Genomic DNA, 115,343 nt, shown 5'->3' with positions numbered 1-115,343 from the left:
CCTTCCTCGCCGATGCGCTGGCCGGTGCCGATGTCGTCGGCATTGATGCCCAGCACTTCCCGGGTGACCGGATCGACGTAGGTGCGGCCCTGGCGATAGATGCCGTACACCGGCTCGCCATTGGGGAAGCGTCCGCGGGCGTAGACGCGATCGTCCTTGCCACTGATCACGCGTTCGGCGTTGCCGGCGACGATGTAGGGTGCGCGCTCGAAATCCTCCGCGCTGTCGACGATGCGGTTGGCCAGCAGGAAGCTGTTGATCGCTTCCAGCGGAATCGGCGCGATCGCCTCGATCAACGGGGTACTGCGCACCTGCGGGGACAGCTTGACCGTACCGCGCGAGGTGCCGCGCTCCAGGGTCAGGCGCGGCTGACCATCCACATACACCAGGCTGAGCACATCGCCCGGATAGATGAGGTGGGGGTTCTCCACCTGCGGATTCACGTGCCAGATCTGCGGCCATTTCCAGGGTCGGTCGAGAAACCGCGCGGAGATATCCCACAGGGTATCGCCCTTGACGACCGTGTAGCGCTCCGGATGTCCGTCGCGCAGCTCAACCTGGGCCTGGGCCAGGCCGCCACCGGCCAGCAGCAGCAGGGCGAGTAGTGTTTTCCTCATGGGCTGAATCCCTTTATGATGTGGCTCCGCGCAAAACTGCCCGACCTCGCTTCAAACCCTTGAAAACCTTGGTTTGCAGGCACTTTTGCACCGCTGCCGGATCTTAGCAGTGGGCCTTTTTCCAATTGCATACCTGTTTCACAAACGCTTATGGCCATTCTCAACATCCTCGAATTCCCCGATCCGCGGCTGCGCACCCTCGCCAAGCCGGTGGAGGTGGTCGATGACAGCATTCGTCAGCTGGTCGACGACATGTTCGAGACCATGTATGCCGCTCCCGGCATCGGCCTGGCGGCAACCCAGGTGAACGTACACAAGCGCGTGGTGGTCATGGATTTGTCCGAGGACAAGTCCGAGCCCCGGGTCTTCATCAACCCGGAGTTCGAGCCGCTGACTGACGAGATGGACCAGTACCAGGAAGGCTGTCTGTCGGTGCCCGGCTTCTATGAGAACGTCGATCGCCCGCAGAAGGTGAAGATCAAGGCGCTGGACCGCGACGGCCAGCCCTACGAGCTGATCGCCGAAGGCCTCCTGGCGGTGTGCATCCAGCACGAGTGCGACCACCTCAACGGCAAGCTCTTCGTCGATTACCTGTCGCAGCTCAAGCGCGACCGCATCAAGAAGAAGCTGGAAAAACAACACCGCCAGCAGGCGTGATCCGAACCCAAAGGCTTGCTTCGGCAAGCCTTTTTCGTCAGTGAGCTCCCATGCGTATCGTCTTCGCCGGCACCCCCGAATTCGCCGCCCAGCACCTGCGGGCCCTGCTTGAGGCAGGCCGCCAGGTGGTGGCCGTCTACACCCAGCCCGATCGCCCGGCCGGCCGCGGCCAGAAGCTGATGCCCAGCCCGGTCAAGCAACTGGCGATGACCCACAACATCCAGGTTTATCAGCCGCAGACGCTGCGTGATCCGGCCGCCCAGGCGGAACTGGCCGCCCTGCAACCCGACCTGATGGTGGTGGTCGCCTATGGGCTGATCCTGCCGCAGGCCGTGCTGGATACTCCGCGCCTGGGCTGCATCAACAGCCACGCTTCGCTGCTGCCGCGCTGGCGTGGTGCGGCGCCGATCCAGCGCGCGGTGGAAGCCGGTGATGCCGAATCGGGCGTGACGGTGATGCAGATGGAAGCCGGCCTGGATACCGGGCCGATGCTGCTCAAGGTGACCACGCCGATCAGCGCAGAGGATACCGGCGGCACGCTGCATGACCGCCTGGCCGAACTGGGCGCGCGCGCCATCGTCGAGGCCGTCGACGGCCTGGAGGCCGGTACGCTCAAGGGACAAGCACAGGACGATGCGCTGGCCTGCTATGCCCACAAGCTCAGCAAGGACGAGGCGCGTCTGGACTGGAGCCGTCCGGCCGTCGACCTGGAGCGGCAGATCCGCGCGCTGCATCCGTGGCCGATCTGCCACAGCGGCCTGTCCGGCGAAGCGGTGAAGGTGCATGCGGCACAGCTCGCTGACGGCAGCGGCGCGCCGGGCACGATTCTCGACGCCGGCAAGGACGGCCTGCGCGTGGCCTGCGGCCAGGGTGCGCTGCTGCTCACCCGCCTGCAGTTGCCGGGCGGCAAGCCGCTGGCTTTCAGCGACCTGTACAACAGCCGCCGCGAGCAGTTCGCCGCCGGCCTGGTGTTCGGCGCATGAACCCGCGCCTGGCGGCCGCCCAGGCCCTGGCGGCCGTCCTGCAGGGCCGCGCCTCGCTGGGCAGCAGCCTGCCGCCGCTGCTCGAGCGCGTCGAAGCCCGCGACCGCGGACTGGTGCAGGAACTGGCCTTCGGCACCGCCCGCTGGCAACCGCGCCTGGCGCTGTTGGCCGAGAAGCTGCTGCAGAAGCCGTTCAAGGCCGCCGATCGCGATGTCGAGGCCCTGCTGCTGGTCGGCCTCTACCAACTCTTCCACACCCGCGTCCCGGCGCATGCCGCCATCGGCGAAACGGTTGGCTGCACGGACAAGCTGAAGAAGCCCTGGGCCAAGGGCCTGCTGAATGCCGTGCTGCGCCGCGCGCAGCGCGAAGGCGAGGTGCTGTTCACCGAACTGGAGCGCGATCCGGTCAGCCGCACCGCTCATCCGCGCTGGTTGCAGAAGCGCCTGAAGGCCGACTGGCCTGAGCACTGGGAAGCCATCTGCGCGGCCAACAACCTGCACCCGCCGCTGATCCTGCGCGTCAATCGGCGCCACGGCAGCCGCGACGCCTATCTGGACGAATTGCGCGCCGCCGGCCTTTCAGCCGAACCCTGCGCGTTCAGCGCCGACGGCATCCGCCTGCTGCAGCCCTGCGACGTCACCGGCCTGCCGGGCTTCGCCGAGGGGCGGGTCAGCGTGCAGGACGAGGCCGCGCAGCTGGCCGCCGGCCTGCTGGAACTGGCGCTCGGCCAGCGCGTGCTGGACGCCTGCGCCGCACCGGGCGGCAAGACCTGCCACCTGCTGGAGCGCGAGCCGGGCCTGGGCGAGGTGATCGCGCTGGATGCCGAGCCGCTGCGCCTGACCCGAGTGCGTGAAAACCTGGATCGCCTGCGCCTGCAGGCCACGCTGGTCGCCGCCGATGGCCGCGACACCGCCGCCTGGTGGGACGGCACGCCGTTCCAGCGCATCCTGCTGGATGCCCCCTGTTCGGCCACCGGGGTGATCCGCCGCCATCCGGACATCAAGCTCACCCGCCAGCCCGAGGACATCAGTGCCCTGGCCACTTTGCAGAGCGAACTGCTGGATGCCCTGTGGCCGACCCTCGAGGTCGGCGGCATTCTGCTCTACGCCACCTGCTCGGTGCTGCCCGAGGAAAACAGCGCTAACATCGACGCCTTCCTGGCGCGCACGCCGGGCGCGCGCGAACTGGATATTCCGGGCAACTTCGGCATCAAACCGGCCCACGGACGCCAGCTGCTGCCGCAGCCGGACGGCCACGATGGTTTCTACTACGCCAAGCTGATGAAGATTGCCGCCGGCCCGCGCGGCTAGTGGCTGAGCTCTCAGTGGCCTGCTAACGGAGCTAACAGGTGAAGATCATCATTCTCGGCGCCGGCCAGGTGGGTGGCACCCTGGCCGAGCACCTGGCCAGCGAGGCCAACGACATCACCGTGGTCGACACCGACGGCGACCGCCTGCGCGAGCTGGGTGATCGCCTGGACATCCGCACCATCCAGGGCCGCGGCTCGTTTCCCACCGTGCTGCGCCAAGCCGGCGCCGACGATGCCGACATGCTGGTGGCGGTGACCAACAGCGACGAAACCAACATGGTCGCCTGCCAGGTGGCCTACACCCTGTTCCACACGCCGACCAAGATTGCCCGCGTGCGCGAACCCGCCTACCTGACCCGCGCCGGGCTGTTCGACAACGAGGCCATCCCGGTCGACGTGCTGATCAGTCCCGAGCAGGTAGTGACCAACTACATCAAGCGCCTGATCGAATACCCCGGCGCCCTGCAGGTGATCGACTTTGCCGATGGCAAGGCCCAGCTGGTGGCCAGCAAGGCCTACTACGGCGGGCCGCTGGTCGGCCAGCAGCTCAAGGAACTGCGCGCCCACATGCCCGGCGTGGACACTCGGGTGGCGGCCATCTACCGGCGCAACCGGGCCATCGTGCCGCGCGGCGACACGGTGATCGAGGCCGACGACGAGGTGTTCTTCATCGCCGCGCGCGGCAACATCCGCGCGGTGATGAGCGAGCTTCGCCGCCTGGAAGACAGCTACCGGCGCGTGGTGATCGCCGGCGGCGGCAACATCGGCGAGCGCCTGGCCGAGGCCATCGAAAGCCGCTACCAGGTGAAGATCATCGAGAAGAGCCCGGCGCGCTGCCGGCATCTCTCGGAAGTGCTGGACAGCACCATCGTGCTGCAGGGCAGCGCCTCGGACCGCGACCTGCTGCTGGAAGAGAACATCAACGACGCGGACATGTTCCTGGCGCTGACCAACGACGACGAGGCCAACATCATGTCCTCGCTGCTGGCCAAGCGCCTGGGCGCGCGCAAGGTGATCACCCTGATCAACAACACCGCCTACGTGGACCTGGTGCAGGGCGGCGAGATCGACATCGCCATCAGCCCGCAGCTGGCCACCATCGGCACGCTGTTGACCCACGTGCGCCGTGGCGATGTGGTCAGCGTGCACTCGCTGCGCCGGGGCGCCGCCGAGGCCATCGAGGCCATCGCCCATGGCGACGCCAAGTCCAGCAAGGTAGTGGGGCGGCGCATCCGCGATATCGCCCTGCCGCCGGACACCACCATCGGCGCGGTGATCCGCGACGAGGAAGTACTGATCGCCCACGACGACACCCTGATCGAGTCCGGCGACCACGTGATCCTGTTCCTGATGGACAAACGCCATATCCGCGATGTGGAACGGCTCTTCCAAGTGGGGTTGGCATTCTTTTAAGGTGAGCGGGTCCGCACGGAGACCGCCGTCATGCTCGCATCGCTGGAAAACATGCTCGCCAAGGGAATCGACAACCCGCTGCTGCGCTTCGGGCTCGGCAAGGGCTATCTGGATGCCGGCGATCCGGCCAGGGCCGCCGAGCATCTGCGCCGCTGCGTGGCGCAGGACCCCAAGTATTCCGCCGCCTGGAAGCTGCTGGGCAAGGCGCTGCAGGCCAGCGGCGACCTCGACGGCGCGCGCCAGGCCTGGCAACAGGGCCTGCAGGCGGCGCAGGGTCACGGCGACAAGCAGGCCGAGAAGGAGATGACGGTGTTCCTGAAGAAGCTGGACAAGCCGGCGCGCTCGTAAACAGCGCCGACCGCCCTACACGGAGACGCACCGTAGGGTGGGCAACGCACAGCGTTGGCCACCACCAGCGATTACACCGTGGCCGGGCGCCCCGGCAGCAGTCGCATCAGCGCGTTGAGCAGCATGCCGTAGAGCGGCACGAACAGCGCCAGGCTGATGGCCAGCTTGATCACATAGTCCACTGCGGCGATCTCCACCCAGTTGGCCGCCATGAATGCATTGCTGCTGTTCCAGAAGGCCACCGAAAAGAACACGAAGGTGTCCACCAGCGTGCCCAGCGTGGTCGAGGCGGCGGGCGCCACCCACCACTGGCGCAGACGACGCAGGCGGTCGAACACCTGGATGTCCAGCCACTGGCCGACCACATAGGCGGCGAAGCTGGCCAACGAGATGCGCAGCACGAAGTCGTTGAACTCCAGCAAGGCCGCGACGCCGCGGTAGGTGCCTTCCTGGAACAGCACCGAGACCCCATAGGAGACCAGCAGCGCCGGCAGCATGACCCGGGCAATCACCCGCCGCGCAACCTGCTTGCCGAGCAGACGCACGGTGAGGTCGGTGGCCAGGAAGATGAACGGGAAACTGAAGGCGCCCCAGGTGGTGTGCCAGCCGAACAGGCTGACCGGGATCTGCACCAGGTAGTTGCTGGCGATGATGATGAGGATGTGAAACGCGATAAGCACGGCCAGCGCACGCTGGACCGCCAGGGTAGGCAACGGCATCGGATGATCCTTTTTTTGACCTGGGGTGAGGGAACCCATGAAGCCCGCTTGGGGCGGGCGGCATTCTAGCGGCTTTCAGCCGCGCGCGTCATCGAGGATGAACAGCAGACCGGCGCCGCGCTCGTCGGTACGCTGAATCTCCATCTCCAGCACCGGAGCGGGGGATGGCAGTCCCTGGATCTGCGCCTTCAGGCGCGTACCCACCGGCAGCCTGACCAGCTCGTGCAGCTCCACATAGACACCCACGGCGGACACGTCACGGGTATGGGCGTCCTTTTCACCGAAGCTCTCGTGCCAGACGCGGATATGCCAGTAGAGCGGCGTACGCGAATGGCGACGGCGGTCGCCGCTGACAGCAGTCAATACCACTTCGCCTCACCCTCGGGGCGTTGCTTGAAGCGCTTCATGGTCCACATGTACTGGTCCGGGTAGGCGCGCACATAACGTGCGATGACCTCGCTCTGCGCCGCCACGGCGGTTTGTGCATCTTCGCTGTACATGGCCTCCGGAGCGGCTTCCATGATCACCTTGAAACCGGAGCCGTCGGGCATACGCACCGCATGCAGGAACAGCGCCTCCGCCTTGTGGCCGCTGATCATGCCGTGCACGAACTTGCTGGTCAGCGCCTGGGTGCCCAGGAAGGGCACGAACAGACCGCTGCTGCGGCTCGGCTCCGGATCGGCCGGAATGCCGGCCTGCCCGCCACTGCGCACTTCCTTGATCACGCTGAGGATGCCTTCCTTGGTGGAAGGTGCCACGCGGTTGCCCATCTGGGTGCGCTGCGCGGCCAGCAGGTCATCGAGCGCCTGGATCTTCGGCGGACGGTAGAAAATGATCGGCTTGCAGTGCGAGCAGTAGAAGTGGTTGAGCACTTCCCAGTTGCCCAGGTGGCTGGTGATGCCGACCACGCCCTTGCCCGAGGCCAGGGCCCGCTCGAGGACGTCGAGACCCTCCACTTCACGCACCTTCTGCAGCGTGCGCTGCGGATGCCAGATCCAGGCGCAGGCGCTTTCGGTGAAGGTCTTGCCAATGGCTTTCAGCGTGTCGCGCAGCAGGGCTTCCCGGGCGGCCGGGTCAAGCTCCGGGAAACAGCGTTCAAGGTTGATGCGCGCCACCTCGCGGGAGCGGTTCGGCAGGCGATACATGAGTACGCCCACGGCGGAGCCCAGCGCCTGCACGGCGCGCCAGGGCAACAGGGCCAGCAGCTTCAGGAAACCGACTGCCAGGGCTCCCTTGATTCTTTCCACACGCGTTTCCTCTCTACAGGAATGGCATTTCGTCATCACGAAACGTTCATTGCAAAAAAATGGCCAGCCGCTATCAGGCCGGGGCGGCAAGGATCATTCACAGGGGCATCCCGCGCAAGCGCAATCCGGGTCGGGAAGGCTCGCCGACTAGCGCGGCGGCTGGCTGAGCTCGGCGTGACGCGGGCAATCCACGACATGGTCCATCACCATGCCGGCCGACTGCATCAGCGCATAGCAGATGGTCGGCCCGACGAAGCTGAAGCCGGCCTTCTTCAAGGCCTTGCTCATCGCCTCGGCCTCGGGGGTGTGTACCGGCACCTCGCCGATATGCGCAGGGCGGTTGATTATCGGCGTGCCGCCGACGAACGACCACAGCCAGTCGGCGGGTGCGTCGATGCGCAGCCAGGCGCGGGCGTTGCCACGCACCGCCTCCAGCTTGCGGCGATTGCGGATCAGGCCAGGATCCTGCAGCAGACGCAGGATGTCCTCGTCACTGAAATTGGCCAGACGCTGCGGGTCAAAACCGTGCAGTACCTGACGAAAATAGTCACGCCGGCGCAGCACGGTCAGCCACGACAGTCCCGCCTGGAAACCTTCCAGGATCAGCAATTCGAACAGCACCGCCGGATCGCGCTGGGGGACGCCCCATTCGCGGTCGTGGTAGGCGATGTAGATCGGATCGTCAGTGCACCAGGCGCAGCGTGGCATCGGTGTTTCCTAGCATCGAGGGCCGGTCATTCGGATATACTTTGCGGCTTTGAACGTCGTCAAAGCGCCTGTCGGATCCACCAGGCTTCATCCGGCCGGGACGCTTCTCCCCGCATCAGCACAGGTGAAATTCCGTGAGCCAGACTACGCCCGCCGTGCGCACCTTCCAAGACCTGATCCTGGCCCTGCAGCAATTCTGGGCCGAACAGGGCTGCGTGATCCTGCAGCCCTACGACATGGAAATGGGCGCCGGCACCTTCCACACCGCCACCTTCCTGCGCGCCATCGGTCCGGAAACCTGGAACGCCGCCTACGTGCAGCCGTCCCGCCGGCCGACCGACGGTCGCTACGGCGAGAACCCCAACCGCCTGCAGCACTACTACCAGTTCCAGGTGGTGCTCAAGCCCAACCCGGCCAACATCCAGGAGCTGTACCTGGAATCGCTGCGCCGCATCGGCGTGGACACCTCGGTGCATGACATCCGCTTCGTCGAGGACAACTGGGAATCGCCGACCCTGGGCGCCTGGGGCCTGGGCTGGGAAGTCTGGCTCAACGGCATGGAGGTGACCCAGTTCACCTACTTCCAGCAGGTGGGTGGGGTGGAGTGCTACCCGGTGACCGGCGAGATCACCTACGGCCTGGAACGCCTGGCCATGTACCTGCAAGGCGTGGATTCGGTGTACGACCTGGTCTACTCCGACGGCCCGTTCGGCAAGGTCACCTATGGCGACGTGTTCCACCAGAACGAGGTGGAACAGTCCACCTACAACTTCGAACACGCCAACGTCGACAAGCTGTTCGAGCTGTTCGACCACTACGAGTCCGAGGCCAACCGGCTGATGGAGCAGCAGCTGCCGCTGCCCGCCTACGAAATGGTCATCAAGGCCTCGCACAGCTTCAACCTGCTGGACGCGCGCCGCGCCATCTCGGTGACTGCCCGCCAGCAGTACATCCTGCGTGTGCGCACCCTGGCGCGGAACATCGCCCAGAGCTACCTGCTGGCCCGCGCCCGCCTCGGCTTCCCGATGGCCACCCCCGCACTGCGTGACGAAGTCCTGGCCAAGCTGAAGGAGGCCGAATAATGAGCGCACAAGATTTTCTGGTCGAACTGGGCACCGAAGAGCTGCCACCCAAGGCGCTCAAGAGCCTGGCCGAAGCCTTCCTGGCCGGCATCGAGAAGGGCCTGAAGGACGCCGGCCTGGCCTATGCCACTGCCTGCTACTACGCCGCGCCGCGCCGGCTGGCCGTGCAGGTCAGCCAACTGGCCGTGCAGCAACCCGACCGTGAAGTGAACCTCGATGGCCCGCCGGTGCAGGCCGCCTTCGACAAGGACGGCAACCCGACCCAGGCCGCCCTGGGCTTTGCCCGCAAATGTGGCGTGGACCTCGCGGAGATCGACCGCAGCGGCGCCAAGCTGCGCTTCTCCCAGCGCATCGCCGGCCAGCCCGCCGTGGCCCTGCTGCCGGACATCGTCGAAGCGTCGCTCAATGCCCTGCCGATCCCCAAGCGCATGCGCTGGGCCGATCGCAAGGAAGAATTCGTGCGTCCGACCCGCTGGCTGGTGATGCTGCTCGGCGACAGCGTGGTCGAGTGCGAGATCCTTGCCCAGAAGGCCGGCCGCACCTCGCGCGGGCATCGCTTCCATGCCAACCACGACGTGCGCATCAGCCGTCCGGACAGCTACGTGGAAGATCTGCGCAGCGCCTACGTGCTGGCTGATTTCGCCGAGCGCCGCGCGCAGATCGAATCCCGCGTCGCCGAACTGGCCAAGGCCGAGAACGGCACCGCCATCGTGCCGCCGGCACTGCTGGATGAGGTGACCGCGCTGGTCGAGTGGCCGGTGCCGCTGGTCTGTTCCTTCGAAGAACGTTTCCTGGCCGTGCCGCAGGAAGCGCTGATCTCCACCATGCAGGACAACCAGAAGTACTTCTGCCTGCTGGATACCCACGGCAAGCTGCTGCCGCGCTTCATCACCGTGGCCAACATCGAATCGAAGGACCCGGCGCAGATCGTTTCCGGCAACGAGAAGGTGGTGCGTCCGCGCCTCACCGACGCCGAGTTCTTCTTCAAGCAGGACAAGAAGCAGAAGCTGGAAAGCTTCAACCAGCGCCTGGCCAACGTGGTGTTCCAGGCGCAGCTGGGCACCGTGCTGGACAAGGCCGAACGCGTCTCGGCGCTGGCCGGTTTCGTCGCCGAACGCATCGGTGGCAATGCGGACAACGCCCGCCGCGCCGGCATCCTCTCCAAGTGCGACCTGGCCACCGAGATGGTCGGCGAGTTTCCGGAAATGCAGGGCATCGCCGGCTACTACTACGCCAAGCATGACGGCGAAGCCGACGACGTCGCCCTGGCGCTCAACGAGCAGTACATGCCGCGCGGCGCCGGCGCCGAGCTGCCGCAGACCCTGACCGGCGCTGCCGTGGCGGTGGCCGACAAGCTGGATACCCTGGTCGGCATCTTCGGTATCGGCATGCTGCCCACCGGCTCCAAGGACCCCTACGCCCTGCGCCGCGCCGCCCTCGGCGTGCTGCGTATTCTCATCGAGAAGCAACTGGACCTGGACCTGGTCGAAGCCGTCGAGTTTGCCGTCGCCCAGTACGCCGACAAGGTCAAGGCCGCCGGCCTGGCCGAACAGGTACTGGAGTTCGTCTTCGACCGTCTGCGCGCTCGCTACGAGGACGAAGGCATCGACGTCTCCACCTACCTGTCGGTGCGCGCCGTGCAGCCGCGTTCCGCGCTGGACTTCGACCAGCGCGTGCAGGCCGTGCAGGCGTTCCGTGCGCTGCCGGAAGCCGGCTCGCTGGCCGCGGCCAACAAGCGCGTGTCCAACCTGCTGAGCAAGCAGGAAGGCCAGCTTCCAGCCGCTGTCGAGGCCCGCTATTTCGACCACTCCAGCGAGTTCTCGCTGAATGCTGCCATCCAGCATGCCCTGCAGGACGTACAGCCGCTGGCGGCCGCGCGCTGCTACCGCGAGGCGCTGGAGCGTCTGGCCAAGCTGCGCGAGCCGGTGGACGCGTTCTTCGATCAGGTGCTGGTCAATGCCGAGGACGCCAGCGTGCGCGCCAACCGCTATGCCCTGCTGGCGCAGCTGCGCGGCCTGTTCCTGGGCGTGGCGGACATCTCGCTGCTCGGCTAGGTGACGATCGGGCTTCAGGCACCCCCTGAAGCCCCTCTTCGAGGCTGCTGTATGAAGCTGATCATTCTTGACCGCGACGGCGTCATCAACCAGGACTCCGACGACTACGTGAAGAGTCTGGAAGAGTGGGTTCCGATTCCCGGCTCGATCGAGGCCATCGCCCGACTCAGCCGAGCCGGCTGGACGGTGGCGGTAGCCACCAACCAATCCGGGCTGTCCCGCGGCTATTTCAGCGCGCAGACCCTGGACGCGATGCACCAGCGCCTGCGGCGGCTGGTGGAAGAGCAGGGCGGCGCGATCGCCCTGATCGAACACTGTCCTCACGGTCCGGACGACGCCTGCGATTGCCGCAAGCCGCTGCCCGGCCTGTTCCGGCGCATCGCCACGCATTTCCGCCTGAGCGACCTGCGCGGCGTCCCCGCGGTGGGCGACAGCCGCCGCGATCTGGAAGCCGGCCTGGCCCTCGGTGCCGATCCGTTCCTGGTGCGCACCGGCAAAGGCCAGCGCACGCTGGAGAAGCCGCTTCCATCCGGCACACAAGTCTTTGATGACCTGGCCGCCGTGGCCGACCATTTGCTGGAAACCCGTCCATGAGCGCAACGCAACGCCTGAGAACCGTGGTGTTCTATCTGCTGCTGTCGGCCAGCGCCTTTGTGTGGGGCACCGCCAGCCTGGTCATCGCGCCGCTGCTGCCGTTTCGCCAGCGCTACCGGATCATCGTGCAGAGCTGGTGCCGGCTGGCGATCTGGCTGGCCCGCTCCCTGGTGGGTATCCGCTATGAGGTGCATGGGCTGGAGAACATTCCCGAGCGCCCCTGCGTGATCCTTGCCAAACACCAGAGCACCTGGGAAACCTTCTTCCTGTCCGGGCTGTTCAGTCCGCTGAGCCAGGTGCTCAAGCGCGAACTGTTGCTGGTGCCGTTCTTCGGCTGGGCCCTGGCGCTGATGCGCCCCATCGCCATCGACCGCGACAATCCCAAGCTGGCCCTCAAGCAGCTGGCCAAGCAGGGACATGAGCACCTGATGCGCGGCAACTGGGTGTTGGTATTCCCGGAAGGCACCCGCGTGCCGGTAGGGGAAACCGGCAAGTTCTCCCGCGGCGGTTCGGCGCTGGCCGTCAACGCCGGTCTGCCGGTGCTGCCCATCGCCCACAATGCCGGCCACTGCTGGCCCAAGCAGGGCTGGGCCAAACACCCCGGTACCATCCAGGTGTTCATCGGCCCGCCCATGTACGCCGAAGGCGAAGGCCCGCGCGCGATCAGCGAGCTGAATCAGCGTGCCGAACGCTGGATCGGTGAGCGCATGGCCGAGATCGATCCCCCTCGTGCTGTCAGCAGCGCCTCGCTGGCCAACTGACGGTCTACCCCGTATTCCGGGCCGGCGTTGCCGGCCCCGCCTTGATCCGTGCTCCCATGAATGAAGAACTTCTCGCGCAAGAATGGCAGGCACTGATCCGCCAATACGCCGATGCCCTGCCGATTCTCCAGTCTCTGGCCGAGACGCACCGCGTCGCGCTGGCCCGCGAATTCTACGAACAGATGCTGGAAAACCCCGGCTCCTCTCCCTACCTCAGTCATGAGCAGGTACGTACCCAGCTGAGCAGTTCGCTGCAGCGCTGGATCATCAACGTGTTTGCCGCCCAGCAGACGGAACAGGTGATCGAGTGCATTCGCCTGCAGCAGCACGTCGGCAAGGTGCACGCACGCATCGAGGTGCCGGTGTCCCTGGTGCTGCGCGGCGCCCGCCAGCTGAAGACCCACCTTTCCCGGCTGCTCATGGACAGCGGCCTGGACGATCACGCCCAGCACGCCGCCACGCGCCTGGCCTGCCAGTTGATCGATCTGACCATGGAGATCATGAGCCAGGCCTATTCGCTGTCCCACGACCGCAACTCGCGTGCCGAAGAGGCCTACCGACTGTTCTCGGTGTCGCAGAACCTGGGCACGGAGAAGGAGCGGCAACGCGGCGCACTGCTGGACTGGGAGAACCAACTGATGTTTGCCCTGGCCACCGGCCAGCAGGCCAGCTATCTGCCGAAGCTCAGCGATTCGGAGTTCGGCCTGTGGTTTCGCCACAAGGCCTCGCACGCCTTCCAGGGTTCGCCGGAGAGCACGTCCATCCTCACCTACATCCGTGCCATCGATGCCCAGCTGGAGGATTTGCGCAGCCAGGAACACGGCGGGCGCAGCGATCTGCCCATCGATCTGCTGCGCCAGATCCGCGAGCAGACCAAGTCGATCCGATTCCTGCTCGACAGCCTGTTCGAGCAGGCCAACGACCTGGAGGCCGGCCGTGATGCACTCACCCACCTGCTCAACCGCAAGTTCCTGCCGGTGGTGATGAGCAAGGAGGTGCTCTACAGCCGACAGAGTGGCCATAGCTTCGCGGTGCTGCTGATCGACGTGGACCACTTCAAGCAGATCAACGACACCTACGGACACGAGGCCGGGGACCAGGCGCTGCAGCAGATTGCCGGCCTGCTGACCAGCAACACGCGCGGCGGCGACTATGCCTTCCGCCATGGGGGCGAGGAGTTCCTGCTGGTCCTGGTGGACATCGAGCCGACACGCGCCTTGCAGGTGGCCGAGAGCCTGCGGCAGCGCATTGCCTCCGAATCGTTCCGCATCGGCGGCCAAGTACTTCAGCTCAGCGTCAGCATCGGTGTGGCGGTACACGACGGCCATCCGGACTACCAGCGCCTGCTGCGCCGTGCCGATCAGGCGCTGTACCAGGCCAAGCGCGACGGTCGCAATCGCAGCGTTCTACTGGCAAGCTGAACGGTGCCCTGCCCGGGTGTGGAACCAGGGCAGGGCTGCGACGCCATTTCCAACCTGCATAGGATTCCATCATGAAGCTCTACTACGCCCCGGGCGCCTGCTCGCTTTCTCCGCACATCGTGCTGTGCGAGCTGGGTCTCGATCACCAGCTGGAAAGGGTCGACCTGCGTACCCAACCGCACCGCACCGCCTCCGGTGAGGACTTCAGCCAGATCAACGCCAAGGGTTACGTGCCCGCGCTGCGCCTGGACGATGGTGAACTGCTGACCGAAGGCCCGGCGATTGTCCAGTACCTGGCTGACCAGAAGCCCGACGCCGGCCTGCTGGCTCCGGCGGGCAGCCTGGCCCGGGCGCGTGCTCAGGAGTGGCTGAACTACATCGCCACCGAACTGCACAAGAACTTCGGCGCGCTGTTCCGTCCAGGCACTGCGGAGGAGGTCAAGGAGGCCGCTCGCGCCACGATCGCCCAGCGCCTGACCTATACCGCCGATGCCCTGCAGGGACGTGATTATCTGGTGGGTGACCGCTTCGGTGTCGCCGATGCCTACCTGTTCGTGGTGCTGGGCTGGTGCCAGTTCCTGGCCGTCGATCTCGCGCCCTATCCGGCGCTGCAGGCATTCCAGCAGCGCATCGCCGCACGCCCGGCGGTACAGGCTGCACTCGAGGCCGAAGGGCTGCTCAAGTAACCCCCACCGGAGGATTTTGCGCGCGCAGCAAAAAGGGGAGCCTGAGGCTCCCCTTGAACATTCAACTGCGTATCTTTGCCTGCCCCCGGCCTTGTTGTTGTTATGGCCGTTGGTGTCTGTTGCTGACGGCTCCCACATGGAGCCAAGAGCGAACGTATTTTTTTGACTGCGGGTGTCGGCTACTTCAACCGGTACCGGGCTGCTGCCTGAAGCGACAGTCCGTTCTTTCCCGGGCACCTACAGCCACGTCAAAAGAATCTGTTTGCTACGTCCCTGCCGTCTTGTCGTTGTTATGTCAGAGGCGTTGACTGTTGTTGTTATTGAGTTCGGGTTTGTCATTGTTGTTGTGAGTGTCATTAGGCCTGTTAACCACCTCAGTCGGCTATAAGACCTAAGTCCATGATTTTCCGTGGGTTGCCGGCGACGCTTCGGTTACCCTGCCGTGCCTTTTCCCAGAGACATGTTTCTCATGCGCCGTTTTCCCCGCTACGCAGTGCCCACACGATGATCGAAGCCGGCGCCTACAGCGGGTTATTTCTTGCGGCCCTCGGAGCGGCAACCCTGCTGCCCCTGCAATCCGAAGCCCTGCTGGTGGCACTGCTGCTGAGCGGGCAGTATTCAATCGTCGCCTTGCTGGGGATCGCAACCGCCGGCAACGTGCTGGGCTCCTGCCTGAATGCGCTGCTGGGTCGTTCTCTGCAACACTGGCAGCACAAACGCTGGTTCCCTGTCAGCCCCCAGCAGTTGGAACAGGCCCGCCAGCGCTATCAACGCTACGGCCGCTGGAGCCTGCTGCTGAGCTGGCTCCCAATCATCGGCGATCCGCTGACGGTCATTGCCGGCGTGATGCGTGAGCCTTGGTGGAGCTTCCTGTTACTGGTCCTGGTCGCCAAGGGTGCGCGCTACCTGATGCTCACCGGCCTCACCCTTGGCTGGATGGGCTAGGGCTCTTTCGCGGCAAAAAAAAACCCGGCGCAGGCCGGGTTTTTTTCATCGTCTGCAGGTGTTAGACGTCCAGATTCGACACCGCCAGGGCATTGGCCTCGATGAAGTCGCGGCGCGGCTCCACGGCGTCGCCCATCAGGGTATTGAAGATCTGGTCGGCGGCAATGGCGTCCTCGATGGTCACCTTGAGCATGCGCCGGGCGGCCGGGTCCATGGTGGTTTCCCACAGCTGATCCGGGTTCATTTCGCCCAGGCCCTTGTAGCGCTGCACGCTGTAGCGCTTGCTGGTTTCCGCCATCAGCCAGTCCATGCCTTCCTTGAAGGTGCTAACCGCCTTGCGCCGCTCGCCACGCTTCACATACGCGCCTTCCTCGAGCAGGTTGCCCAGCTTCTCGCCCAATGCCACGACGCTCTTGTAGTCGTTGCTGGCAAAGAAGTCGCGGTTGAAGGTGATGTAGTGCGACAGGCCGTGGGACTTGATCTCCACCTCCGGCAGCCAGAAACCGCGCTCGCGGTCCTCGCGCAGCTGCAGCTGGTAGGTGGCCTGGCCCGAGCGTTCCTCGGCCTTCAGGCGCTCACGCAGCCCATCCAACCAGCCCTGCATGGCGCTTTCGCTGGCGAACTGCTCCAGGCCGATGGCCGGCAGGTACATGAAGTGTTCAGTGAGCTCCTGCGGATACAGGCGCGACAGGCGCTTGAGGGTCTTCATCACCGCGCGGTAATCGTTGACCAAGGCTTCGAGGGCCAGGCCGGAAATGCCCGGCGCGTTCTCGTTGACGTGCAGGCTGGCATCCTCAAGGGCGGTCTGGGTCATGTACTCCTCCATGGCCTCGTCGTCCTTGATGTACTGCTCCTGCTTGCCCTTCTTGACCTTGTACAGCGGCGGCTGGGCGATGTAGACGTAACCACGCTCGATCAGCTCCGGCAGCTGCCGGAAGAAGAAGGTCAGCAGCAGGGTACGGATGTGGGCGCCGTCGACGTCGGCGTCGGTCATGATGATGATGTTGTGGTAACGCAGCTTGTCGATGTTGTACTCGTCGCGGCCGATGCCGCAGCCCAACGCGGTGATCAGGGTGCCCACTTCCTGGGAGGAAAGCATCTTGTCGAAGCGCGCCTTCTCCACATTGAGGATCTTGCCCTTGAGCGGCAGGATCGCCTGGGTGCGCCGGTTGCGGCCCTGCTTGGCGGAACCGCCGGCGGAGTCACCCTCCACCAGGTAGAGCTCGGACAGCGCGGGGTCCTTTTCCTGGCAGTCAGCCAGCTTGCCCGGCAGGCCGGCGATGTCCAGGGCGCCCTTGCGACGGGTCATTTCCCGGGCCTTGCGCGCGGCCTCGCGAGCCCGTGCGGCATCGATCATCTTGCCGACCACCGCCTTGGCGTCGTTGGGGTTCTCCAGCAGGAAGTCAGCGAAGAACTTGCCCATTTCCTGTTCCACCGCAGTCTTCACTTCCGAGGACACCAACTTGTCCTTGGTCTGCGAGCTGAACTTGGGATCCGGCACCTTCACCGAGATGATCGCGGTCAGGCCTTCACGGGCATCGTCGCCAGTGGTGGAAATCTTGAACTTCTTGGCCAGGCCCTCGGCCTCGATGTAGTTGTTCAGATTGCGTGTCAGCGCCGAGCGGAAGCCCGCCAGGTGGGTGCCGCCATCACGCTGCGGAATGTTGTTGGTGAAGCACAGGATGTTTTCATTGAAGCCGTCGTTCCACTGCAGGGCCACTTCTACGCCCACACCGTCCTCTTCGCGCTGCACGGTGAAGTGGAACACGCTGTTGACTGCGGTCTTGTTGGTGTTCAGGTATTCGACGAAGGCCTTCAAGCCGCCTTCGTATTTGAAGAGTTCTTCCTTGCCGCTGCGTTCGTCGCGCAGCACGATGCCGACGCCGGAGTTGAGGAACGACAGCTCGCGCAGGCGTTTGGCCAGGATGTCCCAACTGAAATGGATATTGCGGAAGGTCTGCGCGGACGGCTTGAAGTGGATCTGCGTGCCAGTGCCCTCGGTTTCGCCCACTGCGGCCAGAGGCGCCTGCGGCACGCCATGCACGTAGGTCTGCTCCCACACTTTTCCGGCACGCCGAATGGTCATCACCAGCTCTTCGGAGAGCGCATTGACCACCGAGACGCCCACGCCATGGAGACCGCCCGAGACCTTGTAGCTGTTGTCATCAAACTTACCGCCAGCATGCAGCACGGTCATGATGACCTCGGCAGCCGAAACGCCTTCTTCCTTGTGGATATCCACAGGAATGCCCCGCCCGTTGTCGCGGACGGTGATCGATTCGTCGGTATGAATGGTAATGGTGATTTCGGAGCAGTAGCCGGCCAGGGCTTCATCGATGGAGTTGTCCACCACCTCGAACACCATATGGTGCAGACCGGTGCCATCGTCGGTATCGCCGATGTACATACCGGGGCGTTTGCGCACTGCATCCAATCCCTTCAGCACCTTGATACTGGAGGAGTCGTAGGTGTTTTGTTCGCTCATGCTTCACTCCGATAGTCTTGGGTGATTCGACCATGTTCCACGTGGAACATGGCAACCGGCGTATCCGTGCGCCAGCCATCCTTCAATACGTGGGGTTCGACGCAGGTGATGAATACCTGGCACTGCAACTCTTCAAGGAGGCGACACAACGCCATCCGGTGACGCTCGTCCAGCTCCGAGGGCAGGTCGTCTACCAGATAGAGGCAACGACCCTGTTTGGCCTGATTGAGCAGATGCCCCTGGGCTATGCGCAAGGCGCACACCACCAGCTTCTGCTGACCGCGGGATAGAATGTCTGCCGCATTGTGGCCCTCCAGGCGCAAACGCAGATCGGCGCGCTGAGGACCTGCCTGGGTGTGGCCGAGCGACATGTCTCGCTGCAGGCTGCTCTCCAGCACTTCCTCCAGCTCGCGATCCTTGTCCCACCCTCGGTAGTAGCTGAGGGACAGCCCGGGAAGGTCCAGCAGCTGGGCCAGCGTGTTCTCGAAAACCGGTTTCAGGGAGTGGAGATAAGCGCGTCGATAGGTGTCGATTTCTCGGCTTGCCAGGCACAGCTCCCGGTCCCAGGCAGCCTGCGCAACGGCGTCCAGTCTACCATGCCGAAGCCACGAATTCCGCTGCCTGAGGGCCTTTTGCAGGCGTTGCCAGCTGCCTAGGAAGCGAGGTTCCACGTGGAACACTCCCCAATCCAGGAACTGGCGGCGTACCTTGGGCGCGCCCTCAAGCAGCCGGAAACTGTCCGGATTGATCAGCTGCAACGGCAGCGCTTCGGCCAACTGCGCGGCACTGCGTGCATTCTGTCCGTCGATACGGATCTGCAGCTCGCCGTTTCGTTCACGGCCGAGGCCCAAGCTGCTGCAGCCACCCTCGGCAAGCTGGATCTCACCAAAAACAGTCAGGGCGCTATGCTCGGCCTGAATGACGGGCTGCAGGCGCGGACTACGAAAGGACCGCGCCATGCCCAGCAGATGGATAGCCTCGAGCACGCTGGTCTTACCGCTGCCGTTGGCACCGTGGAGGATGTTGATACGGGGGGAAGGCTGCAGGGTCACCGGCTGCAGATTGCGCACGCCGGTGACCATCAGACGAAGCAGGGACACTTCGAAAAGGCAGGTGCGCGTATTACAGGCGCATCGGCATGACGACGTAGGAAGAGTCGTCGTTGTCGGCTTCCTGCACCAGCGCACTGCTGTTGGCATCGGAGAGCACCAGGCGCACCTGCTCCGCACTCATCACACCGAGCACATCCAGCAGGTAGCTGACGTTGAAGCCGATCTCCAGAGGCGAGCCCTGGTATTCCACTACCACTTCTTCCTCGGCCTCTTCCTGCTCCGGGTTGTTGGCCTGCAGCTTTAGCAGGCCATTCTCCAGCTGCAGCCGGATGCCACGGTACTTTTCGTTAGAGAGGATGGCAGTGCGACTGAACGCTTCGCGAAGCTGCTGGCGGTCGCCGATCGCCACCTTGTCGCCGCCACGGGGCAGCACGCGCTCATAGTCGGGGAACTTGCCGTCGACCAGCTTGGACGTAAAGGTGAATTCACCGGTGGTGGCGCGGATATGGTGCTGGCCCAGGGTGATAGCCACTTCGCCGTCCTGATCGGTGAGCAGGCGGGCCAGCTCGAGAATCCCCTTGCGTGGCACGATGACCTGATGGCGGTCGCCATGAGGAATACCGGCATTCAGGGCACACATGGCCAGACGATGCCCATCGGTGGCCACGGCGCGCAGCACACCGGCATTGACCTCCAGCAACATGCCGTTGAGGTAATAGCGCACGTCCTGCTGGGCCATGGCAAAGCCGGTCCGCTCGATCAGCCGACGCAGCTTGCTTTGTGCAACGCTGAAACCCAGCGAACCGGGACCTTCCTCGACGCTGGGAAAATCGTTGGCGGGGAGGGTAGAGAGCGTGAAGCGGCTGCGGCCGGATTTGATCAGCAACTTCTGATCATCGACGCGCATGTCGATCAGCGCATCGCTGGACAGGCTCTTGCAGATATCCATCAGCTTGCGCGCCGGCACGGTGATCTCCCCCGGCTCGGCTGGCTCCTCCAGGCTGACGCGGCCAACCAGCTCCACTTCCAGGTCGGTACCGCTCAGAGACAGCTGCTGGCCCTGAACCACCAGCAGAACGTTGGAAAGCACGGGCAGCGTCTGACGGCGCTCAACGACGCCGGCCACCAGTTGCAGGGGTTTCAACAGGGCTTCGCGTTGAATGGTGAAATGCATGGTGGGTTCCTTGCGAACAGGTGGAATCAGGTGGTCAGCGTGCGCAGCAGGTTCTTGTAATCCTCACGGATGTCCGCGTCGGATTCCTTGAGCTCGGCAATCTTACGGCAGGCGTGCAGGACCGTGGTGTGGTCTCGCCCACCGAACGCATTACCAATCTCCGGCAGGCTGTGATTGGTCAGCTCCTTGGACAGCGCCATGGCCACCTGTCGTGGCCGGGCGATGGAACGCGAGCGTCGCTTGGAGAGGAGCTCGGTCAGCTTGATCTTGTAGTACTCGGCCACGATGCGCTGGATGTTGTCGATGCTGACCAGCTTGTCCTGCAGGGCGAGCAGGTCCTTCAGCGACTCGCGAATGAGCTCGATGCTGATCGGGCTGTTGGTGAAATGCGAGTGAGCAATCACGCGCTTGAGTGCCCCTTCCAGCTCACGGACGTTGGAGCGGATGCGCTGCGCGATGAAGAACGCGGCGTCATGGGGCAGCTCGATACGCGTCTGCTCGGCCTTCTTCATCAGGATCGCCACGCGAGTTTCCAGCTCGGGCGGCTCGACCGCCACCGTGAGGCCCCAGCCGAAGCGCGATTTCAGCCGCTCCTCCAAACCCTCGATTTCCTTGGGGTAGCGATCGCTGGTCAGGATGACCTGCTGACCACCTTCCAGCAGCGCGTTGAAGGTGTGGAAGAACTCCTCCTGGGAGCGCTCCTTCTTGGCAAAAAACTGGATATCGTCGATCAGCAGCGCATCCACCGAACGGTAGAAACGCTTGAACTCGTTGATGGCATTGAGCTGCAGCGCCTTGACCATGTCGGCCACGAAACGCTCGGAATGCAGGTAGACCACCTTGGCATTGGGATTCTTCTTCAGGAGGTGGTTACCCACCGCGTGCATCAGGTGCGTCTTGCCCAGGCCGACCCCGCCGTACAGAAACAGCGGGTTGTAGCCGTGCTTGGGATTGTCGGCCACCTGCCAGGCGGCCGCCCTCGCGAGCTGGTTGGACTTGCCCTCGACGAAGTTCTCGAAGGTGAAGGTGCGATTAAGGTAGCTGGTGTGCTTGAGCGCACCTTCCACCTGGACGTTGCGCTCGACCACCCGGCTGGGCGCCGGCGGCGGAGCAACCATTGGGGCCTCGACTGCAGGCGCCGGCATCGCATCGATGGCCGGCGCAGGAGCCGCAGCAGCCACCGGCCGCGGCGCAGTGGCAGCTGGGCGAGCACTGCGGCGAGCACCGATCAGCAACGACACGGCGGGCGACAGGCCATTCCCACGCTCACCGAGCAGCTCGATCAGACGACCCAGGTACTTTTCATTGACCCAGTCGAGCACGAAGCGATTGGGCGCATACACGCGCAGCTCATCGGCATCCCCTTCGACCTGCAGCGGGCGAATCCAGGTGTTGAATTGCTGGGCCGGCAGCTCATCGCGAAGCAGTTCCACACACTGCTGCCATAGTTCCACAGACACGGATACCCCCAAGCCTCGAAGGCGTAAAACATGGTCGCCAAACAAGCGGGCATTGTAGCGAGCAGGGGGGATGTTATCCACAACAAACAGGGCGATCGCCGCGCCGGCGAGCCGATGGGTCAGGCGCAACGCAGCTGTGCGCCAATCTGTTGATAAACCAAGGGATACTTCTGTGGGCAAGCCACCGGATAACGATCGGGAAAAATCGGGTGTGGGTAAGCTGCCATTCCATCCACCGCTTATCCGCAACCCGTGCACCGGAACGCCAACGCTTATCCGCTGACCTATACAGCGCCGCAAGCCCTAGAACAGACGGCTTAGGCAAGGTTATCCACAACAGTCTCGGCGACCAATACATAACGACATAAACAATCTTTTCCTCAAAAGTACCTATTCCTTTTCTTCAGACGAGCCGGGGCTGGCTGGAAATTGACCTGCCCCCTCGCTTTCTCTAGAATTGCCGGTCTCTTAAAACGGGGGCCACTCCCGGCCCGTAGTGACCACCAGGTAATCCATCATGAAACGCACTTTCCAACCCAGCACCCTGAAGCGCGCTCGCGTCCACGGTTTCCGCGCCCGCATGGCCACCAAGAACGGCCGTGCTGTCCTGTCGCGTCGTCGCGCCAAGGGCCGCAAGCGTCTGACCGTCTGACCACAGCAGCACTCGTGGTGAGCCGAAGTTTCGGTCGGGAAAAGCGCCTGCTCAAACCCCGACAGTTCAAAGCAGTCTTCGACTCACCCAGCGGTAAGGTCGCGGGCAGGAACGTTCTGCTCCTCGCCCGCGCAAACGGTCTGGATCACCCCCGCCTCGGGCTGGTGATCGGCAAGAAGAGCGTCAGGCTCTCGGTCGAGCGCAACCGTCTGAAGCGCCAGATCCGCGAAACATTCCGCCAGCAGCAGTGCGATCTGGCTGGCTGGGATGTCGTGGTCGTGGCCCGCAAGGGCCTCGGCGACCTGGACAATCCGGAGCTTGCCGGCCAGTTCATCAAGCTCTGGAAGCGTCTTGCCCGGCTGCCACGCCCCCAGGACGGTTCCCATGCCCCACAGCTCGCGGATGCGTAAACTGGTCGTCGCACCGATCCGGTTCTATCGCTACGCCATCAGTCCCATGATGGCCAGCCACTGTCGTTTCTATCCGTCCTGTTCCTGCTACGCGCTGGAAGCCATCGAGCAGCATGGCGTTCTGCGCGGCGGCTGGCTGAGCCTGCGCCGACTTTCCCGCTGTCACCCGTGGAACCCGGGCGGTTACGACCCGGTTCCACCCGCTTCCTCTCCCCGACCCCCTTCGATGGCCGAGTAACCATGGATATCAAACGTTCGATATTGCTCGTCGCCCTGGCAGTCGTCTCCTATCTGCTGGTTCTGCAGTGGAATGAGGACTACGGCCAGGCGGCACAGCCGCCGGCACACAGCTCCATTGCCGCCAACCCCGCCAGCGATCTGCCGGATACCACGCAGAGCAACACGGCGCACGACGATGTGCCCGTGGCGGAGCAGGCGCAGCCGCAACCCAGCCAGGTGGCCGATGCCGCCGGTGCCGACCAGCTGATCCGTGTCAGCACCGACGTGCTGGAACTGGCCATCAGCCCGGTCGGTGGCGATATCGTCCAGTTGAGCCTGCCGAAGTACCCGCGCCATCAGAAGAACCCCGATGTACCGTTCCAGCTGTTCGACAATCGCAACGGCAGCACCTATCTGGCCCAGAGCGGTCTGCTCGGCAACAACGCGCCGGATAGCAGCAGCGGCCGGGCGCGCTGGAGCGCGGAATCGCGCCAGTACCAGCTGGCCGAAGGTCAGGACCGTCTGGTGGTCGACCTGACCTACGCCGACCAGGGCATCAGCTACACCAAGCGCTTCACCTTTACCCGCGGCAGCTATGACCTGAAAGTCGAGTACCTGGTCGACAACCAGAGCGGCCAGGCCTGGCGCGGCACCCCGTACGCGCAGCTCAAACGCGACGGCAGCGCCGATCCGTCTTCGACCACCGCCACGTCGGCCACCTACCTCGGCGCGGCGATCTGGACCCCCGAGGAGAACTACAAGAAGGTCTCCATGGGCGACCTGGACGACAAGCCGCTACGCACTACCGTGCAAGGTGGCTGGGTCGCCTGGCTGCAGCATTACTTCGTCACCGCCTGGATTCCGCCGGCCGACAGCAGCAACGGCGTTTACGGCCGCAAGGACAGCCAGGGCAACTACATCGTCGGCTTCACCGGCCAGGCACTCGACGTCCCCGCCGGCAGCCAGGGCGCAACCGGCATGACTCTCTACGCCGGTCCGAAGATCCAGGAAGACCTCAAGGCCCTGGCCCCTGACCTGGACCTGACCGTCGACTACGGCATCCTCTGGTTCCTCGCCCAGCCGATCTTCTGGCTGCTGGAGCTGATCCACGACGTGCTGGGCAACTGGGGCTGGTCGATCGTGGTGCTGACCCTGATCATCAAGCTGATCTTCTTCCCGCTCTCGGCGGCCAGCTACAAGTCCATGGCCCGCATGCGCGCCGTGTCGCCCAAGCTGCAGGCGCTCAAGGAGCAGTACGGTGACGATCGCCAGAAGATGTCCCAGGCGATGATGGAGCTGTACAAGAAGGAGAAGATCAACCCGCTGGGCGGCTGCCTGCCGATCCTCGTGCAGATGCCGGTGTTCCTGGCCCTGTACTGGGTGCTGCTGGAAAGCGTGGAGATGCGCCAGGCGCCGTGGATCCTGTGGATCACCGACCTGTCGATCACCGACCCGTACTTCATCCTGCCGATCATCATGGGCGTGACCATGTTCATCCAGCAGCAACTCAACCCGACGCCGCCGGACCCCATGCAGGCGCGCGTGATGAAACTGCTGCCGATCATCTTCACGTTCTTCTTCCTGTGGTTCCCGGCTGGTCTGGTGCTGTACTGGGTGGTCAACAACGTCCTGTCCATCGCCCAGCAGTGGTACATTACCCGGCAGATCGAGGCCGCGGCCAAGTAAGCCGGCGCCATTCGCCAAACCCTGCAAACGCCCCGTTCTCGGGGCGTTTTGCATTGTGGAGAAACGTTCCATGCACAGCCGTGACACCATTGCCGCCGTCGCCACCGCCCAGGGTCGTGGAGGGGTCGGCATCGTGCGGGTTTCCGGGCCGCTGGCCCTGTCGATCGCCGAGGCGCTCAGCGGCCGCACGCCGCGCCCGCGGCACGCCCACTACGGGCCCTGGCGCGACGCCGAGGGCCAGGTGCTGGACGAGGGCATCCTGCTGTTCTTCCCCGGCCCGCATTCGTTCACCGGCGAAAACGTGCTGGAGTTGCAGGGGCATGGCGGGCCGGTGGTGCTCGATCTGCTGCTGGATCGCTGCCTGGCACTCGGCGCGCGGCAGGCGCGTCCGGGCGAGTTCAGCGAGCGCGCCTTCCTCAACGACAAGCTCGACCTGGCCCAGGCCGAGGCCATTGCCGACCTGATCGAGGCCAGCTCGGCCCAGGCGGCGCGCAACGCCCTGCGCTCGCTGCAGGGTGAGTTCTCGCGGCGCGTGCACGAGCTGAGCGAACAACTGATCCAGCTGCGCATCTATGTGGAAGCGGCCATCGACTTCCCCGAGGAGGAAATCGACTTCCTCGCGGATGGCCACGTGCTGCGCCAGCTGGAAGCCATCCGCGCCTACCTGGCCGAGGTACAGCGCACGGCCGGGCAGGGCGCGTTGCTGCGCGACGGCATGACGGTGGTGATCGCCGGCCGCCCCAATGCCGGCAAGTCCAGCCTGCTCAATGCCCTGGCCGGCCGCGAGGCGGCGATCGTTACCGACATCGCCGGCACCACCCGCGACCTGCTGCGCGAACATATCCACATCGATGGCATGCCGCTGCACGTGGTGGATACCGCCGGGCTGCGCGACACCGAGGATCAGGTGGAGCGTATCGGTGTGGAACGCGCGCTCAAGGCTATCGAGGAGGCCGACCGCATTCTGCTTCTGGTCGACTCCAGCGCTGCGGAGGCCGACGATCCCTTTGCGCTGTGGCCGGAATTCCTGGACAAGCGCCCGGCACCCGAGCGGGTCACCCTGATTCGCAACAAGATCGACCTGAGCGGCGAGCCGGCCGGCCTCCAGCAGGGCGCCGATGGCCATGTCACCCTGAGCCTGTCGGCACGCAGTGGCGCCGGTCTGGACCTGCTGCGCGAGCATCTGAAGACCTGCATGGGTTATCAGCAGACCGCCGAAAGTGGCTTCAGCGCACGCCGCCGGCACCTGGAAGCCTTGCATCAGGCAGCCGCCCACCTGGATCACGGGCATGCCCAGCTGACCCTGGCCGGCGCCGGCGAGCTGCTTGCCGAGGATCTGCGTCAGGCGCAGCAGGCACTGGGCGAGATCACCGGTGCGTTCAGTTCCGACGATCTGCTGGGACGCATCTTTTCCAGTTTCTGCATCGGCAAGTGACCCGCAAACCCTGTGCACAACTGCCTGTGAACCCGGTCGATAAGCCTGGGGATTGGCCACTGGAAAACGCGCTTGTGGATAGATAGGCCACTTCTCCCCAGCTTGCCGACCGCTTATGCCAAGCTTGCACCCGGGTTCGGCACAGGGTTGTCATTGTCTGAAAGCCCTTTGCCAGAGGGCTTACAGGCCGTTATCCACAGAACGGAACGTTGCTAAACATAGCTTTAAGAGAAAGCTCTTTAAGAAATTCATATCTCTCTATCTATAAAAGACCTGGCGTACCGAGTGGCGGGCAAGCGACGGCCATGACTTCTTTCAGGCACTCTCTACGCCTATACTTGCCGGCTTCCCCGAATTCACAGTTCATAACCGCGAGGTGCGTGGTGGACTTCCCTTCCCGTTTCGACGTCATCGTGATCGGCGGTGGCCATGCCGGTACCGAGGCGGCCCTGGCCGCTGCGCGCATGGGCGTGAAGACCCTGCTGCTCAGCCACAACGTGGAAACCCTCGGCCACATGAGCTGCAACCCGGCGATCGGCGGCATCGGCAAGAGCCACCTGGTCAAGGAGATCGATGCGCTGGGCGGTGTCATGGCGCAAGCCACCGACCTGGCCGGCATCCAGTTCCGTGTGCTCAATGCGCGCAAAGGGCCCGCCGTACGCGCCACCCGCGCCCAGGCGGATCGCGCGTTGTACAAGGCCGCCATCCGCAGCCTGCTGGAAAACCAGCCCAACCTGTGGATATTCCAGCAATCCGCCGATGACCTGATCGTCGAACAGGATCAGGTCAAGGGTGTCGTCACTCAGATGGGCCTGCGTTTCCTGGCCGATAACGTGGTGTTGACCACCGGAACCTTCCTCGGCGGACTTATCCACATCGGGTTGCAGAACTACTCTGGCGGTCGCGCTGGCGACCCGCCCTCGATCGCCCTGGCCCGTCGCCTGCGCGAGCTGCCGCTGCGCATCGGCCGCCTGAAGACCGGCACGCCCCCGCGCCTGGATGGCCGCACCATCGATTTCTCGGTGATGACCGAGCAGCCGGGCGACACGCCGACGCCGGTGATGTCCTACCTGGGCAAGGTGGAGCAGCACCCGCGCCAGGTCAGCTGCTGGATTACCCATACCAACGCGCGTACTCACCAGATCATCGCCGGCAACCTGGATCGCTCGCCCATGTATTCGGGGATCATCGAGGGCATCGGCCCGCGCTACTGTCCGTCGATCGAGGACAAGATCCACCGCTTCGCCGACAAGGACAGCCACCAGGTGTTTCTGGAGCCGGAAGGGTTATCCACAAACGAGTATTACCCGAACGGGATATCCACCTCGCTGCCCTTCGATGTCCAGCTGGAGATCGTGCGTTCCATCCGCGGCCTGGAGAACACCCACATCGTGCGCCCGGGTTATGCGATCGAGTACGACTACCTGGATCCCCGCGACCTGAAGTCCTCGCTGGAAACCAAAGTGATCGGCGGGCTGTTCTTTGCCGGTCAGATCAACGGCACCACCGGCTACGAAGAGGCCGGCGCACAGGGCCTGCTGGCCGGCGCCAATGCCGCGCTGCGTGCGCAGGGCCGCGAGGCTTGGAGTCCGCGCCGTGACGAGGCCTATCTGGGTGTGCTGGTCGACGACCTGATCACCCTGGGCACCCAGGAGCCGTATCGCATGTTCACCTCGCGCGCCGAGTACCGGCTGATCCTGCGCGAGGACAACGCGGACCTGCGCCTGACCGAGAAGGGCCGCGAACTGGGCCTGATCGACGACGCACGCTGGGCAGCCTTCGAAGCCAAGCGCGAGGGCATCGCCCGCGAGGAACAGCGCCTGAAGAGCACCTGGGTCCGTCCAGGCACGCCGGAGGGTGAGGCGATTGTGCAGCGCTTCGGCACTCCGCTGACCCACGAATACAACCTGCTCAACCTGCTGGCCCGTCCGGAGGTGGACTACGCCGGCCTGCTGGCTGTCAGCGGCGACACGGAAGTGGACCCGCAGGTTGCCGAACAGGTGGAGATCCGTACCAAGTACGCCGGTTATATCGAGCGTCAGCAGGACGAGATTGCTCGCCTGCGGGCCAGCGAGGACGTCCGCCTGCCGGAGGATATCGACTACACGGCGATTTCCGGCCTGTCGCGGGAGATCCAGCAGAAGCTCGGCCAGGCCCGCCCGGAAACCCTGGGGCAGGCCGGACGCATCCCCGGCGTCACTCCGGCGGCGATTTCCCTGCTGCTCATCCACCTGAAGAAACGCGGCGCTGCCCGCGGCCTGGAGCAAAGCGCCTGATGAGCCTGGTGACCGAACGGCATGCCGAAGAATTGCGCCAGGGCGCGCGTCAGCTTGGCGTGAGCCTGCAGGCCCGCCAGGAAGAACAGCTGCTTGCCTACCTGGCCCTGCTGATCAAGTGGAACAAGGCCTACAACCTCACGGCGGTGCGCGACCCCGACGAGATGGTGTCCCGTCATCTGCTCGACAGCCTGAGCATCGTGCCCAGTGTGGCGCCGCTGGGCGAGCGCTGGCTGGATGTGGGCTCCGGCGGCGGCATGCCCGGTGTGCCGCTGGCCATCCTGTTCCCGGAGCGGAAGTTCACCCTGCTGGATTCCAACGGCAAGAAGACCCGCTTCCTGACCCAGGTGAAGCTGGAGTTGCAACTGTCGAACCTGGATGTTGTCCACAGTCGCGTCGAGGCCTACACCCCGGCGCAGTCCTTTGCTGGCATCTGCTCGCGCGCGTTCAGTTCGCTGCAGGACTTCGCCGACTGGACCCGCCATCTGGGCGATGGCGAAACCCGCTGGCTGGCCATGAAGGGCGTGCAGCCGGATGACGAGCTGCAGGCCCTGCCGGAAGACTTCCGCCTGGAAAGTTGCCAGGTGCTGAAGGTCCCTGGTTGCCAAGGCCAACGGCATCTGCTGATACTGCGCCGCACGGTCTAGACAGGGGAATGTGACAGCCATGGGCAAGGTATTTGCCATCGCCAACCAGAAGGGTGGGGTCGCCAAGACCACCACCTGCATCAACCTGGCAGCTTCGCTGGTGGCCACCAAGCGCAAGGTGCTGCTCATCGACCTTGATCCACAGGGCAACGCCACCAGTGGCAGCGGTGTGGACAAGTCCGCCGTCGAGCTGACCATCTACGATGTGCTGCTGGGCAACTGCAGCGTCGACGAGGCGCTGCAGCACTGCGAACACGGCGGCTATCCACTGCTGCCGGCCAACCGTGACCTCACCGCCGCCGAGGTGGAGCTGCTCAAGGTGCCGAACCGCGAGTTGCGCCTGCGCGAGGCCCTGGCGCCGGTGCGCGACCGTTTCGACTACATCCTGATCGATTGCCCGCCGACCCTGTCCATGCTGACCGTCAACGCCCTGGCCGCGGCGGACGGGGTGATCATTCCCATGCAGTGCGAGTACTACGCCCTGGAAGGTCTGACCGATCTGGTCAACTCCATCCAGCGCATCGCCCAGGCGCTCAATCCCGGGCTGAAGATCGAAGGCCTGCTGCGCACCATGTACGACCCGCGCATCAGCCTGGCCAACGAAGTGTCCGAGCAGCTCAAGGCGCATTTCGGCGACCGTCTCTACGACACCATCATTCCGCGCAACGTGCGGCTGGCCGAAGCGCCCAGCTACGGCATGCCCGCGTTGGCCTACGACAAGCAATCCCGCGGGGCGCTGGCCTATCTGGCGCTGGCCGGCGAACTGGCGCGCCGCCAGGCCGCAGTCCCCGCCTGACTCAAGGAACCCGCATGGCGATCAAGAAAAAAGGTCTCGGACGTGGACTCGATGCCCTGCTCGGCGGAGCCAGCGTGACCGCCATGCAGGAAGAGGCCGCTACGGCCGACCAGCGCGAGCTGCAACACCTGCCGCTCGACCTGATCCAGCGCGGCAAGTACCAGCCGCGTCGCGACATGGACCCCGAGGCCCTGGAGGAGCTGGCCCATTCGATCCAGGCCCAGGGCGTCATGCAGCCGATCGTGGTGCGCCCGATCGGCGACAACCGCTACGAGATCATCGCCGGCGAGCGCCGCTGGCGGGCCAGCCAACAGGCCGGACTGGAAAAGATCCCGGCCATGGTGCGTGAAGTGCCCGACGAGGCCGCCATCGCCATGGCGCTGATCGAGAATATCCAGCGCGAGGACCTCAACCCCATCGAGGAAGCGGTGGCCTTGCAGCGGCTGCAGCAGGAATTTCAGCTGACCCAGCAACAGGTGGCCGATGCGGTCGGCAAGTCGCGGGTGACCATCAGCAACCTGCTGCGCCTGATCGCCCTGCCTGAGGAAATCAAGACCTTGCTGGCTCATGGCGACCTGGAGATGGGGCATGCGCGCGCCTTGCTGGGCCTGCCGGCGGAACGCCAGGTGGAAGGTGCGCGGCATGTTGTCGCACGCGGGCTGACCGTGCGGCAGACCGAAGCCCTGGTGCGTCAGTGGCTTAACGAGAAGGAGCGTCCGGCGCGCGAGGAGCGCGCGGACCCCGATATCGAGCGACTGGAGCAGCGGCTGGCGGAGCGCCTGGGCTCACCCGTGCAGATCCGTCATGGACAGAAAGGCAAGGGCCAACTGATCATCCGCTACAGTTCTCTGGACGAGTTGCAGGGCGTCCTGGCGCATATCCGCTGAAACACTTCACATTCGGCGATAGTCGGAAATCCACCATAAGGCGGTTGAGTGCCAGAGGGGACCACCCTATACTCGCCCCGCATTTTTCGGCGGCGGGTCCGCCGAGCCAATGGGACGATCGGTGAACTACCGCAACAAGACACCGCTGTATCGCCTGCCGGTTTTCCGGGTGTTGCGGGCGCAGAGCCTGGTGATGCTGGTCGCAGCCCTGTGTGGCACGGTCCTGTTCGGCCGGCTCACGGGGTACTCCATGCTTCTGGGCGGACTGATTGCCCTGTTGGCCAATGTGTATTTCGCGTTCAAGGCCTTTCGTTATTTTGGCGCGCGATCGGCCCGGGCCATCGTCCAGTCCTTCTGGGCGGGCGAAATGGGCAAGCTGATTCTGACAGCAGCGCTGTTCGCGCTGGTGTTCGTGGCGGTAAAGCCCTTGCAGCCGCTCGCTCTGTTCACCGGCTACCTGCTGGTGCTGGGCACGGGGGCAAGCGCATTGCTGCTGCTGAAAAACAATCCGAAGCATTGAGCATTTTGAGGCGACTATGGCAAGCACCCCGGCTGAGTATATCCAGCACCACCTGCAGAACCTGACCTATGGCAAGTTGCCGGAAGGCTATGTTCGCGCAGATGGCAGCGTCCTCGATCAGGCCACCTGGACCGTCGCCCAGACCGGCGCCGAAGCCCAGGCCATGGGCTTCATGGCCGTCCACCTGGATACCCTGGGCTGGTCGCTGCTGATGGGCTTCATCTTCATCTTCCTGTTCCGCATGGTTGCCAAGAGCGCCACCGAAGGCGTGCCTGGCAAGCTGCAGAACCTGGTGGAAATCAGCGTCGAGTTCATCGAAGGCATCGTCAAGGACACCTTCCATGGTCGCAATCCCGTCATCGCGCCGCTGGCCCTGACCATCTTCGTCTGGGTGCTGCTGATGAACAGCCTGAAGTGGATCCCGGTCGACTACATCCCGGGCATCGCCACCCTGCTGGGCCTGCCGGCCTTCAAGATCGTGCCGACCGCCGACCCGAACGGCACCTTCGGCCTGTCGCTGGGCGTGTTCATCCTGATCCTGTTCTACAGCGTCAAGGTCAAGGGCGTCGGCGGCTTCGCCAAGGAACTGGGCTTCACCCCGTTCAAGCACTGGTCGCTGATCCCCTTCAACCTGTTCCTCGAAATCCTCGGTCTGCTGACCAAGCCGCTGAGTCTGGCTCTGCGTTTGTTCGGCAACATGTATGCCGGTGAGGTGGTGTTCATCCTCATCGCACTGCTGCCGTTCTACGTGCAGTGGGCACTGAACGTGCCGTGGGCGATCTTCCATATTCTGGTGATCCCGCTGCAGGCGTTCATCTTCATGGTGCTGACCGTGGTGTACCTCAGCGCTGCCCATGAAGAACACCACTGAGCAACGCTCGATCCTTTGCAAACCCTAACCCCTTAGCTTCAGGAGCTTTACATGGAACTCGTCATCATCGCCGCCTCTATCATGATCGGTCTGGGTGCTCTGGGCACCGGCATCGGCTTCTCCATCCTGGGTGGCAAGCTGCTGGAATCCACCGCTCGTCAACCCGAGCTGGCTCCCCAGCTGCAAACCAAGACCTTCCTGATGGCCGGTCTGCTCGACGCCGTTCCGATGATCGGTGTTGGTATCGCCATGTACCTCATCTTCGTTGTTGCTCCCAGCGTCGCTGGCTAATCAATGATTACTTCCGGGCGGCGGCGCCTGAGGCCCGCCACCCGGCTGCAATCACTGTGAAACAACGAAATAGCATGAGGTAGATCAGTGAACATTAATCTGACGCTGCTCGGTCAAACGCTCGCCTTCGCTATTTTCGTCTGGTTCTGCATGAAGTTCGTCTGGCCGCCGGTAACGGCCGCCATGAGTGCCCGCCAGAAGAAAATCGCCGAAGGTCTGGATGCCGCCGGCCGTGCGCAGCAAGACCTGAAACTGGCTCAGGAGAAGGTGTCCAACACCCTCCGCGAGACCAAGGAACAGGCTGCCCAGATCCTCGAGCAGGCGAACAAGCACGCCAACTCGATCATCGAGGAAGCCAAAGAACAGGCTCGCGCCGAAGGCGAACGCCTGATCGCCGGTGCCCGCGCCGAAATCGAACAGGAAGTGAACCGCGCCAAGGATCAACTGCGCAACCAGGTGGCGGCTCTGGCCGTGGCCGGTGCGGAGAAGATTCTGGAGTCCCAGGTGGACGCCAAGGTACACAACGATCTGGTCGAAAAACTGGCCTCCCAACTCTAAGCGAGGCGAGCGATGATCAATACCCAGACGCTTGCTCGGCCTTACGCCAAAGCCGCTTTCGAGGTCGCCAGCGCGGCCGGTCGTGCGGATGCCTGGTCGGCCATGCTGAACCTGGCAGCCGTCGCCGTCGAAGTTCCCGAAGTCGCCGCGTTGCTGAACGACCCGCGCCTGACCCGCGAAAGCAAGGTCGAGGCTCTGGTTCGTCTGTTCGGTAGCGATATCGACGAAGCGTTCCGCAATTTCGTGCTGACCCTGGGCGAGAACGATCGCCTGGCGGTGCTGCCGACCGTGCGCGAGCTGTTCGAGGAGCTCAAGGCCGAGTCCGAAAAAACGCTCGATGCGCAGGTGGAAACCGCGTACGAGCTTAGCAACGAGCAACTCCAATCCTTGGCTGCCGCCCTGTCCAAGCGACTAGATCGCACCGTCAACCTCCAGCAGGCGGTGAATCCTGCGCTGATCGGCGGCGTCGTGATTCGCGCCGGCGACGTGGTTGTCGACGGTTCGGTCCGCGGCAAACTGAGCCAGTTGGCCGAATCGTTGAAATCCTGATTTGAGGGTCATGGCATGCAGCAACTGAATCCTTCCGAGATTAGTGAAATCATCAAGCAGCGCATCGAGAAAACCGATGTCGCCGCTCAAGCCCGCAACGAGGGCACCGTCGTCAGCGTTTCCGACGGTATCGTGCGCATCTTCGGTCTCGCCGACGTCATGTACGGCGAAATGATCGAATTCCCCGGTGGTGTCTACGGCATGGCGTTGAACCTGGAGCAGGACTCCGTGGGCGCCGTGGTGTTGGGCAGCTACCTGAGCCTGAAGGAAGGCATGAGCGCCAAGTGCACCGGCCGCATCCTGGAAGTCCCGGTCGGTCCGGAACTGCTGGGTCGCGTGGTCGATGCCCTGGGCAACCCGATCGATGGCAAGGGCCCGATCAACGCCAAGCTGACCGACGCAGTCGAGAAGGTCGCTCCGGGCGTGATCTGGCGTAAGTCCGTGGACCAGCCGGTGCAGACCGGTTACAAGTCCGTTGACGCCATGATCCCGGTCGGCCGTGGCCAGCGCGAGCTGATCATCGGTGACCGTCAGATCGGCAAGACCGCCATGGCGATCGACGCGATCATCAACCAGCGCAACAGCGGCATCAAGTGCGTCTACGTGGCCATCGGCCAGAAGCAGTCCACTATCGCCAACGTGGTTCGCAAGCTGGAAGAGCACGGCGCCCTGGCCAACACCATCATCGTTGCCGCTTCCGCCTCCGAGTCCGCCGCCCTGCAATACCTGGCGCCGTACTCCGGTTGCACCATGGGCGAATACTTCCGCGACCGCGGTGAAGACGCCCTGATCGTGTACGACGACCTGTCCAAGCAGGCCGTTGCCTACCGCCAGATTTCCCTGCTGCTGCGTCGTCCGCCGGGACGTGAAGCCTACCCGGGCGACGTGTTCTATCTCCACAGCCGCCTGCTGGAGCGCGCTTCCCGCGTGTCCGAAGAGTACGTGGAGCAGTTCACCAAGGGCGAAGTGAAGGGCAAGACCGGCTCGCTGACCGCACTGCCGATCATCGAAACCCAGGCTGGCGACGTTTCCGCGTTCGTTCCGACCAACGTGATTTCCATCACCGACGGTCAGATCTTCCTGGAATCGGCCATGTTCAACGCAGGCATCCGTCCGGCCGTCAACGCCGGTATCTCGGTATCCCGCGTGGGTGGCGCCGCTCAGACCAAGATCATCAAGAAGCTGTCCGGTGGTATCCGTACCGCGCTGGCCCAGTACCGTGAACTGGCTGCGTTCGCGCAGTTCGCTTCCGACCTGGACGAAGCGACCCGCAAGCAGCTGGAGCATGGTCAGCGTGTCACCGAGCTGATGAAGCAGAAGCAGTACGCGCCGATGTCCATCGCCGAGATGGCCGTTTCGCTGTACGCCGCCGAGCGTGGCTACCTGGTCGACGTTGAAGTGTCCAAAGTGGGCGCCTTCGAGCAGGCCCTGATCGCGTACTTCCAGCGCGAGAAGGCCGACCTGCTGGCGAAGATCAACGAGAAGGGCGACTTTAACGACGACATCGATGCCGGCATCAAGGCGGGTATCGAAGCGTTCAAAGCCACCCAGTCCTGGTAAGCCGCAGCGGGAGCCGCAAGGCTCCCGCCTGCTAACCCGAAAGGTGTGAAATGGCAGGCGCAAAAGAGATTCGCAGCAAGATTGCGAGCATCAAAAGCACGCAGAAGATCACCAGCGCCATGGAAAAGGTGGCGGTCAGCAAGATGCGCAAGGCACAAATGCGCATGGCTGCCAGCCGCCCCTATGCGGAGCGGATCCGTGAAGTGATCGGTCACCTGGCCGACGCCAATCCGGAATACCGTCATCCGTTCATGGTGGAGCGCCCGGTCAAGCGAGTCGGCTACATCGTCGTCTCCACCGACCGTGGTCTGTGCGGCGGCCTGAACATCAACCTGTTCAAGGCCCTGATCAAACACATGAAGGAATGGCACGACCAGAAGGTCGAGGCCGACCTGTGCGTGATCGGCAACAAGGGCGCAAGCTTCTTCCGCAGCTTCGGCGGCAACGTGGTCGCGGCGATCGGCAACCTGGGCGAAGCCCCGTCGATCAATGACCTGATCGGCAACGTCAAGGTCATGCTGGACGCCTTCCACGCCGGCCGTATCGACCGTCTGTACCTGGTGTCGAACAAGTTCATCAACACCATGACCCAGAAGCCGAACATCGACCAGCTGCTGCCCCTGGCATCGCTGGACGCCGGCGAGACCCCGCGCAAGGGTCTGTGGGACTACCTCTACGAGCCGGATGCCCAGCAGTTGCTGGATGCCCTGCTGGTTCGTTTCATCGAGTCCCAGGTCTATCAGGGTGTGGTCGAGAACGGTGCTGCCGAGCAGGCTGCGCGGATGATCGCCATGAAGAGCGCCACCGACAACGCCGGTGAGCTCATCAGCGAACTGCAACTGGTCTACAACAAGGCCCGTCAGGCTGCGATCACTCAAGAGATTTCGGAAATCGTCGGCGGCGCTGCCGCGGTTTAAGAACGGTTCAAATATTCAGAGGAACCAAACATGAGTAGTGGACGTATCGTTCAAATCATCGGCGCCGTCATCGACGTGGAATTTCCGCGCGATCAGGTGCCGAACGTCTATGACGCGCTGAAAGTTCAAGGCGCGGCAACCACCCTGGAAGTCCAGCAGCAGCTGGGCGACGGCATCGTCCGTTCCATCGCCATGGGTTCCACCGAAGGCCTCAAGCGTGGCCTGGACGTGACCAACACCGGCGCCGCCATCGCCGTTCCGGTCGGCGCAGGTACCCTGGGCCGTATCATGAACGTGCTGGGCGAGCCGATCGACGAAGCCGGTCCGATCGCCACCGACGAGCATTGGGGCATCCACCGCGCCGCGCCGAGCTACGCCGATCAGGCGGGCGGCAACGAGCTGCTGGAAACCGGCATCAAGGTTATCGACCTGGTCTGCCCGTTCGCCAAGGGCGGTAAGGTCGGTCTGTTCGGTGGCGCCGGCGTCGGCAAGACCGTGAACATGATGGAACTGATCAACAACATCGCCAAGGCGCACAGCGGTCTGTCCGTGTTCGCCGGCGTGGGCGAGCGTACCCGTGAAGGGAACGACTTCTACCACGAAATGAAGGACTCCAACGTCCTCGACAAGGTGGCGATGGTGTACGGCCAGATGAACGAGCCGCCGGGAAACCGTCTGCGCGTCGCCCTGACCGGCCTGACCATGGCCGAGAAGTTCCGTGACGAAGGCCGTGACGTTCTGCTGTTCGTCGACAACATCTACCGTTACACCCTGGCCGGTACCGAAGTGTCCGCGCTGCTGGGTCGTATGCCGTCCGCAGTGGGTTACCAGCCGACCCTGGCCGAGGAAATGGGCGTTCTGCAAGAGCGCATCACCTCCACCAAGATCGGTTCGATCACCTCCGTGCAGGCCGTTTACGTTCCCGCGGACGACCTGACCGACCCGAGCCCGGCGACCACCTTCGCCCACCTCGACGCCACCGTCGTACTGTCCCGTGACATCGCCTCCCTGGGTATCTACCCGGCCGTGGACCCGCTGGACTCCACCAGCCGTTCGCTGGACCCGCTGGTGGTTGGCCAGGAGCACTACGAGACCGCGCGTGGCGTGCAGTACGTGCTGCAGCGCTACAAGGAACTGAAGGACATCATCGCCATCCTGGGTATGGACGAACTGTCCGAGACCGACAAGCAGCTGGTGGCCCGCGCTCGTAAGATCCAGCGCTTCCTGTCCCAGCCGTTCCACGTGGCCGAAGTGTTCACCGGTGCCCCCGGCAAGTACGTTCCGCTGAAGGAAACCATCCGTGGTTTCGCTGGCATCCTGGCTGGTGACTACGATCACCTGCCGGAGCAGGCGTTCTACATGGTTGGCACCATCGACGAAGCCATCGAGAAAGCCAAGAAACTGTAATGGGTCGCGCCCGGCAACGGGCGCCGTACCAGGGCGGGGGCAACCCCGCCTGACCTGACTACCGAGGCATTTGTATGGCTATGACAGTCCATTGCGACATCGTCAGTGCAGAAGAGCAGCTGTTCTCCGGGCTGGTGGAAATGGTCGTTGCCCATGGTCACCTCGGCGACCTGGGTATCCTGCCCAACCACGCGCCCCTGCTCAGCGACCTCAAGCCCGGCCCGGTGCGCGTGATCAAGCAGGGCGGTGAGGAAGAAATCTTCTACATCTCCGGCGGCTTCATCGAAGTGCAGCCGAACATGGTGAAGGTGCTTGCCGATACCGCCACTCGCGCCAAGGACCTCGACGAGGCTGCCGCCCAGGAGGCCATCAAGGCCGCCGAGAAGGCCCTCAACGAGAAGGGCGCCGAGTTCGATTACGGTTCGGCCGCCGCTCGCCTGGCCGAGGCCGCTGCCCAGCTGCGGACCATCGAGGCGATGCGCAAGAAGTACGGCCGCGGCTGATCGCCACGCCGTATTTTCCGCAAGACGAGAAAGGGTAGCTTCGGCTACCCTTTTTTCATTTTGGAAGGGCCGTACGGCCCTGCATGAAGCCCAGCGCGCACGGCGTTCGCCGGCGCCCCGTTCAGGATCTTTCCATGTCGCTCGATATCGTCATTCTCGCTGCCGGCCAGGGTACCCGCATGCGTTCGGCCCTGCCCAAGGTCCTCCATCCGGTCGCCGGCAAGCCCATGCTCGGCCACGTCATCGACACCGCCCGCCAACTTGCGCCGCAAAGCATCCAGGTGGTGATCGGCCATGGTGCCGAGAAGGTGCGCGAGCGCCTGGCGGCCGATGACCTGTCCTTCGTGGTGCAGGAGCAGCAACTGGGCACCGGCCACGCTGTGGCCCAGGCGCAGCCGCATCTGAGCGCCGAGCGTGTGCTGATCCTCTACGGCGATGTGCCGCTGATCGAACCCGCTACGCTGCAGCGCCTGCTGGAGCAGGTGAACGCGCGTCAGCTCGGCCTGCTTACCGTCGAACTGGCCGATCCCACCGGCTATGGTCGCATCCTGCGTGACGGGCACGGCGAAGTGCAGGCGATCGTCGAACACAAGGATGCCAGCGAGGCGCAGCGCGCCATCCGCGAAGGCAACACCGGCATCCTCGCCGTACCTGGCCACTGCCTGGGCGACTGGCTGGGGCGGCTGTCCAACAGCAACGCCCAGGGCGAGTACTACCTGACCGACGTGATTGCCATGGCCGTGGCCGACGGCCTGCGCATCGCCACCGTACAAGCCGCCGACGAGATGGAAGTACTGGGCGCCAACGACCGCATCCAGCTCGCCCAGCTGGAGCGCCACTACCAGGGCCGTGCCGCGCGCCGGCTGATGGCCCAGGGCGTGACGCTGATCGATCCGGCGCGTTTCGACCTGCGCGGCGAGGCCAGTGTGGGTCGCGACGTGCTGATCGACGTCAACGTGATCCTCGAAGGCAAGGTCATCATCGAGGACAACGTGCAGATCGGCCCGAACTGCGTGATCAAGGATTCCGTGCTGCGCGCCGGCGCCATCATCAAGGCCAATTCGCACCTGGAAGGCGCGCAAGTCGGCGAGGGCGCCGACTGTGGTCCGTTCGCCCGCCTGCGCCCGGGCGCCGTGCTGGGCAAGAAGGCCCACGTCGGCAACTTCGTCGAGCTGAAGAACGCGGTGCTCGGCGAGGGCGCCAAGGCCGGTCACCTGAGCTACCTGGGCGATGCCGAGATCGGTGCGCGCACCAACATCGGCGCGGGCACCATCACCTGCAACTACGACGGCGCCAACAAGCACCGCACGGTGATGGGCGAGGACGTGTTCATCGGCTCCAACAGCTCGCTGGTGGCGCCGCTCAACCTGGGCGCCGGCTCGACCACCGGTGCCGGTTCGACCATCACCCAGGACGTGCCGGCCGACAGCCTGGCGGTCGGGCGCGGCAAGCAGCGCAACATCGAAGGCTGGAAGCGTCCGGTGAAGAACAAGCCCTGAGGCCAGTCCGCTCCCACGGAAAGCGCGCTAGCGATCAGCTTTCGCTTGCCGCTGCGCCCGCTGCTATGTTTTGATTCGCGCCCTGAAAGTTTCGGATCGAAACATGTCGCTTCCCAAACGCAACACCTTGCAGCGTCGCCACGCCATTCTCAGCCTGCTCGCCGAGCAGGGTGAGGTGGGTGTCGACGCCTTGGCCAAGCGTTTTTCCACCTCCGAAGTCACCATCCGCAAGGACCTGGCGGCGCTGGAAAAGAACGGGCTGCTGCTGCGTCGCTATGGCGGCGCCGTGCCGATGCCCCAGGAACTGATTGCCGAGGAGCAGGCACAGACCGCTTCCCCCTGGAAGCAGGCCATCGCCCGCGCTGCGGTGGGGCTGATTCGCGAGCATGCGCGGGTGATCATCGACAGCGGCAGCACCACCGCCGCGATGATTCCGCAGCTGGGCCGCAAGCCCGGTCTGGTGGTGATGACCAACTCGTTGAACGTGGCCAACGCGCTGCGCGAGCTGGAGCATGAGCCGGCGCTGCTGATGACCGGCGGCACCTGGGACCCGAACTCGGAATCCTTCCAGGGTCAGGTGGCCGAGCAAGTGCTGCGTTCCTACGATTTCGACCAGCTGTTCATCGGTGCCGACGGCATCGACCTGGAGCGTGGCACCACCACCTTCAACGAACTGCTCGGCCTGTCGCGGGTGATGGCCGAGGTGGCCCGTGAAGTCATCGTGCTGGTGGAGAGCGACAAGATCGGCCGGCGCATTCCCAACCTGGAGCTGCCCTGGGCGCAGATCCATACCCTGATCACCGATACGCGCCTCGAAGACGACGCGCGCAGACGCATCGAGGCCCATGGCGTGAGGCTCATCTGTACCGCCATGGCCGAGCACCCCTAAGGAGAAACAACCATGTGTGGCATCGTAGGCGCCGTCGCCGAACGCAACATCACGCCGATCCTGCTCGAAGGCCTCAAGCGCCTGGAATACCGCGGCTATGACAGCGCCGGCATCGCCGTCATCGACAGCGATGGCCAGCTGATGCGCCTGCGCCGCTCCGGCAAGGTCGCCGAGCTGGAACAGGCCCAGCAGCAGGAGCCCCTGGCCGGGCGCATCGGTATCGCCCACACCCGCTGGGCCACCCATGGCGCACCCTGCGAGCGCAACGCCCACCCGCACTTCTCCAGCAACGAGATTGCCGTGGTGCACAACGGCATCATCGAGAACCACCAGGCGCTGCGCGAGCAGCTGAAAGGCCTGGGCTACCTGTTCACCTCGGACACCGACACAGAGGTCATCGTCCACCTGCTGCACTACAAGCTGCACGAGATGGGCGACCTGGCCGCGGCCCTCAAGGCCGCCGTGCAGGAACTGCATGGCGCCTATGGCCTGGCGGTGGTCGCCGCCAGCCAGCCGGACCGTCTCCTCGCCGCACGCAGCGGCAGCCCGCTGGTGGTGGGCCTGGGCCTGGGCGAGAACTTCCTGGCCTCCGACCAGTTGGCCCTGCGCCAGGTGACCGACCGCTTCCTCTACCTGGAAGAGGGCGACATCGCCGAGATCCGCCGCGACAGCGTGCGCATCTGGGACATCGAAGGCCGCGAGGTACAGCGCGAAACCCTGCAACTGCAGGAAGGTGCCGAGGCCGCGGACAAGGGCGAATACCGCCACTTCATGCTCAAGGAGATCCACGAGCAGCCCAAGGTGGTGCAGCGCACCCTGGAAGGCCGTCTGGCCGACGATCAGGTGCTGGTGCAGGCCTTCGGCCCGCAGGCCGCCGAGCTGTTCGCCAAGGTGCGCAACGTGCAGATCATCGCCTGCGGCACCAGCTTCCACGCCGGCATGGTGGCGCGCTACTGGCTGGAAGGCCTGACCGGCATTCCCTGCCAGGTGGAAGTGGCCAGCGAGTTCCGCTACCGCAAGGTCGCGGTGCAGCCCGACACGCTGTTCGTGACCATCTCCCAGTCCGGCGAAACCGCCGACACCCTGGCCGCCCTGCGCAATGCCAAGGGCGCCGGCTACCTGGCCAGCCTGACCATCTGCAACGTGGCCACCAGCTCGCTGGTCCGCGAATCCGACCTGTGCCTGCTGACCAACGCCGGCCCGGAAATCGGCGTGGCGTCCACCAAGGCCTTCACCACCCAGCTGGTCGGCCTGCTGCTGCTCACCCTGGCCCTGGGCCGCAGCCAGCAGCGCCTGGCTGCAGGCCTGGAGGCCGAGCTGGTCGGCGAGCTGCGTCGCCTGCCCAGCCGCCTCGGCGAAGTGCTGGGCATGGAAAAGGCTGTGGAAAAGGTCGCGGAACTTTTTGCAGAGAAGCACCACACCCTGTTCCTCGGCCGTGGCGTCCAGTATCCGGTGGCCATGGAAGGGGCGCTCAAGCTCAAGGAAATCTCCTACATCCACGCCGAAGCCTACCCGGCCGGCGAGCTCAAGCACGGCCCGCTGGCCCTGGTGGACAGCGACATGCCGGTGGTCACCGTGGCGCCCAACGACGAACTGCTGGAAAAGCTCAAGTCCAACCTGCAGGAAGTGCGCGCCCGTGGCGGCCAACTGATCGTCTTCGCCGACGAACAGGCCGGCATGGACAAGGAAGATGGCGTGCAGGTCATTCCCATGTCGCATGTGCACGAGGTGTTGGCGCCGATCTACTACACCCTGCCGCTGCAGTTGCTGTCCTACTACGTTGCCGTGCTGCGCGGCACCGACGTCGACCAGCCGCGCAACCTGGCCAAGTCGGTGACCGTGGAGTAATTCGTACCTGTCCGACCACTTGGTCTGGTCGGTCTGTTATTGCTGCACTGCTTAAAAAAGAAGCCGCATCTGCGGCTTCTTTTTTTCGTATCGGCCGCCTCGCCAGCTCGCCTCGTCACCCCGGCATATGCCTGAACTAATTCGCGCATCGTCCGCTCTACAGCTGAGCCTGCTTCGCTAATCCGGTCAGGACTGGAAGCGAGCGACCCGCAGAGGCGCGGCTGCCCGTCCATGGCTTTGACGGTGGTCGCATTGGGTGGATGAGCTTGGCCAGGTTGCATGCGCCATGACGAAAACCAGCGAGCTGATCGTTTGCGAGTACTGCGATGCGGTCTATCGCAAGACGTCTCTGGCGCGCCACCAGCGCTCGGTCTGCGTGCGTTGCGGGGGCGTTCTGCAGCGGCATGTCGGCCTTACCGTACAGCAGCGCCTGGCCCTGAGCGTGACGGCCGCGATCCTGATGGTCTACGCCCACTTCTATCCCGTGATGAGCATCAGGCTGCAGGGCGTGAGCAACTCCGCGACGCTGTGGGACTCGGTACAGATCCTCAGTCAGGGCTCCATCACCTTCATCGCGCTGGTAGCCGCACTGACCATCATCATCGCGCCCGTCCTGCAGGTGCTGTTGCTGATCTGGGTGTTGGCGTTCGCCATGCTTCGGCGGCGCTCGCCGGCGTTCGCGCTGTGCATGCGCGGGCTGGAGAGCCTGCGGCCGTGGAACATGCTCGAAGTGTGCCTGCTCGGCGCGCTGGTGGCGGTGATCAAGCTGGCCGGCATGCTTGATGTGATACCCGGCGCGGGGCTGATCGCGCTGGCCGCCCTGAGCGTGGTGCTGATCTACATCGCCGGGCGCGATGTGCGCGACCTCTGGGACCGGTTATGAACGAGCCACCGCTGGCCATCACCCTGAACCTGTGCCTGTGTCACGGCTGCGGCCTGGCCTGCGACATGCAGGGGAATCCGCAGCGCTGCGTCCGCTGTGGCGCACCGCTGCACTGGCGCAAGAGCGATGCGATTGCCCGCAGCTGGGCCTACCTGCTCGCGGCGCTGGTGCTCTACATACCCGCCAATGTGGTGCCGGTCATGCACACCAGCATGTTTGGCAGCAGTGGCGGCAGCACCATCATTGGCGGCGTCGTGGAGTTCTGGAAGGGCGGTGCCTGGGATATCGCACTGATCATCTTCATCGCCAGCGTCGGCGTCCCCTGCATCAAGTTCCTGGGCCTGTCCCTGCTGCTGATCACCACGCAGCGACACAGCGACTGGGCACTGCGCCAGCGCGCGCAGCTCTATCGCTTCATTGAAGTGATCGGCTACTGGTCGATGCTGGATGTGCTGGTCGTGGCGCTGGTCGCCGCGCTGGTGCAGATGCAGGAGCTGGGCACCATCGAACCCCGCCCGGGCATCCTGTTCTTCGGCCTGGTGGTGGTGTTCACCATGCTCTCGGCCATGAGTTTCGATCCCCGTCTGATCTGGGACGGCGCGACACCCCGGAGGGACGGCTGATGCAGCAGACGCCGCCGCAACCGGCTCCCATCAAGACCCGGCGCTGGAACGTGTCGCTGGTGTGGATCGTGCCGATCGTGGCCCTGCTGGTGGGCGCCTCGCTGGTGGTGCGCAACTGGATGCAGGAAGGTCCGACGCTCACGATCACCTTCAGGACCGGGGAAGGCCTGGTGGCCAACAAGACGGAGGTCAGGTACCGCAACCTGGTCATCGGCCAGGTGACCTCGATCAAGCTGGCCGAGGACAAGAAAAGCGTGAAGGCCACGGTGCGCCTGTCCAAGGAAGCGGAGTCCTTCGCCAGCGAGGATTCCCAGTTCTGGGTGGTGCGTCCGCGCATCGGAGCCGGCGGCGTCACCGGGCTGGATACGCTGTTATCGGGCAGCTTCATCGGCGCCGACGCCGGCCAGTCCGCGCGGCGCGCCGAACATTTCACCGGGCTGGAATCCCCGCCGCCCATCACCTACGGCGAGGAGGGCAAGCGCTTCCTCCTCTCGGCGCCGGACCTTGGTTCGCTGGACATTGGCTCCCCTATTTACTATCGCCGGATCCCGGTGGGCCAGGTGATTTCCTATGCCCTGGACGCCGATGGCGGAAGCGTCACCATCGAGATCTTCATTCGCGCCCCCCACGACGCGTATGTCACGCAAAACTCCCGTTTCTGGAATGCCAGCGGCATCGATGTGACCCTGGACGCCAAGGGCATCCGGGTCGATACCGCGTCGCTGGCCGCGATGCTGGCCGGCGGATTGGCCTTCCGTTCCCCGGAGTACGCCGCCGACGGGCCGCCCGCTGCCCAGGGGCAACGTTTCGAGCTGTTTGCCGATGAGCAGAGCGCACTGGCACCGCCCACTGGCCAGGCGAAATTCATTCGCTTGCGGTTCGATCAAGCGTTGCGCGGGCTGGCGGTCGACGCGCCGGTCGAGTTCATGGGCGTCGAGTTCGGCAAGGTCGTGGCGGTGAAGCTGGACTTCGATGAGCAGAAGCAGTCGTTCCCGGTCATGGTCGACGCGGTGGTCTATCCGGATCGCCTCGGGCCGGCCCATGCCAAGATGCTCAAGGCGCTCAAGCACTCCCCCGACGACGAGATGGCCACGGCGCGGCTCATCGGCAATTTCGTGGAGCATGGCCTGCGCGCACAGGCCCGCAGCGGCAACCTGCTGACCGGCCAGCTGTACATCTCCCTGGACTTCTATCCGGACGAGCCCGCGGTTGCCGTTGATCTGTCGGAACGGCCGATTCGCATTCCCACGGTGCCAGGTGATCTGGAGCGTGTTCAGGAGCGCTTCCAGCGCCTGGTCGACAAGCTGAGCCAGCTCCCGCTCGAAAGCATCGTCACCAATCTGGATGGGAACCTGAACGAGCTGCGGCAAGGGCTGCGCTTCTTCAATCGGCAGACCCTGCCGGGCCTGCAGACCACCCTGGAAGAGCTGCAACAAACCCTGGAGTCGGCCAATCGTACGCTGGCCGATGACTCCCCGCAGCGCCAGCAACTCAACCAGGCCATCACCGAGCTGCGGCGCATGTCACGCTCCCTGCGCGAGTTGACCGACTACCTGGGCCGGCATCCCGAATCGCTGATCCGGGGCCGCCCGAAATCCTCGGAACCCTGAGGGGGGTGAGCCCATGTCGATGCAGCCCGCAAACCTCACGAGTCGCCTGGCTCTGGCGTTAGGCATCGTTCTGGTGCTGATCCTCACGGGCTGCGCGAGTGAGCCGGTCAACTTTCATACGCTGGTGCCTGCCTATGTGGCGCCGGCCGACGGGCAGGCACCGGGCTTGGATATCCGTATTCAGCAGGTGACGGTGCCAGCCCAGGTGGACCGTACGCAAATCGTCATTCGCCAGGGGCGCAGTGGCCTGGCCGTGCTCGAAACCGAGTGGTGGGGCGCCCCACTGGTCGACGAAATGCACAGCGCATTGCAGTACCGGCTGAATCCACCGCCGGGCTCCCCGCCTACCCAACCCAAGGCTGCGCTGTGGGTCGACGTGCAACGCTTCGATTCGGTGTTTGGAGAGTACGCCCTGCTGGACGTGAAATGGCGGCTCAAGCCGGCGGATTCGAGCGCCGAGACGCTGTGCCATACGGTGCTGAAAACGCCGGCCGGCGCCGACATGGAGGCACTGGTGAATGCGCATCAGACCAATCTGATCGCCCTGGCGGCGTTGATCGTCGACGCCAGTCATGGCCGATTGCGCAGCTGCGCGGGCGGCGGGTAGGTCGGGGCCATTCGGGAAGAAGGAGCGCTGGCAGGCACGAGGCTGGTCGCGCAGGGCAGGGTGCCACATCCACCGTCCGGTGCGTGGTTTCGCTGGACGCCATCAATCCCTCGTCAAGGCAGGAGCGACACCATGAAACGTTCGAGTACCGCACTCTCCGGGCTGCTGTTTTCCGCCCTTCTGCTCGGTGGCTGTGCATCCAAAGACGTCACCCAGCCGGAGCAGTACTCCGGGTTCCTTTCCGACTATTCGCAGCTGCAGCCGGCGGTGTCGGCCACCGGCCAGCCGGTGATGCGCTGGATCGCCCCAGGCGTGAAGGTGGGCAACTACAAGTACCTGCAGATCCGCTCGGTCGATTTCTACCCCAAGCCGAGCGCCTCCGAGCAGATCAGCAACCAGACCCTGGATGAGCTGCGGGTCTATGCCCGGCAGCAGATCTCCGCGGCCTTCGGTCGTCGCTTCCAGTTGCTCGACCCCAACGCGGCGCCGCGTCCGCAGACCCTGGTATTGAGGGCGGCCGTCACCGGCGTGGACACCAAGGCCGAAGGGCTCAAGGCCTATGAGGTGATTCCCATCGCATTGGTGGTGGCGGCTACCACCACGGCCGCGGGGAGCCGCGACCGGACGACGGAGCTGTTCGTCGAGGCGGAAATGCTGGATGCTTCCACCGGTCAGCCGGTGATGCGCGTGGTGCGCAAGGGCTATGGGCAGGAACTCGAGAACCGCGAGGAGCAGGTGACCCTGGACACGCTCAAGAGCGTGATCGACACCATCGTCAACGATATCGAGCGCTTCCAGGACTGAGCGCTGCAGCGATCAGGGTCGGCCGGGCTAGCCTGCGAGGGCGCGCCCGCGCCGCCGCTGGCGCAAGGAGGCCAGCAGATGCACCATCAGGCCGGCGTACAGGCTGATGGCAATGAACAGGCTCATGCGCACCGCGAAGGCATGGTAGACATCCTGCCCGTTGGCGCTGTCCTGCACCGACAGGCCGAGCAGGATGAGCATGGTCACCTGGGTGTTCAGCCAGAACCCCGGGCTGTGCCGACTTGGCCGCAGGCCATGGAGCTTGCGCGCCAGCAGCAGGCCGACCAGCAGCATCCACAGGAAAAACATCCACAGGTGCACGAACAGGCCCAGCGCCCACCAGAACAGGATGGCCAGCAGGCCGCCCAGCAATGTCGAGCCGAGCAGTTCCCGGATGGCCGTGCGCACCGGGGTGCCGCTGCTCTGCTGGCCGAGGCTGACCGCCTTGAGAATGATCGCCAGGTAGGCGGACGGGTCGATCAGCGCCAGCAGGTAGGCCGGCATCACCACCAGCGTGGCCTGCAGGGCCAGCCAGTCGGCCTCCTCGGACAGCGGTGGCGCCGCCGGCGCGGCCGTTGCACCGGGCGGTTCGGGAAACAGCGCGTGGCCAACCCATAGCGCCAGCACGGCGAGCAGCAGGCCCTGGACCAGGGCGCCGATCACCGCCAGCGCCAGGGCGAACTCGAGGCTGCCCAGTGCGGAAATCATCGTCAGCCCGATCACCAGGAAGGTGGTCACCAGGGCGCTGCCTTCGCCCCGCAAGCCGCGGCGAAAGCTCAGGAACAGCGCCACGGCCACCAGCAGCAGGGCGGTCAGCGGGGTGTGCTGCAGCAGCGGAATCAGCAGCAGCCCACCGCTGGTGGTGAGGACCACCAGCACGATCAGCCCCATGCAGGCCTTGAGCGGCAGCGGCTGGTGGAGCCGGGCGAGCAGGAAGGTGGCCAGCAGCGGGGCAATGAAGGGCAGGGGCAGGCCGAGGCCGAAGCTGGCCGCCAGGCACAGCGCGGTGCCGGAGGCCAGGCGCAGCGCCCGCCGGGCGCGGGGATCAGTAGGCATAGGCCAGCCAGCTCATCAGGCGCAGGAACAGGCGGCCGAGCAGGTTGAGGGGATTGCCCCGGCTGGGAAAGGCCATGACATCGGCCTGACCGCCGACGCGGATGCCCCGCAGGCTGGTCAGCTCGCCAGGATCGATCTCGACGATCACCGGGAAGCGCTGGGCCGGGCGCAGCCAGTCGCGACTGTTCTGCACGCTCGGCAGGCTGCCCGGCGGGGTACTGGAACCGACACTGACGCCATAGCCAACGCTGCGTACCCGGCCGGCGAAGACCCGGCCGGGCAGGGCATCCAGCACGATGCCCACCGGCGTGCCGGGCACCACCCGGCCCAGGTTGTTCTCGGTCATCTCCGCCTGGATCCAGACATCCTGCAGGGTGATCAGGGTCATCACCGGATTGCCGGCCACGGCGAACTGGCCGACGTCGGTGCGCAGGTCGGTGATCAGCCCGGCGGTGCGGGCCCGTACCTGGGTGTTGGCCAGGTCCAGCTCGGCCTTTTCCAGGGCGGTGGCGGCGCTGCGCAGCAGGGCGTTCTGCTCCTCGCTGCCGCCCTGTTGTTCGCGCGCACGCTGCACCTCGGCCTCGGCCATCGCCACCTGGCTGCCGGCCTCGGCATGGCTGGCCCGCGACACTTCCAGACGGCGCAGGGAGATGGTGCCCGGGTCGTCCCGGTACAGGCGTTCGAGGCGCTCGCGGTCCTGCCGGGCCTTGAGCGCATTGGCCCGGGCCGCCTCCAGCTTGGCCAGCGCCGAGTCGATGCCGGCTGTGCTGGCGGCGATCTGCCGGCGGGTCGACTCCAGATCGGCGCGGGCCCGCGCCACGGCGATCCGGTACTGCTCCGCATCGATCTCGAAGAGCAGGTCGCCGGCCTCGACCATCTGGTTGTTGCGCACCGGCACGCGCACCACCCGCCCGGCCACCTCCGCGGCCACCGGCACGACGAAGGCCTGTACGCGGGCCTGCTGGGTATAGGGCGTGAAGCGGTCGGCCAGCAGGTACCAGACCAGGCTGATGACGATCAGCCAGAGCACCCGGCGAATGCCCCTGTCCACCGGCGCGCTGGGCGTGCTTTCCGGTTCCGCCGCCGGCGCGGCGGGTTGATCGTTCATCGGGGCGCTCCTGTGCCGGGCTCGTCCAGTAGATCGCCCCAGTCGGTGCGTTGTTGCATCTGCTCGCGGGTGGCCGCGTCGATCCAGGGTTGTGTGCCGGACCAGCCACCACCGAGGGCCTTGTACAGGGCAATCAGGTTGCTGACCGCGCTGTAGCGGGTCAGCAGGTAGGTGTCCTGCTGCACCAGCAGCGCCCGCTGGGCGTCCAGCACGCGCTGGAAATCGGCCAGGCCTTCGCGGTACTGGGCGTTGGCCAGGCTCAGCGAGCGTTCGGCCGATTGCGCCGCCTCCCCCAGGATGCGCTCGCGCTGCAGGGCCTTGCTCAGGCCGCGGGCGGCGTCGTCGGCCTCGCGCGCGGCCTGGCGGACGCGCTCGCGGTAGGATTCGATCAGTTGCTGCAGGCGGGCGTCCTGCACGCGCACGTTATGGCGGGTGCGGGCAAAATCCAGGTTCCAGCGCAGGCTCGGGCCGCCGACCCGCTCCAGGGTATCGGGCGCGCCGCTCAGCGAGCTGGTCGACCAGACGATGCTGCCCAGCAGGCTCAGCGAGGGGTAGAGATCCGCCTGGGCCACGCCGATCAGCGCGGACTGGGCGGCGACATTCAGTTCCGCCGCGCGGATGTCCGGCCGGCGGCGCAGCAGGTTGGCCGGCACGTCGTCCAGCACCGCCTGATCGACCAGCGGAATCAGCCCCTGGCGCTCGGCCAGTTCCGCCAGCGGGCCAGGCGGCCGACCCACCAGCACGGCCAGGGCATTGCGCGTGCTCAGGGCCTGATCCTCCAGCTCGGGGATGCTGCTCAGCGTGGCCAGGTACTGCGTTTTGGCCTGCTGCAGGTCGAGTTCGTCACTCTGGCCGCTGGCAAACAGCTTTTCGGTGATTTCGAAGCTGCGCCTCTGCAGCGCGGCATTTTCCGTAGCCACGCGCAGGCGGGCCTCGGTGGTGCGCATCAGGTAATAGGTGTCCGCAACCTGCGCCCGCAACAGCACGCGCACGTCCTCGAAATTGGCCCGGGCGGCGAAGTAGCTGGCGTCGGCCGACTCGATGGCGCGGCTGAAGCGGCCCCAGAAATCCAGTTCCCAGCCGATGTCCACCCCCAGGCTGTGCTGCCAGAACTGGCTGTCCTGCGGGTTGCGTCCCCCGGACTGGCGTTGATCCACATACAGGCTGTCAGCGCTGGCCTGCAGAACCTGTGGATAACGTCCCCGGCTGGCGATGCCCAGTTGCGCGCGCGCCTCCATGACCCGCAGGCCGGCGATGCGCAGGCTGCCGTTGTGGATATCGGCTTCGGCGATCAGGCGGTCGAGCAGCAGATCGCCGAACACCTGCCACCAGGCGGACACATCCGGTTCCGGCCGCTGCTGGCTGGCCAGCTCGATGGCCGGGCTGTTCCAGTGATCGAGCCAGGCTTCGCCCGGCGGCTGGAAGTCCGGCCCCACCCGTATGCAGCCGCCCAGGGCAAGGGCGCCGAGCAGCAGCGACGGATAGCGCGCCATCGCGGCGGCGCTTCAGTGTCCGGGCCCGCCGGGCGCCGGTTGATCCCTGACCCATTGCCAGAACAACTGGTAACCCACGGCCAGCACCACCGGCCCGATGAACAGGCCGATCACTCCGTTGGTGACCATCCCGCCCAGGGCGCCGATCAGCACCACCGGCACGGGCACGTTGACGCCCCGGCCGAGGAGCAGCGGCTTGAGCACGTTGTCGGCCAGGCCGGCGATGAACAGGTAGACGGCGAACACCAGCGGCACGGTGCCAAAGCCCTCCGTGCTGAACACATAGACGATGACCGGGACGGTGATCAGCGTGGCGGGCAACTGCATGATGCCCAGCAGCAGGACCGCCAGGGCCAGCAGGCCGGCGCCGGGAACGCCCTTGATCACCAGGGCGACGCCGATCAGCAGCATCTGGATGAAGGCGATGCCCACCACGCCCATCGCCACGGCACGAATGGTCGAGGTGCATAGCCGGGCGATCTGCGGACCTTTCTCCGGCCCGGAAATGCGCGAGGCGATGTCTATCGCGCTGCGGTTACCCAGCTCGCCATACGCCATGAAGATGCCGGCGATGATCAGCGCGACGATGAAGATCAGCAGGCCGATCCCGAGGCCGGCGAGCGAGCCGAAGGCGACCAGGAGGGCGGCCTTGATCTGTGGCGCGAAGCGCTGCATGGCCCCGCTGAAGTCGATGGACGCCTGCAGCCAGGCGTCGTACAGCGGCTGGCCGATCAGCGGCCAGTTGGCCACCGACGCTGCGGGGGGGCGGACGCGGAAATCGCTGGCGCGAATGAGGTCCAGGGACTTCTCCACGGATTCCGCCAGGGAAGTGCCCAGCAGGATGAGGGGCACCAGCAACACCACCACGGCGACCAGCACCAGCAGCGTGGCGGACCCGCCGTCATGGCCGCCCAGGCGTTCGCGCAGCCAGCGATGCAGCGGATACAGGGTCACCGCCAGGATCAGCGACCAGAGCATGAGGTTGAGAAAGGGGCGAAAGATCTGAAAGCAGAACAACACCAGCACCACGATCAGACCGGCGCGGATCAGCACATCGAGCAGGTCGCGAGCCTGGTCGGAATAGGCGAAGGGCGGCATGGAGAACTCCTTGCCGCGCGCGGCGCCGCGGCGAGATGGTCAACCCATCGATAGACAGCGCTCCACGGCAGAGTGCGCTGGCGGGCCCTGGCTGAGTGTATGCATCGCCGGCTATCGGAAACCCGGGCGTGTCGGGCACTTCGGCGCGAATCCCCGTGTCGGAACTCACACAGCTTCCTGATACCGCACTGATGGTAGGGTTATTCCCGGCGCGGGCATCGTCGCCAAGGATGTCGCCGTAGTGGTGCTCCCCCTTTCCTGGGAGATCGTCACATGATTGGGCGCACCAGTTTCCAGCAGCGCAAGCGGGTCCTGCTGGTCGATGACGACCTGGGCCACCCGAGCAGGGCCCGCGGTCGGGTACTGCAGGACCTGATCAGCGAATTCAACTCCCGCAACACCGACGTGGTCGGCGCCGCCTCCTACGAGGACGGCATGGCCGCGGTGGTGTCCGACGCCGCCCTGCACTGCATCTGCGTGGACTGGACGCTGGGCCGCAACGATCAGCGCAGCCATGCCCAGGCGCTGGAACTCCTGCATGCCATTCGCCAGCGTCACGAACGGGTGCCGGTATTCCTGATGGCCGACCGCGACGCCAAGCGCAGCATCACGGTGGAGGCCATGGGGCTGGCCGACGAATTCCTCTGGATGCTGGAAGACACCGCCCCCTTCGTGGCCGGGCGGGTGCTCGCTGCGATCGAGCGCTATCTGGAGCGTCTGCTGCCGCCGTTCACCGATGCCCTGATCCGCTACACCCTCAAGGACGAACACTCCTGGGCGGCGCCCGGTCACCAGGGCGGGATCGCCTTCACCAAGTCGCCGGTCGGCCGGGTGTTCTTCGATTTCTTCGGCGAAAACCTGTTCCGCGCCGACAGTGGCATCGAGCGTGGCAACCTCGGCTCGGTGCTCGACCACAGCGGCCCGGTCGGCGCCTCCGAGGCCTTTGCGGCGCGCATCTTCGGCGCCCATGCCAGCTATGCGGTGCTCAACGGCACCTCGGGCTCGAACCGGGCGATCTTCATGGCCTGCGTGGGCGAGAACCAGATAGCCCTGTGCGACCGCAACTGCCACAAGTCCATCGAGCAGGGCCTGGTGCTGTGCGGCGGCGTGCCGGTGTACATGACGCCGACCCGCAACCGGTTCGGCATCATCGGCCCGCTGTTGCCGGAGCAGTTCGATCCACAGCGGATCGCCGACGCCATCGACCATCATCCCCTGCGCGGCCAGATGCGGGGCGACAAGCCGGTCTACGCGGTGCTGACCAACTGCACCTACGACGGCATGTGCCTGGACGCCGAACGCGCCGAGGCGCTGCTGGGGCAGAGCAGCGACCGCATCCACTTCGACGAGGCCTGGTACGGCTATGCGCGGTTCAATCCGCTGTACCGCGGGCGCTTCGCCATGCGCGGCGATCCGCTCGAGCATGCCGCCAACGCGCCGACGGTGTTCGCCACCCACTCCACCCACAAGCTGCTGGCGGCGCTGTCGCAGTCCTCGTTCATCCACGTCCGCAACGGTCGCAACCCGATCGAGCACAGCCGCTTCAACGAATCCTTCGTGATCCAGGCCAGCACCTCGCCGCTCTATGCGATGTTCGCCTCCAATGAAATCGGCGCGGCCATGATGGATGGCCGAGGCGGCTACACGCTGACGCAGGATGCGATTCGCGAGGCGGTGGATTTCCGCCAGGCCCTGGCGCGCGTCCATCGCGAGTTCGCCAGCCGCGGCGACTGGTTCTTCGAACCCTGGAACGCCCCGCAGGTGCGGGACCGCAGCGGCACGCTGGTCGACTTCGCCGATGCCGACAGCGAGTGGCTGGCCAGCGAGCCCAGCTGTTGGGAGCTGGAGCCGGGCGCCGAGTGGCATGGCTTTGCGGGCCTGAAGCCGGGCTGGTGCCTGCTCGACCCCATCAAGGTCGGCATCCTGGTGCCGGGCATGGGCAATGACGGCGAGTTGCAGGCCGAGGGCGTACCCGCGCCGATTCTCGGCGCGTTCCTGTACCGGCAGAACATCGTGCCGTCGCGCATCACCGACTTCATGGTGCTGTGCCTGTTCAGCATCGGGGTGACCAAGGGCAAGTGGGCCACGCTGATCAACGTGATGCTGGCCTTCAAGCGCCATCACGACGAGAACCAGCCCCTGGAGCGCGTGTTGCCCGATCTGGTGGCACAGCACGCTGCGCGTTACGGCGGCATGGGGCTGCGCGATCTGAGCCGGGAGATGTTCGAGTACATGCGCTCCAGCCGCATGGATGCGCTGCAGGCGCAGGCCTTCGGCCAGTTGCCGCGCATCGAAATGACGCCGCGCGCCGCCTTTCAGGCCCTGCAGGCCGGCGACGCCGAACTGCTGCCGCTGAACCAGGCGGCCAACCGGGTCACCGGCGTCGGCGTGATGCCCTATCCGCCGGGCATCCCCATCGTCATGCCCGGCGAGAACATGGGCGCGCTGGACGGCCCGTGGCTGCGCTACATCCAGGCCCTGCAGGACTGGGGCAACCGCTTCCCGGGCTTCGAGAAGGAGGTGTCGGGAGCGGTGCACAGGGACGGCGATTACCACTTCTGGTGTCTCAAGTAACCCGAACCTTGCCGTCCCGTGGAGGCCTCCGCCATGAGTCGCTCGCAAACGCCGTTGCCCCCCGCCCTGGCCCGGCGCTATCCGGTGCTGATCGTGGCCAGCGCACGCGGCCATGAGGAGGACGTGATCCTGCACAGCGCCGAGGGCGTCATGCGCGCGCTGGAGGACCATGATCTGGCAGTGGAGCTGGCCGGTTCCCTGGACGATGCGCAGATCGCCCTCCTGTCCAATCCCGCCTATTGCTGCGTGATCCTGGGCTGGGGCCTGTGCGAGCAGGATCTGCACAAGGCGCAGCAGGTGGTGCGCCTGATTCGCCGGCGCACCGCCCAGTTGCCCCTGCTGCTGGGCATGACCCAGGCCCACCACCACCGCGTGCCGTTGGCATTCGTCGAGCAGATGGACGGTTTCATCTGGCTGCCGGAAGACAGTCCCGCGTTCATCGCCGGGCGCATCGCCGCGGCGGCCCGGCGCTACCTGGACAGCATCCTGCCGCCGTTCTTCGGCGCCCTGGTCAACTTCGCCGATACCTGCGAATACTCCTGGCACACCCCGGGCCATACCGGCGGCACCGCCTTCATGAAGACCGCGGTGGGGCGCAGCTTCCTCGATTTCTACGGCGAGCAGATGCTGCGCTCGGACCTCAGCGTGTCGGTGGGCGAGCTGGGTTCGCTGAACGATCACTCGGGGCCGATGGCCGAGGCGGAGCGCTATGCCGCCCGGGTGTTCGGTGCCGACTTCACCTTCTTCTCGGTGGGCGGCAGCTCGGCCAGCAACCAGATCATCCTGCACGCCTCGGTGACCGATGGCGATGCCGTGCTGGTCGACCGCAATTGCCACAAGTCGCTGAACTACGCGCTGAACATGTCCGGCGCCGTGCCGCTGTATCTGCGGCCGCGGCGCAACGCGCGCGGCCTGATCGGCCCGGTGCCGCAAAGCGAGCTGACCCCCGAGGCGGTGGCGCAGAAACTGGCCGAAAGCCCGCTGGCGCGCGACAAGCAGGCACGCCCGGTGCTGGCGGTGCTGACCAACTCGACCTACGACGGCCTCTGCTACAACGTGCAGACCACCACCCGCGAGCTGAGCAGGACGGTCGATCGCATCCACTACGATGAGGCCTGGTACGCCTACGCGCGCTTCAACGCCCTGTATGAGGGGCGTTATGGCATGCACCGCGGCGAACGGCATGCCGACGACGCCACGGTGACCGTCACCCACTCCACCCACAAGCTGCTCGCCGCGCTGTCGCAGGCGTCGATGATCCACATCCGCTCGGGCAAGGTGCCGGTCACGCCGGCGCTGTTCAACGAAGCCTTCATGATGCACACCTCCACCTCGCCGCAGTACAGCATCATCGCCTCCACCGATGTGTCGGCGAAGATGATGGACGACGCCGGCGAATACCTCACCGACGAGTCCATCGGCGAGGCCATCGCCTTCCGCCAGGCAATGGTGCGGCTGGACCGCGAGATGCGCGAACGCGACGGGCAGGACTGGTGGTTCGGGGTCTGGCAGCCCGACGAGGTGGACGGCGTGCCGTTTGCCGACGTCGACCCGCAGGCCCTGCGCCACGGCGACGCCTGGGTGCTCAAGCCCGGGGCCCGGTGGCATGGCTTCGGCGACCTCGGGGCGGACTACTGCATGCTCGACCCGATCAAGGTCACTGTGCTGACGCCCGGGCAGAGCCTGGAGGGCGACATGCAGGACAGCGGCATCCCGGCGCCGCTGGTGTCTTCCTTCCTGTCCAGTCGCGGCATCGTGGTGGAGAAGACCGAGCCGTATTCCATCCTGGTGCTGTTCAGTGTCGGCGTGACGCGTGGCAAGTGGGGTTCGCTGGTGGCCGGCCTGATGGAATTCAAGCGCCATTACGACGCCAACGCGCCGCTGGAACAGGTGATGCCCGACCTGCTGGCCAGCTATCCCGAGCGCTATGCGGGTATGGGCCTGCGCGATCTGGCCGGGGCGATGCACCAGGACATGCTGGATTCACGCCTGCTGCACAACATGGATGCGGCGTTCAGCCTGCTGCCCGACCCGGTGTCCTCGCCACGCGACACCTACGCCCGCCTGGTCAGGGGAGAGATCGAGCAGATCGCCGTGCGGGACATGCTCGACCGTACCGTGGCGGTGCAGATCGTGCCGTATCCGCCGGGCATTCCGCTGATGATGCCGGGCGAAAAGGCCGGTGCCGACAAGCGCGCCATCATCGACTACCTGCTGGCCATGGAGCTGTTCGACAGCCATTTCCCGGGCTTCGGGCATGACAACCATGGCGTCGAGGTGGAGCACGGCGCTCAGGGAGAGCTGACTTACAGGGTCTACGTCGTCAAACAGTAACGCCCGGCTTCCGCCCGGGCGCGCAGGCCCGGACACGGGCCGCCGCCGCGGAGAGTGCGAGGAGTTCTGCAATGGCTGAGTCAAGCAAGAAGATGGGCCTGGTGGGCCTCACCACCCTGGTGGCGGTCAACATGATGGGCTCGGGCATCATCATGCTGCCCTCGAACATGGCGCAACTGGGCGCCGTATCGCTGCTTTCCTGGGTGGTGACGGCGATTGGCTCGATGGCCATCGCCTACTGTTTCGCCCAGTGCGGACTGCTCTGCAACCGCTCGGGCGGCATGTCCGCCTACAGCGAGGAGGCGCACGGCAAGTCGGCGTTCTTCCTGTGCTCCTTCCTCTACTTCCTGTCGCTGGCCATCGGCAACGTGGCGATCGGTATCTCCGCGGTCGGCTACCTGTCGTCGTTCGTGCCCTGGCTGAGCAGCGGCGCCATCCCGCTGTTCATCGGCACCGTCGGCCTGCTGTGGATCACCACGGTGGCCAACTTCGGCGGGCCGAACATCACCGGCAAGATCGGCACGGTCACCGTCTGGGGCGTGATCATTCCGGTGGCCGGCCTCAGCCTGATCGGCTGGTTCTGGTTCAAGCCGGAGGTGTTCGCCGCCGCCTGGAACCCGAACAACATCGCCGTCAGCGATGCCATCACGCAGAGCATTCCGCTGACCCTGTGGGCCTTCCTCGGCATGGAGTCGGCCGCGCAGAGCTCCGACGCGGTGGAAGATCCCAAGCGCAACGTGCCGCTGGCCTGCCTGTTCGGCACCCTGGGCGCGGCGGTGGTGTACGTGCTGTCGACCACGGTGATCCAGGGCATCGTGCCGAACGCCGAGCTGGCCAATTCCTCGGCGCCGTTCGCCTACGTGTATGCGCAGATGTTCAACCCGCTGGTGGGCAACGTCATCATGGCGCTGGCCGTGATGGCCTGTATCGGCTCGCTGCTGGGCTGGCAGTTCACCCTGGCGCAGACGGCCAAGATGACCGCCGACCAGGGGATGTTCCCCAAGCTGTTTTCCAAGGTGACGGCGGCCAACGCGCCGATCATCGGCATGATCGTGTGCGGCATTCTGCAGACCCTGCTGGCCCTGTCGACCATCTCGCCCAATGCCAGCGAGCAGTTCGGCAAGCTGGTCAGCCTGGCGGCGGTGACCAACCTGATCCCCTACGTGACCGCGCTCACCAGCCTGCTGGTGATGATGTACAAGGCCGATGTGGGTCCGTCGGTGTTCAGCCGCAACACCGTGGTGCTGCTGATTGCCATGGCCTATTCGTTCTACGCGATCTATGCCTCCGGCAAGGACGCCGTGTTCGGCGCCACCCTCGTGCTGGCGGTCGGTTATCTGCTCTACGGCTTCGTCGCCAAGCGCTTCGCCACCGAACGGCCCGTCGCCGTGGCTGCAGGCTAAGGCAGGTGCTTTCCGATGGCCACGACATTCGCATGTAGGGACAGGAGATGAACATGAAGCGACACACCATTGCCAGTCTGCTGCTGGTCGGCCTGCTCGCACTGCTGCCGGTGCTGGCGGGAGCCAATACGCTAGAACGCGTACGCATGAACAACACCTTCACACTGGGCTATCTGCCTGACTTCGAGCCATTCAGCAGCGAGTCGGGCGGCACGGTCAGTGGCTACGGCATCGAGCTGTGCCTGAAGATTGCCGACCGGGTGAAGGCAGAGCTGGGCCTGAGCGATATGCAGGTGCGCTATGAGGCTGTCAGCCGTGGCGAGGTCATCGGCGCCATCCAGTCGGGGGCGATCGACATCTTCTGCACGCCGACCCCGGAAACCCTGGCGTACCGCAAAGAGGTAAGCTTTTCGCGACCGGTGTACACCGCCGGCCTGGCCGTGGTGGTGCGCACGGATGCCGCGCCCCAACTGGTCAGGGTGCTCAGCGGCGAGCCGGCACACACCGGCCCGACCTGGCGCGCCACCATCAACCAGGGGCTGGCCAAGCACACCTACGCCACGATCGAGGGCGGGATCACCGAAGAATGGGCGCGCGACCGGATGCGCAAGCTCGGGGTGATCGCCACCCTGGTCACGGTCGATAGCCACGAGCAGGGCATCCAGTGGGTGGCCGAACGCAAGGCGGATGCCTTCTTCGGCGAGCGCATGCTTTTGCAGACGGATCTGCGCAAGCGTGCGGACGCCGACCAGATGCAGGTGCTGGACACCCTGTTCGGCTTCATGCCGGTGTCCTTTCCCATTGAGCGCGGCGATGAAGACTTCCGCTTGCTGGTTGATACCGTGATCAGCGAGCTGTACCGCTCGGGCGACATCGTACGGGTGCACCGCCAGTACTTGGGGGAACTCCGCGAGGGCGCGGAACTGCTTTTCCCCATCTATGCGCTGCCCTAGCAAGAAGACCCGTGCAGGAACCCAAGATGACAGTAGCACCGCCATGAAGCGCTCCCGTTTGGCCATTACCGGGCTGCTGTTCAGCGCGCTGGCCACCCTCAAGGGTGTGATCGACGACATCGTGCGCGATATCGATCGCTTCGAGTAGGCCGTACACCTTGACCCTGCTGGCTGGGTGTTCAGCCCCCCAAGGCGATGGTTGCGAAGACCAGTGCCACGCCCAGCAGGGTGAACATCAGTGCGGTGATGCCGGGGCTGCGCGCACCCGCAAAGCGCCCGTAGCCCAGGCCGATGAGAAACAGCATGAGCAGGGCGATGGCATTGGAAGCGCGCAGTGCATACAGCGGCGCCTCCAGCAGTACGAACGGCAGCACCACCGGCAGGGTGGAGAGCACTACCAGCAGGAACACGGCGAGTGCCGCAAGCAGGTCGCTCCAGTCGGGTTTCAGGCTGGTGTGCGCGACAGGCTGCTCCAGCACCCGCTGGTGCAGCGTCTGGACATCCTCGGTGCGCATCACCCGGCCGACCAGCACCGGCATGGCATCGGCCAGCAGGGCGAAGGCCTGGGGAGAACCCAGCGGAAGCGTCTTGAGCTGCCGCAGCAGGCGCCAGGTGTGGCCGCGCTCGGCCAAACGGTTGAGCAGCAGCATGCAGCCGTCTATCAGGCCCCAGGCCAGGTTGCAGCCCAGGCTGGCGATCAGTAGTTCGCGCACCGAGCTTTCTCCTGCGTTGGCCACGCTGAAGGTGCCGGTGAAGGTCAGCACCATCAACAGGCCGAACAGGATTTCGGACATCCGGGAAACCGGATCGAGCACACGTTCCCTTACGGGCTTGATGTCGGCTGTCTCGTTGATCGCCATGGTTTTTGCGCTGCCGGCGTAGGTGACATTAATGTCAGTCCCCTTCAGCTACCTCCCTCCAACTGCTGTCCGGGTCAAAGCGCGTCATGGCCAAGGCCTGCTTGCTGCCGTCCGGTCCCAGGTCTTTCTCGAACACTACGCCGTCGTGACTGATCATGAAGCTCATCACGCCACTGTCGCCGTAGGCAGACGGCCAGGCGATCAGAGCAAAGCCCCGGCTCATGTTGTCGCCGAGCAGGTAATCGTACGAGCCGCCCGGCGCTGAAGGCCCCTGGGCAGTGAGGATGCGGTAACGGTAGCCATGCCAATCGCCATCCGGCAGCTCATCGCCGAACAGCGGACCCAGCGGGCTCTCTTCTTCGCCGGGCGCCTCGGCCCAATACAATCCATCGTGGCGGCCTTCGCTGCTGGCGAATTTCTGCGCGTACTCCAAGGTGCCATCGCCGTCGCGATCCACTTCCGCATAGTCCATCTGTGCGTCGTGGTAGGCGCGCACAGCTTGCAGGGTGGTCAGCTCGTTGCGGCCAATGCGACGTATGCGGATGGTCTCGCCGCCGGCTCGGGTGTCGAAAAACCAGCCGTCCTTGCCTCGTACCAGCGGCAACGGCAGCTCCCAAGCGGTGGTGCCCACCACCAAGTGTGAGCGATTGCGAGACTCTGGGCGGATCTCATGTCGTTCCCGGTACAGGGCGAGAAATGCCTCGACATCTTCGCGCTCGATGCCCTCTAGCGGGATATAGCTGTTCCAGTCATCACCCAGCAGGGCCGCCAAGCGCGTCGCGTCGGCCTGCCGGGTGCCGAGTGCGGCGATAAATGCCGCAACGGCTTCGTCGGGACTGGAGAAGGCCTGCTGTGCCGGCAAGGCGTGGACGGGCACTGCCAACAAGGCCAACAACAGCGCGGATCGTAGAGCTGCATGCATGGCGGGCTCCTTATCGGCGCCCTCCGCGGGCGCCCCCACGAGACGAGGCCATGGCCGGGCGGCTCACCGCCCGCCCGCTGGTACGAGCGGCCTGCGGCCGACTGGCGGCTGCGCGACTGGCCTGTCCGCGTTGCTGGGAGGCCCTTTCCTGGTTGGGCGCGCGGGCACCGGCAAATGCGTTATCGGGTGTGCTCCGGGAGGCGGAGTGCTTCTGGCGCGCCTGTTGGCGGGCCTGCGATGTGCTGCGGGTCTGGTCCCGGGAGGGTTGCCGTGCCTGGGCTGGATCGCGCATTTCGCGGCTCGCGGTCTGCGCCCGTTCGCGGGCCTGGCGATTGCTGGTGGCCGGGCTCTCGAAACCGCGCTGCTCCAGAGTCCGTCGGGCACTCTCGCGGTCGGCGGTGCGGGCCGTGTCGCGGCCTCGCAGGGCCTCGCGCTGCTCGCTGTTGGCCAGGCGCTGGCCATATTGCTCGCGGCTGGCGCGGTCGCGGTAGGGCACGCCGTCGCGGTTGACCGCGTTGTGCTGCCAGTTGTTCTGATTGGCGTTGAGCTGACGGTTGGTGTTGATGTTGTTGTAACGGTTGACATCGATGTCGATGTCGCCGCTGCCCCAGTCGCAGTCGCCCCACAGCGAGTCGATGATGGCCACGCCCGCGGCGAAGCCCAGGCCAGCGACCAGTGCGCTCCCGAAGTAAGAGCCCGCGGGTGGTGGGTAATAGGCCGGCGGATAAGATGGGTAGGGCCAGGTGCCATAGACCACATTGGGGTTGTAGGTGGGCACATAGACCACCTGCGGGTCGGCTGACTCGATGATGATGGTCTGCTGGCTGCTGCCACCGGTCCCTGCCTGGGCCGGCTGCTGGGTGACCGTCTGCTTGTCGTCGGACTTCAGGTTGCCCGCCTCCCGAGCCTGCCGTCGCAGGCGCTGCACTGAGTCCATTACCGAGTCCGGTTGGGCCAGGAAGGCGTCGCCGACCTTCTGTACCCAGGCCGGGTCCTGGCCCAGGGTGGCCAGCACGGCAGGAAAGGCCACCAGCGATTGCACGCTGGGGTCCCAGGGCTGTTCGGAAACCTGGCGAACGGCGGCGTCACCGCTGGCATCCGGGTGCTGCTTGGACCAGGACGCCGCGTCGGCCACGTCGCCGGGGTAGGTGGCGGCCATCAATACCTGAGCCAGCAGCGAATCGGGGTACAGGGCCAGCGGGGCCAGCATCTGGTCGAGTTCCTGAGCGCTGAAGACCTGTTCCGAGGCTGGGGAACGGGGTTCCTCGGCCGCCCAGATCGGCGTACTGGCGGCGCCACACAGCAGCAACAGGAGGTACCAGATCTGAACGCTTGGACGGATATGCATAAGTGTTCTCCTGGCGAAGAACGTGAAGCGGCTGTCGCGCTTCGCTCTGCTCGGCCCGGCGTGTCCTCAAGTGCGCTCCGAAAAAGCATTGCCACGTCGCGGGCCTTTCACGGTGGCTTATCGGTTTTTCAGCACATAGCCATACGCTCGCGTACGTCCGTTGTCGTTGCGCAGATAGACCCCTTGCAACTCCGGCGTGAACCCCGGTAATCGATTGATGCCCTCTTCGAGTGCCAGAAAGTAGTTCAGCACTGGGCCGCCCCAGACTTCACCCGGCACGACGCAGAGAAGACCGGGTGGATAGGGCAGGGCTCCCTCTGCGGCGATGCGACCGTCCGCCTCGCTCAGTGGAACCAGTTCCGCATTGCCACGTACATATTCGATCTGCGCGGCCTGCGGCAGCATTGCCATGGTTGGCAGATGCGCCTTGCGGAACATGTCCCGCTGCAGTTGATTGACGGTGAGGCCGCGGTAGAGGTCGTGCATCTCTTGGCACAACTGACGAATGCTGTAGTCGCGGTAGCGCGCTTGGTGGGCTTCGTAAATTGCCGGCAAAACGCGATTCATCGGCGCGTCGTCCGTGATGAAACGTTCGAAGCGCGTGAGCTGGGCCGCCAGGTGGCTCATCTTGGCCCAGTCCTCTGCCGGGGTGAGCAGGAACAGGATCGAGTTGAGATCGGACTTCTCCGGGACGATGCCGTTCTGGCGAAGGAAGTTGGACAGAATGCCGGCATGTATCCCGAAATCGGTATAACTGCCATCAACCGGGTCGATGCCCGGCGTGGTGAACAACAGCTTGAACGGGTCGATGAAGTACTGATTCTCGGCGTAGCCGGGAAAGGCGTGCCAGCGGTCCTTGGGGTGAAATCTGAAGAAGCGGATGTCGTTGGCGATTTCGTCGGTGGGATAGTCCTGCCAGTTGCGTCCCTCGATCTGCGGAGGCACGAAGGGCCGAATCAGTGTGCAGGTTTCCAGGATCAGTTTGCGGGCATTGATACCAAACTTCAGGCAGTCGCCCCATAGCCTCAACCCGCTGCGTCCGCTGTGGATCGCGGCATTCACATCCAGCGACGCGAACAAGGGGTAGAACGGGCTGGTGGAGGCCTGGGCCATGAAGGCATTGTTCACCCGCGCATGGTTGCAATAGCGCGGCTGGCCCTTGATGTGGCGATCTTTCTTGTGAATCTGCGAGGCCTGGGAAAAGCCGGCCTGCTGCTTATGCACCGACTGGGTGACGAAGATGCCCGGGTCGTTTTCATTCAGCTCCAGCAGCATGGGCGAACAGTCTTTCATGATCGGAATGAACTGCTCGTAGCCGACCCAGGCCGAGTCGAACAGGATGTAGTCGCACAGCTGCCCGATACGATCGACTACCTGGCGGGCGTTGTAGATGGTGCCGTCATAGGTGCCGAGCTGGATGACCGCAAGACGGAAGGGACGCGGCAGCTGGGCCTTGTCGGGCGCCACTTCGGCGATCAACTGGCGCAGATAGTCTTCTTCGAAGCAATGCGCATCGATCCCACCGATAAAGCCGTAGGGGTTGCGCGCCGTTTCCAGGTAGACGGGGGTTGCGCCGGCTTGCAGCAGTGCCCCTTGGTGGACGGACTTATGATTGTTGCGGTCGAACAGCACCAGATCGCCGGGTGTCAGCAGGGCGTTGGTGACCACCTTGTTGGACGCTGAAGTGCCGTTGAGCACGAAGTAGGTCTTGTCGGCATTGAACACCCTGGCGGCGTGTTGCTGGGCGGCCAGCGCCGGCCCTTCATGGATCAGCAGGTCGCCCAGCTTGACGTCGGCGTTGCAGATGTCGGTGCGAAACAGCGTCTCGCCGAAAAAGTCGAAGAACTGGCGGCCCGCCGGGTGCTTGCGGAAGAATTCCCCGCCCTGGTGGCCAGGGCAGGCAAAGGTGGCATTGGCGGTTTCGGTGTAACGCTTGAGGGTGCCGAAGAAAGGCGGGAGCAGGGTTTCTTCATACCCCCTCGCCGCAGCTTCCAGCTGATGGCCGTAATAATCGGCGTTGTTGCGGGCGGGATCGAACACGCCGGTGACCTGCAGCAGCATATCGCGCAGATGCGCATAGGCCTCCAGCGCGCGGTTCCCATCCGGTGTGGCGACCAGGAAGATCGGGATGTTGAAGCCAGTGCGCTGTATGACATCCAGGGCGCCCGCCGTGATGTCATCGATGGAGAACACTGCTACGGCGATGTTGGTGTAATCCGTTTGGTCGAGGGAAACGACCTTCCGAGCGGTATTGAAGCAATGACGAACATCTTCGTTGGCCGCAACGTTCAGGCTGTTCATAAGCACCTACCTTCACACGTGGGGCGATGACATCGGCGGAATTCCAGAATGGACCGAGTGTCCGAAGTTTCAGCACAGGTTTTAGATCATCTGCCCGTTCCGACGTGCCGGAATCAAGACCAATAGGCGACTGACGGTTCTATAGGGCTAGCTACCCTTGTCTGCTGCACCGGCGTTCTATGCAGAGTCAGGAGGGTTGCTGGAGTGTCTTCACGGCCACTGGAATCGTGCCGACGAAAGTCACTGTCGCCGATGAGCGGCGGTCCGCACCAGGCATCATGGGCGCGGTGATGCGCTACCTTGAAAGCGTCAGAACCGCTCCGATTGCGATGTTTCCCGGCTTATACCCGGACGGACGAAACGCGGTTTGACCAGCAGGGAAAATCGGGTTGGCAGGGACCATGCCTCCCTCACTGGCGCGCAGGCCAGCAGTGTGAGCGATGTAGCCGTTGTCGCGCTGAGCATTGAAGAGGGACGTCCCGTGCCAACACACAGCCATCGATTTCCTCACCCCGGCCTGGCGCTAGCCCTCCTGCTGGGCGTGCTGGCGGGCTGTGGCGACGAACCGCCCCCTGCAGTCGCAGTGCCGGACATCCCGTTCGTCACTGTCGCCACCCAGGACGTAAGCATCCCCCTCGATGTGGTGGGCGAGACCATCGGTTCCGTCGATGTGACCATCCGTGCCCGGGTGGACGGTTTCCTTGAAGGTATCCATTTCAAGGAAGGCACCTTCGTCGAGAAGGGCGCCCTGCTGTACACCATCGATCCTCAGCCCTTCCAGGCCAAGGTTGCCCAAGCCCAGGCGATGCTGGCCCAGACCCGCACGGCCCTGGTCAAGACCCGCTCGGATCTGGCGCGCATCCGCCCGCTGGCCGCGATGAACGCCGTCAGCAAGATTGACCTGGATGCCGCCGTGGCCAACTACGAGGCCGCGCAGAATCAGGAGGCGGCGGCCAAGGCGCAGGTGCAACTGGCGCAGCTGGAGTTGGGCTACACGCAGATCCACGCGCCCGAACAGGGGCTGATCGGCCTGTCCCAGGCCGAGGTCGGCGACTATGTCAGCCAGAGCAACAATGGCGGATTGCTGAACGTGATCTCGCGCACCGATCCGATAGGCGTGCGCGTCTCGATCACCGAGCGTGGCTACCTGGAGGCGGTCCGACGCCTGGCGGCATCCGCTGAGCGGGGCAAAGCCGAGGAGCTGCCCCCGCGCACCCTCCAGCTGATCCTCGCCGACGGCAGTCTGTACGACCACCTGGGGACGCCCACCAAGGTCGATCGCAACATCGATCCCACCACCGGCTCGCTGACCATCGAGGCCGAGTTTCCCAATCCCCAGAACCTGCTGCGCCCGGGGATGTTTGCACGCATCCGCTTCGATGCCGACGCGATCAAGGGCGCCATCCTGGTGCCGCAGCGGGCGATCAGCGAGCTGCAGTCCGTCCACCGTGTGTTCGTCATCAAGGCGGACGATACCGTCGAGGTGCGTCAGGTGCGGGTAGGGCCGCGGCTGGGCAGCGACTGGGTGATCGAGTCCGGCCTGCAGGCGGGCGAGCGGGTCGCGGTGGAGGGCTTGTTGCGGCTGCGCCCCGGCATGACCGTGCGCCCACGCCCGGCCGAGAGTGGGGATCTGCCGCCGGTGGCGGAGGGTGGCCGGAATGGGTGAGTTCTTCGTCCGCCGCCCGGTGTTCGCGATGGTGATCTCGATCCTCATCCTGATCATCGGCCTGGTGGCCATGGGGCGCCTGCCCATTGCCCAGTACCCGGACATCACGCCGCCGGAAATCAAGGTCGAAGCCACCTACGACGGCGCCAACGCGGTGAACGTCGAGCAGTCGGTGGCCACGCCCCTGGAGCAGAAGGTCAACGGCGTGGAAAACATGCTGTACATGAAATCCACCAACGCGGGTAACGGACAGATGACCCTGTCGGTGGCCTTCGAGGTGGGTTCGGACCAGGACATCTCCAACGTGCTGGTGCAGAACCGCGTTTCGGAAGGCGCCGCGCAGTTGCCCGAGGAAGTCAAACGACGCGGGGTGAAGATCAAGAAGGCGCTGGCCTTCCCGCTGATGCTGGTGACCCTGCGTTCGCCCAATGGCAGCTACGATGCCGACTTCCTGACCAACTACATGTCGATCAACGTGCTCGACGAGGTCTCGCGCATCCAGGGCGTCGGCCAGGTCACCATCTTTGGCGGCTCCGACTATGCCATGCGCATCTGGATCAAGCCGGACCAGCTCAGCCGGCTGGCGCTGACCGTGCCGGACATCGTCAACGCCGTGCAGCAACAGAACGTGCTGACCCCGGCCGGCAAGCTGGGCGGCCCGCCGGCGGCGCCGGGCACCGAGTTCGCCTACGCCGTGCAGACCCGGGGACGGCTGGAGACCCCGGAGCAGTTCGGCGAGGTGGTCGTGCGCTCCAATCCGGATGGTTCCCAGGTGCTGCTGCGCGACGTGGCGCGCATCGAGCTGGGCGCCGAAACCTATAACCAGATCGGCGCCTTCAATGGTCGGCCGGCGGCTGTGATGGCGGTCTACCAGTTGCCCGAGGCCAACGGCCTGCAGGTGGCGGAGCATATCCGCACGGCGATGCAGGGCATGCAGGCGCGCTTTCCCCAGGACATCGAGTATGTGATCTCGCTGGACACCACCAAGCCGGTGTCCGCCGGCATCGAGGAAATTGTCCACACCCTGTTCGAAGCCACCGTCATCGTCACCCTCGTGGTGTTCGTGTTCCTGCAGAACTTCCGCGCCACGCTGATCCCCACGCTGGCGGTGCCGGTGGCGCTGATCGGCACCTTCGCGGTGTTTCCGCTGTTGGGTTTCTCCATCAACACCTTCTCGCTGCTCGGCCTGGTGCTGGCCATCGGCATCGTGGTGGATGACGCCATCGTGGTGGTGGAGGGGGTCTCGGAGAAGATGGAGCGGGGCATGGAGCGGCGCCAGGCGACCATCGAGACCATGAAGGAGGTCAGCGGCCCGGTGATCGCCACCGCGCTGTCGCTCACCGCGGTGTTCGTGCCGGTCGCCGCCATGTCCGGCATCACCGGGCGGCTCTACCAGCAGTTCGCGATCACCATTGCCATCTCGGTGTGCATTTCGGCGGTGGTCGCGCTGTCGTTGAGTCCGGCGCTGTCCAGCACCCTGCTCAAGCCCCATGAGCATGGCGCCCGCAAGGGCTGGCTGGGGCGGTTCTTCGCCCGCTTCAACCGAGCGCTGGACAGGGTGACGGACCGTTACATCGACCTGACCGCCCGCTTCACCCATCGCCCGCTGCGCGCGCTGCTGGTGCTCGGCGCGCTGGTGGTGGCGCTGCTCCTGCTGTTTCGCGCGGTGCCCGGCGGCTTCGTGCCGGAAGAGGATCAGGCCTACCTGATGGCCAACCTGCAGCTGCCCGACGCCGCCTCGCTGGAACGCACCCACGCCGCGGCCGCCAAGGTCGAGGCCATCCTGGCGGCCGAGCCGGCCATCGAGTCGTACACCACGGTGACCGGTTACAGCTTCCTCTCCGGCGCCTCGTCCACCAACAACGCCTTCGTTTTCATCCAGCTCAAGGACTGGGCCGAGCGCCCGGCGGCCGAGGATCAGGCCACCCGCGTCGCGCAACGGCTCAACGGCCGGCTGGCAGCCATCAGCGAGGGCATAGCCATCGCGTTTGGTCCGCCGGCCATTCCGGGCCTGGGCACCGGTTCGGGCTTCTCGATGATGCTGCAGGATCGCAGTGGCAACGCCCCCGACTACCTGGCCGAGCAGGCCCAGGCCTTTATCGAGGCAGCCAGCGCGCGTCCGGAGCTGAGCGGGCTGTACACCACCTACCGGGCCACGGTGCCGCAGATCTTCCTCGACGTGGATACCCAGAAGACCATGAAGCTGGGCGTCGCGCCGGGCGACGTCAACCAGACCCTGGGCGCCTTTCTCGGCGGAGCCTATGTCAACGACTTCAACCGCTTCGGTCGCCTGTACAAGGTGTACGTGCAGGCCGAGACCGGCTACCGGCGCGACCTTGGCGACGCATCGCTGTTCTACGTGCGCAACAGCGGCGGCGAAATGGTGCCGATGAACACCCTGCTGACCAGCGAGGCCACCAGCGGCCCGGAATTCACCTACCGCTTCAACATGTTCCGCGCGGCCGAGATCACCGGCCGGCCGGCGCCGGGCTACACCTCGGCGCAGGCGCTGCAAGCCCTGGAGGAGGTGGCCGCCGCAGTGCTGCCCAGCGACATGTCCTATGCCTGGAACGCCATGTCGTATCAGGAAAAGGCGGCCGAGGGCTCCGGCAGCCTGGTGTTCGTCATGGCGCTGGTGTTCGTCTTTCTGATCCTCGCCGCGCAGTACGAAAGCTGGTCGCTGCCCCTGGGCGTGCTGTTCGGCACGCCGATCGCCATCTGCGGGGCGATGTTCGGCCTGTGGGTCGCGCGCTTTTTCAGCGCCAGCTACGAGAACAACGTGTTCGCGCAGATCGGCCTGGTGATGCTCATCGGCCTGGCGGCGAAGAACGCCATCCTCATCGTCGAATTCGCCCGCACGGAAATCGAGCGCGGCAAGGAGCCGGTGGAGGCGGCGCTGGCCGCCGCGCGGCTGCGCTTCCGGCCGATCCTGATGACCTCGTTCGCCTTCATTCTGGGGGTGATACCGCTGATCCTGGCCAGTGGCGCCGGCGCCGAGGCGCGCAAGATCATGGGCATGACCGCCTTCGCCGGCATGCTCACCGCCACCCTGGTGGGCGTCGTGCTGGTGCCCGGTCTGTTCGTGGTCGTCGAGCGCTACCTCACCCGCCGCAAGCACCCGGCCGCCGGCTCGATCGGCGAGGAAGCCGAGCCATGAGCGGCGTTGCGGCGCGCCCCGTGCACATCGTCCTGTTGGCGGGCGGTCTGCTGCTGGGCGGCTGCATGGTCGGGCCGGACTACCAGCGTCCCGCCCTGGACATGCCCTCCAGCTACCGCGAGCCGGCGCCGATCGACGACACCTTCGCCAACCTGCCCTGGTGGGGGCTGTTCGCCGATCCCGCCCTCGACGCGCTGATCGAGGAGGCGCTGGCCAACAACCGCGACCTCGGCGTCGCGCTGGCGCGCATCGAAGAGGCGGCGGCGATCCTGAGCGTGGTGCGCGCCAATCAGTTTCCCTTCTTCGACATCCAGGCAGGTGCGGGCCGGACCTCGACCAGCGAGGACGTGCTGGGCGGCGGCGTGACCGACAACAGCTTCAGCCTCGGCGGCGTGGCCTCGTTCGAGGTTGACCTGTGGGGCAAGCTGCGTCGGGCGACCGAGGCGGCGCGGGCGGACCTGCTGAGCACCGAAGCCGCGGCGCGCAACGTCACCATCTCGCTGATCGCCTCGGTGGCCATCAGCTATTTCCAGCTGCTGGACCTGGAGAACCGGCATGGCATCGCCGTGCGCACCCTGGCGTCGCGCGAGGACTCGCTGGGCATCATCCGCGAGCGGTACGGCAAGGGCACGGTGCCCGAGCTGGACGTCAACCAGGCCGAGATCGAGGCCGCCGACGCCCAGGCGTCGGTGGCCGCCTTGGAGCGCGCGGTGCGCGAGACCGAGAACGCCCTGAGCGTGCTGGTCGGCTCGCGACCCCGGGTCATCGCGCGCGGCTCGCCGCTGGCGGCGCAACGCGTGCCGGTCGAGGTGCCAGCCGGCCTGCCGCTGAGCTTGCTGGAGCGGCGTCCGGACATCCTGGCCGCCGAGCAGCAGCTGGCCGCCGAGACCGCGCGCATCGGCATCGCGCGCGCTCAGCGGCTGCCCTCCCTGTCGCTGACCGGCAGTTTCGGCTACGCCAGCCGCGACCTGAGCGATCTGGTCGACAGCGGCAATGAAAGCTGGAACCTCCTCGCCAACCTGTTTGCGCCGATTTTTAACGCCGGGCAGCTCCGGGCGGTGGAGGAAACGCAGCGCCAGCGCGCCGAACAGGCGCGGCTGGGCTATGAGCAGGCTGTCCTGAATGGCCTGCGCGATGTGGATGACTCGCTGACCCGGGTGCGCACGTCGCGCAACGAGCATCTGGCTCGCCAGCGCCAGCTGGCGGCGGCGCGCAACGCGGCGCGGCTGTCGCGGGCACGTTATGACGGCGGCCTGGTCAGCTACCTCGAAGTGCTGGATTCCGAGCGCAGCCTGTTCCAGGCGGAGCTGCTGGAATCGCAGACCCGCCAGCAGCAGCTGAGCGCGGTGGTGGGCCTGTACCGCGCGCTGGGTGGCGGGTGGCTGGCCGACGCGCCGGGAGGAGACGGGCCGGCGCACAAACGCTGAGGGTGGCTGCGGCGCAGCATTTTCTGCTTCAGGGCCTGCAATGATGAACACGCGCATCCTGCTGGTGTTGTGGATGCTTCTGCTGACCGGCTGTGTGTCGGGCCTCCCGCCCGAGGTTGTTGCGCCCGGCACCTGGCGGCAGGTCGATCACGCCATCCTCGCCGCCTCGCAAGACGCCACCGAGCAGGCCAGCCACTTCGCGCGCGATGCCATGCAGGAATGGCGGGAGCAGGTCTACCAGCGCACCGAGGCGGAGTTCATCCCCTGGTTTTCCAGCTACCGGGCCCGCCAGTGGCTGAGTGTGAAGCTGTCCTGGTACCGGCTGGGCGCCGCTGACGAGGAGCAGGTCGTCGACCGGTTGGCGTTCTACCTGCAGCAGCAATACCGCAAGCGCGTGCTGGTGCCGGTGGCCAGGGAAACGGATCCTGTCAGGATCAGGGAGCGCACGACGCGCTTCTACCTCTGGCTGATGGGTGAGCTGCTGGCGAGGATTCCCGCGCGCCATGGGGTTCCCGCGGAGCAGTTCGAGCGACGGCTCGAGGCAATTCCCGCCATCACCCTGGCGCCGCCCCCGAACCGGAACGCCTCGCTTGGGCAGCTGATCCGCACCGAGCGTCTCGACAGGCTGCCCGCCTACCGCGCCCTGGCGGCACATGTCCACAAAGCGCCCGCCGCCGCCGTGCTCTGGTCCGAAGATGCCGGCATTTCGTCCGTGGCGACGCAGGCCAGCCGCCAGCTGACGGCCGAACTGGCCACCAGCGGCGTGGCGAGCGCGGTGTCGGCCATGATCGGCCCGGCGGGTGCGGTGCTGTCCCTGGGTGTGATGGGCGTGACGGCGCTGGTGCGAGAAGGCGACCGGGCAGAGCGGGAAGCCCGGTTGCGTGAAAGCCTCGGTGCCGCGTTCGACGCGCAGTGGCGCGCGTGGCTAAGCAGCCGCGACAACGGTGTAATGGCCGGGGTGCATTACCTGGACGACACCCTGCAACGACAGCTGATGCTGCGACAGGATGCGCCCCGCCAAACTCCGTAGGCTTAGGGAGGTGCCACAGGGACGTACAGCAGGCCGCCTTGTGCGTAGGCCTGGACGTAAAAGGTGCTGCCGCAGCGGTAGTAGGTGACGCCGCCCACCAGACTGGACGCGGGCGAGCAGGGCAGGCGGGTGACGGCTGCCGGTGCCGGGGCGCTGGTAGGGGTGGTCAGCTCGGTGACGACCACCTCGGGTTGCAGTGCCTCGTTGACCAGCGCGCCGGTGGCTGCTCCGACGACGAAGCCCACCGCAGCATCCGAGTGGTCCCAGTCATCATCCCAGTCGGTGTCATGGTCGTGATACTGATACTGCGGTGGCGGCGGGGGCGGTGTATGCCCTTGCGGCGGCTGCCGGCTGCCTGGCGGCGGGTAGCCACCCGGCAGGCGTTGACTGGTGGGTGGCGACCGGTCCCCGGGCGGCCGCTGCTCGGCCGACGGTGGTTGCGCGGGCCGGGAAACCTCCGGTCGCGTTGCGGCGAGATTGGGAGCGCTGGCGCGGAAGCTGTCCCCCGCCATGCCGCCGCCCCGTGCAGAGAAGGCGCCGGAGGCGGCCACGCCGCCACGGGAAAAGCCCCCACCCCCACGCCCTTGCGCGTTGCTGTCCTGCAGGGCGGGGCCCAGCAGCAACAAGGCAGCGGCCAGACCGGTCAGGCTGGTTCTGGCGAGCGACTTCATGGCTGTTCTCCAGCTGGCGCGTCACTCGACGGGGGCGCGACAGCGGGGGCCACGCTGCCCGGCAGCTCGCTGGCGAAGGGAATCTGCCGGGCGTCGGCGGGCGGCGTGAAGACGAAGGCATCATCGGGAAGCGCTGGCTTCAGGTCCCAATCGCGGAAATCCGCCCGGAACTGCGGCTGCCCCTCGGCGTCCGGATAGGTCAGCACCAGACGCACCGGCAGGGGCGTGTCGCCGTCGCGGACCCACACCTGGTAGTCGACGCTGTCCGTCCTTCCGGCAATGTGGTGGACGGTCACGCCGGCCAGGTGGGTTTGCTCCACATAATCGATCTGCCGAGTGCGTCGTTGCAGTTCTTCGCTGGCGTTGCTGACCAGCAGCACCGCAAAGGGCAGGCGCATATCGAGATCACGGATGAAGAACCGGACCGCGTCGTCCACTGTTCCCGGCTGACTGACCTGGGCATAGACGTGGCTCTGCGGGGTGGCGAGGGAGATCTGGTGACCGTTGTAGATGAGTTGGTGGCGCAGGCCGTCGCTTTCCTCGAGATCGACCCGCAGGCGGTCGGGCCGTGCCAGCAGCAGGCGCCGCCTCTCGGCGAACTCGATCTTCTGGCCGTCCGCCTGGACCGCGTCATAGCTGCTCTGGACCGCGACGCTGAAGTGCGGCTGGCCGGCCAGAAAATCGGTCATGCCCAGCAGGATGTCCATGGCCTCATCCGCTTCGGCCTGGACGCTGCCCGGCGTGAAGGGCACCAGGGCGATCAGCGTCAGGCGACCCAGAAACTGGGCGATTGGCGAATGCTTCGGATGCTTGTCCATACGGCCTCGCACGTTCCCCTGCAGGGAATGGCAACGGGGCCTCGGGAGGCCACGTGTTTCACTGTAGTTCGCTCCCGATCCAAGCGTGGCGAAGGCGGGCGTACGGCATCGCCTGCGGCCGAGCTGCCGTGTCGTGGCCAGCCAGTCCTCAGGATCTACGATCATTCTTCGGCGATCTGCGCCAATCCGCCGCGAATGTGTTTTTGGGGATGAGGTGCGGTAGACTCCCCGGCTGCCATCAATGGCGGCAGATGTTTCATCTGCATTCTTGTTGAGCACCTTGCTCACTGCCTTTTCAGTGCGAGACGTACTGTCCTTGGGCGGTTCGCCTAATTCGGCGGCCCTTTCGGGTCGCAATCGAAGGAGGAACTCCGCATCGCTGTCTGCACGCCCATCGTTGCCCGGCGCGCCTTCCACCGGATTGCCCTGCCGGGCCGAGCCGGCTGTGGGACCTGGACAGGTCTTGTCACTGCCCTCCCTTTGCGTCACCCCCGTGGTGACGGCCCATCCTCACACCGCCGGCGTCGGGAGGCCCTGCGCGTGCAGGGCCAGCAATCGTCGCGTCCATCGGCGGTGGCTGAAGTCAAGGAGAATCCCTATGAACTTCCATGGACATTTCATCCAGGCGGCGCTGTTCGACATGGACGGCACGATGTTCGATACCGAGCGCCTGCGTTTCCAGACGTTGAGACAAGCCTCCACTGAGCTGTTCGGCGAAGCCATCGATGACCAGGTGCTGCTCGGCTCGCTCGGGCTGAGCGCGCGCAAGGCCGAGGCGCTGGCCAAGTCGCGCTACGGCGCGGACTACCCCTATGCCGAGATCCGCGCCCGCGCCGATGCGCTGGAGCTGGCCCATGTGCGCGCCCATGGCGTACCGGTGAAGGCGGGACTCTACGAGGTCCTGGAGCGCCTGAAGAAAAGCGGGCTGCGCCTGGCGGTGGCGACCTCCAGCCGGCGCGCCATCGCCGAGGAGTACCTGATCAACGCCAACGTGCTGAAATACTTCGACGCCACGGTGTGTGGCGACGAGGTGAGCCAGGGCAAGCCCCATCCCGAGATCTTTCAGACCGCGGCGGCGGCCCTGGGCTGCGCACCGGCACAGTGCCTGGTCTTCGAGGATTCGGAGAACGGCCTGCTGTCCGGCGCGGCCTGCGGAGGCCTGCCGATCCTGCTCAAGGACATCAAGGAGCCGGCCCCGGCCATCCAGGCGAAGGCGTTGCGTGCCTACGACAGCCTGGAAGCGTTCCTCGCCGACCTGGCACCCTGCACGCCGCTGCTCCCGTTGCCGGCGCTCACCGATCCCTTTCCGCAGACCCATAACGAACATGTCGCCGCCATCCACGGCTTCGGCGCCATCGGTGGCGGCTACCTGGCGCAGCTGTTCGCCCACTGGGATGGCTATACCCGACCGGCGGAGATCGTCGGCGTGACCAACAACCGACTGCTGCGCGACCTGGTCAACGCCTATGGCAAGTACAGCGTGCATTACCCGGATCAGGCCTTCGAACAGACCATCGACCGAGTGCGCCTGGTCGCCGCGGACAATCAGGCGGCCGTGATCGCGCTTTACGAACAGGCCGAGATCGTCGGCCTGAGCCTGCCGGAAGGCGCCATCGCCCAGCAGGCCGGGCTGATCGCCGACGGCCTCATTGCGCGCCGGCGAGCGCGGCGCGGGCCGCTGACCGTGCTGGTGGCCCTGAACAAGGTGGGCGGCGCGGCCTATGTGCGGCGATGCGTCGGCCGGGCGCTGGAGCAGCGTCTGGCGGCCGAAGAGGTGGGCGAGGTGCTGGCGGCGACGATCTTTGCCGAGACGGTGGTCAACCGCATCGTGTCGCGGGTCTCCCGCGAGGCGCTGCTCAAGCAGGTGCGCATCAATGTCGGCAGCTTCTCCGCCGCCGTGCCGAGCGGCAGCTTCGAGACGCTGCCCCGGCAGCCTGGCGCCCTGGGCGTCGAGTCGCTGGTCGCGCTGCTCAGCGAGGCGGCGCAGCTGGATCGGGCGCTGGCAACCCTGAACATCGTGCTCTTCCACAGCGGGCCGGAGATGGCGTTGTACGCCGAGCGCGGCAGCGCCATCCTCGAGCGCCTGCGCCAGGTACGCACGGTGGACGACATCGCCGAGATCCAGGCCATCAAGAACAAGATGCTCAACGGGACCCACGCGATCATCGGCTGGTATTCGGCGCTGCTGGGTTATCGCACCATTGGCCAGGGCATGGGCGACGAACGGGTCAGGCGTCTGGTGCGTCGGCTGCTGGAGCAGGAGATCAAGCCGGCGATGCTGGCGCACAACCTGGCACTGAAGACGCACATCGACACCTTCGTCGAGCGTTTCCTCAAGCGTTGCGAGGAGTCGTTCAAGGACACCTGTGTGCGCGTCGGCCGTGATCCGCGCCGCAAGCTGCAGCGCAAGGAGCGGATCCTCGGCAACATCGAACTGGCCGCCCGCCACGGGATTGCAACGCCGATGCTGGAATTCGGCACCGCCCTGGGCATTGTCTATGCGCTGCGCTACTCCGGCTCGGAAGACAAGGAGTGCCTGTGGATCCGCGACGTCTACGCGCGGCGCCGTTCGGTTGCGGATGTGCTGACCGATGCCAGCGACTACCAGGGGCGCGCCTATGCCGGGCTCGATGCGCTGGCGGACCAAGCCCTGATCGCGCGGATCGCCGGCCATGTGGAGCGCCTGCGCGATCCTGCATCGCCGCACTGGAACTGGCCGTTGGCGAAACAGACCATCCTCGAACCGGCCTGAGACCCTCGGCACCGTTTGATTGACGACCATCAAGGGTGATTGCGCGACATGCGCCTAAAGTGCGGTCGGTTTACTGCGCTTGAGGTGTTGCCATGCAACTGGTTTGTCCGGCGGGCAGCCTGCCCGCCCTGAAGGCCGCGGTGCGGCAGGGTGCCGATGCGATCTATGTCGGCTTTCGCGATGACACCAATGCCCGCCATTTCGCCGGCCTGAACCTGGACGACAAGCAACTGGATGCCGGCCTGCAGCTGATCCGCAAGGAAGGCCGCCAGCTGTACATCGCCGTCAACACCTACGCCCAGCCCGGCGGCTGGCAACGCTGGCAGGCCGCGGTGGACCGCGCCGCCGACCTGGGCGTCGATGCGCTGATCTGCGCCGACCCCGGCGTGCTGGCCTACGCCAGCAAGCGCCACCCCAACCTCAACCTGCACCTCTCGGTGCAGGGCTCGGCCACCAACCCGGCGGCGCTGGCCCTGTTCCAGCAGCGCTACGGCATCAAGCGCGCGGTGCTGCCGCGCGTGCTGTCGCTGGCGCAGGTCAAGGCGCTGGCGGAGAAGACCACGGTGCCGCTGGAGGTGTTCGCCTTCGGCAGCCTGTGCATCATGGCCGAAGGCCGCTGCCACCTGTCGTCCTACATCACCGGCGAATCGCCCAACCTGTGCGGCGTCTGCTCGCCGGCCAAGGCGGTGCGCTGGGAGCAGGAAGCCCAGGGCCTGAGCTCACGCCTCAACGGCGTGCTCATCGACCGCTACGCCGACGGCGAGGCCGCCGGCTACCCGACCCTGTGCAAGGGCCGCTTCATGGTCAACGGCCAGCGCTTCCACGCCCTGGAAGAACCCACCAGCCTGAACACCCTGGACCTGATCCCGCAGCTCGCCGAGATCGGCATCGCCGCCGTGAAGATCGAAGGCCGCCAGCGCAGCCCGGCCTACGTCGAGCAGGTCACTCACGTCTGGCGCGAGGCGCTGGATGCCTATAAGCGCGCGCCGAAGAACTTCGCCGTGCAGTCCGGCTGGCGCGCCGCGCTGGGCGGGCTGTCCGAGGGCAGCCAGACAACCCTGGGCGCCTACCACCGTGCCTGGCAGTGAGGAGAACCGCATGAAACTCAGCCTGGGACCGGTCCTGTTCTACTGGACCCGCGAAACACTGCAGACCTTCTACGCCGACATGCTCCAGCAGCCGCTGGACATCATCTACCTGGGCGAGACCGTCTGCTCCAAGCGCCGCGCCTTCAGCCTTGACGGCTGGCTGGGTCTGGCCCGCGAGCTGCGCGAGGCCGGCTGCCAGGCCGAACTGGTGCTCTCCGGCCTGACCCTGATCGAGGCGGCCAGCGAGCTATCCAGCCTGCGCCGCCTGTGCAACAACGGCGAGCTGCTGGTGGAGGCCAACGACATCGGCGCGGTGCAGATGCTCAGCGAAAACCGCCTGCCGTTCGTCGCCGGACCGGCCCTGAACATCTACAACGGCCACGCGCTGGCCGAGCTGATCGACCTGGGCATGCGCCGCTGGTGCCCGCCGGTGGAAGTCTCCGGCGCGCTGGTGCGCGACAGCCTGCAGCAGCTGGATACGCTGGGCGTGCCGCGTCCGGAAGTGGAGCTGTTCGCCTACGGACACCTGCCGCTGGCCTACTCGGCGCGCTGCTTCACCGCCCGCGCCGAGAACCGCCCCAAGGATGACTGCGAGTTCGTCTGCCAGAACTACCCCGAAGGCATTCCGCTGCTCAGCCAGGAGGGCGAGGCGATGTTCACCATCAACGGCATCCAGACCATGTCGGCTAGGGTCTGCAACCTGCTCGCCGAATACCCGCAGCTGCGCGACAGCGGCGTCGACATCCTGCGCCTGAGCCCGCGCGCCGAGGGCATGGCGGAGATCATTCGCGGCTTCGACGCGGTGCGTGGCGGCGCCCTGCCGCCGCTGGCCATCGATGGCTGCAACGGCTACTGGTACGGCCAGCCCGGCATGCTGCGCGCCGAGGAGGTGGGCCTGTGCTGACCCTGAGCCCGAAACTGGCGCGCCTGGCCCTGAAGGTCGGTGAGCCGCTACTGCCGCTGAGCCGCCACGTGCCCTTCGCGATCCAGAAGCAGGTGCTGGAGCGCGCGGTGGCGCGCATCTTCGCCGCGCCGCTGGCCGATGGCGCCTTCGACCTGCTCGACGGCCGCTGGCTGCGCCTGGAGGTCAGCGACCTGGGCCTGGCCTGGAATATCACCCGCACCCCGGGCGGGTTGCGGCTGGTGCGTGGCGACAGCGCCGACGTGTGCATTCGCGGGCAATGGAAGGAGTTCCTGCTGCTGGCCAGCCGCCAGGAAGATCCGGACACGCTGTTCTTCCGCCGGCGCCTGGTGATCGAGGGCGACACCGACCTGGGCTTGGCGATCAAGAACCTGCTCGACAGCCTGGATCCGGACGACATGCCAGCCTGGCTGTGGCAGCTGCTGCGCACCCTGGGCGAGGCGGCGAAGGAGGGCGCCCAGCCGGCTCAGCCCGCCGCCAGCCTGTAAACCGCGCGGCGGCGCGCCGCCGCGCTGGTCTACGCTTGAGTTCCAGACCCCCAACGGAGGAACTGGAACATGCAGGCGACTCTCCCCCCGGCCTTGCGCGCGCTGCGCCTGCCGCTGCGTCTGCGGCTCTGGGATGGCCAGCAACTGGAGCTCGGCCCGGACCCGCGCGTGACCCTGGACATCAAGGATCCGGCGCTGCTCGCCCTGCTGGCGAGCCCGCGCCTGGACGCCCTGGCCGGCGCCTATATCGACGGTGGCCTGGACCTGCAGGGGCCGCTGCCCGATGTCATTGCCCTGGCCGACCAGCTCAGCGCTGCCATGGGGGTGGCCGACAGCACCGCGCCGGAGGCGCGCGTGGCCCATGACCGGCAGACCGACGCCGAGGCCATCGCCTACCACTACGACCTGTCCAACGCCTTCTACGCCCTGTGGCTCGATCCGGAGATGGTCTACTCCTGCGCCTATTTCCCGACCGGCACGGAAGACCTGGCCACGGCGCAGCGCGCCAAGCTCGATCACCTGTGCCGCAAGCTGCGCCTGCAGCCGGGCGAGCGACTGCTGGATGTCGGCTGCGGCTGGGGCGGCCTGGCGCGCTTCGCCGCCCGGGAGTACGGCGTCCAGGTCACCGGCATCACCCTGAGTCGCCAGCAGCTGGCGCTGGCCCGCGAGCGGGTCGACGCCGAGGGTCTGGCGGATCGCGTGAGCCTGGAGCTGATGGACTACCGCGACCTGCCCGGGGACGGGCGCTTCGACAAGGTGGTCAGCGTCGGCATGTTCGAGCACGTCGGCCACGCCAACCTGGGGCTGTACTTCCGCCACCTGTTCGACGCGGTGCAGCCGGGCGGCCTGGTGCTCAACCACGGCATCACCTCGCGCTATCCGGATGGCCGGCCGGTCGGCCGCGGCGCCGGCGAGTTCATCGGACGCTACGTGTTCCCCCACGGCGAACTGCCGCACCTGTCCACCGCCATCGCGCAGATGAGCGAGCAGGGGCTGGATGTGGTGGACGTGGAAAGCCTGCGCCTGCACTACGCGCGTACCCTCGAGTTCTGGAGCGGCAACCTCGAGGCGCGGCTGGCGGAAGCCGCGCGGCTGGTCGACGAGAAGACCCTGCGCATCTGGCGCCTGTACCTCGCCGGTTGCGCCTACGGCTTCCGCCACAACTGGATCAACCTGCACCAGATCCTCGCCGTGCGGCCGCTGGCCGACGGTTCGCACAGGTTGCCCTGGAGCCGCGCCGACCTGTATGTCTGAGGCACCGAACCGGTAGGAGCGGCCGTAGGAGCGGCTTCAGCCGCGATGCTTGTCGTGCGGTCATGGGCGAAAACCGGCGGCTGAAGCCGCTCCTACAACAAACGGGCCCCGTGCGACCCGATGGAGGCGTGCTGCACGCGCGCGCCGCCTGGCATACCATGCCGATCCCGTTCGCCTGCCGAGTCGCGTCGTGCCCCGTCTGCGCCGTTCCGTCCTGTTCCACGTCCTGCTGATCCTCTGTGGCGGCCTGCTGTGCGTCTGGCTGGCCGGCCGGCTGGGCGAGCGCAGCGCCTGGGAAGCCCGCAGCCTGGAAGGGCGCGCGCAGCTGGAGCTGTACCGGCAGAATCTGCACACCCTGGTGGAGCGCTTTCGCGCCTTGCCGGCGCTGCTCGCCGAGGACACCGCCGTGCACCGCCTGCTGCGCGATCCGCACAACCCGGCGCTGCGCCAGGCCCTCAACGAGCGGCTGGAGCGCCTCAACCAGGCGGCCGGCTCCAGCGTGCTCTATGTGCTGGACCGCCACGGCCAGACGCTGGCCGCCAGCAACTGGAACGAGCCGAGCAGCTTCGTCGGCCACGACTACCGGTTCCGCCCGTATTTCAGCAACGCGCTGGAGCAGGGCGCCGGGCGCTATTTCGCGGTGGGCGTCACCACCGGCATTCCCGGCTACTTCTTCTCGCGGCGGGTCGAGGATGGCGAGCCGCTCGGCGTGCTGGTGGTCAAGCTGGAGCTCGAGGAGCTGCAGCGCGATTGGGTGGGCCAGCACGGCACCCTGCTGATCAGCGACGACCACGGCGTGGTGATCCTCAGCAACCGGCCCGCCTGGCGCTTCGGCCACCTGCAGCCGCTGAGCGGCGAACAGCGAGCGCGCCTGCTGGCCGAGCGCAAGTACGCCGAACAGAACCTGCGTGCACTGCCCAGCGAGACGCGACTCGCCTTTGACGACGGCGAGCTGCGTCGCCTGCACGGGCCGGACGGTCCGCGCGACTATTTCTGGCAGCACCAGGCGCTGCCCACCGAGGACTGGACTCTGCACCTGCTGCAGGACCCCGCGGTGGTCTCCGACACGGTGCTGGCCTACCGGCTGATCGCCGCCGCCCTGTGGATGACGCTGGCCTTCGGCGCCCTCTACGGGCTGCAGCGCCGGCGCAACCGCCAGCTGCTGCGGCGCAGCCGCGCCGAGCTGGAGCGGCTGGTGGTCGAGCGCACCGAGGAGCTGCGCCGCACCCAGGAGGGCCTGGTGCAGGCCGCCAAGCTGGCCGCGCTCGGGCAGATGTCCGCCGCCCTGGCCCACGAGCTGAACCAGCCGCTGACCGCGCTGCGCATGCAGCTGGGCAGCCTGCAGCTGCTGCAGCGCAGCGGTCGCGCCGCCGACATGGCGGAAGCGCTGGAGCAGGTCGACGCGTTGGTGGCGCGCATGAGCGCGCTGACCGGCCACCTGAAGACCTTCGCCCGCAACAGTCCCGGCGGGCTGCGCGAACAGGTGCGTCTGGCGCCGGTGGTGGAGCGCGCGCTGCAGCTGCTGGCGCCGCGCCTGCGGGGATCGGCGGTGCGCGTGGAGCTGGCGGTGGACCCGCGCGCCGAAGTGCTGGGCGAGGCGATCCGCGTCGAGCAGGTGCTGGTCAACCTGCTGGACAACGCCCTGGACGCCTGCGCCGACCAGCCTGCGCCCTGCCTGGCCATCGGCACGCGCCGCGACGGGGAGAGCTGGGCGCTGTCGGTGGCCGACAACGGCGGCGGCATCGATCCGCAGCATCTGCCCCACCTGTTCGATCCCTTCTTCACCACCAAGCCGGTGGGCGAGGGGCTGGGGCTGGGGCTGGCGATTTCCTATGGCATCCTGCGTGACCTGGGCGGCAGCCTGCAGGCTGCCAACGGGGCGCAAGGCGCCATCTTCACCCTGCGGCTGCCGGCGGTGGAGCATATCGGCATGACGGAGAGGCAACGGGCATGAGCACCGAAGTACTGTTCATCGACGACGAGGCGGCCATCCGCCAGGCGGTGCGCCAGTGGCTGGAACTGTCCGGGGTCAGCGTGCGCGTCTGCGCCGGGGTCGCCGAGGCGCTGCCGCTGCTGGGCCGCGATTTCCCCGGCGTGCTGGTCAGCGACGTGCGCATGCCCGGCTGCGACGGCCTGCAGCTGCTCGAGCGCCTGGCGGACATCGACCGCGAGCTGCCGCTGATCCTGGTCACCGGCCACGGCGATGTGAGCATGGCGGTGCAGGCCATGCAGCGCGGCGCCTACGACTTCATCGAGAAGCCGTTCAGTCCCGAGCGCCTGCTGGACAGCGTGCGCCGCGCCCTGGATACCCGCCGGCTGGTCATGGAAAACCGCCAGTTGCGCGCCCAGGTGGCCCGCAAGGGGCAGCTGGATAGCCTGCTGCTGGGCGCCTCGCCGGCCATGGTGCAATTGCGCCAGCAGGTGCTGGAGCTGGCCGGCGCGCCAGTCAACGTGCTGATCCGCGGCGAGACCGGCAGCGGCAAGGAATTGGTGGCGCGCAGCCTGCACGATTTCAGCCCGCGCGCCGGGCGTGAGTTCGTCGCCCTCAACTGCGCGGCGATTCCGGAAAGCATTTTCGAGAGCGAGCTGTTCGGCCATGAGAGCGGCGCCTTCACCGGCGCGCAGGGCAAGCGCATCGGGCGCATCGAGCACGCCGACGGCGGCAGCCTGTTCCTCGACGAGATCGAGAGCATGCCGCTGGCCCAGCAGGTCAAGCTGCTGCGGGTGATCCAGGAGCAGAGCCTGGAGCGCCTGGGTTCCAACCGCAGCATCCGCGTCGACGTGCGGGTGATCAGCGCCGCCAAGCCGGACCTGCACGACGAGGTGCGCGCCGGCCGCTTCCGTGAGGATCTGCTCTATCGCCTGAACGTGGCGGAAATCGAAGTGCCGCCGCTGCGCGCGCGGCGCGAGGACATTCCCCTGCTGTTCGACCACTACACCCGCCAGGCCGCCGAGCGGCATGGCCGCGCCGCGCCGCCGCTGCAGCCGGCCGACATGGCGCGGCTGCTGGCCCATGACTGGCCGGGCAACGTGCGCGAGCTGATCAACGCGGCGGAACGCCATGTGCTCGGCCTGGCCAGCCCGGGCCTGGCGCGGGCGCCGGTCAGTCAGTCGCTGGCCGCACAGATGGAGGCCTTCGAGGCGCAGTGCCTGCACCAGGCACTGCAACGCTGTCAGGGCAACATCGCCGAGGTGATGGCCCTGCTGCAGCTGCCGCGGCGCACCCTCAACGAAAAGATGCAGCGTCACGGCTTGCAGCGCAGCCGTTATCTGCCGGCCGGGGTCAGCGATTCGGAGCCGGAATAGGCGGATTCTTGCCGATGTCGGGTCGGCTATGGGCGGATTCCCGCTGGTTCTCTGGCGGCGGGGAACTGGCGATGGCTCGCCAGAGCGCGGCCCATGGGCTTGTCAGCCCTTGCGATGTCGCTGGCACAGGTCCTGCTAGGGTATTGGCAAGCCCCTCGACCGTCGGGTTGATCGGCTTCGCCCCTTGCGGGGTCTGCCCATAAAAAAAGGAGTTGCAATCCATGCGCATGAGCAAACGCTTCGGCCTGTTCGCGGCCGCTGTCGCCTTCACTGCCAGCACCGCGGCTGTCGCCGCACCCACCTTCATCAACGTACTTACCGGTGGCACCAGCGGTGTGTACTACCCGATCGGCGTGGCCCTGTCCCAGCTGTACGGCAACGGCATCGACGGCGCCCGCACCTCGGTGCAGGCCACCAAGGCCTCGGTGGAAAACCTCAACCTGCTGCAGGCCGGTCGCGGTGAGCTGGCCTTCTCGCTGGGCGACTCGGTGGACGACGCCTGGAAGGGCAATGCCGACGCCGGTTTCAAGGCGCCGCTCAACAAGCTGCGCGCCATCGCCTCCATCTACCCGAACTACATCCAGGTGGTGGCCAGCAAGGAATCCGGCATCAAGACCCTGGCTGACCTGAAGGGCAAGCGTGTCTCCGTCGGGGCGCCCAAGTCGGGCACCGAGCTGAACGCCCGCGCCATCTTCAAGGCCGCCGGCCTGAGCTACGAAGACCTGGGCCGCGTGGAATTCCTGCCCTACGCCGAGTCGGTCGAGCTGATCAAGAACCGTCAGCTGGACGCCACCCTGCAGTCCTCCGGCCTGGGCATGGCGGCCATCCGTGACCTGGCGGCGATGATGCCGACCACCTTCGTGGAAATCCCCAAGGACGTGGTCGAGAAGATTGGCAGCCCGGTCTACCAGGCGCGCCCGATCCCGGCCGGCACCTATGACGGCCAGGACAAGGACGTGATGACCGCCTCGATCACCAACATGCTGGTGACCCACGAGAACGTCTCCGAGGAAGTCGCCTACCAGATGACCAAGCTGGCCTTCGAGAACCTGGAGCGCCTGGGCAACGCCCACTCCGCGGCCAAGGGCATCACCCTGGAAAACGCGGTCAAGGGTCTGCCGATTCCGCTGCACCCGGGTGCCGAGCGCTACTACCGTGAAGTCGGTGTGCTGAAGTAAGCGAGCCCCCGGCGCGCCTTGCGCCCGCCATCCCAGTCCCCCGGCAGCCGCCGGGGGACTGGTCGTCCCATTAGATTCCACGCCGTCTCCGGGAGTTTTCCATGAGCGAGCAACAAGGGCTGAACGTCAGCCCCAGCCAGTGGCCGAAGACGTTGTTCTATGTCGCCCTGCTGTTTTCCGCCTACCAGATCATCACCGCCGCCTTCCACCCGGTGTCCACCCAGGTGCTGCGTTCCGGCCACGTGGCCTTCCTGCTGCTGCTGATCTTCCTGTCCTACCCGGCACGTGGCGCCAGCCGCCCCTGGCAACCGCTGGCCTGGCTGCTCGGCCTGGCGGGCATGGCCACGGCGTTCTACCAGTGGCACTTCGAGGCCGATCTGATCCAGCGTTCCGGTGATCTGACCCGTGAGGACATGTTCGTCGGCGTGCTGCTGATCGTGCTGGTGTTCGAAGCCGCGCGGCGTGTGATGGGTATCGCCCTGCCGCTGATCTGCACGCTGTTCCTGGCCTACGGTCTGTTCGGCCAGTACCTGCCGGGCGACCTGGCTCACCGTGGCTACGGCTTCGACCAGATCGTCAACCAACTGTCCTTCGGCACCGAAGGCCTTTACGGCACCCCGACCTATGTGTCGGCCACCTACATTTTCCTGTTCATCCTGTTCGGCGCCTTCCTGGAGCAGGCCGGGATGATCAAGCTGTTCACCGACTTCGCCATGGGCATGTTCGGCCACAAGACCGGCGGCCCGGCCAAGGTCTCGGTGGCGTCCTCCGCGCTGATGGGCACCATCACCGGCTCCGGCGTGGCCAACGTGGTGACCACCGGCCAGTTCACCATCCCGCTGATGAAGCGTTTCGGCTACAAGCCGGAATTCGCGGGCGCCGTGGAGTCCACCTCCAGCATGGGCAGCCAGCTGATGCCGCCGGTGATGGGCGCGGTCGCCTTCATCATGGCCGAGACCATCAACGTGCCCTATGTCGAAGTGGCCAAGGCCGCGCTGCTGCCGGCGCTGCTGTACTTCGGCGCGGTGTTCTGGATGGTCCACCTGGAAGCCAAGCGCGCCGGTCTCAAGGGCCTGCCCAAGGACGAATGTCCTAGCGCGCTGGACGCGGTCAAGCAGCGCTGGTACCTGCTGATTCCGCTGGTGGTGCTGGTCTACCTGCTGTTCTCCGGCTTCACGCCGATGTTCTCCGGTACCGTCGGCCTGGCGCTGACCGCCATCGTCATCCTCGGCTCGGCCCTGATCCTGCGGGTCTCGTCCAACACGCTGCGCATCCTGTTCTGGATCGCCCTGGGCATCGCCTGCGCCGGCTTCTTCAAGCTCGGCATCGGCGTGGTGTTCGGGGTGATCGCCGCGCTGGTGGCGGCCTGCTGGTTCGTCAAGGGCGGCCGGGAAACCCTGCGCACCTGCGTTCACGCGCTGGCCGAAGGCGCGCGTCACGCGGTGCCGGTGGGTATCGCCTGCGCCCTGGTCGGGGTGATCATCGGCGTGGTGTCGCTGACCGGTATCGCCACCACCTTCGCCGGCTACATCCTGGCGATCGGACAGAACAACCTGTTCCTGTCGCTGGTGCTGACCATGATCACCTGCCTGGTGCTGGGCATGGGCATCCCTACCATTCCCAACTACATCATCACCAGCTCCATCGCCGCTCCGGCGCTGCTCGACCTGGGCGTGCCGCTGATCGTCTCGCACATGTTCGTGTTCTATTTCGGGCTGATGGCCGACCTGACCCCGCCGGTGGCGCTGGCCTGCTTCGCGGCCGCGCCGATTGCCCGGGCCAGCGGCTTCAAGATCAGCCTGTGGGCGGTGCGCATCGCTGCCGCCGGCTTCGTGGTGCCCTTCATGGCGGTCTATGACCCGGCGCTGATGATGCAGGGCGACAGCCTGGCAGCGATTATCTACATGTTCGTCAAGGGCGCCTTCGCCATTGGCCTGTGGAGCTTCGCCGTGGTGGGCTTCATCAGCCGGCCGCTGGCCTGGTGGGAACGGCTGATCGCGTTCGCCGCCGGCGTCTCGCTGGTGCTGGCGCTGCCGATCAGCGATCAGCTGGGCTTCGGCCTAGGCATCCTGCTGGTCGCCCAGCACCTGTGGCGCGCGCGCCGGGCGCAGCCGATCGCCGCATGATCGGTCTGTGCCTGGGACTGGCCGGGGTGGTGTGGGCAGAAGTGCCCACCACCGAGTTCACCCTGGCCTGGACCCACACCATCGAGAAGATCCGCTGGGAAGAGGATTACCGCGTCACGCCGCAGGGCTTGCGGCTCGACGCGGCGCGCATCCGCGGCACCGGCGCCGGCATGGAAGTGCCGGACGGTGCCGTGCTGCGTGACGGCAGCTGGCAGTACCATCCGCAGCTGCCGGTCTTGCCGCAGCTGCGCCTGGGGCGCACCCCCGAGGCCGGCGACTACCAGCTGTGCCAGGCCGGCGCCTGCCGGCCGCTGGCCGACTGGCTCGGCCCGCCGCGCCACGAGCGTCCCGCGGTCGAAGTCTGGCCCTGCGGACAGTAGGGCTCCCCGGCACCTGCCGGTGGCTGGACTAGGCTTTGCGGCATCCATCACGCAAGGATCGCCGCATGCCCCCTTCGCTTCGCCTGCCGTTGGCAGGTGCACTGTTGTGCTCATCGCTGACCGCGCAGGCCATGGAGCTGCTGCCGGGGCTGTGGGAGTTCACCCCGCGCAACCTGGAGGTCGACGGCCAGTCGTTGCCCGACCTGGACCGCCTGCTGGTGGGTTTGGAGCACCTCTCCGGCGTGCAGCGCGAGCAGCTGCTGGACCAGTTGGCCCGCCAGGGCGTGCAGCTGGCCGGGCGCGCGGTGCAGCTGTGCCTGGACGAGGCCCGGCTGCGCACCACCGACTTCGTGCTGCCCCAGGGATCTGGCTGCCGCCCGCAGCTGACCGAGCGCGGCGAGCGGCTGTGGCGCTTCGCCTTCGACTGCCGCGATGCCCAGGGTGAGGGTGAAACGCAGTTCCTCAGCGAGCGCGAGTTCGTCACCCGCCTCGACGGACGTTTTGCGCTGCACACCACCCGACCCGGCCATGGCCGCCTGGAATCCCATGCCCGCTGGCTCGGCGCGGATTGCGGGAGCCTGGCGCCACGGGACGGCTGACGTCCGCCGCGCGAAGGCGCACCATAGCGCCATGCTCGAACAGATCCCCACCCATGTGATTGCCGGCCCGCTGGGCGCCGGCAAGACCAGCCTGCTGCGCCAGTTGCTCGCCCAGAAGCCGGTCGAGGAACGCTGGGCGCTGCTGATCAACGAATTCGGCGCCATCGGCCTGGATGCCGCCTTGCTGGAAACCGGCGAAGACGGCATCGCCCTGGCCGAGGTGGCCGGCGGCTGTGTGTGCTGCGTCAGCGGTGCGCCGTTCCAGGTCGGTCTGGCGCGCTTGCTGCGCCGCAGTCGGCCGCAGCGGCTGTTCATCGAACCGTCCGGCCTCGGCCATCCGGCCGAGCTGCTGCGCCAGTTGGCGGCGGCACCCTGGCGCGGCGTGCTGCACCTGCAGCCGCTGGTGCTGGTGCTGGATGCCGCCGCACTGTCCACCGGCGCGGCGCTGCCGGACAGCCAGGCGGCGGTGCTCGAGCAGGCCGGGTTGCTGGTCCTGAACAAGGCGCAAGCCCTCTCGGCCGCCCAGCGTGAGGCGCTGGCGGCGCGCTGGCCGGCCACGCCGCTGCGCTGGACCGAGCAGGGGCAGATCGCCCTGGCCGAGTTGCCGACCACGCCGCTGCCGGAAACGCCGGCTGCCGCCTGGCCGGATGCCGCCCCGGCGCCGGCCGGCGCGCTGTGGCGCGATCCGGCGCAGCCGCTGTGCGAGGTTCGCGACGCACAGGAGGGCTGGAGCATCGGCTGGCGCTGGCACCCGAGCCAGCGCTTCGATCTGCCGCGACTGTGCACGCAACTGGCCAGCCTGCCGTGGCGACGCGCCAAGCTGGTGATGCAGGGCGAGCAGGGGTGGTTCGCCGCCAATGCCCTGGACGGTGCCGAACTGATCCTGCGGCCGAGTGCCTGGCGGCGGGATTCGCGGCTCGAGCTGATCTTCGCCCAGGCGCAGGATTCACAGCGGCTGAACGCCCTGTTCCAAGACTGTCGATTCACTGGATGAGCGGCTGCCGCTAAGATGCCAGCCCGCGTTTCGCGGCCCCGTTCATCTCAGCAGTAGAGACCGCTTATGAATCTGCAACCCTGGGCCCACACCTGTTCCGCCGGCTTTACCCTGCGCGGCTGGCACAGCGCGCCGTCCGGCAAGCCCCTGCTGCACTTCCTGCACGGCAACGGTTTCTGCGGCCGCGCCTACGAGCCCCTGCTGCGCCACCTGGCCGAGCAGTTCGACCTGTGGATCAGTGACGCCCAGGGGCACGGCGACAGCGACCACGGCGGGCGCTTCGTGGGCTGGAACCGCAGCGCCGAGCTGGCGGTGGAGGCCTTCGAGGCCGGTCGTGCAGCGTTCGGCGAGGTGCCGCGCTTTGCCCTGGGCCACAGCTTCGGCGGCGTGCTCAGCAGCCTGATCCTGGCCCGCCAGCCCGCGCTGTTCCAGCGCGCCGTGCTGCTCGATCCGGTGCTGTTCACGCCGAACATGCTGCGCCTCAAGCAGGTCCTCGGCGCGCTGGGCCTCTACGATCGCTTCAACGACAAGGCCAAGCGCGCCCGCGCGCGGCGCAACCACTGGGCGGACGCCGACGAGGCGCGCAGCCGCCTGCGCGGGCGCGGCATCTTCAAGAACTGGGATGAGTCGGCGCTGATCGCCTATGTGGACAACGCCATGAAGCCGCACCCCGAGGGTGGCCTGCAGCTCAAGTGTCATCCCACCCGCGAAGCCGAAATATTCAGTACGGCGCCCAAGGGACTGTGGCGCGCGCTGCGCCAGGTGCGCACGCCCAGCACGCTGATCTACGGCCAGGACAGCTACCCGTTCGTGCTCGACTCGGCGCGCCGCTGGCCGCGCCTCAATCCCCAGGTGCAGGCCCGGGCGGTGGAGGGTGGTCACTGCTTCATGCAGGAGCGCCCGCAGGCGACGGCGCGGCTGGTGCAGGATTACCTGCTGGGCCACTGAAGGCGACCTGGCGGGCGCGGTCCAGCGGTGGCCAACGCGAGGCGTTGACCACCCTGCGGGGCGGTGTCGTTCGTCGGGCGGTCAGCGCTGTTCTGGCCGCCGGTTCGTGCAACCCCACAAGGTTCGCTGCTCAGCGTGAGCGCTCGCGCTTCCATTGCTCCAGATGGATGACCTGGCCCTGGCTGGCACGCGGTGCCTCCGGCGTCTGCTCGTGGACGGTGCCGGGCTCCTCGGCGGCGCGCGGGCAGGGGTAGGGGTCGAGCTGGATGCCGCCGGGGTACAGGCCGAACATGCGAATGCTGCCGCGATGGCGCTGCTCGCCGGTGACGGTGAATTCGAAGGCGTACTGACGGGCCAGACGGCGGCGGCCGTTGGCATCCGGCAGCCATTTCAGCCCCTGCAGGGCCACGGTGTCGTCGAGCAGCTGCAGATCATGGCGCGTGCAATGCTGCTTCACCGCGTGCAGCGCCCGCTCGCGCACGCCATGGGCATGCCAGAGCCAGGCGGCGGCCGTGCCGGCGCACATCAGCAGGAAGATCGAGGCGAGGGACACGGGGCGGGCTCCGGCAGGGAAGTCGCGCCAGCTTACCGCAAGCAGCACCGCGTTTGCGCTGGCACGGTTTTGCGCGATACTGCGCCGCCTCGATTTCCAGGACCCCCTCGATGAAACGCACGCCCCACCTGCTGGCCATCCAGTCCCATGTCGTGTTCGGTCATGCCGGCAACAGTGCGGCGGTGTTTCCCATGGCCCGCCTGGGGGTCAATGTCTGGCCGCTCAACACGGTGCAGTTCTCCAACCACACCCAGTACGGCCAGTGGACCGGCGAGGTGCTGGCGCCCGCGCTGATTCCGCAACTGGTGGCCGGCATCGCCAACATCGGCGAGCTGGGCAACTGCGACGCCGTGCTGTCCGGCTACCTGGGCAGCGCCGACCAGGGCCGGGCGATTCTCGAGGTAGTGCGCCGCATCAAGGCCGCCAACCCGCGCGCGCTGTACCTTTGCGACCCGGTGATGGGGCATCCGCAGAAGGGCTGCATCGTCGCCCCGGAAGTCAGCGATTTCCTGCTCGAGGAGGCGATCGGCGAGGCGGACCTGCTGTGCCCGAACCAGCTGGAGCTGGACAGCTTCCTCGGCCGCCGGGCGGACTCCCTGGCCGATTGCGTGGCGATGGCCCGCGCCCTGCTGGCGCGCGGCCCGCGTGTGGTGCTGGTCAAGCACCTGGACTACCCCGGCAAGTGCGCCGAGGACTTCGAAATGCTGCTGGTCACTGCCCAGGACGCCTGGCTGCTGCGCCGGCCGCTGCTGGCCTTCCCACGTCAGCCGGTGGGGGTGGGCGATCTGACCTCCGGTCTGTTCCTGGCGCGCCTGCTGCTGGGCGACGAGCCGCTGCAGGCCTTCGAATTCTGCGCTGCCGCCGTGCACGAGGTATTGCTGGAAACCCAGGCCTGCGGCAGCTATGAACTGCAACTGGTGCGCGCGCAGGACCGTCTGGCCCAGCCGCGCGTGCGCTTCCCGGCACATCGGCTATAACCGTTGGGCGGGCCCGCGACGGCCCGCCAGGCCTGCACCGCGACGGCGGGCAAGGCGATACGGAGCGGCGACATGAAGGCAATCCTCGTCCTGGCGTTGCTGGTGCTGGCCGGCTGCGGTGGGCTGCGCATCGACACCAGCCAGAGCTCCGTGGCCCAAAGCAGCCGGGTGCAGTACATCGTGCTGCACTACACCTCCACCGACCTGCCGCGTTCCCTCGAACTGCTGACCCGGGGTGAGGTCAGCGCCCACTACCTGATTGGTGCCGAGCCGCCTGCCGTCTACCGCCTGGTGGATGAACAGCGGCGCGCCTGGCATGCCGGTGACAGCGAGTGGCAGGGCCGCACCTGGCTGAACGCCAGCACGCTGGGCATCGAACTGGTCAACCCGGGCTATGAGGAGGACGCCGATGGCAACCGCCACTGGCATCCCTATCCGCGCGCGCAGATCGACGTGCTGATCCGCCTGCTCAAGGAACTGGTGGCGCGCCACGAGCTGCCGCCGGGCAGTATTGTCGGTCACAGTGATATCGCCCCGCAGCGCAAGGTGGACCCCGGCCCGCTGTTCCCCTGGTATCGCCTGGCTGCCGAAGGCCTGATCGCCTGGCCGGACGACGCCCAGGTGGGTATCCGCCAGCGCCTGTTCGCCGCCGTCGGCCTGCCACCCCCTGCCTGGTACCAGCAGCGGCTGGCGACCCTGGGCTATCCCGTGCCCCGGCATGGCGAGCTCGACGAGGCGACCCTCAAGGTGCTGGCCGCCTTCCAGATGAAATACCGACCCTCGCGCCATGACGGCGTTCCGGATGCGGAAACCGCAGCCCTGCTGCAGGTGCTGGCCCCAGCTGCCCAGGTGCCCGGTGTGGAAGCGCCTGAGGCCGAGGAGGCCATGTAAGGCGACCGCCCGACAGGCTGTGCCGGCGTCGCGGTGTGGGCGGGCTACGCTCACAGGCGTGGCGGGTGGGCGTAATGGCTGCTCCCGCGTCAGGCGAGGTGTGTGAAGTGATGCATGACCACAAGAAGTGTTCGCCGGGGACTGCTCTGCTGGTGATGGCGATGCTGGGCATCCTGCAAGGCTCTGGTGACGCGCATAAGGACGCCGGGCATCCGTCGGCCTCGGGGGCACATCCGGACGCAGCGGCGGTCCATCCAACAGACACCCGGCAGGCCCGTCAGCAGACACTGCCGGTAGGTCGGCCGGCCAGGCTGGAACGGTCGCAGCCGCCGAGCTGGGTGTTCTAGCGGCCTTGAGTCGCCCACCATCGGGTCAACACGAGGAATACGCCATGCTGAGCTGGGCCATTACCTTCCTGATCATCGCCATCATCGCCGGGGTACTCGGCTTTGGCGGCATCGCCGGGACGGCCACCGGGATCGCCAAGATCCTGTTCATCATCTTCCTGGTGCTGTTCGTCGCTTCCTTCCTGTTCGGACGCTTCCGGGGGCCGTGAGCGTCCGAACCTCTGCGACGGGTCAGGTAAAGCGCACGGCCAGCCGGGCCACGTGCTCACCCTGGAAGCGCGCCAGTGCCAGTTCCTTGCTGCTCGGTTGGCGTGAGCCGTCCGCGGCGGCAATCGTGGCGGCGCCGTAGGGTGAGCCGCCACGCAGTTCGCTGATGTCGTTGAGCTCGGGCGCGCTGTAGGGCAGGCCGACGATGAGCATTCCGTGGTGCGCCAGGGTGTGCCAGAAGGAGGTGATGGTGGTCTCCGAACCACCGCCGGTGCCGGTGGACGTAAACACGCTGGCCAGCTTGCCGATCAGGCTGCCCTTCACCCACAGGCCGCCGGTCTGGTCGAGGAAATTGCGCATCTGCGCGGTCATGTTGCCGAAGCGGGTCGGGCTGCCGAACAGGATGGCGTCGTAGTCGGCCAGCTCCTGGGGCGTGGCCAGCGGCGCCGCCTGGTCGAGCTTGGCGCCCGCCTTGCGGGCGATGTCCTCGGGCATGGTTTCCGGCACGCGCTTGAGCGTCACCTCGACCCCCGACACGCTGCGCGCGCCTTCGGCCACCGCCTCGGCCATCTGTTCGACATGGCCATACATCGAGTAATAGACGACAAGAATCTTCTTCATGGTGTCGCTCTCCACGGTTGGGCCTTGTCAGCGTAGATGACCGACCGGGAGTGCCTCCGTATCATCCCGGCCATTCATCCTTCGAGGGATCGCACGATGCTCAATGGCCTGTGGCTGGGCTTCTTCGTCATCGCCGGCCTGGCGGCGCTGGTGCGCTGGCTGGTGGGGGGCGACCCGGCGGTGTTCGCCGCCATGGTGCAGGGCCTGTTCGACATGGCGCGGCTGTCGGTCGAGGTGATGGTCGTGCTGTTCGGCACCCTGACCCTGTGGCTGGGCTTCCTGCGCATCGCCGAGAAGGCCGGCCTGGTGGACGGCCTGGGTCGTCTGCTCGGACCGCTGTTCGCCCGGCTGATGCCCGAGGTGCCGCGCGGTCATCCGGCGCTGGGTTTCATCACCTTGAACTTCGCCGCCAACGGCCTGGGCCTGGACAATGCCGCCACGCCCATCGGCCTCAAGGCCATGCGCGCCCTGCAGGAACTCAACCCGAGCAGCACCACGGCCAGCAATGCGCAGATCCTGTTCCTGGTGCTCAACGCCTCGTCACTGACCCTGCTGCCGGTGTCGATCTTCATGTACCGGGTGCAGCAGGGCGCTGCTGACCCAACGCTGGTGTTCCTGCCGATCCTGCTGGCCACCAGCGCCTCGACGCTGGCCGGTCTGCTCTCGGTGGCACTGATGCAGCGCCTGCGCCTGTGGGACCCGGTGGTGCTCGCCTACCTGCTGCCGGGCGCGCTGCTGCTCGGCGGCTTCATGGCGCTGCTGGCCACCCTGAGCGCCACGGCGCTGGCCGCGCTGTCCTCGTTGCTCGGCAACCTGACGCTGTTCGGCATCATCCTGCTGTTTCTGCTGGTGGGCGCGCTGAAGCGCGTGGCGGTCTACGAGAGCTTCGTGGAGGGTGCCCGCGAAGGCTTCGATGTGGCCAAAAGCCTGTTGCCCTATCTGGTCGCCATGCTTTGCGCCATCGGCGTGCTGCGCGCTTCCGGCGCGCTGGAATTCGGCCTGGACGGCATTCGCTGGCTGGTCGACTGGGCCGGCTGGGACAACCGCTTCGTCGACGCCCTGCCCACCGCGCTGGTCAAGCCGTTCTCCGGCAGCGCGGCGCGGGCCATGCTGATCGAAACCATGCAGACCCACGGCGTGGACAGCTTTCCCGCGCTGCTGGCCGCCACCGTGCAGGGCAGCACGGAAACCACCTTCTACGTGCTGGCTGTGTATTTCGGCGCGGTGGGCATCCAGCGCGCCCGCCACGCGGTGGGCTGCGCGCTGCTCGCCGACCTGGCCGGGGTGCTGGCGGCGATCGGCGTCTGCTACTGGTTCTTCGCCTGAGGCAGGCGCCGGTCCCAGAACTGGCGGGCCAGCAGGCGCAGCCGGTCGGCCTGGCCGCCGACTTCCAGGGCGGCTTCGCGGCTGGCCTGGCTGTGGCCGACGTTGTCGATGTGGCCGTCGCGGATGGCTTCCATGCTCTGGAAGATCACGCCGCAGGCGGCCGACTGCTCCTCCACGGCGCGGGCGATCTGCGCGCTCATCTCGGTGATCGCGGTGACCCGCTCATGCACGTCGAGCAGCGCCTGGCTGGCCAGCGCGGCCTGGGTTTCGCTGCGTTCGGCCTGCGCCTGGCTGTCGTGCATTGCCGTCGCGGCGGTCTCGATCTGCTCCTGCAGGGCACCGAGGATGTCGCGGATCTGCCGGGTGGAGTCCTGGGTGCGGATCGCCAGGTTGCGCACCTCGTCGGCGACCACCGCGAAGCCGCGTCCGGCCTCGCCGGCGCGGGCCGCCTCGATCGCCGCGTTGAGCGCCAGCAGGTTGGTCTGCTCGGCGATGGTGGCGATCACCTCGATCACCGAGGTGATGCGGCTGCTGTGTGCCTGCAGGCCGAGCACCCGTTCGGCGGTCTGCTCGATCTGTCCGGCCAGCGCGGCGATGGCCTGGGCGGTGGCGCCGACCTGCTCCTTGCCGACCTGCGCCGCGTGGTCGCCGAGCGTGGCGGATTCGGCGCTGTGCTGGGCATTCTCGGCGACCGCCTGCACGCTGCCGTTCAGTTGCTCGATGGCGCTGGCGATGTGCTCGGCTTCGGCCTGCTGCCGGCGGGCGCCGCTGTCGCTGCGGCCCACCGTTTCCTGCAACCGTTCGGCTTGTTCGGCCAGCTGGCGCGAGGCGTCGCCCAGCCGGCCGATGATGGCGCCGCTCTCCATGGCCTGCATGCGCAGGGCGAAGGCGACCTCGCCGAACTCGTCGCGCCGGCCGGTGTAGATCCACTGGCTGAGCGGATTGCTGGCGATGCGCCGGGCCTGGCCGAGCAGCGCGCGCCAGGGCGCCAGGCTCAGCCACAGGCTGGCGCCGCGCAGCAGCAGAGCCAGGCCGGCGCAGGCCAGGCCGGCCAGCGGGTCGATGCCCAGGCCCAGCCAGCCGACCAGCAGCACCAGCGCGGCGATCAGCCCGCTCTGCCCGAGCAGATGGCCGAACAGGCCCAGGACCGGGCGACGCAGGGCCGCCGGGCGGCGTCCGGCGGCCAGGTCGGCGTACAGCGTTTGTGCGGCGGCCTCCCATTCGGGGGCCGGCCGGGTGCGGACCGACTGGCATTCCACCACCTGGCCGTTCTCGACGATCGGCGTCACATAGGCGCTGACCCAGTAGTGATCGCCGTTCTTGCAACGGTTCTTGACCAGGCCCATCCACGAGCGGCCCGCCTTGAGGCTCTGCCACAGGTCGGCGAAGGCCGCCTGCGGCATGTCCGGGTGGCGCACGATGTTGTGTGACTGTCCGAGCAGTTCGGCTTCGCTGAAGCCGCTGACCTTGACGAATTCGGGGTTGACCGAGGTGATCACACCCTTGGGCGTGGTGGTGGACAGGATGTTGCTGTCGGCGGCCAGTTCTGTGCGGCGTCCGGTGACGGGAAGATTGAGTTTCATCGCGTGGCTACAGCGCTCGGCACGGCATGGCGCCATAAAAGGGAGGAGGGACGGCTAGATTGCCATTAAAATGACATCGCTGATAAGCCCATTGTTGCTTCCGGCGATGTCATCGTCATGACAGCCGGTCAGCGCAGGCGGCCCCGGCGGCCCTTGCGCGGCGCGCCGACCCGCTTGTGCCAGAACTGCCGGGCCAGTAGGCGCAACTGCTCGGCCTGGCGGCTGACCGCGGCCGCGGCACGATTGCTGTCGTGGTTGTGCACCGCCTGTTGTTCGCTGGCCTGGTGGATGCCTTCGATGCTGCGGTGGATGGCCTCGCTGGCCACGCCCTGCTGTTCGACCGCGCTGGCGATCTGCCCGTTCAGCGCGGTGATGGCGCTGACCTGGGCGTGGATCTCCGACAGCACCTGCGAGGCCTCGGCGGCCTGGCGTTCGCTCTGGCTCACTTCCTCGCTGCCGGCCTGCATGGCGCGTACCGCGCCGTCGACCTCCGTCTGCAGGCCACCGAGAATGTCCTGGATCTGCTGGGTGGAATCCTGGGTACGGATCGCCAGGTTGCGCACCTCGTCGGCGACCACGGCGAAGCCGCGTCCGGCCTCGCCGGCGCGGGCCGCCTCGATGGCGGCGTTCAGCGCCAGAAGGTTGGTCTGTTCGGCAATCGCCTCGATCACGCCGATCACCGAGTTGATGCGCCCGCTGCTGGCCTGCAGGTTCTGCACGGCGGCGACCGCTCGCTGCATCTCGCGGGCCAGGCTGGCGATGCGCCGGCCAGTGGCCTGCACCTGCTCCTCGCCACCGCGTGCGGCGCGGTCGGCGGCGCCGGCGGTGCTCGCACAGTGCTGGGCGCTGCGTGCCACTTCCCGCACGCTGGCCGCCATCTCCTCGATAGCCTGGGCGATCTGCCGGGTTTCCTGCTGCTGGCGCTGGCTGCTGGCGTCGCTGTGCGCCACCGCGCTCTGCAGCTGCTCGGCCTGTTCGGCCAGCTGGCGCGCCGCCTCGGCCAGGCGCCCGACGATGGCGCCGGCTTCCATGGTCTGCATGCGCAGGGCGAAGGCGATTTCGCCGAACTCGTCGCTGCGGCCGCAGTACACCCACTGGCCGACCGGGTTGACGGCCACCTTGCGGGCTTCGTCGAGCAGCTGACGCAGCGGCGCGAGCATGTGCCAGAGCCCCGCGGCGAACACGCCGAGGCCCGCCGCGCCGCCAGCCAGGGCAATGAACGGATCAGCATCCAGCGCCAGGATCGCCAGGCCGAGCGCGGCGCCCACCGCCAGACCGCACAGGCCGAGCAGGCGGGCGAACAGGCCGGGGCGCCAGCGCAGTGGCTTGGGTGTGCGGCCGGCGCGCAGGGCCGCGTACACCTGTTCGGCGCTGGCCACCCAGGCCGCTTCCGGGCGGATGCGCACCGACTGGTATTCCACCACCTCGCCATCCTCGACGATGGGCGTGACGTAGGCGCTGACCCAGTAGTGGTCGCCGTTCTTGCAGCGGTTCTGCACCATGCCCATCCACGAGCGGCCGCTTTCCAGGGCGCTCCACAGGCTGGCGAAGGCCGCCGGCGGCATGTCCGGATGGCGCACGATGTTGTGCGACTCGCCGAGCAGCTCCGCTTCGCTGAAGCCGCTGATCTTCACGAACTCCGGGTTGGCCGAGGTGACGATGCCCTTCAGGTCGGTGGTGGAGAGGATGTTGATGCTCTCGGGAAGCTCGAGGGCTCGCCCGCTGACGGGGAGGTTGATCTTCACGGCCGCCCCCGGGGGCGCGGTTGCCGGTCTGCTGTTGTCACGTTGTGCGTCCTTTCAGTGAAGCTCGATAGCGAGCGGTGCATCAGTTGACCGGCGCATGCCTCCGGTCGGGTTGCGTCTCGAACAGGCACGCCAGTTGGGCGGCCGGCACCGGGCGGCTGAACAGGAAGCCCTGGGCGTACTGGCAGCCTTCGCGCTGCAGGAACTCCAGATGTTCCTCGCACTCCACCCCCTCGGCGGTGACCGTCAGCCCCAGCGCCTTGCCCAGGCCGATGATGGCGCGGCTGATGGCGAACAGGTCGGGATCGGTATGGGCGCCGAGGATGAAACTCTTGTCGACCTTCAGGCTGTGCAGCGGGAAGCGCTTGAGGTAGCCCAGCGAGCAATAGCCGGTGCCGAAGTCGTCCAGCGCCAGGCGGATGCCCAGGCGGGCGAGGCGGCGCAGGTTGGCGTGCAGTTCCGCGCTGTCCTCCATGAGCACGCCTTCGGTGATCTCCAGCACCAGCGACTCGGGCGCCAGTCCGGTTTCCGCCAGCACGTTCATCACTCGGGCGGCGAAACCGGGCTGTAGGAGCTGGCGGTTGGAGAGGTTGACCGAGCAGCTGAGCAGCGGCTGGCCGGCCAGCTGCCATTCGCGCACCTGACGGCAGGCCTCGCGCAGCACCCAGTCGCCGACCCGGATGATCTCCCCGGACTCCTCGAGCACCGGAACGAAGCTGCCGGGCTCGACCGGCCGGCCGTTCTGCCGCCAGCGCATCAGGGCTTCCACGCCACGCAGCTGCGGGCGGCCTTCGTCGATGCGGTAGATGGGTTGGTAGTAGAGCTCGAATTCGTCGCGGCTGAGCGCCTGAGCCAGGGCGTTTTCCAGTTCCAGGCGATGCTGCGCCGCCGCCTGCAGTTCGCTGCTGTAGCGGGCGTACTGGGCCTTGCCGGCGCTTTTGGCGCGGTACAGCGCCAGGTCGGCGGCCTGCAGGGCCTCGCGCACCTGGCCGGGCTGGTTCAGCGGTGCGATGCCGATGCTGGCGCTGACCATCAGCTCGTGGCCGGCTACCTGCAGCGGGTCCTGCAGGGTATCAAGGATGGCCTGGGCGACCCGTTCCGCGTCCTGGTTGGTGCGGATGTTGTGCAGCAGCACGACGAATTCGTCGCCGCCGAAGCGTGCCAGGTGGTCGCCGTGGCGCAGGCAGCGCTGCAGGCGCTGGGCGATCTGGATCAGCACCTGATCGCCGACGCTGTGGCCCAGGCTGTCGTTGATCAGCTTGAAGCGGTCGAGATCGACGAACAGCAGCGCGGCCACCTCCTGTTCGCCGTGCAGTTGCCGCTGTTCCAACTGGTGCAGCAGCTCGTCCAGGCGCGTGCGGTTGGCCAGCCCGGTCAGCGGGTCATGGCGCGCGGCGTGGCGCAGGCGCTGCTCGGCCAGCTTGCGTTCGCTGATATCGGTCTGCGAGCCGGTCAGGCGCAGGCCACCGTTGCGGTCGCGCTCGGCGATGCCGCGTACCAGCACCCAGGCGTAGCCGCCATCGCCGCGGCGGATGCGGTATTCGTGCTGCAGGGTGGCCGTCTCGCCGCGCAGGTGGGTGTCGATGGTCTGGCGCAGGGCGGGCAGGTCGTCCGGGTGTACGCGATTGAACCAGCTCTGGCTGCTGTCTGTGAGCGTGTCGCGGGTCAGCCCGAGCATGCTCGCCCAGCGTTCGGACACGTACAGGCGGTCGTACTCCACGTCCCAGTCCCACAGGCCGTCGTTGGCGCCGCGCATGGCGCGGGCGAAGCGCGCCTCGCTGTCTTCCAGCGCCTGGCGCTGGGTGGCGGCGTAGGCGTCCACGGCCATCGAGATGTCGAAGAACACCGCCTTGAGCAGGCTGGCGAACAGCGGCAGGTGCTCGCTGTCGGCGAACAGCTCGGCCAGCAGTCTGTCCAGGTACAGGCGATAGGCGCCCAGGTACCACTTCATCTCCAGGCCGATGCGCTCGTGCACCATGCCCACGCGCAGGCGCTCGTGCACGTAGCGGTAGTCGTAGGGGCCGGCGAACAGGCTGCGGTAGTACTCGCGCTGGCTGCCTTTCAGGCGCCGCAGAGTGTTTTCGTCGCGCAGCAGGCGCGACAGCGGTTCGAAGCCCTGCAGATAGACGTAAAGGCTGTCGACGAAGTCGTCATGGAAGCCGCGCAACGCCTCGGCGTGCTGGTTGAGCCGGGCACCGTCGGCGGGGGTCCAGTCCAGGTAGCGGATGCGCGTATGGATCTCGGCGCGGTCAAGGCCGATGCGCTGGAAAAGCGGCTTGAGTTCCTGCTCTGGACTCATGATGTCCCCGTGGCCGTGCCGGTTCGTTGGCAGCAGAATCCGGTGTTATCTGGCACAAAGCCATCAAGTTAATCAGGGTGAAGAACGGGCCTTTTGATCTGGATCAGCAAACCACAGCGAACCCTTGATAGTCGGTTCGGTCGACTCAGACGGGAATTGCGGCGGCGTTTCGGTATAGAGTTACTCCCGACGACCCGCGCCCCACGAAGGCGGTCGTACCCATGACAATCAGAAGAAGGAGCTAACCCCATGAAAGGCCAATCCTTGGCATGGGCCCTGACGGCCACTCTGGCCACTGCCCTGGGCGGTACCGCCTCGGCACAGGCGCAAGATCGCTATGTCACCATCGGCACCGGTGGCCAGACCGGCGTCTATTACGTCGCGGGCCAGTCGATCTGCCGCTTCGTCAATCGCAACGCCGAAAACCTCAAGTGCAATGCGCCGGCCAGCGGCGGCGGCGTGGCCAACGTCAATGGCCTGCGCAGCGGTGAGTTCAACTTCGGTGTCATGCAGTCCGACCATCAGTACAAGGCCATGCAGGGCCTGGCGCCATTCGAGAAGGAAGGCGCGATGGGCGACCTGCGCGCGGTGTTCTCGCTGCAGAGCGAGGTGTTCACCGTGCTGGCGCGCCGCGACGCCAACATCAAGGGTCTCGACGACCTCAAGGGCAAGCGCGTCAACATCGGCAACCCGGGCTCCGGCCAGCGCGACACGCTGGAAGAGATCATGAAGGTCAAGGGCTGGGACAAGTCGGTGTTCGCCCTGGCCGCCGAGCTCAAGCCGGCCGAGCAGGCCAGCGCGCTGGGCGACAACAACATCGACGCCATGACCTATTTCGTCGGCCACCCCAACGGCGCCATCCAGGAAGCTACCACCACCGTCGACGCGGTGCTGGTGCCGATCACCGGCCCGGAGATCGACACGTTGCTGGCCGAGAAGCACTACTACACCAAGGCCGAGGTGCCCGGCGGCCTGTACAAGGGTAACGACCAGGCCACCCCGTCCATCGGTGGCAAGGCGGTGCTGTCCACCACCAGCAAGGTCGATCCGGAAGTGGTCTACCAGCTGGTCAAGGCGGTGTTCGAGAACATCGACCGCTTCAAGCGCCTGCACCCGGCCTTCGCCGATCTCAAGCCGGAAGACATGATCAAGGTCGGTCTGACCGCGCCGCTGCACGAGGGTGCCGAGCGCTACTACAAGGAACGTGGCTGGCTGTAACCGGAAAGCGGAGCTCGCTCCGTTGCTCACTGAAAACCCGCGTGCCGAGGCCGGCAGCGGGTTTTCTTGGTCTCCGCCTCTGAGAAACAGGCCTTCCCGCCATGCAAGACAAGACTCTCTCCACCCAGGAACTGATCGCCCAGGACGTCGGCGCCCGCCTGCCGCAGGGGCCGATGGCCCAGGCGATCGCCGGGCTGGCGCTGCTCTGGTCGCTGTTCCAGCTGTGGATCGCCTCGCCGCTGCCGTTCGTGTTCGGCGTCGGGGTGTTCAACGACACCGAAACCCGCTCCATCCACCTGGCCTTCGCCCTGCTGCTGGCCTTCCTGGCCTACCCGGCGTTCAAGCGCTCGCCGCGCGACCGGGTGCCGCTGCTGGACATCGCCCTCGGCCTGGTGGCCGCTGCCAGCGCTGCGTATCTGTTCATCTTCTACCAGCAGTTGGCGCTGCGCCCCGGCAGCCTGACCACCGCTGACCTGGTCACCGCCTGCATCGGCATTCCGCTGCTGCTGGAAGCCACCCGTCGCGCCCTGGGCCCGCCGCTGGCGATCATCGCCCTGCTTTTTCTCATCTACAGTTTGGCCGGGCCCTGGATGCCCGGCATGCTGGCGCACCGCGGCGTCAGCCTGAATGCGCTGGCCAACCACCAATGGATCACCACCGAGGGTGTGTTCGGCATCGCCCTGGGCGTGTCCACCAGTTTCGTGTTCCTGTTCGTGCTGTTCGGCGCGCTGCTTGAGCGCGCCGGCGCCGGCCACTACTTCATCCAGCTGGCCTTCAGCCTGCTCGGCCATCTGCGCGGCGGCCCGGCCAAGGCGGCGGTGGTGGCTTCGGGCATGACCGGCCTGATCTCCGGCTCGTCGATCGCCAACGTGGTGACCACCGGCACCTTCACCATTCCGATGATGAAGAAGGTCGGCTTCTCCAGTGAAAAGGCCGGCGCGGTGGAAGTGGCCTCCTCGGTCAACGGTCAGATCATGCCGCCGGTGATGGGCGCCGCCGCGTTCCTGATGGTCGAGTACGTCGGCATTCCCTACGTGGAGATCATCAAGCACGCCTTCCTGCCGGCGGCGATCTCTTACATTGCGCTGCTCTATATCGTGCACCTGGAAGCGCTCAAGCTCGGCATGCAGCCGATCGGCACTCACCAGCCCAAGCCCTGGCTGCGCCGGCTGACCGGCTTCGCCTTCGGCGCGGCGCTGATCAGCGGCCTGTCGCTGGCCGTCTACTACGGCCTGGGCTGGCTCAAGCCGGCGCTTGGCGAGGCGGCTATCTGGGTGATCGGCGTGCTGCTGGCGCTGGTCTACCTGGGCCTGCTCAAGGTGGCGGCCAGCAATCCGCCGCTGCCGGCGGAAGATCCGGACAAGCCCCTGGAGGAGCTGCCGCAGACCCGTGCCGTGCTGCTCTCCGGCCTGCATTTCCTGCTGCCGGTGGTGGTGCTGGTCTGGTGCCTGATGGTCGAACGCCTGTCGCCCGGCCTCTCGGCGTTCTGGGGCACGGTGATGCTGGTGGTAATCCTGCTCACCCAGCGCCCGCTGCTGTCCTGGATGCGCGGTGACGGCGGCCAGACCCATGGCGGTTTCGCCGACGGCGTGGTCGACCTGCGCGAGGGCCTGATCGGCGGCGCGCGCAACATGATCGGCATCGGCATCGCCACCGCGGCGGCGGGCATCATCGTCGGCGCGGTGTCGCAGACCGGTGTCGGCCTGGTGCTGGCCGACGTGGTGGAAGTGCTGTCGATGGGCAACCTGCTGCTCATGCTGCTGTTCACCGCGGTGTTCAGTCTGATCCTCGGCATGGGCCTGCCGACCACCGCCAACTACATCGTGGTGTCCAGCCTGCTGGCGCCGGTGGTGGTGGCGCTGGGGCAGCAGAACGGGCTGATCGTGCCGCTGATCGCGGTGCACCTGTTCGTCTTCTACTTCGGCATCATGGCCGACGTGACGCCGCCGGTGGGCCTGGCCTCGTTCGCTGCCGCCGCGGTATCCAAGGGTGACCCGATCAAGACCGGCCTGACCGCCTTCTACTACAGCCTGCGCACCGCGGCGCTGCCGTTCCTGTTCATCTTCAACACCGACCTGCTGCTGATCGACGTGGGCTTCTGGCACGGCGTGCTGATCTTCATCGTGGCGACGGTGGCCATGCTGATCTTCGCCGCCGGCACCCAGGGCTTCTTCCTGGTGCGCAGTCGCTGGTACGAGGGTGTGTTGCTGCTGCTGGTGGCCTTCACGCTGTTCCGTCCGGGTTTCTGGATGGACCTGGTGCACGATCCCTACCAGGACATCCCGCCCGGCCAGTTCGTGCAGGCACTGGGCCAGGTGGAGGCCGACAGCCAGCTGCGCCTGCGTGTGCTCGGCGAGGACGACGTGGGGGATCCCCGCGAGTTCGCCCTGCTGCTGCCGGTGCCGGATGGCGAAAGCGGCGAGCAGCGCCTGGAGAAGCTGGGCCTGATGCTCTACGAAGAGGACGGCAAGCTGCTGATCGACAACGTGGCGTTCGGCAGTGTCGCCGCCGATCTGGGCCTGGCCTTCGACCAGCAGATCCTGCGCGTGCGCGCCCCCACCGACCGCTGGGCCAAGGAGTGGATGTGGATCCCCGGCTTCATGGTGTTTGCGCTGGTGGTATGGCTGCAGCGCCGTCGCCTGCCGCGGGGCTGAGCCGCTCGGCCGCTTCCGTCACGCCTGTGGCGCAAGCGGCTTCCAGCACCGGATAGGCGCTGGCGCAGAACAGCGAGTTGAGCCGCTTCATGTCGGCGATCAGTTCCAGGTGCAGGCCGCTGCTGTGCAGGCTGGCCACCACCCGTTCGCCGAGGCGGTTCACATGCGCATGGGTGAGGCGCCGCTCCCAGACCTGGAAGCGGCGCTTCTCGTCCAGCAGGCGCTGCGCACTGACGCGGTCCGCGCCCAGGAACACCGACAGGCCCAGGCGCAGGTTGTCGCGCAGGCCGGCGTGCAGGGCTAGCAGCTCCTGCAGGCCGACCTCCGAGAAGGCATGGGCGCGGGCGGTCTTGTGGCTCTGCAGCTTGCCCAGCATGTGTTCGATCAGGTCGCCGGCATGTTCCAGGTTGACCGCCAGTTCGATGGTTTCTGCCCAGCGCCGGTTGTCCTGCGCCGACAGGTCGTCGCGGTTGATCTGCGCCAGGTAGAGCTTGACCGCGCTGTACAGCGCATCGACGTCGTCATCCAGGGCGCGGATACGCTGCCCGGCGTTGCGGTCGTCGTCGCGCAGCACCAGGTGGAACTGCTCGAGCATCTGCTCCACCAGATCGCCGATGCGCAGGGTCTCGCGCACCGCGTTGGCCAGCGCCAGGCCGGGGGTGGCCAGCGCGGCCGGGTCCAGGTTGCGCGGGCGCACGCCGTCCTCGCTTTCCGGGCGCTCCGGCAGCAGCCAGGTGCTCAGTCGGGCCATGGCGCTCACGGTGGGCAGCATCAGCACACAGCGCAGGCTGTTGTAGGCCACGTGGAAGCCGATTACCAGGCTGGCGCTGTCCAGCGCCAGCCCGTCCATCCAGGCCACCAGCGGGTCGAGGAAAGGGATGATCAGCAACAGGCCGATCAGTTTGTAGAGCAGACTGCCCAGCGCCACCCGGCGCCCGGCGGCGCTCTGCAGGCTGCTGTTGAGCAGCGCCAGCACGCCGCTGCCGATGTTGGCACCGATCACCAGGCCGATGGCCACCGGCAGGCTGAGCAGCCCGGCGCTGGCCAGCGTGGCGGTGAGCAGCACCGCAGCCAGGCTGGAATAGCTGAGCAGGGCGAACAGCGCGCCGATCAGCGCGTCGAGCAGGATGTCGCCGGTCAGCTCGGCGAACAGCACCTTGATGCCGGTGGATTCGGTGATCGGCTGTGCGGCGGCGACGATCAGCTGCAGCGCCAGCAGGATCAACCCGACGCCGATCTGTACGCGGCCGAACTGGCCGACGCGTGTCTGCCGGCGCGACAGGAACAGCACCACGCCGATCAGGATCAGCAGCGGCGACAGCCAGTGCAGGTCAAGGGTCAGCACACGGGTCATCAGCGCGGTGCCGACGTCGGCGCCGAGCATGATGGCCAGCGCCGGGCCGAGGGTCATCAGCCCTTCGGCGACAAAAGAGGTGGTCAACAGGGCGGTGGCGTTGCTGCTCTGCACCAGCGCGGTGACCACGATGCCGGCACCGAACGCCAGCGGCAGGTTGCGGGTGCTGCGGTTGAGGGTTTCGCGCAATTGCGAGCCGTACACGCGCAGGATGCCGGTGCGCACGATATGCGTGCCCCACACCAGGAGGGCCACGGCGGACAACAGGTTGAGCAGGGTCAGCATGACCAAGCCTCCCAGAAAAAGCCTGACAGGCAGCTACACCGCACAACCGGGCGGATGACGGATTCGTTTGGGGGAAATGGATGAAAGAAGCGAGGCCGCCGGAGCGGCTGGCGAACTGATGTTACTCGGCCCGCCAGGTTCCGGCCAGAGGGGGGCTCAGAAGCCCAGCAGGCCGAGGATCAGCGGCAGGCTGGCGATCGACAGCAGGGTCTGCAGGGTGATCACGCCGGCCATCAGCGGGGCATCGCCGCCCAGCTGGCGGGTGAGGATGTAGCTGGCCGTCGCGGTTGGAATGGCGAAGAAGACCACGACCACGGCCGTTTCCAGCAGCGGCAGGCCCAGCGTCAGGGCTACGCCCCAGGCCAGCAGCGGCATGATCAGCAGGCGGATGGCGGTGTTCCAGGCCAGCGGCGCCAATTGGCTGCGCAGCTGCTGCGGCTGCAGCGCCGCACCGACGCTGAGCAGACCCAGCGGCAGGCTGGCGGCGGCCATCAGGCTCAGCAGTCGGTCGCTGCCCCCGGGCAGGCCCAGGCCGCTGAGGTTGATCAGCGCGCCTACCACGCAGCCGAGGATCAGCGGGTTCTTGAGAATGGGCAGCAGCAGGGTGCGCGGGCTGACGCCGCCTTCGGCGCTCAATGCCCACACGGACAGCACGTTCACCGCCGGCACCATCAGCGCCAGCAGCACCGCCGCAATGCCCAGGCCTTCGGCACCGAACAGGTTGCCGACAATGGCCAGGCCCAGGTAGGTGTTGAAGCGCAGCTGCGCCTGGCTGAATACCCCGAAACGAGCCGCAGGCCATTTGCACACGCGGCGCAGGATCAGCAGGCTGACCCAGCCGATACCCAGGGCGGTGAATACCCCCAGCGCGAGGCGCGGCATGGCCGGGTTGTCCAGCGGCGCATTGACCAGGCTGGCCACCAGCAGGGCGGGGAAGAGGATGAAGTAGTTGAGGCGCTCGGCGCCGGGCCAGAAGGTTTCGCTGGGGAATTGCCAGCGGCGCATCAGGTGTCCGGCAATGATCAGGGCGAACAGCGGCCAGATGGCCATCAGGACTTGCAGCACATATCCACCGAAGCCGGACATGCGGCCGGCAAGAACCAAAACGCCGCTATCTTGGTGGCGGCGCGCGGCAAACGCAAGATCATTAGCTGGCTTGGTAGTGGCGGATCGCAGGGCGGACAAGGTTGCCGCTCCGCCAGGTCCCGCAGGGACGGTCAGCGCAGCTGCAACCCGCCGGATTCGCGGTGCAGGCTGCGCACCCGCTCGCCGAGTCGTGCCAGGTTGGTCTCCACCGCGTTCAGCTCGTCACGCCGCTGTGGCAGTAGCAGCTGGCGCAGGTCCTGATCGAGGTTGTCGCTGAGCTGGCGCAGATACCGATGGCGCTCCTCGGTCAGCGCGTTCAGCTCGCGCCATTCCGCCGGCTGCGGCAGGCCATAACCGTTTTTCAGCAACTCCGCCGGACGGCTGAGGAAGCCGGCCTGCACCAGCATGGTCTGCAGGGTGTCACCGGTGCGCTTCATCTGCGGGTCGGCAGCTTCGCCCAGGTAGCGCTGCTTCAGTTCGTCCTGGGCCAGCAGCAGTTGCTGGCGCTGGGCGGCCTGCTCCAGCAACAGCAACGCGGCGCTGGTGCGCAGGTCGGCCCTGGCGATCCACGGCAGGCGCTCACTGGCCGGCAGGGCCAGCCAGGCTTCGACACTGTGTTGCGTGATCGGCAGCTGCTCGCGCAGCACGTCGAACATCGCCTGATAGCGGCTGCGGAACGAGTCGAAGCGGTAGCCCAGGCGCAGCGCCTGGCGCGGGTCGGCCAGCGGTGCGAGATCGGCCAGGCCGCGGGCGGCCAGGGAGTCGAGCAGGGCGTTGGGCATGACACTGTCGAGCCCGCGCAGTGCGGGATGGGTGGTGCCGGTACGCAGCAGCTGCAGGGTTTCCACCGCGCAGTTGTTGGTCAGGAAGTAGTAGCGCCCGTCGTAGCTCCAGTGCGTTTCCACTGCGCGGCGCACCAGGGCATCCTGCTCCGCGCGGCTCAGGCGCAGCGGTACGGAAAGCAGATCGCGCAGCTCGACCTTGGTGTATTCGTCCACCACCTGGGACAGCGGCAGGATGAACAGCCGCGAGGGGTAGACGCCGGTCAGGCCATCCCAGCTCGACAGTTGCAGATCGCCGACGAAGGCGCGGTAGGACAGCACCAGATGGTGCTCCAGATCCAGGCGGCAGTCCGCGCCCCGGGGTCGGCCGGGCGCGCAAACCACCAGACGCAGCATGCTGTGCCCCCAGCGACTGACCCAGTTGTCGTTGGCCTCGGCGAACAGGTAGTCGACCTCGTAGACGCGTTCGGGATCGATCCAGGCCAGCGGCGCCTTCTCGTAGTCGCGACTGGCGTTCAGGAATGGCAGACGCGGGCTGCAGGGTCGGGCATGGGCCGGCTGCCAACCGAAGTGCTCGCTGAAGTACTGGTGCAGCGAGGGGCGCCGGCAGGCGTAATCGGGGTCGAGCAGAAAGTACTCGAAATTGACTGCGACGAACTCGCGGGGGTTGTGCAGCTCGTAGGGGTCAGGGCTGCGCTCCTGCTGGCCGTTGTCGCTGATTGGTTCGCCACGTCCGCCGATGCGCTGGGGCCAGCCAGCCAGCTCCAGCAGGCGCGGATCGTCGGAGAGCGTGAAGCGGCGGGCGATCTCGCCACGGCAGTCGTCCGGCAGGCCAACCGGTCCCACTGTGCTCGCCAGGCGAGTGCAGCGCGCCAGTTGGCGACGATCAATGGGTGACCAGAGACGGGCACGGTCGTACAGGTGCGCCAGCTCGTGCAGCACGGTGGCCAGCAATTCGCGGTACTGGGTGCCGTGGGTGCGCCCGGTACGCTGTTGCCGCGCACTGCCATCGGTCAGCCCGGGCAGCAGGGAGCGATTGAGCAGCAGCCGCTCGCCTGCCATGCGCCCGTGCACGGCCTCGGGAAGCGCGGTCCAGCGCACGGTCACCTGGCGGTCCAGGCGTTCGATCAGGCGGGGTGGCAGCGCGGCAATGGCTTGGTCGAGCAGTTGGCGGCTGGCCAGGCGCTGGGCATCGTCCAGTCCCTGTCCGTCCAGCCGCAGACGCAGTTCGGCGCGAGCGCCGGCGACCAGCGACAGGAGCAGCAGGAGAAGACAGCAGGAGCGGAGCGAGAAAAGATGGGTCATGCAATTTGGACCGCAGCCGGGCGGCTGCGTGAAGGAAAGCACGCGCCGCCTGTCGACGGCGCGTCGTACCGCTTAGCGGGCGAGGATGGCCTCGGCCAGCTCCAGGTCGGTGGCTTGCAGGCTGGGTGCCTTGGCACGAATCACCTGCAGAGCGGACTCCAGGTGGGCACCACGGATGTCGCCGCGGCTGGCCACGAAGCTGGCAGCGTCTTCGCGGGCGGCCAGGACGATCTTGTCGTCGCCGGACGACATGTCGGTGCTGGATTCGGTGGTGCCGATCAGGGCACTGCCGATCATGTCGGTGGTACCGATGAAGCTGGAGGCGCTGGCCATGGTCGACAGGCTCAGCAGAGCAGCGGCGCCGAACAGACGAATCGGAGTCATGCGTTGTACCTCGGGGGTTGTGGGCAGATTCTTGGAGGCTCGGAGTGTAACGAGCTTTGCCCCCAAGGGCTATCAGAGGGGTGGCGTAAAGCCATCAACGCTGTAGCACCGTCTGCGGCGGTGCTACAGCGAATCGGCGATCAGCGCTTGCCCAGCATATGGCCGGTCTTGCGCATGTTGGTGTGCCAGGAGAAGGCTTCTTCGAGCAGGTGCGGCGTCTGGCCGCCTACGGTGGCGCAGGCGCGGTCGAGGTAGTCCTGCATGGCTGGACGGAAGTCCGGATGCACGCACTTGTCGATGATCAGTTGGGCGCGCTCGCGCGGCGCCAGGCCACGGAGGTCGGCCAGGCCCTGTTCGGTAACCAGGATGTCCACGTCGTGTTCGTTGTGGTCGACGTGGGGAACCATCGGCACGGCGCTGGAAATGGCGCCGCCCTTGGCGATCGACTTGGTCACGAAGATGGCCAGGTGTGCGTTGCGGGTGAAGTCGCCCGAGCCGCCCAGGCCGTTCATCATGTGGGTGCCGTTGACGTGAGTGGAGTTGACGTTGCCATAGATGTCGAACTCCAGCGCGGTGTTGATGGCGATGATGCCGATGCGGCGGACAATCTCCGGATGGTTGGAGATTTCCTGCGGGCGCAGCACCAGCTTGTCCTTGTACTTGTCGAGGTTGGCCATCACGTGATGGCACATACGCTCGGACAGGGTGAAGGAACAGCCGGAAGCGGCGACCAGTTTGCCGGCATCGAACAGCTCGAAGGTGGAGTCCTGCAGCACTTCGGAATACATGGTCAGACCGCTGAAGTTGGACTTCAGCAGGCCGCTCATCACGGCGTTGGCAATGGTGCCCACGCCGGCCTGCAGCGGCAGCAGGCTGGAGGTCAGGTTGCCGCGCTCGACTTCCATTTCCAGGAAGGCGATCAGGTGGTCGGCGATGGCCTGGGTATCCTCATCGCTGGGCAGGACGGCGGAGTAGGAGTCTTCCTGGTTGGTGACGACGATGGCCGCGATGCGCGCCGGGTCGACCGGGATGTACGGGGTGCCGATGCGGTCCTGGCCGTTGATCAGCGGCACCGGGCCGCGGTTCGGGCGCTTGGCCGGCAGGTAGATGTCGTGCAGGCCTTCCAGGGCGGCCGGATGGGCCAGGTTCAGCTCGACGATCACCACATCGGCTTCGGCGAAGCTGGCGGAGTTACCCACCGAGGTGGTCGGCACGATACCGCCGTTCTCGGTGATGGCGCAGGCCTCGATGATGGCCACGTCGACCTTGGGCAGGCTGCCGGCGCGCAGCTGTTCGGCGGTATCGGACAGGTGCTGGTCGATGAACATCACCTCGCCATTGTTGATGGCCTTGCGCAGCCCGGCGTCGGACTGGAACGGCATGCGGCGGGCCAGCAGACCGGACTCGGCCATCAGCCCGTCCATGTCATTGCCCAGGCTGGCGCCGGTGATGAGAGTGATCTTCAACTCTTCTTGACGGGCGCGTGCCGCTAGGGCGAGGGGGACCTTCTTCGCCTCGCCGGCGCGGGTGAAACCGCTCATTCCGACGGTTTGGCCGTGGCTTACCAGCTTGGCCGCTTCTTCGGCGCTGGTGATTTTCTCGCACAGGGAATTGAGGCGAATGCGATCGGCATACTGGGACATGCAGCGGCTCCTTGGTTTTCTTGTTGGCTCAGCAGCCCCCGAGTCTAGGGATTCGCTTCTGCTACGCCTCTAATACCAAGGTCAGGATGTGCAGTCGTTCTTTGTCAGTCACGGGAGGGTGGAACAGCCCCGCAGCCACTCGCGCCTGAGGCGCAAGTGGCTGTTATTTCAGGCAATTCCGATCAGTCGACCGCTTTGACCATGTCCTCGATGACTTTCTTGGCGTCACCGAAGACCATCATGGTCTTGTCCATATAGAACAGCTCGTTGTCCAGGCCGGCGTAGCCGCTGGCCATGGAGCGCTTGTTGACGATCACCGTCTTGGCCTTGTAGGCCTCGAGGATCGGCATGCCGGCGATCGGCGACTTGGGATCGGTCTTGGCCGCCGGGTTGACCACGTCGTTGGCACCCAGCACCAGGACCACATCGGTTTGGCCGAACTCGGAGTTGATGTCTTCCATCTCGAACACCTGCTCGTAGGGCACTTCGGCCTCGGCGAGCAGCACGTTCATGTGGCCGGGCATGCGGCCAGCCACCGGGTGGATGGCGTACTTCACGTTCACGCCGCGGTGGGTCAGCTTCTCGGCCAGCTCCATCAGTGCGTGCTGGGCGCGAGCCACAGCCAGGCCGTAGCCGGGCACAATCACCACGGTGTCGGCGTTGGTCAGCAGGAAGGCGGCATCATCGCTGGAGCCGGACTTCACGTTGCGCTGCACCTGCTCGCCGGCGGCGGCGCTGCCGGCTTCGGCGCCGAAGCCGCCGAGGATCACGTTGAAGAACGAGCGGTTCATCGCCTTGCACATGATGTACGAGAGGATCGCGCCCGAGGAGCCCACCAGCGAGCCGGCGATGATCAGCATCGAGTTGTTCAGCGAAAAGCCGATACCGGCGGCCGCCCAGCCCGAATAACTGTTGAGCATCGATACCACCACCGGCATGTCGGCGCCGCCGATGGGGATGATGATCAGCACGCCGATCACGAAGGCCAGAACCACCAGGATGGCGAACGCGGTGACGTCCCCGGTGAAGGTGTACATCAGGCCCAGGCCGACGATGACCAGGCCCACCGCCAGGTTGAGCAGGTGCTGGCCCTTGAACACTACTGGCGCGCCCTGGAACAGGCGGAACTTGTACTTGCCGGACAGCTTGCCGAAGGCGATGACCGAGCCGGAGAAGGTGATGGCCCCGATGGCGGCGCCAAGGAACAGCTCCAGGCGGTTACCGGCCGGAATCGGGTCGGCCATGGCGGCGACGATGCCCAGCGACTGCGGTTCGGCCACCGCGGCGATGGCGATGAACACCGCCGCCAGACCGATCATGCTGTGCATGAAGGCCACCAGCTCGGGCATCTTGGTCATTTCCACGCGCTTGGCCATGATCGTGCCGGCGGTGCCACCGATCAGCAGGCCGACGATCACGTAACCGATGCCTTGGGTGGCCAGTTCGGCGCCCAGCTTATAGATGAGGGCAATGGTGGTCAGGACGGCAATGGCCATGCCGATCATGCCGAACAGGTTGCCGCGCCGCGACGTGGTCGGATGGGACAGCCCCTTGAGCGCCTGTATGAAGCACACCGAGGCGATCAGGTAGAGGACGGTGATCAGGTTCATGCTCATTGATTACTTCTCCACCTGGGCCTTCGGGGCCTTCTTCTTGAACATTTCCAGCATGCGGCGGGTGACCAGGAAGCCACCGAACACGTTGACCGCAGCCAGGGCCACGGCCAGGGTGCCCATGGCCTTGCCCAGCGGGGTGACGGTCAGCGCGGCGGCCAGCATGGCGCCAACGATGACGATCGCCGAGATGGCGTTGGTGACGGCCATCAGCGGAGTGTGCAGGGCGGGGGTAACGTTCCAGACCACGTGGTAGCCCACATAGATGGCCAGCACGAAGATGATCAGGTTGTAGATACCGTCGGAAATCAGATCCATGTCCGTGCCCCTTAGCCGTTCTTGCGCACGACTTCACCGTCCCGGCACATCAGGCAGGCGGCGACGATGTCGTCTTCAAGGTTGAGGTGGAACTGGCCGTCCTTGTCGATGACCAGCTTGAGGAAGTCGAGCAGGTTACGGGCGTACAGCGCCGAGGCGTCCGCCGGCACCTGCGCGGGCAGGTTGGTGTGGCCAACGATGGTTACACCGTGCTTGACCACTACACGATCGGCTTCGGTCAGCGGACAGTTGCCGCCTTGTGCAGCCGCCAGGTCGATGATCACCGAGCCGGGTTTCATTTCCGCCACGGTTGCTTCCTGCAGCAGTACCGGGGCCTTGCGACCGGGGATCAGCGCGGTGGTGATGACGATATCAGCCTGCTTGGCGCGCTCGTGCACGGCCTTGGCCTGACGCTCCATCCAGGATTGCGGCATGGGGCGGGCATAGCCGCCGACGCCTTGCGCACACTCGCGCTCTTCGTCGGTTTCAAACGGCACGTCGACGAACTTGGCGCCGAGGGATTCGATCTGTTCCTTCACGGCCGGGCGCACGTCGGAGGCTTCGATTACCGCGCCCAGGCGCTTGGCAGTGGCAATGGCCTGCAGACCGGCCACGCCCGCGCCGAGCACCAGCACGCGGGCCGCCTTCACGGTGCCGGCGGCGGTCATCAGCATGGGCATGAAGCGCGGATAGTGGTTGGCGGCGAGCATTACCGCCTTGTATCCGGCAATGTTGGCCTGGGAGGAGAGCACGTCCAGGCTTTGCGCACGGGAAGTACGCGGCGCGGCCTCCAGCGCGAAAGCCATGATGCCACGCGCCGCCATGCGGGCGATGCAGTCACTGTCGAAGGGGTTGAGCATGCCGATCAGCACCGCGCCCGGCTTCATGAGCGCCAGCTCGGTTTCGTCTGGAGCGACTACCTTGAGGACGAGATCGGCGGCAAAGGCCTCGGCGGCGCTACCGATCTTCGCTCCGGCCTGCTCATATGCGCTGTCCGGGACGCAGGCGTTGCTGCCGGCGGAAGCCTGAACGGTCACCTGGTGACCCTGGCTGACGAGCTTCTTGACCGTCTCCGGGGTAGCAGCCACACGGGTTTCCCCGCTGTGGGTTTCTAGGGGAATGCCGATTAGCACTTCCTGTCTCCTGTTGATCATTGTTCTTGTCGCCCGGCCACATGGGGGTAATGGCGTCGGCCCCCTCCGAAGGTCGTAGTTACGGCGGGGTGGCGCGGCATTGTGCAGGCGAACGAAAGGGGCAGCAAGATTTTTGAAGTAAAACAGTCAGCGGACTACAAGTCCTTATGTGACCATTTGGTTGCAACTGTTTCCGGTTCCCGAAGATCGCAGTTTGCTGCTCTGGAACCCCTTTGAGTTCGCAATTCGGCCGTATCGAGGGCTTGCGGGCTTCCGGCGGCGGTTAGGCACGACTAAGGCAATCGACAGGCCTTATAAAAGCTGGAAGAGGGGGATATGTAGTGGAATATCGGCATGGCTACAGTGGGCGTGTGGCTGGTGCATTGTATGTAGCAGGCGCGCTGCCTAGGATGTAGCAATCTTGATATCGGGCACGGGAGCAGGCTGATGGCGGCACAGGCGAGATTCAACTGGGAGGACCCGTTGCTGCTGGAGCAGCAGCTGACGCAGGAGGAACGCATGGTGCGTGACAGCGCGGCGCGGTTTGCCGCGGACAAGCTTGCGCCCAGGGTGCTTGAGGCGTTCCGGCATGAGCACACCGATCCAGCGATCTTTCGCGAGATGGGCGAAGCGGGCCTGCTGGGTGCCACGCTGCCGGTGGAGTACGGGGGCAGCGCCCTCAACCAGGTGTCGTACGGCCTGATCGCTCGGGAGATCGAGCGGATCGACTCCGGGTATCGGTCGATGATGAGTGTGCAGTCCTCGCTGGTAATGCTGCCCATCCACGCGTTTGGCAATGAGGCGACACGGCAGAAATATTTGCCCGGGCTGGCGAGCGGCCAGCTCGTCGGCTGTTTCGGTTTGACCGAGCCCGATCACGGTTCGGATCCGGGTGCAATGGTCACCCGTGCAAGAAAGGTAGAAGGTGGCTACCGGTTGTCCGGCAGCAAGATGTGGATCACCAATAGCCCGATTGCCGACGTCTTCGTGGTCTGGGCCAAGGATGACGAAGGGCAGATCCGCGGTTTCGTGTTGGAAAAGGGCTGGCCAGGCCTCAGTGCGCCGGCCATCCATGGCAAGGTGGGGCTGCGTGCATCAATTACCGGGCAGATCGTCATGGATGAGGTCTTCTGTCCCGAGGAGAACGCCTTCCCCGAGGTGCGTGGGTTGAAAGGGCCTTTTACCTGTCTCAACTCGGCGCGCTATGGCATTGCATGGGGTGCCCTGGGGGCCGCCGAGTTCTGCTGGCATGCCGCGCGGCAATACACCCTCGATCGTCAGCAGTTCGGCCGACCCTTGGCGGCCAACCAGTTGATACAGAAGAAGCTGGCCGACATGCAGACCGAAATCACTCTGGCTCTGCAGGGCTGCCTGCGGCTTGGGCGCATGAAGGATGAAGGTACTGCTGCGGTGGAGATCACCTCGATCATGAAGCGCAACAGCTGCGGTAAGGCACTCGACATCGCGCGCATGGCTCGCGACATGCTGGGTGGCAATGGCATCAGCGATGAGTTCGGCATTGCACGACACTTGGTGAACCTGGAGGTCGTGAATACTTATGAAGGTACCCATGACGTGCATGCACTGATCCTGGGTCGGGCGCAGACCGGAATTCAGGCATTTTTTTAATAGTGCGCTAATAAAGTGTTTGACTTGTGCCTGGGGCGCCCTATAATGCGCCCCACTTCCAGCGCAGAGCTGCTGAAAACTCCTTGTAAATCAACGAGTTGGATGTTCGAATCTGCCTGGTGGGGCTCGCTAGAGGAAGCGGGCTGCTGGTCGAGGCGGGGTTGACAGTGTCGTTTGGCGCTGTATGATTCGCCTCCCGCTGCAGAGTCTGGTTGAACCGGCTCTGGGTGGTAAGCGGTTGAGATGAAACGAAAAAGTTCAAATCAACGCTTGACAGGCAAAACGGCCGCTGTAGAATGCGCGGCCTCGGTTGAGACCTTCGGTCAGATCGAAACGCTCTTTAACAACTGAATCAAGCAATTCGTGTGGGTGCTTGTGGATGCATCGAGTGATAGTCGCAAGATTATCAGCATCACAAGTAACACTCGTGAATTCGAGAGTTTTTTGCGATTGCTGAGACAAGTTTAGGACTTT

The 115,343-nt window shown here is 66.1% G+C and carries 99 protein-coding genes and 2 pseudogenes (1 of these 101 running past the window's edge); 66 read left to right on the top strand and 35 right to left on the bottom strand.

Annotation, left to right across the window (positions count from 1 at the left end; genetic code table 11):
- On the bottom strand, nt 1-617 hold the 5' portion of the coding sequence (locus PT85_RS14740; RefSeq protein WP_039607104.1) for a LysM peptidoglycan-binding domain-containing protein. The gene continues 409 nt to the left of window position 1, outside the view; only the first 617 of its 1,026 coding nucleotides appear in the window; its start codon is at nt 615-617; its stop codon lies beyond the left edge, outside the window.
- A 150-nt stretch (nt 618-767) separates the two neighbouring features.
- Here PT85_RS14740 and def point away from each other — a divergent pair, with 150 nt between their 5' ends.
- The 5 genes from def to PT85_RS14715 are packed head-to-tail and all read left to right on the top strand — an operon-like array spanning nt 768 to nt 5,327.
- Nucleotides 768-1,274: a peptide deformylase gene (gene def, locus PT85_RS14735; RefSeq protein ID WP_027588660.1), complete on the top strand. Its 507-nt coding sequence runs from the start codon at nt 768-770 to the stop codon at nt 1,272-1,274.
- Between the two features lie 50 nt (nt 1,275-1,324).
- The gene (gene fmt / locus PT85_RS14730) at nt 1,325-2,257 is read left to right on the top strand and encodes a methionyl-tRNA formyltransferase (RefSeq protein ID WP_039607103.1); all 933 of its coding nucleotides are present in this window, start codon (nt 1,325-1,327) and stop codon (nt 2,255-2,257) included.
- A complete protein-coding gene (gene rsmB, locus PT85_RS14725; protein ID WP_039607102.1) occupies nt 2,254-3,567 on the top strand; it encodes a 16S rRNA (cytosine(967)-C(5))-methyltransferase RsmB in 1,314 nt (437 codons plus the stop codon). The genes fmt and rsmB overlap by 4 nt, the downstream gene beginning before the upstream one ends.
- A 38-nt stretch (nt 3,568-3,605) precedes the next feature.
- A complete protein-coding gene (trkA, locus tag PT85_RS14720) occupies nt 3,606-4,979 on the top strand; it encodes a Trk system potassium transporter TrkA (protein WP_027588945.1) in 1,374 nt (457 codons plus the stop codon).
- A gap of 30 nt (nt 4,980-5,009) precedes the next feature.
- Complete coding sequence (locus tag PT85_RS14715) at nt 5,010-5,327, top strand: tetratricopeptide repeat protein (RefSeq protein WP_039607101.1); 318 nt, start codon at nt 5,010-5,012, stop codon at nt 5,325-5,327.
- Nucleotides 5,328-5,398: 71 nt separating this feature from the next.
- Here the strand turns inward: PT85_RS14715 and PT85_RS14710 are convergent, their stop codons facing one another.
- From PT85_RS14710 to PT85_RS14695, 4 genes are all read right to left on the bottom strand, one after another.
- On the bottom strand, nt 5,399-6,046 hold the full coding sequence (locus tag PT85_RS14710; protein WP_039562297.1) for a 7-cyano-7-deazaguanine/7-aminomethyl-7-deazaguanine transporter: 648 nt from the start codon (nt 6,044-6,046) through the stop codon (nt 5,399-5,401).
- Between the two features lie 75 nt (nt 6,047-6,121).
- Nucleotides 6,122-6,409, bottom strand: a complete 288-nt coding sequence (locus PT85_RS14705; protein WP_039607100.1) for a hypothetical protein — start codon at nt 6,407-6,409, stop codon at nt 6,122-6,124.
- A complete protein-coding gene (locus tag PT85_RS14700; protein ID WP_039607099.1) occupies nt 6,406-7,293 on the bottom strand; it encodes a lysophospholipid acyltransferase in 888 nt (295 codons plus the stop codon). The genes PT85_RS14705 and PT85_RS14700 overlap by 4 nt, the downstream gene beginning before the upstream one ends.
- 147 nt (nt 7,294-7,440) lie before the next feature.
- A complete protein-coding gene (locus PT85_RS14695; RefSeq protein WP_039562293.1) occupies nt 7,441-8,001 on the bottom strand; it encodes a DNA-3-methyladenine glycosylase I in 561 nt (186 codons plus the stop codon).
- Nucleotides 8,002-8,135: 134 nt separating this feature from the next.
- Between PT85_RS14695 and glyQ the strand changes: the two genes are divergently transcribed.
- The 7 genes from glyQ to PT85_RS14660 all read left to right on the top strand — a co-directional run bounded on the left by glyQ (nt 8,136) and on the right by PT85_RS14660 (nt 15,544).
- Entirely contained in the window at nt 8,136-9,083 is a 948-nt protein-coding gene (glyQ, locus tag PT85_RS14690) for a glycine--tRNA ligase subunit alpha (protein ID WP_027588939.1), read from the top strand.
- Nucleotides 9,083-11,137: a glycine--tRNA ligase subunit beta gene (gene glyS / locus PT85_RS14685; RefSeq protein WP_039607098.1), complete on the top strand. Its 2,055-nt coding sequence runs from the start codon at nt 9,083-9,085 to the stop codon at nt 11,135-11,137. Before glyQ ends, glyS begins: the two co-directional genes overlap by 1 nt.
- A 51-nt stretch (nt 11,138-11,188) precedes the next feature.
- Complete coding sequence (gene gmhB / locus PT85_RS14680) at nt 11,189-11,731, top strand: D-glycero-beta-D-manno-heptose 1,7-bisphosphate 7-phosphatase (RefSeq protein WP_039562287.1); 543 nt, start codon at nt 11,189-11,191, stop codon at nt 11,729-11,731.
- Complete coding sequence (locus PT85_RS14675; protein WP_039607097.1) at nt 11,728-12,492, top strand: lysophospholipid acyltransferase family protein; 765 nt, start codon at nt 11,728-11,730, stop codon at nt 12,490-12,492. The genes gmhB and PT85_RS14675 overlap by 4 nt, the downstream gene beginning before the upstream one ends.
- A gap of 56 nt (nt 12,493-12,548) precedes the next feature.
- On the top strand, nt 12,549-13,913 hold the full coding sequence (locus tag PT85_RS14670) for a diguanylate cyclase (RefSeq protein ID WP_039562283.1): 1,365 nt from the start codon (nt 12,549-12,551) through the stop codon (nt 13,911-13,913).
- Between the two features lie 71 nt (nt 13,914-13,984).
- Complete coding sequence (gene gstA, locus PT85_RS14665) at nt 13,985-14,599, top strand: glutathione transferase GstA (RefSeq protein WP_039562281.1); 615 nt, start codon at nt 13,985-13,987, stop codon at nt 14,597-14,599.
- A 504-nt stretch (nt 14,600-15,103) separates the two neighbouring features.
- Nucleotides 15,104-15,544, top strand: a complete 441-nt coding sequence (locus tag PT85_RS14660) for a YqaA family protein (protein ID WP_027588933.1) — start codon at nt 15,104-15,106, stop codon at nt 15,542-15,544.
- Nucleotides 15,545-15,605: 61 nt separating this feature from the next.
- Here PT85_RS14660 and gyrB read toward each other — a convergent pair whose 3' ends face one another.
- The 4 genes from gyrB to dnaA are packed head-to-tail and all read right to left on the bottom strand — an operon-like array spanning nt 15,606 to nt 21,715.
- A complete protein-coding gene (gene gyrB, locus PT85_RS14655) occupies nt 15,606-18,029 on the bottom strand; it encodes a DNA topoisomerase (ATP-hydrolyzing) subunit B (RefSeq protein WP_027588932.1) in 2,424 nt (807 codons plus the stop codon).
- Entirely contained in the window at nt 18,026-19,129 is a 1,104-nt protein-coding gene (recF, locus tag PT85_RS14650) for a DNA replication/repair protein RecF (protein ID WP_039607096.1), read from the bottom strand. The genes gyrB and recF overlap by 4 nt, the downstream gene beginning before the upstream one ends.
- A 22-nt stretch (nt 19,130-19,151) precedes the next feature.
- Complete coding sequence (gene dnaN, locus PT85_RS14645; protein WP_039607095.1) at nt 19,152-20,255, bottom strand: DNA polymerase III subunit beta; 1,104 nt, start codon at nt 20,253-20,255, stop codon at nt 19,152-19,154.
- A gap of 26 nt (nt 20,256-20,281) precedes the next feature.
- The gene (gene dnaA / locus PT85_RS14640; protein WP_027588929.1) at nt 20,282-21,715 is read right to left on the bottom strand and encodes a chromosomal replication initiator protein DnaA; all 1,434 of its coding nucleotides are present in this window, start codon (nt 21,713-21,715) and stop codon (nt 20,282-20,284) included.
- Nucleotides 21,716-22,232: 517 nt separating this feature from the next.
- Here dnaA and rpmH point away from each other — a divergent pair.
- The 26 genes from rpmH (at nt 22,233) to PT85_RS14515 (ending at nt 46,662) form a co-directional block, all read left to right on the top strand.
- A complete protein-coding gene (gene rpmH, locus PT85_RS14635; protein ID WP_021702523.1) occupies nt 22,233-22,367 on the top strand; it encodes a 50S ribosomal protein L34 in 135 nt (44 codons plus the stop codon).
- A 17-nt stretch (nt 22,368-22,384) separates the two neighbouring features.
- Complete coding sequence (rnpA, locus tag PT85_RS14630; RefSeq protein WP_082013092.1) at nt 22,385-22,777, top strand: ribonuclease P protein component; 393 nt, start codon at nt 22,385-22,387, stop codon at nt 22,775-22,777.
- Entirely contained in the window at nt 22,770-23,015 is a 246-nt protein-coding gene (gene yidD, locus PT85_RS17835; RefSeq protein ID WP_039562409.1) for a membrane protein insertion efficiency factor YidD, read from the top strand. Before rnpA ends, yidD begins: the two co-directional genes overlap by 8 nt.
- Nucleotides 23,016-23,017: 2 nt before the next feature.
- Entirely contained in the window at nt 23,018-24,682 is a 1,665-nt protein-coding gene (gene yidC / locus PT85_RS14625) for a membrane protein insertase YidC (protein WP_027588927.1), read from the top strand.
- A 70-nt stretch (nt 24,683-24,752) separates the two neighbouring features.
- The gene (gene mnmE / locus PT85_RS14620; protein WP_027588926.1) at nt 24,753-26,117 is read left to right on the top strand and encodes a tRNA uridine-5-carboxymethylaminomethyl(34) synthesis GTPase MnmE; all 1,365 of its coding nucleotides are present in this window, start codon (nt 24,753-24,755) and stop codon (nt 26,115-26,117) included.
- A gap of 383 nt (nt 26,118-26,500) precedes the next feature.
- Complete coding sequence (mnmG, locus tag PT85_RS14615; RefSeq protein WP_039562264.1) at nt 26,501-28,393, top strand: tRNA uridine-5-carboxymethylaminomethyl(34) synthesis enzyme MnmG; 1,893 nt, start codon at nt 26,501-26,503, stop codon at nt 28,391-28,393.
- On the top strand, nt 28,393-29,040 hold the full coding sequence (gene rsmG / locus PT85_RS14610) for a 16S rRNA (guanine(527)-N(7))-methyltransferase RsmG (RefSeq protein WP_027588924.1): 648 nt from the start codon (nt 28,393-28,395) through the stop codon (nt 29,038-29,040). Before mnmG ends, rsmG begins: the two co-directional genes overlap by 1 nt.
- Nucleotides 29,041-29,059: 19 nt before the next feature.
- The gene (locus PT85_RS14605; RefSeq protein WP_027588923.1) at nt 29,060-29,836 is read left to right on the top strand and encodes a ParA family protein; all 777 of its coding nucleotides are present in this window, start codon (nt 29,060-29,062) and stop codon (nt 29,834-29,836) included.
- A 14-nt stretch (nt 29,837-29,850) separates the two neighbouring features.
- Nucleotides 29,851-30,723: a ParB/RepB/Spo0J family partition protein gene (locus PT85_RS14600; RefSeq protein WP_027588922.1), complete on the top strand. Its 873-nt coding sequence runs from the start codon at nt 29,851-29,853 to the stop codon at nt 30,721-30,723.
- 109 nt (nt 30,724-30,832) lie between these two features.
- The gene (locus PT85_RS14595; protein WP_074467532.1) at nt 30,833-31,243 is read left to right on the top strand and encodes a F0F1 ATP synthase subunit I; all 411 of its coding nucleotides are present in this window, start codon (nt 30,833-30,835) and stop codon (nt 31,241-31,243) included.
- 16 nt (nt 31,244-31,259) lie between these two features.
- A complete protein-coding gene (atpB, locus tag PT85_RS14590) occupies nt 31,260-32,114 on the top strand; it encodes a F0F1 ATP synthase subunit A (RefSeq protein WP_027588920.1) in 855 nt (284 codons plus the stop codon).
- 51 nt (nt 32,115-32,165) lie between these two features.
- Entirely contained in the window at nt 32,166-32,405 is a 240-nt protein-coding gene (gene atpE, locus PT85_RS14585; RefSeq protein ID WP_027588919.1) for a F0F1 ATP synthase subunit C, read from the top strand.
- An 87-nt stretch (nt 32,406-32,492) separates the two neighbouring features.
- Nucleotides 32,493-32,963, top strand: a complete 471-nt coding sequence (locus tag PT85_RS14580) for a F0F1 ATP synthase subunit B (RefSeq protein ID WP_027588918.1) — start codon at nt 32,493-32,495, stop codon at nt 32,961-32,963.
- Nucleotides 32,964-32,975: 12 nt separating this feature from the next.
- On the top strand, nt 32,976-33,512 hold the full coding sequence (locus tag PT85_RS14575; RefSeq protein WP_027588917.1) for a F0F1 ATP synthase subunit delta: 537 nt from the start codon (nt 32,976-32,978) through the stop codon (nt 33,510-33,512).
- 15 nt (nt 33,513-33,527) lie between these two features.
- Complete coding sequence (gene atpA / locus PT85_RS14570; RefSeq protein ID WP_027588916.1) at nt 33,528-35,072, top strand: F0F1 ATP synthase subunit alpha; 1,545 nt, start codon at nt 33,528-33,530, stop codon at nt 35,070-35,072.
- A gap of 50 nt (nt 35,073-35,122) precedes the next feature.
- Entirely contained in the window at nt 35,123-35,989 is an 867-nt protein-coding gene (gene atpG, locus PT85_RS14565; protein ID WP_027588915.1) for a F0F1 ATP synthase subunit gamma, read from the top strand.
- Between the two features lie 30 nt (nt 35,990-36,019).
- Nucleotides 36,020-37,396, top strand: coding sequence for a F0F1 ATP synthase subunit beta (atpD, locus tag PT85_RS14560; protein ID WP_027588914.1), 1,377 nt, complete (start codon nt 36,020-36,022; stop codon nt 37,394-37,396).
- A gap of 74 nt (nt 37,397-37,470) precedes the next feature.
- Entirely contained in the window at nt 37,471-37,899 is a 429-nt protein-coding gene (locus PT85_RS14555; RefSeq protein ID WP_027588913.1) for a F0F1 ATP synthase subunit epsilon, read from the top strand.
- Between the two features lie 134 nt (nt 37,900-38,033).
- Nucleotides 38,034-39,398 (top strand): bifunctional UDP-N-acetylglucosamine diphosphorylase/glucosamine-1-phosphate N-acetyltransferase GlmU, encoded by a 1,365-nt coding sequence (glmU, locus tag PT85_RS14550; protein WP_039607093.1) that lies wholly within the window; start codon nt 38,034-38,036, stop codon nt 39,396-39,398.
- Nucleotides 39,399-39,501: 103 nt separating this feature from the next.
- Nucleotides 39,502-40,287, top strand: a complete 786-nt coding sequence (locus tag PT85_RS14545; RefSeq protein ID WP_037008356.1) for a DeoR/GlpR family DNA-binding transcription regulator — start codon at nt 39,502-39,504, stop codon at nt 40,285-40,287.
- A gap of 12 nt (nt 40,288-40,299) precedes the next feature.
- A complete protein-coding gene (gene glmS / locus PT85_RS14540) occupies nt 40,300-42,135 on the top strand; it encodes a glutamine--fructose-6-phosphate transaminase (isomerizing) (RefSeq protein ID WP_039607092.1) in 1,836 nt (611 codons plus the stop codon).
- A gap of 286 nt (nt 42,136-42,421) precedes the next feature.
- Nucleotides 42,422-43,018: a paraquat-inducible protein A gene (locus PT85_RS14535; protein ID WP_027588909.1), complete on the top strand. Its 597-nt coding sequence runs from the start codon at nt 42,422-42,424 to the stop codon at nt 43,016-43,018.
- Entirely contained in the window at nt 43,015-43,641 is a 627-nt protein-coding gene (locus PT85_RS14530; RefSeq protein ID WP_037008355.1) for a paraquat-inducible protein A, read from the top strand. The genes PT85_RS14535 and PT85_RS14530 overlap by 4 nt, the downstream gene beginning before the upstream one ends.
- Nucleotides 43,641-45,251, top strand: coding sequence for a PqiB family protein (locus tag PT85_RS14525; RefSeq protein ID WP_037008354.1), 1,611 nt, complete (start codon nt 43,641-43,643; stop codon nt 45,249-45,251). The genes PT85_RS14530 and PT85_RS14525 overlap by 1 nt, the downstream gene beginning before the upstream one ends.
- 13 nt (nt 45,252-45,264) lie before the next feature.
- The gene (locus tag PT85_RS14520) at nt 45,265-45,858 is read left to right on the top strand and encodes a PqiC family protein (protein ID WP_407681103.1); all 594 of its coding nucleotides are present in this window, start codon (nt 45,265-45,267) and stop codon (nt 45,856-45,858) included.
- A gap of 132 nt (nt 45,859-45,990) precedes the next feature.
- On the top strand, nt 45,991-46,662 hold the full coding sequence (locus tag PT85_RS14515; protein ID WP_027588906.1) for a DUF3313 domain-containing protein: 672 nt from the start codon (nt 45,991-45,993) through the stop codon (nt 46,660-46,662).
- 27 nt (nt 46,663-46,689) lie between these two features.
- On the opposite strand, the gene PT85_RS14510 is transcribed toward PT85_RS14515, so the two are convergent.
- Genes PT85_RS14510 through PT85_RS14495 form a run of 4 tightly spaced genes read right to left on the bottom strand, consistent with a single transcriptional unit; the run spans nt 46,690 to nt 51,417 of the window.
- Nucleotides 46,690-47,718 (bottom strand): DUF2955 domain-containing protein, encoded by a 1,029-nt coding sequence (locus tag PT85_RS14510; protein ID WP_039607091.1) that lies wholly within the window; start codon nt 47,716-47,718, stop codon nt 46,690-46,692.
- Nucleotides 47,708-48,826: an HlyD family secretion protein gene (locus PT85_RS14505; protein ID WP_039607090.1), complete on the bottom strand. Its 1,119-nt coding sequence runs from the start codon at nt 48,824-48,826 to the stop codon at nt 47,708-47,710. Before PT85_RS14505 ends, PT85_RS14510 begins: the two co-directional genes overlap by 11 nt.
- Nucleotides 48,823-50,319 (bottom strand): efflux transporter outer membrane subunit, encoded by a 1,497-nt coding sequence (locus PT85_RS14500; protein WP_039607089.1) that lies wholly within the window; start codon nt 50,317-50,319, stop codon nt 48,823-48,825. Before PT85_RS14500 ends, PT85_RS14505 begins: the two co-directional genes overlap by 4 nt.
- Nucleotides 50,320-50,331: 12 nt before the next feature.
- Nucleotides 50,332-51,417, bottom strand: coding sequence for an AI-2E family transporter (locus PT85_RS14495; RefSeq protein WP_039607088.1), 1,086 nt, complete (start codon nt 51,415-51,417; stop codon nt 50,332-50,334).
- Between the two features lie 273 nt (nt 51,418-51,690).
- On the opposite strand from PT85_RS14495, the gene PT85_RS14490 reads away from it, so the two are divergent.
- The 4 genes from PT85_RS14490 (at nt 51,691) to PT85_RS14475 (ending at nt 58,681) form a co-directional block, all read left to right on the top strand.
- Complete coding sequence (locus PT85_RS14490) at nt 51,691-53,991, top strand: Orn/Lys/Arg family decarboxylase (protein ID WP_039607087.1); 2,301 nt, start codon at nt 51,691-51,693, stop codon at nt 53,989-53,991.
- A 33-nt stretch (nt 53,992-54,024) separates the two neighbouring features.
- On the top strand, nt 54,025-56,325 hold the full coding sequence (locus PT85_RS14485; RefSeq protein WP_039607086.1) for an Orn/Lys/Arg family decarboxylase: 2,301 nt from the start codon (nt 54,025-54,027) through the stop codon (nt 56,323-56,325).
- A 71-nt stretch (nt 56,326-56,396) separates the two neighbouring features.
- Nucleotides 56,397-57,728 (top strand): putrescine-ornithine antiporter, encoded by a 1,332-nt coding sequence (gene potE, locus PT85_RS14480; RefSeq protein WP_039607085.1) that lies wholly within the window; start codon nt 56,397-56,399, stop codon nt 57,726-57,728.
- A gap of 47 nt (nt 57,729-57,775) precedes the next feature.
- The gene (locus tag PT85_RS14475; RefSeq protein WP_039607084.1) at nt 57,776-58,681 is read left to right on the top strand and encodes an amino acid ABC transporter substrate-binding protein; all 906 of its coding nucleotides are present in this window, start codon (nt 57,776-57,778) and stop codon (nt 58,679-58,681) included.
- 179 nt (nt 58,682-58,860) lie between these two features.
- Here the strand turns inward: PT85_RS14475 and PT85_RS14470 are convergent, their stop codons facing one another.
- The 4 genes from PT85_RS14470 to PT85_RS14455 form a co-directional block, all read right to left on the bottom strand.
- On the bottom strand, nt 58,861-59,475 hold the full coding sequence (locus PT85_RS14470) for a VIT1/CCC1 transporter family protein (protein ID WP_052237709.1): 615 nt from the start codon (nt 59,473-59,475) through the stop codon (nt 58,861-58,863).
- 100 nt (nt 59,476-59,575) lie between these two features.
- The gene (locus PT85_RS14465; protein WP_039607083.1) at nt 59,576-60,463 is read right to left on the bottom strand and encodes a DUF2950 domain-containing protein; all 888 of its coding nucleotides are present in this window, start codon (nt 60,461-60,463) and stop codon (nt 59,576-59,578) included.
- 10 nt (nt 60,464-60,473) lie between these two features.
- On the bottom strand, nt 60,474-61,811 hold the full coding sequence (locus PT85_RS14460; RefSeq protein WP_052237708.1) for a DUF3300 domain-containing protein: 1,338 nt from the start codon (nt 61,809-61,811) through the stop codon (nt 60,474-60,476).
- 117 nt (nt 61,812-61,928) lie between these two features.
- Nucleotides 61,929-64,112, bottom strand: a complete 2,184-nt coding sequence (locus tag PT85_RS14455; protein ID WP_039607082.1) for an ornithine decarboxylase — start codon at nt 64,110-64,112, stop codon at nt 61,929-61,931.
- Nucleotides 64,113-64,593: 481 nt separating this feature from the next.
- Between PT85_RS14455 and PT85_RS14450 the strand changes: the two genes are divergently transcribed.
- From PT85_RS14450 to PT85_RS14435, 4 genes are read left to right on the top strand one after another with little or no spacing between them, the layout of a single operon-like run.
- Complete coding sequence (locus PT85_RS14450) at nt 64,594-65,778, top strand: efflux RND transporter periplasmic adaptor subunit (RefSeq protein ID WP_039607081.1); 1,185 nt, start codon at nt 64,594-64,596, stop codon at nt 65,776-65,778.
- Nucleotides 65,771-68,935 (top strand): efflux RND transporter permease subunit, encoded by a 3,165-nt coding sequence (locus tag PT85_RS14445; RefSeq protein ID WP_052237706.1) that lies wholly within the window; start codon nt 65,771-65,773, stop codon nt 68,933-68,935. The genes PT85_RS14450 and PT85_RS14445 overlap by 8 nt, the downstream gene beginning before the upstream one ends.
- Nucleotides 68,932-70,362 carry an efflux transporter outer membrane subunit gene (locus PT85_RS14440; RefSeq protein ID WP_052237705.1) on the top strand — a complete coding sequence of 477 codons (1,431 nt, stop codon included), beginning with the start codon at nt 68,932-68,934 and terminating at the stop codon, nt 70,360-70,362. The genes PT85_RS14445 and PT85_RS14440 overlap by 4 nt, the downstream gene beginning before the upstream one ends.
- Before the next feature lie 43 nt (nt 70,363-70,405).
- Nucleotides 70,406-71,392 (top strand): MBL fold metallo-hydrolase, encoded by a 987-nt coding sequence (locus tag PT85_RS14435; RefSeq protein ID WP_139182037.1) that lies wholly within the window; start codon nt 70,406-70,408, stop codon nt 71,390-71,392.
- Nucleotides 71,393-71,394: 2 nt separating this feature from the next.
- Here the strand turns inward: PT85_RS14435 and PT85_RS14430 are convergent, their stop codons facing one another.
- Both PT85_RS14430 and PT85_RS14425 read right to left on the bottom strand, forming a co-directional pair.
- A complete protein-coding gene (locus PT85_RS14430) occupies nt 71,395-72,063 on the bottom strand; it encodes a hypothetical protein (protein ID WP_039607080.1) in 669 nt (222 codons plus the stop codon).
- A complete protein-coding gene (locus PT85_RS14425) occupies nt 72,060-72,881 on the bottom strand; it encodes a DUF2092 domain-containing protein (RefSeq protein WP_197058177.1) in 822 nt (273 codons plus the stop codon). The genes PT85_RS14430 and PT85_RS14425 overlap by 4 nt, the downstream gene beginning before the upstream one ends.
- 598 nt (nt 72,882-73,479) lie before the next feature.
- Here PT85_RS14425 and mtlD point away from each other — a divergent pair.
- The 13 genes from mtlD to PT85_RS14360 all read left to right on the top strand — a co-directional run bounded on the left by mtlD (nt 73,480) and on the right by PT85_RS14360 (nt 88,916).
- Nucleotides 73,480-75,633 carry a bifunctional mannitol-1-phosphate dehydrogenase/phosphatase gene (mtlD, locus tag PT85_RS14420; RefSeq protein WP_039607079.1) on the top strand — a complete coding sequence of 718 codons (2,154 nt, stop codon included), beginning with the start codon at nt 73,480-73,482 and terminating at the stop codon, nt 75,631-75,633.
- A 92-nt stretch (nt 75,634-75,725) separates the two neighbouring features.
- Nucleotides 75,726-76,721, top strand: a complete 996-nt coding sequence (gene ubiU, locus PT85_RS14415; RefSeq protein ID WP_027591415.1) for a ubiquinone anaerobic biosynthesis protein UbiU — start codon at nt 75,726-75,728, stop codon at nt 76,719-76,721.
- A gap of 10 nt (nt 76,722-76,731) precedes the next feature.
- Nucleotides 76,732-77,625: a U32 family peptidase gene (locus PT85_RS14410; RefSeq protein WP_039607078.1), complete on the top strand. Its 894-nt coding sequence runs from the start codon at nt 76,732-76,734 to the stop codon at nt 77,623-77,625.
- Nucleotides 77,619-78,131 carry a ubiquinone anaerobic biosynthesis accessory factor UbiT gene (gene ubiT, locus PT85_RS14405; RefSeq protein ID WP_324607137.1) on the top strand — a complete coding sequence of 171 codons (513 nt, stop codon included), beginning with the start codon at nt 77,619-77,621 and terminating at the stop codon, nt 78,129-78,131. The genes PT85_RS14410 and ubiT overlap by 7 nt, the downstream gene beginning before the upstream one ends.
- A 69-nt stretch (nt 78,132-78,200) precedes the next feature.
- Nucleotides 78,201-79,385 carry a C17 cyclopropane fatty acid synthase CfaB gene (cfaB, locus tag PT85_RS14400; protein ID WP_039607077.1) on the top strand — a complete coding sequence of 395 codons (1,185 nt, stop codon included), beginning with the start codon at nt 78,201-78,203 and terminating at the stop codon, nt 79,383-79,385.
- 190 nt (nt 79,386-79,575) lie between these two features.
- Nucleotides 79,576-81,339 (top strand): sensor histidine kinase, encoded by a 1,764-nt coding sequence (locus tag PT85_RS14395; protein ID WP_039607076.1) that lies wholly within the window; start codon nt 79,576-79,578, stop codon nt 81,337-81,339.
- Nucleotides 81,336-82,691 (top strand): sigma-54-dependent transcriptional regulator, encoded by a 1,356-nt coding sequence (locus tag PT85_RS14390; protein ID WP_039607075.1) that lies wholly within the window; start codon nt 81,336-81,338, stop codon nt 82,689-82,691. Before PT85_RS14395 ends, PT85_RS14390 begins: the two co-directional genes overlap by 4 nt.
- A 221-nt stretch (nt 82,692-82,912) precedes the next feature.
- Nucleotides 82,913-83,869: a TAXI family TRAP transporter solute-binding subunit gene (locus tag PT85_RS14385; protein ID WP_027591878.1), complete on the top strand. Its 957-nt coding sequence runs from the start codon at nt 82,913-82,915 to the stop codon at nt 83,867-83,869.
- A 101-nt stretch (nt 83,870-83,970) separates the two neighbouring features.
- Entirely contained in the window at nt 83,971-85,995 is a 2,025-nt protein-coding gene (locus PT85_RS14380) for a TRAP transporter permease (protein WP_039607074.1), read from the top strand.
- Nucleotides 85,992-86,375: a DUF1850 domain-containing protein gene (locus PT85_RS14375; RefSeq protein WP_027591880.1), complete on the top strand. Its 384-nt coding sequence runs from the start codon at nt 85,992-85,994 to the stop codon at nt 86,373-86,375. Before PT85_RS14380 ends, PT85_RS14375 begins: the two co-directional genes overlap by 4 nt.
- Before the next feature lie 65 nt (nt 86,376-86,440).
- Nucleotides 86,441-86,974, top strand: a complete 534-nt coding sequence (locus PT85_RS14370; RefSeq protein ID WP_039607073.1) for a DUF3617 domain-containing protein — start codon at nt 86,441-86,443, stop codon at nt 86,972-86,974.
- 31 nt (nt 86,975-87,005) lie between these two features.
- Nucleotides 87,006-87,968 (top strand): CobW family GTP-binding protein, encoded by a 963-nt coding sequence (locus tag PT85_RS14365; RefSeq protein WP_039562234.1) that lies wholly within the window; start codon nt 87,006-87,008, stop codon nt 87,966-87,968.
- A gap of 66 nt (nt 87,969-88,034) precedes the next feature.
- Nucleotides 88,035-88,916 (top strand): alpha/beta fold hydrolase, encoded by an 882-nt coding sequence (locus PT85_RS14360; protein ID WP_027591115.1) that lies wholly within the window; start codon nt 88,035-88,037, stop codon nt 88,914-88,916.
- Nucleotides 88,917-89,046: 130 nt separating this feature from the next.
- Here PT85_RS14360 and PT85_RS14355 read toward each other — a convergent pair whose 3' ends face one another.
- Nucleotides 89,047-89,442: a DUF3301 domain-containing protein gene (locus PT85_RS14355; protein ID WP_037009314.1), complete on the bottom strand. Its 396-nt coding sequence runs from the start codon at nt 89,440-89,442 to the stop codon at nt 89,047-89,049.
- Between the two features lie 137 nt (nt 89,443-89,579).
- On the opposite strand from PT85_RS14355, the gene pdxY reads away from it, so the two are divergent.
- The 3 genes from pdxY (at nt 89,580) to PT85_RS17585 (ending at nt 91,893) form a co-directional block, all read left to right on the top strand.
- Nucleotides 89,580-90,446, top strand: a complete 867-nt coding sequence (pdxY, locus tag PT85_RS14350) for a pyridoxal kinase PdxY (protein ID WP_027591117.1) — start codon at nt 89,580-89,582, stop codon at nt 90,444-90,446.
- A gap of 72 nt (nt 90,447-90,518) precedes the next feature.
- Nucleotides 90,519-91,337 (top strand): N-acetylmuramoyl-L-alanine amidase, encoded by an 819-nt coding sequence (locus PT85_RS14345; protein WP_051587479.1) that lies wholly within the window; start codon nt 90,519-90,521, stop codon nt 91,335-91,337.
- A gap of 391 nt (nt 91,338-91,728) precedes the next feature.
- Nucleotides 91,729-91,893, top strand: a complete 165-nt coding sequence (locus PT85_RS17585) for a DUF1328 domain-containing protein (RefSeq protein ID WP_027591118.1) — start codon at nt 91,729-91,731, stop codon at nt 91,891-91,893.
- Nucleotides 91,894-91,915: 22 nt separating this feature from the next.
- Here the strand turns inward: PT85_RS17585 and wrbA are convergent, their stop codons facing one another.
- On the bottom strand, nt 91,916-92,512 hold the full coding sequence (gene wrbA, locus PT85_RS14335; protein WP_027591119.1) for an NAD(P)H:quinone oxidoreductase: 597 nt from the start codon (nt 92,510-92,512) through the stop codon (nt 91,916-91,918).
- 96 nt (nt 92,513-92,608) lie between these two features.
- Here wrbA and PT85_RS14330 point away from each other — a divergent pair, with 96 nt between their 5' ends.
- Nucleotides 92,609-93,838 carry a nucleoside recognition domain-containing protein gene (locus tag PT85_RS14330; RefSeq protein ID WP_039562231.1) on the top strand — a complete coding sequence of 410 codons (1,230 nt, stop codon included), beginning with the start codon at nt 92,609-92,611 and terminating at the stop codon, nt 93,836-93,838.
- On the opposite strand, the gene PT85_RS14325 is transcribed toward PT85_RS14330, so the two are convergent.
- From PT85_RS14325 to PT85_RS14315, 5 genes and pseudogenes are all read right to left on the bottom strand, one after another.
- On the bottom strand, nt 93,820-94,932 hold the full coding sequence (locus PT85_RS14325) for a methyl-accepting chemotaxis protein (RefSeq protein WP_407681107.1): 1,113 nt from the start codon (nt 94,930-94,932) through the stop codon (nt 93,820-93,822). The genes PT85_RS14330 and PT85_RS14325 overlap by 19 nt on opposite strands.
- A 159-nt stretch (nt 94,933-95,091) precedes the next feature.
- Nucleotides 95,092-95,421, bottom strand: a pseudogene (locus PT85_RS18625) (PAS domain-containing protein); the annotation flags it as partial.
- Nucleotides 95,422-95,549: 128 nt separating this feature from the next.
- On the bottom strand, nt 95,550-96,689 hold the full coding sequence (locus tag PT85_RS14320) for a methyl-accepting chemotaxis protein (protein ID WP_407681106.1): 1,140 nt from the start codon (nt 96,687-96,689) through the stop codon (nt 95,550-95,552).
- A 147-nt stretch (nt 96,690-96,836) separates the two neighbouring features.
- Nucleotides 96,837-97,166, bottom strand: a pseudogene (locus tag PT85_RS18620) (PAS domain-containing protein); the annotation flags it as partial.
- Between the two features lie 82 nt (nt 97,167-97,248).
- Complete coding sequence (locus tag PT85_RS14315) at nt 97,249-99,465, bottom strand: putative bifunctional diguanylate cyclase/phosphodiesterase (RefSeq protein ID WP_039607071.1); 2,217 nt, start codon at nt 99,463-99,465, stop codon at nt 97,249-97,251.
- A gap of 249 nt (nt 99,466-99,714) precedes the next feature.
- On the opposite strand from PT85_RS14315, the gene PT85_RS14310 reads away from it, so the two are divergent.
- Both PT85_RS14310 and PT85_RS14305 read left to right on the top strand, forming a co-directional pair.
- Nucleotides 99,715-100,683, top strand: coding sequence for a TAXI family TRAP transporter solute-binding subunit (locus tag PT85_RS14310; protein ID WP_039562223.1), 969 nt, complete (start codon nt 99,715-99,717; stop codon nt 100,681-100,683).
- Between the two features lie 101 nt (nt 100,684-100,784).
- On the top strand, nt 100,785-103,337 hold the full coding sequence (locus PT85_RS14305; protein WP_027591125.1) for a TRAP transporter permease: 2,553 nt from the start codon (nt 100,785-100,787) through the stop codon (nt 103,335-103,337).
- Here PT85_RS14305 and PT85_RS14300 read toward each other — a convergent pair.
- The 8 genes from PT85_RS14300 to PT85_RS14265 all read right to left on the bottom strand — a co-directional run bounded on the left by PT85_RS14300 (nt 103,282) and on the right by PT85_RS14265 (nt 113,240).
- Nucleotides 103,282-104,976, bottom strand: coding sequence for a Na/Pi cotransporter family protein (locus PT85_RS14300; protein ID WP_051587480.1), 1,695 nt, complete (start codon nt 104,974-104,976; stop codon nt 103,282-103,284). The two genes, PT85_RS14305 and PT85_RS14300, sit on opposite strands and share 56 nt — an antisense overlap.
- 156 nt (nt 104,977-105,132) lie before the next feature.
- A complete protein-coding gene (locus tag PT85_RS14295) occupies nt 105,133-106,062 on the bottom strand; it encodes an AEC family transporter (RefSeq protein WP_175444367.1) in 930 nt (309 codons plus the stop codon).
- 131 nt (nt 106,063-106,193) lie between these two features.
- Nucleotides 106,194-108,149: a DUF7844 domain-containing protein gene (locus PT85_RS14290; protein ID WP_039607070.1), complete on the bottom strand. Its 1,956-nt coding sequence runs from the start codon at nt 108,147-108,149 to the stop codon at nt 106,194-106,196.
- 72 nt (nt 108,150-108,221) lie between these two features.
- Nucleotides 108,222-108,533 (bottom strand): DUF2388 domain-containing protein, encoded by a 312-nt coding sequence (locus tag PT85_RS14285; protein WP_027591128.1) that lies wholly within the window; start codon nt 108,531-108,533, stop codon nt 108,222-108,224.
- 140 nt (nt 108,534-108,673) lie between these two features.
- Entirely contained in the window at nt 108,674-110,176 is a 1,503-nt protein-coding gene (locus tag PT85_RS14280) for an acetyl-CoA hydrolase/transferase family protein (protein WP_027591129.1), read from the bottom strand.
- 182 nt (nt 110,177-110,358) lie between these two features.
- The gene (locus PT85_RS14275) at nt 110,359-111,792 is read right to left on the bottom strand and encodes an NAD(P)(+) transhydrogenase (Re/Si-specific) subunit beta (RefSeq protein ID WP_027591130.1); all 1,434 of its coding nucleotides are present in this window, start codon (nt 111,790-111,792) and stop codon (nt 110,359-110,361) included.
- 3 nt (nt 111,793-111,795) lie between these two features.
- Nucleotides 111,796-112,107, bottom strand: a complete 312-nt coding sequence (locus PT85_RS14270; RefSeq protein ID WP_027591131.1) for an NAD(P) transhydrogenase subunit alpha — start codon at nt 112,105-112,107, stop codon at nt 111,796-111,798.
- Nucleotides 112,108-112,118: 11 nt separating this feature from the next.
- Nucleotides 112,119-113,240, bottom strand: coding sequence for a Re/Si-specific NAD(P)(+) transhydrogenase subunit alpha (locus PT85_RS14265; RefSeq protein ID WP_039562213.1), 1,122 nt, complete (start codon nt 113,238-113,240; stop codon nt 112,119-112,121).
- Between the two features lie 447 nt (nt 113,241-113,687).
- On the opposite strand from PT85_RS14265, the gene PT85_RS14260 reads away from it, so the two are divergent.
- A complete protein-coding gene (locus PT85_RS14260; RefSeq protein WP_027591133.1) occupies nt 113,688-114,869 on the top strand; it encodes an acyl-CoA dehydrogenase in 1,182 nt (393 codons plus the stop codon).
- Nucleotides 114,870-115,127: 258 nt separating this feature from the next.
- On the opposite strand, the gene PT85_RS18210 is transcribed toward PT85_RS14260, so the two are convergent.
- A partial coding sequence (locus PT85_RS18210) for a hypothetical protein (RefSeq protein ID WP_214442707.1) occupies nt 115,128-115,343 on the bottom strand: 216 nt, incomplete at its 5' end.

It is taken from the genome of Pseudomonas flexibilis (assembly GCF_000806415.1).
Taxonomy (GTDB): Bacteria; Pseudomonadota; Gammaproteobacteria; order Pseudomonadales; family Pseudomonadaceae; genus Serpens; species Serpens flexibilis.
Note: the sequence above shows the minus strand (reverse complement) of the source record. Positions and strands in the feature narration are given on the sequence as shown.

Excerpts from the sequence above, each read along its gene's own strand:
- PT85_RS14300 (WP_051587480.1), bottom strand. The coding sequence starts at position 104,976 with ATGCTGACCCTGCTCAACCTGTTGTCCGCCGTGGCCCTCCTGGTGTGG.
- PT85_RS14270 (WP_027591131.1), bottom strand. The coding sequence starts at position 112,107 with ATGGATCTGATTTCCGACGGTATCTACAACCTGATCATCTTCGTGCTG.
- PT85_RS14660 (WP_027588933.1), top strand. The coding sequence starts at position 15,104 with ATGATCGAAGCCGGCGCCTACAGCGGGTTATTTCTTGCGGCCCTCGGA.
- PT85_RS14605 (WP_027588923.1), top strand. The coding sequence starts at position 29,060 with ATGGGCAAGGTATTTGCCATCGCCAACCAGAAGGGTGGGGTCGCCAAG.
- PT85_RS14520 (WP_407681103.1), top strand. The coding sequence starts at position 45,265 with ATGTCGATGCAGCCCGCAAACCTCACGAGTCGCCTGGCTCTGGCGTTA.
- PT85_RS14375 (WP_027591880.1), top strand. The coding sequence starts at position 85,992 with ATGATCGGTCTGTGCCTGGGACTGGCCGGGGTGGTGTGGGCAGAAGTG.
- PT85_RS14385 (WP_027591878.1), top strand. The coding sequence starts at position 82,913 with ATGCGCATGAGCAAACGCTTCGGCCTGTTCGCGGCCGCTGTCGCCTTC.
- PT85_RS14275 (WP_027591130.1), bottom strand. The coding sequence starts at position 111,792 with ATGAGCATGAACCTGATCACCGTCCTCTACCTGATCGCCTCGGTGTGC.
- rpmH (WP_021702523.1), top strand. The coding sequence starts at position 22,233 with ATGAAACGCACTTTCCAACCCAGCACCCTGAAGCGCGCTCGCGTCCAC.
- cfaB (WP_039607077.1), top strand. The coding sequence starts at position 78,201 with ATGCAGGCGACTCTCCCCCCGGCCTTGCGCGCGCTGCGCCTGCCGCTG.
- PT85_RS14670 (WP_039562283.1), top strand. The coding sequence starts at position 12,549 with ATGAATGAAGAACTTCTCGCGCAAGAATGGCAGGCACTGATCCGCCAA.
- PT85_RS14515 (WP_027588906.1), top strand. The coding sequence starts at position 45,991 with ATGAAACGTTCGAGTACCGCACTCTCCGGGCTGCTGTTTTCCGCCCTT.
- PT85_RS14555 (WP_027588913.1), top strand. The coding sequence starts at position 37,471 with ATGGCTATGACAGTCCATTGCGACATCGTCAGTGCAGAAGAGCAGCTG.
- gmhB (WP_039562287.1), top strand. The coding sequence starts at position 11,189 with ATGAAGCTGATCATTCTTGACCGCGACGGCGTCATCAACCAGGACTCC.
- PT85_RS14445 (WP_052237706.1), top strand. The coding sequence starts at position 65,771 with ATGGGTGAGTTCTTCGTCCGCCGCCCGGTGTTCGCGATGGTGATCTCG.
- PT85_RS14500 (WP_039607089.1), bottom strand. The coding sequence starts at position 50,319 with ATGGCGCGCTATCCGTCGCTGCTGCTCGGCGCCCTTGCCCTGGGCGGC.
- ubiU (WP_027591415.1), top strand. The coding sequence starts at position 75,726 with ATGCAACTGGTTTGTCCGGCGGGCAGCCTGCCCGCCCTGAAGGCCGCG.
- PT85_RS14575 (WP_027588917.1), top strand. The coding sequence starts at position 32,976 with ATGATCAATACCCAGACGCTTGCTCGGCCTTACGCCAAAGCCGCTTTC.
- mtlD (WP_039607079.1), top strand. The coding sequence starts at position 73,480 with ATGAACTTCCATGGACATTTCATCCAGGCGGCGCTGTTCGACATGGAC.
- PT85_RS14280 (WP_027591129.1), bottom strand. The coding sequence starts at position 110,176 with ATGTCCCAGTATGCCGATCGCATTCGCCTCAATTCCCTGTGCGAGAAA.
- PT85_RS14260 (WP_027591133.1), top strand. The coding sequence starts at position 113,688 with ATGGCGGCACAGGCGAGATTCAACTGGGAGGACCCGTTGCTGCTGGAG.
- atpB (WP_027588920.1), top strand. The coding sequence starts at position 31,260 with ATGGCAAGCACCCCGGCTGAGTATATCCAGCACCACCTGCAGAACCTG.
- PT85_RS14360 (WP_027591115.1), top strand. The coding sequence starts at position 88,035 with ATGAATCTGCAACCCTGGGCCCACACCTGTTCCGCCGGCTTTACCCTG.
- pdxY (WP_027591117.1), top strand. The coding sequence starts at position 89,580 with ATGAAACGCACGCCCCACCTGCTGGCCATCCAGTCCCATGTCGTGTTC.
- rsmB (WP_039607102.1), top strand. The coding sequence starts at position 2,254 with ATGAACCCGCGCCTGGCGGCCGCCCAGGCCCTGGCGGCCGTCCTGCAG.
- potE (WP_039607085.1), top strand. The coding sequence starts at position 56,397 with ATGGCTGAGTCAAGCAAGAAGATGGGCCTGGTGGGCCTCACCACCCTG.
- PT85_RS14545 (WP_037008356.1), top strand. The coding sequence starts at position 39,502 with ATGTCGCTTCCCAAACGCAACACCTTGCAGCGTCGCCACGCCATTCTC.
- dnaN (WP_039607095.1), bottom strand. The coding sequence starts at position 20,255 with ATGCATTTCACCATTCAACGCGAAGCCCTGTTGAAACCCCTGCAACTG.
- PT85_RS14330 (WP_039562231.1), top strand. The coding sequence starts at position 92,609 with ATGCTCAATGGCCTGTGGCTGGGCTTCTTCGTCATCGCCGGCCTGGCG.
- PT85_RS14495 (WP_039607088.1), bottom strand. The coding sequence starts at position 51,417 with ATGCCGCCCTTCGCCTATTCCGACCAGGCTCGCGACCTGCTCGATGTG.
- PT85_RS14365 (WP_039562234.1), top strand. The coding sequence starts at position 87,006 with ATGCTCGAACAGATCCCCACCCATGTGATTGCCGGCCCGCTGGGCGCC.
- PT85_RS14470 (WP_052237709.1), bottom strand. The coding sequence starts at position 59,475 with ATGTCCGAAATCCTGTTCGGCCTGTTGATGGTGCTGACCTTCACCGGC.
- PT85_RS14425 (WP_197058177.1), bottom strand. The coding sequence starts at position 72,881 with ATGGACAAGCATCCGAAGCATTCGCCAATCGCCCAGTTTCTGGGTCGC.
- PT85_RS14530 (WP_037008355.1), top strand. The coding sequence starts at position 43,015 with ATGAACGAGCCACCGCTGGCCATCACCCTGAACCTGTGCCTGTGTCAC.
- PT85_RS14355 (WP_037009314.1), bottom strand. The coding sequence starts at position 89,442 with ATGTGCGCCGGCACGGCCGCCGCCTGGCTCTGGCATGCCCATGGCGTG.
- atpD (WP_027588914.1), top strand. The coding sequence starts at position 36,020 with ATGAGTAGTGGACGTATCGTTCAAATCATCGGCGCCGTCATCGACGTG.
- PT85_RS14430 (WP_039607080.1), bottom strand. The coding sequence starts at position 72,063 with ATGAAGTCGCTCGCCAGAACCAGCCTGACCGGTCTGGCCGCTGCCTTG.
- PT85_RS14505 (WP_039607090.1), bottom strand. The coding sequence starts at position 48,826 with ATGAACGATCAACCCGCCGCGCCGGCGGCGGAACCGGAAAGCACGCCC.
- gyrB (WP_027588932.1), bottom strand. The coding sequence starts at position 18,029 with ATGAGCGAACAAAACACCTACGACTCCTCCAGTATCAAGGTGCTGAAG.
- rsmG (WP_027588924.1), top strand. The coding sequence starts at position 28,393 with ATGAGCCTGGTGACCGAACGGCATGCCGAAGAATTGCGCCAGGGCGCG.
- PT85_RS14600 (WP_027588922.1), top strand. The coding sequence starts at position 29,851 with ATGGCGATCAAGAAAAAAGGTCTCGGACGTGGACTCGATGCCCTGCTC.
- PT85_RS14595 (WP_074467532.1), top strand. The coding sequence starts at position 30,833 with ATGGGACGATCGGTGAACTACCGCAACAAGACACCGCTGTATCGCCTG.
- PT85_RS14370 (WP_039607073.1), top strand. The coding sequence starts at position 86,441 with ATGCCCCCTTCGCTTCGCCTGCCGTTGGCAGGTGCACTGTTGTGCTCA.
- PT85_RS14390 (WP_039607075.1), top strand. The coding sequence starts at position 81,336 with ATGAGCACCGAAGTACTGTTCATCGACGACGAGGCGGCCATCCGCCAG.
- PT85_RS14710 (WP_039562297.1), bottom strand. The coding sequence starts at position 6,046 with ATGCCGTTGCCTACCCTGGCGGTCCAGCGTGCGCTGGCCGTGCTTATC.
- yidC (WP_027588927.1), top strand. The coding sequence starts at position 23,018 with ATGGATATCAAACGTTCGATATTGCTCGTCGCCCTGGCAGTCGTCTCC.
- PT85_RS14675 (WP_039607097.1), top strand. The coding sequence starts at position 11,728 with ATGAGCGCAACGCAACGCCTGAGAACCGTGGTGTTCTATCTGCTGCTG.
- PT85_RS14490 (WP_039607087.1), top strand. The coding sequence starts at position 51,691 with ATGATTGGGCGCACCAGTTTCCAGCAGCGCAAGCGGGTCCTGCTGGTC.
- wrbA (WP_027591119.1), bottom strand. The coding sequence starts at position 92,512 with ATGAAGAAGATTCTTGTCGTCTATTACTCGATGTATGGCCATGTCGAA.
- yidD (WP_039562409.1), top strand. The coding sequence starts at position 22,770 with ATGCGTAAACTGGTCGTCGCACCGATCCGGTTCTATCGCTACGCCATC.
- PT85_RS14715 (WP_039607101.1), top strand. The coding sequence starts at position 5,010 with ATGCTCGCATCGCTGGAAAACATGCTCGCCAAGGGAATCGACAACCCG.
- PT85_RS14460 (WP_052237708.1), bottom strand. The coding sequence starts at position 61,811 with ATGCATATCCGTCCAAGCGTTCAGATCTGGTACCTCCTGTTGCTGCTG.
- PT85_RS14290 (WP_039607070.1), bottom strand. The coding sequence starts at position 108,149 with ATGACCCATCTTTTCTCGCTCCGCTCCTGCTGTCTTCTCCTGCTGCTC.
- PT85_RS14345 (WP_051587479.1), top strand. The coding sequence starts at position 90,519 with ATGAAGGCAATCCTCGTCCTGGCGTTGCTGGTGCTGGCCGGCTGCGGT.
- PT85_RS14295 (WP_175444367.1), bottom strand. The coding sequence starts at position 106,062 with ATGTCCGGCTTCGGTGGATATGTGCTGCAAGTCCTGATGGCCATCTGG.
- PT85_RS14695 (WP_039562293.1), bottom strand. The coding sequence starts at position 8,001 with ATGCCACGCTGCGCCTGGTGCACTGACGATCCGATCTACATCGCCTAC.
- PT85_RS14475 (WP_039607084.1), top strand. The coding sequence starts at position 57,776 with ATGAACATGAAGCGACACACCATTGCCAGTCTGCTGCTGGTCGGCCTG.
- PT85_RS17585 (WP_027591118.1), top strand. The coding sequence starts at position 91,729 with ATGCTGAGCTGGGCCATTACCTTCCTGATCATCGCCATCATCGCCGGG.
- glmU (WP_039607093.1), top strand. The coding sequence starts at position 38,034 with ATGTCGCTCGATATCGTCATTCTCGCTGCCGGCCAGGGTACCCGCATG.
- atpE (WP_027588919.1), top strand. The coding sequence starts at position 32,166 with ATGGAACTCGTCATCATCGCCGCCTCTATCATGATCGGTCTGGGTGCT.
- atpG (WP_027588915.1), top strand. The coding sequence starts at position 35,123 with ATGGCAGGCGCAAAAGAGATTCGCAGCAAGATTGCGAGCATCAAAAGC.
- PT85_RS14315 (WP_039607071.1), bottom strand. The coding sequence starts at position 99,465 with ATGAGTCCAGAGCAGGAACTCAAGCCGCTTTTCCAGCGCATCGGCCTT.
- def (WP_027588660.1), top strand. The coding sequence starts at position 768 with ATGGCCATTCTCAACATCCTCGAATTCCCCGATCCGCGGCTGCGCACC.
- PT85_RS14455 (WP_039607082.1), bottom strand. The coding sequence starts at position 64,112 with ATGAACAGCCTGAACGTTGCGGCCAACGAAGATGTTCGTCATTGCTTC.
- PT85_RS14310 (WP_039562223.1), top strand. The coding sequence starts at position 99,715 with ATGAAAGGCCAATCCTTGGCATGGGCCCTGACGGCCACTCTGGCCACT.
- fmt (WP_039607103.1), top strand. The coding sequence starts at position 1,325 with ATGCGTATCGTCTTCGCCGGCACCCCCGAATTCGCCGCCCAGCACCTG.
- glyS (WP_039607098.1), top strand. The coding sequence starts at position 9,083 with ATGAGCGCACAAGATTTTCTGGTCGAACTGGGCACCGAAGAGCTGCCA.
- PT85_RS14535 (WP_027588909.1), top strand. The coding sequence starts at position 42,422 with ATGACGAAAACCAGCGAGCTGATCGTTTGCGAGTACTGCGATGCGGTC.
- atpA (WP_027588916.1), top strand. The coding sequence starts at position 33,528 with ATGCAGCAACTGAATCCTTCCGAGATTAGTGAAATCATCAAGCAGCGC.
- PT85_RS14435 (WP_139182037.1), top strand. The coding sequence starts at position 70,406 with ATGAACACGCGCATCCTGCTGGTGTTGTGGATGCTTCTGCTGACCGGC.
- PT85_RS14465 (WP_039607083.1), bottom strand. The coding sequence starts at position 60,463 with ATGCATGCAGCTCTACGATCCGCGCTGTTGTTGGCCTTGTTGGCAGTG.
- PT85_RS14305 (WP_027591125.1), top strand. The coding sequence starts at position 100,785 with ATGCAAGACAAGACTCTCTCCACCCAGGAACTGATCGCCCAGGACGTC.
- PT85_RS14510 (WP_039607091.1), bottom strand. The coding sequence starts at position 47,718 with ATGCCTACTGATCCCCGCGCCCGGCGGGCGCTGCGCCTGGCCTCCGGC.
- mnmE (WP_027588926.1), top strand. The coding sequence starts at position 24,753 with ATGCACAGCCGTGACACCATTGCCGCCGTCGCCACCGCCCAGGGTCGT.
- glmS (WP_039607092.1), top strand. The coding sequence starts at position 40,300 with ATGTGTGGCATCGTAGGCGCCGTCGCCGAACGCAACATCACGCCGATC.
- PT85_RS14525 (WP_037008354.1), top strand. The coding sequence starts at position 43,641 with ATGCAGCAGACGCCGCCGCAACCGGCTCCCATCAAGACCCGGCGCTGG.
- PT85_RS14380 (WP_039607074.1), top strand. The coding sequence starts at position 83,971 with ATGAGCGAGCAACAAGGGCTGAACGTCAGCCCCAGCCAGTGGCCGAAG.
- PT85_RS14485 (WP_039607086.1), top strand. The coding sequence starts at position 54,025 with ATGAGTCGCTCGCAAACGCCGTTGCCCCCCGCCCTGGCCCGGCGCTAT.
- gstA (WP_039562281.1), top strand. The coding sequence starts at position 13,985 with ATGAAGCTCTACTACGCCCCGGGCGCCTGCTCGCTTTCTCCGCACATC.
- PT85_RS14440 (WP_052237705.1), top strand. The coding sequence starts at position 68,932 with ATGAGCGGCGTTGCGGCGCGCCCCGTGCACATCGTCCTGTTGGCGGGC.
- PT85_RS14285 (WP_027591128.1), bottom strand. The coding sequence starts at position 108,533 with ATGACTCCGATTCGTCTGTTCGGCGCCGCTGCTCTGCTGAGCCTGTCG.
- PT85_RS14410 (WP_039607078.1), top strand. The coding sequence starts at position 76,732 with ATGAAACTCAGCCTGGGACCGGTCCTGTTCTACTGGACCCGCGAAACA.